Here is a 113,138-nt window from a genome sequence, read left to right as displayed (position 1 = left end):
GGGCTGACGCCGAGAGAGACGAGTGCATTGGCAAAGCGGGCGCCGTCCATGTGGAGGGACAGCTTGTCCTTCTGGGCGATTGCCGCGATCTTGTCGATCTCAGCCAGCGTATAGACTGTGCCGGCTTCCGTCGCCTGAGTGATCGTCACAGCCGTTGCGCGCCCGTGTTGCACGGCCGTCTGGGGGAAAGCCGTGATTTTCACCCTAAGCTTCTCCGGATCGATCTTTCCTTCCGCGCCTGGAACGCCAAGCAGGCGAGCGCCGCTGAAGAAGTCGGGTGCGCCGCATTCGTCGGCAATCACATGCGCTTCGGAATGGCAAAAGGTGATGCCGCCCGGTCGCTGGACGCTCGCAAGGGAAAGCGAGTTCGCTGCCGTGCCAGTGCCGACGAAAAGGACCGTGACTTCACGCTCGAAGACTTCGGCAAAGCGCCGCTCGACATGTCGATCGAGCGCGCTTGCGCCATAGGCCGCGGCAAAGCCGTCGGATTCCCTGAACAAACGTTCAGCGATGGATCGATGGGCGCCTGCCCAGTTGTCAGATGCGAAATACATGAAAGGGACCACGTGGGATGCAATGGGATGGGGTTCGGGCGCGACCTTACGCCATCACCTCAGCCCGTCAAAGAGGGGGCCTGGAATCCATCACACAAATTGATTGCGGTAATCAATAAACAAAATAATGCCCAGTTGCGTAATTTTATGTCTTGCGGATAGTTATTCCGGCAAGATTAGATCGCAAACCGCCGATTTTTTGAATCTGCACTCTTGCGCAGGCAGCACGTTTCTGCCATAGATCAAGTGAATTAGGACAGGGTTGCTGTCCTATTTGGCCGCAATGGCCGAAGAGGCGCCAAAAAACCTTACACTCGTGGGGTTTCACGCTATAGTTCTTCAAGTGCGGGCGAATGCCCGTGTGCGGGGGCGGATGGCAGGCGCAGGAGCGCACGGTTGCTTTCCCCTGGAGAGCCTGCCGCCGGCGACCGGATCTTCGATAATGCAACAGCGCTGTCACGCGCCGAACCTAGGATCAGGGACGGCGCGCGACCAAGAAGCCGCCCGCAGCCGCGAGGGCTCTGACAGGAGGGAAAGATGACGAAGACGCCATCCACGGGTTTTGACCAGTTCGCAGCAGCAACGACGCGCGCGACGGCCAATGCGCGTAAATTCGCCTCCGGTCTGCCGCGAAAACAGGGGCTCTACGACCCCCGTAACGAACATGATGCTTGTGGCGTCGGCTTTGTCGCCCATATGAAGGGCCAGAAGTCGCACCAGATCGTTAAGGACGGTCTCTTCATACTCGAGAACCTGACGCACCGGGGTGCCGTTGGCGCCGACCCGCTGATGGGCGATGGTGCCGGTATTCTCGTGCAGATCCCCGATCGCTTCTTTCGTGAGGAAATGGCCAAGCAAGGTATCACTCTGCCGAAGGTCGGCGAGTACGGCATGGGCCACATCTTTATGCCGCGCGACGAAAAGCAGATCGCGCATTTCAAAAAGGTGATCCAGGACGTCGTCACCGAAGAAGGTCAAGTGTTCCTTGGCTTCCGTGATGTGCCCGTCGACAACTCGTCGCTTTCGAAGGCGCCTGAGATTGCTGCCACCGAGCCGCATCACGTGCAGGTCTTTATCGGCGCGGGCAAGGATGCCGCGACGAACGACGAGTTCGAGCGCAGGCTGTTTACGCTGCGCAAGGTGATCTCCAATCGCATCTACGACGAGTTTGACGGCGAGGAGAGCAATTTCTATCCAGTGTCGCTGTCGTCGGCGACGGTCGTCTACAAGGGCATGTTTCTCGCCTATCAGGTCGGCGCCTATTACCGGGATCTGTCCGACCCGCGTTTCGAAACCGCGGTCGCCCTCGTGCACCAGCGCTTCTCGACCAACACCTTCCCCTCGTGGAAGCTGGCGCACCCTTACCGCATGGTGGCCCACAACGGCGAAATCAACACGCTGCGCTCCAACGTCAACTGGATGGCGGCGCGTCAGGCTTCCGTGTCGTCGCCGCTCTTCGGTGACGACATCTCCAAGCTCTGGCCGATCTCCTACGAAGGCCAGTCGGACACGGCCTGTTTCGACAACGCGCTCGAGTTCCTCGTGCGCGGTGGCTACTCCATGGCACATGCCGTGATGATGCTGATCCCGGAAGCCTGGGCGGGCAACCAGTCGATGGCGGCCGACCGCAAGGCATTCTACGAATACCACGCTGCTCTGATGGAGCCCTGGGACGGACCGGCGGCTGTCGCTTTCACCGACGGCAAGCAGATCGGCGCGACGCTAGACCGGAACGGCCTGCGTCCGGCACGCTACCTCGTCACCAGCGACGATCGCGTCATTCTCGCTTCGGAAGCCGGCACGCTGCCGGTGGCTGAAGAGGATATCGTGCAGAAGTGGCGCCTGCAGCCGGGCAAGATGCTGTTGATCGACATGGAGAAGGGCCGCATCGTTTCCGACGAGGAAGTGAAGTCCGAGCTCGCGACCAAGCATCCCTACCGGGACTGGCTGGATCGCACGCAGCTGATCCTTGAAGACCTGAAGCCGGTCGAGCCGCGTGCCCTGCGCCGCGACGTGTCGCTGCTCAACCGCCAGCAGGCATTCGGCTACACCACCGAAGACACCAAGATCCTGATGTCACCGATGGCGACGACGGGTCAGGAAGCCGTCGGCTCGATGGGCACCGATACGCCGATCTCCGCGATGTCGGAAAAGTCGAAGCTGCTCTATACCTATTTCAAGCAGAACTTCGCGCAGGTCACCAACCCGCCGATCGACCCGATCCGCGAAGAGCTCGTCATGAGCCTCGTTTCGTTCATCGGGCCGCGTCCGAACATTCTCGATCATACCGGCATGGCGAACGCCAAGCGCCTGGAAGTGCGTCAGCCGATCCTGACCAACGGCGATCTCGAAAAGATCCGCTCTATTGGTCACACGGAAGACCGCTTCGACACCAAGACGCTCGACTTCACTTATGATGTCGAGCGGGGCGCCGAAGGCATGCCCGAAATGCTCGATCGTCTCTGTGAGCGCGCAGAAGCAGCGGTCAGGGGCGGCTATAACATCATCGTGCTCTCCGACCGCCAGATCGGACCGGATCGTATCGCGATCCCGGCACTGCTGGCGACCGCTGCCGTTCACCATCACCTGATCCGCAAGGGCCTGCGTACCTCGGTCGGCCTCGTGGTCGAGACCGGCGAGCCGCGCGAAGTCCATCACTTCTGCCTGCTCGCCGGCTATGGCGCCGAAGCGATCAACCCTTATCTTGCCTTCGATACGCTGCTCGACATGCATGCCAAAGGCGAGTTCCCGAAGGAGGTCGACGCCAACGAAGTCGTCTACCGCTACATCAAGGCGGTCGGCAAAGGCATCCTCAAGGTCATGTCGAAGATGGGCATTTCGACCTATCAGTCCTATTGCGGTGGCCAGATCTTCGACGCGATCGGATTGCAGCAGGAGCTGGTCGACAAGTACTTCTTCGGTACTGCAACCATGATCGAAGGCGTCGATCTAAAGGCGATCGCCGAAGAGACTGTTGCCCGTCACACTTCTGCCTTCGGCAAGGACCCGCTGCTGGCGACGACGCTCGATATCGGCGGAGAATATGCCTTCCGCATGCGCGGCGAGAGCCATGCCTGGACACCCGATGCCGTGGCCACGCTGCAGCACGCCGTTCGCGGCAATGCCGAAGACCGCTACCGCGAGTTCGCCGAGATGGTGAACACCTCGGCCCTGCGCATGAACACGATCCGCGGGCTCTTCAACATCAAGAGCGCCGAGCAGCTTGGCCGCAACCCGGTTTCGGTCGACCAGGTCGAGCCGGCCGCCGAGATCGTCAAGCGTTTCTCGACGGGTGCCATGTCCTTCGGTTCGATCTCCCGTGAAGCCCATACGACGCTGGCGATTGCGATGAACAAGATCGGCGGTAAGTCCAACACCGGCGAAGGCGGCGAAGAATCAGACCGTTACATGCCGCTGCCGGACGGTTCATCGAACCCGGAACGCTCGGCGATCAAGCAGATCGCATCAGGACGCTTTGGTGTCACGACCGAATATCTCGTCAACGCCGACATGCTGCAGATCAAGGTGGCTCAAGGTGCAAAGCCCGGCGAAGGCGGGCAGTTGCCCGGGCACAAGGTCGATGCGACGGTTGCCAAGACCCGTCACTCGACGCCAGGTGTCGGCCTGATCTCGCCGCCGCCGCATCACGACATCTATTCGATCGAAGATCTGGCGCAGCTGATTTACGATCTGAAGAACGTCAATCCCACGTCTGACGTGTCGGTCAAGCTCGTCTCGGAAGTCGGCGTCGGCACGGTTGCCGCCGGTGTTGCCAAGGCACGCGCCGATCACATCACGGTCTCCGGTTTCGACGGTGGCACCGGCGCATCGCCGCTGACCTCGCTGAAGCATGCTGGCAGCCCGTGGGAAATCGGCCTTGCCGAAACCCAGCAGACGCTTGTGCTGAACGGCCTGCGTTCGCGCATCGCGCTGCAGGTCGATGGTGGTTTGAAGACCGGTCGCGATGTCATCATCGGGGCGCTTCTCGGCGCCGACGAATTCGGCTTCGCGACCGCGCCGCTGATCGCTGCTGGCTGCATCATGATGCGAAAGTGCCACCTGAACACCTGTCCTGTAGGCGTTGCCACGCAGGATCCGGTTCTGCGCAAGCGTTTCAAGGGCACGCCGGAGCACGTGGTCAACTACTTCTTCTTCGTCGCCAACGAAGTGCGCGAAATCCTGGCTTCGCTCGGGTTCACCAAGCTCGATGACATCATCGGCGCTTCGGAGCTGCTCGAGAAGGACGAGATGCTGGCGCATTGGAAGTCCAAGGGTCTCGACTTCAGCCGCATCTTCCACAAGGTCGAGGCGCCGAAGGATTCGACCTACTGGACATCACGCCAGAAGCACCCCATCGACGACATTCTCGACCGCAAACTTATTGCGGAAGCCGAAGCGGCATTGTCTTCGAAGGCGCCTGTGTCCTTCGAAGTCGAAATCAAGAACGTCGACCGTTCGGCGGGCGCGATGCTGTCGGGGGAAGTAGCCAAGCGCTACAACCACCGCGGGCTCAAGGACGACACGATCAACGTGACGCTCAAGGGCACGGCCGGCCAGTCGTTCGGCGCGTTCCTCGCACGCGGTATCACCTTCAACCTGATCGGCGACGGCAACGACTATGTCGGTAAGGGTCTGTCCGGCGGCAAGATCATCGTTCGCCCACCTGAGAATTCGAAAATCGTCGCGGAAGAGTCGATCATCGTTGGCAATACCGTTCTCTACGGTGCGACCGAAGGCGAGTGCTACTTCCGCGGTGTCGCGGGCGAGCGCTTCGCCGTCCGCAACTCGGGTGCGATCGCCATCGTCGAAGGCGTGGGTGACCACGGCTGCGAGTACATGACAGGTGGTGTCGTTGTCGTGCTCGGCTCGACAGGTCGCAACTTCGCAGCCGGCATGTCCGGTGGTGTCGCTTACGTGCTCGATGAGGCCGGCGATTTCGCCAAGCGCTGCAATATGGCCATGGTCGAGCTCGAGCCGGTTCCGGAAGAGGACGACATGCTCGAGAAGCTGCATCATCACGGCGGCGACCTCATGCACAAGGGACGCGTTGACGTCTCCGGTGACATGACGCGTCACGACGAGGAGCGCCTCTACCAGTTGATTTCCAACCATCTGCACTACACGGGCTCTACTCGCGCCAAGCAGATCCTGGACAACTGGGCCGATTACCGTCCGAAGTTCCGCAAGGTCATGCCGGTCGAGTACCGCCGGGCCCTGGAAGAAATGGAACGCGCCCGCATGGGAATTGCGGCGGAGTAAATACGCTTACTTCCGTTGCGCTGGCGAAGGCCAGCGCGCCGGATGACCGAAATATCTCAATGACCCACGGATCGGCAGCAGCCTCAGGCAGCGCAGACGCGTGGATCGCACTCAGGGGATATGCTTGATGACGGTCGAAAGCAGCAACTTGCCTCCACTGTCGAGGCTGACGATGGACAACTGGCCGCAGGCGAGGCGGTCATGAGTGTAAGGGACGAAAACATGGGTAAGGTCACAGGGTTTCTGGAAATCGACCGGCAGGTGGCGAAGTATCAGCCTGCCTCGGATCGCATCCGGCATTTCCGCGAATTCACGATCCCGATGTCGGACCAGGAAGTGCAGAAACAGGCAGCCCGCTGCATGGACTGTGGCATCCCCTATTGCCATGGTCCGACCGGTTGTCCTGTCCACAACCAGATTCCTGACTGGAACGACCTCGTCTATAACAACAACTGGGAAGCGGCGATTCAGAACCTGCATTCGACGAACAACTTCCCCGAGTTTACCGGCCGCGTTTGCCCCGCGCCTTGCGAGGAAGCCTGCACGCTTAATCTCGAAGACACGCCGGTTGCGATCAAGACCGTCGAGCAGGCGATCGCCGACAAGGCCTACGAGCTCGGCTTCATTCGTCCGCAGCCGGCGACTATCCATACGGGCAAGAAGGTGGCGATCATCGGTTCCGGCCCGGCCGGCATGGCGGCTGCCCAGCAGCTCGGTCGCGCTGGGCACGAGGTCCATGTGTACGAACGCGAAAGCAAGCCCGGCGGCCTGCTGCGCTACGGTATCCCTGACTTCAAGATGGAAAAGAACTTTATCGATCGCCGCGTCGAGCAGATGAAGGGTGAGGGCGTTGCCTTCCATTGCGGCGTCAATGTCGGGGTCGACGTGAAGGTCGAGCAGCTGCTCGCCGATTACGATGCGGTACTCTATTGTGGTGGTTCGGAAACGCCGCGCGAGGCGGGCATTCCCGGTATCGAGCTTTCCGGTGTCCATGATGCGATGCCGTACCTCGTGCAGCAGAACAAGCGCGTCGGCCGCGAAAACATCGATAGCGTCGGGTGGGCCTCCGACCCGATCCTCGCAGGCGCAAAGCATGTCGTCGTCGTCGGCGGTGGCGATACCGCATCGGACTGCGTCGGCACGGCGTTCCGTCAGGGCGCAGTGAAGGTCACGCAGCTCGACATCCGCCCGCAGCCCCCGGAGAAGGAAGACAAGCTCGCCGTCTGGCCGTTCTGGGCGACGAAGATGCGCACTTCCTCATCGCAGGCGGAAGGCGCCGTTCGCGAGTTCCAGGTGGCAACGCTCGAGTTCGTAGGCGAGGATGGCCAGCTTACCGGCGTGAAGTGCTGCGAAGTCGACGAGCGCCGCAAGCCGATCGCCGGCACGGAGTTCATCATCAAGGCCGACCTCGCCTTCATCGCGATCGGTTTCAGCGGCCCGTTCAAGGACAGCGTGGTGAAGGAACTCGACGGTAAACTCACGCTCAACACCGACCGTCGTGGCTCGACCAATGTCGTCGCCAACGACCGCGACTACAAGACGTCGGTCGACAAGCTCTGGACGGCAGGCGACGTGCGCCGGGGCCAGTCGTTGGTTGTCTGGGCGATTCGCGAAGGCCGCCAGGCCGCCCGTGCCATCGACGAAGCCCTGATGGGCTCGACGGTTCTGCCGCGGTAAGGGACAATGGCGCTGAAGAATTGGGGCCGCGTTTGAGCGGCCCCTTTTCATTTGATCGAGATCTGGGCCGTCGGCTTCATCGGCGTCATTCGGTAGTCATCGACGCGACCGGCGGGGGGCGCTGCCATCTCGCCGTCCTGAACCAAGAGATCGCGTGGCGACTTGGTGGCGCTCACGGGCAGTGCTCTGCCACCAAGGAGTTCCGCGCCTCCATCCAGGTTGGGGTCGGAGAGGCTGATCGGTTCGGTGCGGCCGGGTATCGCGACCGCATCGATCGCCGGCGCGTTGCCGGTGTCGAGGCGAACGAGGTCAGGGCTTGCCTGCACACCGAGAATGCGGCGGACAGGCTTCTCGACATAGAAGGCAAGCTTGCGCCGGCCGGCTTCCGTGAGGTTAATGCCGTCCGAAGTGCGCAGGCGCACCTGCTGGCCGTTGATATCCGAGCCGGTAACGATGAAATCACCTGCTTCGTCGACGAACCCATCCCAGATGTCGACGAACTCGCCGCCGGCGCTGTCCATCTGCTTGCGGAACAACTGATTAAGCTGCACCGCATCGGCGGTCATCGCGGGCGAATCGAAGGCTGGCAGTCCGACCCAGAGCAGCGGGATCTTGCGACTGGTCACCTGCTTGCCGAAGGCCACGACGCGACGCTGATATTCGGCGTACCAGCCGTCTGTCCTGAACTTCTCCTTGCCAATATCCGTCACCATCTGCTGGCGGTCATTCGCGCCGAGCATGACGACGACCATGGCGGGCTTTGCCTCGTCCATGAACTTTGTCAGTTGTTGCGGCCAGTCATAATAATCGTCTCGGACAAGCCCGGAGGCGACATTGCTGTGCGTCTCGATGACGATACCAGGAGAATCCTTGAACGCCGCTTCCATGCCGATGCCAAGGCCGCCGGCGAGAAAATCTCCAACGACGAGGATCTTCTGGGCGTTAGCAAGCTTCTCGACGACCCTCTCTTCGACGGCAGCAGGAGCCGCCGGACGCGGGGTGGAAGCGATCTTGGGCGCAACCTTTCTTTTTGGTGCAGGCTGCCGCTGCGGTGCAGTTTGAGATGGCGCCTGTGGCGGATATTCCTGGATGTAGCGACGGCCGAGGAAGAAATCGAGAATTGATTGGCGATAATAATACCGCTCCTGCGCATTGACGACCTGCACCGGGAACGCGCTAAAGACAAGCACCACCGTTGCGGTGCTGATTGCACCCCAGCGCAGCGTTGCCCGGTGTACTCGTTTACGCATAGTCAGGAGCCTCGCATCTGCCCGCATTCTCGCATAGAGCGGCAAGGCGCGTCCACACCCCAAAGTGCATCTCGACGATTATTCTCCGTCTACTTGCGAAGCGCGTTTAAGAGCGGCAGTGATGGCTCGCCGTCCTGCTGCATGCCGATACGGGCCTGGACAGCGGCGATGGCAGCCTTCGATCCGCTGCCGAAGTTCCCGTCAACCTCCCCGTCATAATAGCCGAGTGTCTTCAGGCGGGTTTGCAGTTCAAATTTCTCCTTCACGTCAAGCGTCCCATCCGGCCGCGGCCAGCGCTGTTTCATGCCGCCGTAGCCCGCAATCTCATCCGCTAACAGCCCGACAGCGATCGCATAGCTGTCCGAGGCGTTGTAGTTCTTTATTGTGAAGAAGTTACTCGTCATCAGGAAGCCCGGACCATCGGGGCCAGCCGGCATCTTCAGCACGGCGTTGCCGCCGCCATCACGGAAGCTCTTGCCGTTCGGCCGGGTCAGGCCTAGGGAGGCCCACTGCGCCAACGTGTGGGTCTTTCCAACCTGCTTTTTGGCATTCGGCGGCACAACAACTTCATAACCCCAGGTCTTGCCGGCATCCCATCCGTTCTTCATCAGCAGGTTGGCAGAGGTGGCGAGCGCATCAGGCACGGAGTTCCAGATATCGCGATGACCGTTGCCGTCGGCATCGACGGCATAGAGCAGATAGCTTGTTGGAATAAACTGGGTGTGGCCCATTGCGCCGGCCCAGGAGCCGGTCATTCCGTCCGGGGAAATGTCGCCGTCCTGCAGGATCTTCAGCGCGGCGATCAGCTGCTTCTTGGCGAACTTGGCGCGGCGTTCGTCCGCATAGGCGAGCGTCGCCAGGGCGCGCGGCACATAATGCAGGCGATCGTCCTTGCCGAGGACCGCGCCGTAATTCGATTCCATCGACCAGATGGCAAGCAGAATCGTTTTGTCCACGCCAAACTGGCGCTGGATGGAATTCAGCGTCGAGGCGTATTTAGCGGCCATCTGACGACCAATTTGGACAGTGTAAGGATTTACACGAGAATCCACATAGTCCCAGATTTTTGTCGTGAATTCAGGCTGATAGGCCGCCTTCTCGAGCACGGTCGGGTCCGGATCGTTTACTCCTGCGAATGCTTTGCGGTAAGTTGCCTTGCTGATGCCATTTTGAGCGGCAGTTTGGTAGAAGTCCGCGATCCACTTCTGGAACCGCTGATCTGCTTTCGCGTTGATGGGGGCCAGACCGGCGGACGCGGTCACGATGAGTGCGATAGCAAGACCACGAAGGGAGTTTCTGTGATTTTGAGTCATCGGCGGTCATCCGTCCTTTCGTTTCAGGCACAGCGGAGCGCGAATTTCCGCTCAGGCCTGAGACTACCTGAACGAAGTCAACAAATTCTTTACCATGACGTAGGAATGCAGTCACCATTTGCAAAACGGTAGCAAATCTCATCTAGTCCAATCAAAATGCCTTTTATTTCAAGCGATGTAATCATCGCAGGAGGATTGTGTGGCAGAGCATAAAAAAGTTCGTAAAGCTGTATTTCCGGTTGCAGGCCTCGGGACTCGCTTTCTCCCGGCCACGAAAGCCGTGCCAAAGGAAATGCTGACTGTCGTCGACAAACCCATTATTCAGTATGTGGTCGACGAAGCTTTGGAAGCGGGCATCGAGCATTTCGTTTTCGTCACAGGTCGAAACAAGCACATCATCGAAGACTACTTCGATATTCATTTCGAGCTCGAGCAGACGCTGCGCGAGCGCAGTAAGCAGGCGGAAATGACGCTGCTCGCCGGCCAGCTTCCCAAGGCTGGTACCGTCAGCTTCACCCGCCAGCAGGAGCCGCTTGGCCTCGGCCACGCCGTCTGGTGTGCCCGCGAGATCGTCGGCAATGAACCCTTCGCTCTGCTGCTGCCGGACATGATCATGAAGAGCGAAGGCAAAGGCTGCATGAAGGGCATGATCGATCTGTATGCCCACAGCGGCGGCAACATCATCGCCGTCGAGGAATGCGCACCCGATCAGGCCCACAAGTACGGTATCGTCGGCGTTGGCGAGCAGATCGGCGAGGGTTTCCGTATCACCAGCATGGTCGAAAAGCCGGCCAAGGGCACGGCACCGTCGAACTATTTCATCAATGGCCGCTACATACTACAGCCTGAGGTCTTCAAGATCCTGGAAACCCAGGAACGCGGCGCCGGCAACGAAATCCAGCTGACCGACGGCATGCTGAAGCTGCTGAAGGATCAGACGTTCGCAGGCTATCACTTCCGCGGCACCACCTATGACTGCGGCGCCAAGGACGGCTTCATCCTGGCCAACGTGGCGTTTGCACTGGAACGTGCCGACATCCGCCCGACCGTCGAAGAAGGCTTCAAGGCGCTGCTGAAGAGCCTTTGACCTCGTTAGCTCCTGAGCAATTCGATTCGCCTGCAAGCCTCCCACTTGCAGGCGGATTTCGTTTTTAGCGCTTCAGTTTCAGGCCGACGCCAGCTCGCCATTGTTCGGAATCACTGCTCGTCTTGCGGGATGTCAGCTCCCAGCCGATGGTGCTCGTCATGTCGAGGTAGCGGTTGATGTTCCAGGTCAGTCCGGCGCTCGTGGTGTAGACCGTTTCGTCGCTGGTCGGGCTATCCGACGGATAGTCGCGATAGGTGATGCCGCCGAGCACGCTGCCGGTCAGATTGTCTCGCAGCTGATGCGTTATGCCGGTCGTCAAGGCGTGGGAAACGTAGCCGGATTCGCCAGCAGTCGTCGACGGGTTTATGCTTGTCAGCAGGCCGACATTGACGTCGGTGCCTCTCACCGGCGACCACAGTAGCTGGGCGTCGACAACGGCGGCATCGATGTCTGAGAGGCGGTCGTCATCGAAGGTGGCAGTCTGGTAGCCAACTCCAACCTCACCGCGAAGCTTTTCGCCCATGTCAAGCTCGACGCCGACCTTAGCGCCATAGCTATCCCCCGAGCGGCGGTAGCCTGCTGAGTCAACCGCGTCATCGTAGACTGTCTTGCCGACATTGGCCTCGATGAAGGGAATGAGGGCCGGGGACAGCTCGTAGCCGATACGGCCACGGATCCTGCCGCTGGTCTCGTTGCGATCGCTCAACGAAACCGGTGTTCCATCGGAAAGCGTCGCGTCGGAATAGATCGCGCGGCTGAGATCGATCCCGGTGCTGGCGCGCAGGATGCCGAAGTCGCGTTCGATCGTAGCGCCGGTGCTGAATTCCTGAACATCCGATTGCTTGTCGGCATTCTGCAGAGCATTCGGATCATCAGTATCTTCGCGATAGAAATGGTAGCCGCCGGTGATGTGCGCGGTCGTATCCTGCGGAAGGTCGAGGCGCAAGTCGCCTTTGATCTGGAAGTCCGGCTGCTCCTCGCCTTCGCCGCTTATATTCTTCTGCCAGGCGCCGTCCGTTGTCACGGAGAGCTGGTGCAACGACCAGTCGGACGTCAGCGTGGCGTGCAGATCCGTTTCGAGGAAACCACGTGTCTGACTGACGCCGGCGTCTTTCTGGGTCTCGGTATTGATGCTCTGCGTAATGGTCGGGCGTAGCACAAAGGTGCCGATGCGGATGCCCGGTGTTTCCTCGAAGGCCGGATTAGGCTCCGGCTTTCGGGCTGGCAGCCGCTCGTCTAGCGGCGCCTCGCGCGTGTTCAGCCGCATCATGTCCTCGTCAAGGATTGAGCCCGTGATTTCGTCACTCGGCTTTTGATCGGACGCCGCAATGGGGGAGGTTGTGGCTCCTTGCGCGGCATTGTCGACCGTTGATGTGGTGATGTTCGAGGTTTCGGCAATACCGCTTTCATCTGCCGCGGCTGCGGTAGCCGATGCGTCGGGCGAGCGTATTAGATTGTTGGAGACCGGCATCGACTGTGCAAATGCGGGTCGAGACGCGAGAGCGCCTACAGTCAGGGCCATGGATACGGCAAAGCCCGCCGCGCGGAGCGGCGTGAGACTGCTCGTATCCTTCCAATGGCGCATTTTTTTCCTGGCATGCTTCGAAGTGTTACCCGAACGTAAAGGCTTGTGGTTAACCTTTCGTTGCGCTCGCCTGCCATCGGGATCAGCCGGTGGACTCGGCTGACGAAAACCGCTAACGCAGAGTGCCATGATCAAAAGAGCGGTAAATGTAATCGAAGACGGTGTGCTTGAGTCTGCGAAGCGGACAATTGGCACCGAGAGGCGGGCGCTTGAGGCCCTGGAGCGGGCTTTTGACGACGGACTTGCCTCACCCTTCATGCGGGCCGTCGAGACGATTACCGGGGTTAGCGGTCGCGTCATTGTAACCGGCGTTGGTAAGAGCGGCCACATCGGCGTAAAGATCGCCGCCACACTGGCGTCGACAGGCACGCCGGCTTTCTTCGTCCATGCAGCCGAAGCAAACCACGGCGATCTCGGAATGATCGGCACGACCGATGTCGTTGTCGCTCTTTCCAAGGGCGGAGAAAGCGCCGAGCTTCGCAGCATCATTGCCTATACGCGTCGTTTCTCCATTCCGCTGATTGCCGTCACCTGCTCTGAGAAATCTTCCCTCGCCGCGGCTTCGGACATCATCCTACTGATGCCGAACGTGGAGGAAGCCTGCCCGCATGGGCTTGCACCGACGACATCGACGCTGATGCAACTCGCCATGGGTGACGCACTTGCGATTGCTCTACTGGAGGCACGGGGCTTCACGGCGCGGGATTTTCACGTGTTCCATCCAGGCGGCAAACTTGGCGCGAGTCTCAGTCATGTCGCCGATATTATGCATACTGGCGATCGTGTGCCGCTGGTGGCGAAGGGAACGCCTGTACCAATGGCGATCTCGACATTGTCTCGCAAGCATTTCGGCTGTGTCGGCATTCTGGACGAAAATGAGCGTCTCTGCGGCATCATCACGGAAGGCGATTTGGCACGTAATCTGGCGCGGAACCTCTCCGAACTGGTGGTCGACGACATCATGACGCGCACGCCGAAGACAGTGAAGCCCACGGTGCTGGCAACGGCCGCGCTTGCTATGCTCAACCAGCACAGCATCGGCGCCCTTATCGTCGTCGACGACGACAATCGGCCCATTGGGCTTGTGCATTTCCACGATCTGCTGCGGATCGGCGTGGCGTGATCAAGCTAGTTCCACAGTCAGATCGCGGCCACTGCTTGCTACGACCTTCACCCTCGTGCCGACCGGCAAATCGGGACCACTGACACGCCACACAGTGTCGTCGAGGCGAATGCGGCCGCGGCCTTCGCGAATAGGCTCCGTCAGCGTTGCTGTGCGACCAACGAGGCTCGCGGCCCTCTGATTGAGGAAGGGCTGGTCCGTTTCACCATGCCGAAGTGTCAGTTTGCGGCCAATGAACGTTGCCACGACGGCAAGCAGCGCAAAAAGGATGGCCTGAACCTGCCAGAACCAGAAGCTGCTATCCCAGAACAGCAGCGACAACAGGCCGACGATCAAGGCAGCGAGGCCGATCCAGACGAGAAAGAAGCCCGGCGCGATCAATTCTGCCGCCAAAAGTATCAGGCCGGCGATCCACCAGCTCCAGGGTCCGAGTTCCGCGACAAGGCTGGCAATCATGGCTCATCGCTCCGTTGGCGGGTTAAAGGGTTGACGGCCGGAGTAGTCCGCGGCGTGGACTGCGGGCGCGGCGCCGGTGGAGTCGGGTTATCGCCGAAGACCTCCTTGGCGATGGCCCCAATACCGCCAAGCGAGCCGATAAGAGAGGAAGCTTCGACCGGCATCAGCACGACCTTGGAATTGCCGGCGGTGCCGATTGAGGCCAGTGCTTCGGTGTATTTCTGGGCGACGAAATAGTTGATTGCCTGAAGATTGCCCGATGCGATCGCTTCGGAGACCATCTTCGTAGCCTTTGCTTCCGCCTCGGCCAAACGTTCTCGCGCCTCGGCGTTTCGGAAGGCCGCTTCGCGCTGGCCCTCGGCCTGAAGAATCGCGGATTGCTTGGCGCCCTCCGCCCGGAGAATCTGGGCGTTACGGGAGCCTTCCGCTTCCAGCACCTGGGCGCGCTTTTCACGTTCAGCCTTCATCTGCCGCGCCATGGCGTCCACCAGGTCGCGCGGGGGCTGGATGTCCTTGATCTCGACGCGGGTTACCTTGATGCCCCAAGGCTGCACGGCATCGTCGACGACGCGCAACAGCCGGTCGTTGATTGCGTCGCGGTTCGACAGCAGCTCGTCAAGGTCCATTGAGCCCATGACCGTGCGGATGTTGGTCATCGTAAGGTTCAGAATGGCATTCTCGAGGTGTGCGACCTGATAGGCAGCCTCGGCGGCGTTGAGGACCTGGTAAAAGGCGACGGCGTCGGTCGAGATCGAGGCGTTGTCCTTGGTGATGACCTCCTGCGTCGGCACGTTGAGGACCTGTTCCATGACGTTCATTCGTGCACCGACGCGCTCGATGAAGGGAGTGATCAGGTTTAAACCGGGTTCAAGGGTGCGGGTGTAGCGGCCGAAGCGCTCTATTGTATAGCGGTAGCCTTGCGGCACCGTCTTGATGCCGGCAAACAGGACCAGGATGACGAAGATCACCAGTGCAATGACGACGATATCGAAGCCACTCAGAACCATAAACTCCCCCGCGATAGAATCGACTGACACAACCTTAACCGAGCCGACCTCAAACGCCAGTAGCTTCGCCGGTGACGCTGTTTGCTCATGGATTCGATATGGGGGGTCTATTGGCTATTCACAACGGCGCCGCTTTGGCCTAGAAGACCCGCAGGAACTACCGGTCGCAGCCCACCCGGTCAAAACAAGGGATCCTCATCATGAAGACTATTGTCATCTGCTCCGGCGGATTGGACTCCGTTTCGCTCGCCCATCGTGTGGCAGCGGAACATCAGCTCATCAGCCTGCTGTCCTTCGATTATGGACAGCGACACCGCAAAGAGCTGGATTTTGCCACCGCCTGCGCCAAACGACTCGGCGTGCCGCACCAGATCATCGACATCCGCACCATCGGTCGGCATCTGACAGGATCAGCCCTGACAGACGACGTCGACGTGCCCGACGGCCACTACGCCGAGGAGACGATGAAAGCGACCGTGGTACCAAACCGCAACGCGATCATGTTGGCGATCGCGTTCGGCCTTGCCGCAGCTCAAAAGGCGGACGCGGTGGCTGTTGCTGTGCACGGCGGGGACCATTTCATTTATCCCGATTGCCGCCCGGGCTTCATCGATGCCTTCCAGGAAATGCAGAACCAGGCGCTCGACGGCTATGCCCGCGTTTCGCTGCTGGCTCCCTATATCAGCGTCTCCAAGGCCGATATCGTCACTGATGGCGCGAAATTCGGGACGCCATTTGCCGAGACATGGTCCTGCTACAAGGGCGGTACGCGTCACTGTGGACGCTGCGGCACCTGCGTCGAGCGACGCGAGGCTTTTCATCTGGCTGGCATCTCCGATCCTACGGAATATGACGATCCGGATTTCTGGGAAGCAGCAACGTCTGGCTATTCAGCCAGGGAGGTGAAGTGATGTTTCGCATCACCAAGGAGTTCCACTTCTCCGCATCCCATCAACTGACGCATCTGCCATCCGATCACCAGTGCGCGCGACTGCACGGGCACAATTACATCGTCGTGGTGGAACTTGCAGCCGCCGAACTGGATGAGAACGGTTTCGTGCGCGACTATCACGAGCTTTCGCCGCTGAAGCGCTATATCGACGAGCGCTTTGACCACCGGCACCTGAACGAAGTCTTCGGCCATGACCGCGTGACCTCGGAATATCTCGCCAAGCACTTCTACGACTGGTGCAAGGGGCGGCTGCCGGAGACCTCGGCGGTGCGCGTCAGCGAAACACCAAAGACCTGGGCGGAATATCGGCCATGAGCGGGACTCGCGAGGCGCAGATCCGCGTCAGCGAGATCTTTGGGCCGACGATCCAGGGGGAGGGCGTGCTGATCGGCCTGCCGACGGTCTTTGTCCGCATGGGTGGCTGCGATTATCGCTGTTCGTGGTGTGACAGCCTGCATGCGGTTGACAGCGAGTATCGCGATCAATGGCTGCCGATGACGGTTGACGGCATCTGGGCGGAAGTGACGCGGCTCTCCGGCGGCAAGCCGCTGATGGTGTCGCTTTCCGGTGGCAACCCGGCGATCCAGCCGCTTGGCGGTCTTATCGCGCACGGACATGACCACGGCTACAGCTTTGCGCTGGAAACACAGGGCAGCGTCGCCAAGCAATGGTTTGCCGATCTCGATGTGCTGGTGCTGAGCCCGAAGCCGCCGTCGAGCGGTATGGCGACGGATTGGAATGCCTTCGAAGACTGTCTCGAGATGGCCGCCGACGGGCCCAACATCGCCTTGAAGATCGTCGTTTTCGACGATCGCGACTATGCCTATGCTCGCGAGGCGGCAGCACGCTATCCAGACCTGTACGTCTACCTGCAGCCTGGAAACCACACGCCACCGCCGCCCAATGACGACGGTGCACGTGTCGATACCGACGGCATCATGGACAGGATGCTGTGGCTGGTCGACAAGGTAACCAAGGACCGGTGGTTCGAGGCACGTGTGCTGCCCCAGCTGCATGTCCTGCTGTGGGGCAACAAACGTGGTGTCTGATCAAACCCAGCCGAGCAGTTCGCGGCGGACGACCTTCTCCAGCACCCGCATGCCGTCCTCGCTGTCGTTGAGGCAGGAGATGTGGGTGAACTTCTCGCCGCCGTGCTCGTGGAAGGAATGAGCGGCCTGCTCGGCGATTTCCTCCAGTGTCTCCAGACAGTCGGACACGAAACCGGGATTGAGGACGGCGATCTTCTTGACGCCGTCCTGCGCCAGCTTCTCGACCGTCTTGTCGGTGTAGGGCTGCAGCCACTCTTCGGGCCCGAAACGCGATTGGAAGGTCACCATGAACTTCTCTTCGGAAAGCCCGAGCCGCTCGCGCAGCAGCTGGCCAGTCCTCTGGCATTGCCAGTAATAGGGGTCGCCCTTCTCTGAATAGGAGAGCGGAATTCCGTGGAAGGAGGCGAGGATGACCTCCGGCTGCCAATCCAGCGACGACAGGTGGCGGGTCACGGAATTGGCCAGCGCTTTGATGTAGGTCTTGTCGTCGTGATAATCCGGTACGGTTCGCAACGCCGGCTGCCAGCGCATTTTCAGCAGATGCTGGAACGCCTTGTCATTGACAGTTGCCGTAGTTGCCGCCGCATATTGCGGATACAGCGGAAACAGCAGGATGCGATCGCAGCCTTCGTCTTTCAGCGCTTGAATGCGCGACGGTATCGACGGCGTGCCGTAGCGCATGGCCCAGTCGACACGGACGTTCGGCAGGTCGTCCAGACGTTCTGCCATCAGCTTCGCCTGGTTGCGGGTGTAGGTGCGCAGAAAGCTCTCGTTCTTCTCCTTGTTCCAGATCGTCTCGTAGGCCTTGCCCACCTTTTGCGGGCGGGTGTTGAGGACGATGCCGAACAGGATCGGATACCACTTCCAGGGCGACCATTCGATGACGCGTTTATCGGTTAGGAATTCTTTCAGATAGCGGCGCATCGAGGTGTAATCGGTGCCGTCAGGCGTGCCGAGATTGACGAGCAGGACGCCCACCTTGTCCGATTTCACGGGTGGATGGTTCGCTGGACGGTGCGCAGTATTAACAGTCGTCATCTAAACCCCGGTATCTTGTCTGGCCGGCTCATGGGCGGCCGGACCTTGCCGGTTCACCCTATAGAAACAAAAGCCGGCCCAGGGAACCCCGGACCGACATTCAGGATCGAGACAAATCGTCTTACTTCGACGGGATCTGCAGTTCCTTGCCGACCGTCAGGTGGCGCGGCGCAGGTTCGCCGTTTGCAACCGAAATTCTCTTCCAGAGTGCACCGTTGCCGTAGAACTGCTTGGCAAGATCCCAGAGCGTATCACCGGCGGCGATGACGTGATTGGTTGGCGTATTTGGGGCAAGGGCTGCAGCGGGTGCCTCCGCCATGGGCGCTGCCGGTGCTGCGGCGGGCGCGGATGTGGCCGGGGCAGTCGTTGCGGGGGTTTCCGTCCCTGATGCGGCAACCTCGGTGATGCGCCCATCGGTGTACGGCTTGTAGGGCGAGTGCGCCGCCAGATATTCAGCGGTTACGTCGGCAAGATCGGGTCCGAAGTCATAGGCGTTCTTACCCGCCGTCTCGAAGATCGAATAGCCATCGCCACCCGCACGCATGAAGTTGTTGGTGACAACGCCGTAGGTCTTCGCGTCGTCGAGCGGCACGAAGCTATCGCCGTCCTTGACCTCGACCGATACGAGGCGGCTGCCAGCGGGCCTGGTCTTGTCGAAGATGTATTTCACACCGGATACCTGCGGGAAGCGGCCGGCTCCTTCCTCGATCTTGCCGAGACCGTTTTCCAATGCCTTGCGCAAATCAGCGCCGGTCAGCTGGAAGGTAGCAAGCGTGTTCTGAAACGGCAGAACGGTGATGACTTCGCCCTGAGTAACGTCGCCGGCATCGATCGATGCGCGAAGGCCGCCGCCGTTCTGGATCGCGATGGTCATGCCCTGGCTCCTGCCCCGATCGAGCATGGCATCGGCCACAAGATTGCCCATCGAGCACTCCTTGACGCGGCAGACGGTGCGGTCGCCGTCAATCGGCGCCTCGCTGGAGCCGATGACCTTCTTGCGCAGTTCCTCGATCGGCTTGGCGAGCTCGGCGATCCGGGCGGTGAGTGTCGGATCGGGCGTGAAGGAAGAGTCGATCAGGATCGGGTCACCCTTGGCTTCCTTGACGACGCCGTTGTCATCGAAGGTGACGACGAGGTCGCCGAGATACTTGCTGTAGGATGCAGCCTGAACCACCGGCACCTTATAGCCGCCGGGATTGCCGACCATCGTCGGATAGGGTCCTTCCGCCTTCGGGTCGGTATTGGACAGCAGGCTGTGCGAATGACCGCCGACGACAACATCGACATCGGGGATCTTGGCGATGGCGGCGAGGTCGCGGGGATAGCCGACATGCGTCAGCGCGATGATCTTGTTGACGCCCTGCTTCTTCAGGTCCTCGACCGCTGCGGTGATGGTCTGCACGTCGTCAGCGATCATCACCTTCGGGCCGGGTGAGGACAATTCTTCGGTGTCGTTCGTCACGGCACCGACGATGCCGATCTTCTGGCCGCCGACGTCGAGCACAAGGGAAGGCTTGATACGCTCGCCGAGCTTTGAGCCGTCTCCCGCGAGGACGTTGGCCGAAATGACAGGGAATTTCACCTTGTCGAGGAAGGTTGCCAGGCCATCCTCGCTGTCGTCGAACTCATGGTTGCCGACGGTCATGACGTCAAACTTCATGTCGTTCAGCACTTCCGCTTCTGCGGCACCCTTGTAAGTGGTGTAGAAAAGCGAACCCTGGAAATTGTCCCCGCCATTGAGCAGCAGCACGTTCTTGCCGCTAAGGGCATTGCGACGCTGATCGATCGCGGTCTTCAGGCGGGCGGCGCCGCCGAAGCATTCCTTCTTGGCCTCTTCTTCGGCCGAGCAGGTCGAGTCGAACTTGTTGATCGACTCGATGCGCGAATGGAAATCGTTGATGTGAAGGATATTGAGTTCGTAATCGGCAAAGGCGGCGCCGCTCGACAGCGCCAGCATCGACGCGGTCAGCAGACCGAATTGAAAGGATTTCGTCATCCTGCTCTCCTGATCTTGAGCGAAGCAAACCCTGCGCTCCGCCGTCCCTACGCGGTAGATGTTTCCATCAAGGATTAGTGGCCGCAAGAGAAAAAGCTGTGACAGCATTGGCGCTTTCCGAGAGCGGTAAACAAAAAAAGCTCCCGCGAAGGGAGCTTTTATCGTTCAGTGCCTGGCGTCCTTACATGCGTCGGGTCAGGCTGAACTGCGATCCGGCGTCCGAGGTGCAATTCAGCTGGTTCTGGCTCACCAGAGCGCAGTTGACCTTAGATTGGGTCTTGCGCACCAGCGAGGTCATGTTGATTTCGACCAGTGACGGCGAGGTTTTCACATAGGTTCCCGACGCCAGAAGCTGGTTGCTGTCGGTCGTACGGGTGGTGAACGTTCCGGCCTGGAAAGTGGAGATGATGCCGTTCGGATCCGCCCAAGAGCCTTCGACGCCTGACGGAGCTGAATTTGCTGCAACCGGCACCGGACGTGGAGACGACATGGTGCAAGCGTTCAAGGCAGCGACAGCGCCGAGGAGGAAAAGAAGGGTTCTGACTTTCATGAGCGTCTCCCGGGGATTCGGAACGAGAACTTTCCGTGTGGTTGCGAAACACATGGCGCGCGCTGTCCGGGAAGGCAAGTCTTCAAGGAAGCGAGACGGCCATTTATACAGCAGGCGTTACAAAAATGCCCGCCTTGTGGCGGGCATCTTCGAATGCAGGTCGGGCCAGGATCAGCGCACGAGAATGTTCTTGAACTGCCACGGATCTTTGGTGTCGATCTCTTCCGGGAAGAGACCTGGACGGCCCTCGAGCGGGGTCCAGTCGGTGTAGTGACCTTCGACTGGGCCTAGATAAGGCGTCTGGACTTCCAGGCAGCGCTTGTAGTCGACCTCGTCGGCTTCGACGATGCCGGCTTTCGGGTTTTCGAGCGCCCAGACCATGCCGGCGAGGACGGCGGAGGTCACCTGAAGGCCGGTCGCGTTCTGATAAGGCGCGATGCGGCGGGTTTCTTCCAGCGACAGGCGCGAACCGTACCAGTAGGCGTTCTTTTCATGGCCGTAGAGCAGGACGCCGAGCTCATCGATGCCGTCCTCCAGCTCGTCCTCATCTAGAACGTGGTGGACTGGCTGCGACGTGCCGCCATTGCCGAACATTTCATGCAGCGACAGAACCGCGTCGTTCGCCGGATGGTAAGCATAGTGGCAGGTCGGACGGAAGGTTACTTCGCCGTCCTTGTCTCGAACCGTGAAGTAGTCGGCGATCGAGATCGACTCGTTGTGGGTGACGAGGAAGCCATACTGCGGACCAGGCGTCGGGCACCAGGTGCGAACGCGCGTGTTGGCGCCCGGCTGCTCGAGATAGATCGCCGCCTTGCAGCCTTTCTTGTGCTTCTTGCCGTTCTTTGGCATCCAGTTTTCGTGGGTGCCCCAGCCGAGTTCGGCTGGCTGCAGGCCTTCGGAGATGAAGCCTTCGACCGACCAGGTGTTCCAGAAGACGTTGAGCGGCTTCGGATGCTTGGTCCGCTGCGTGTCGCGCTCGGCGATGTGGACGCCCTTGACGCCGACCTTCTTCATCAGCTTTGCCCAGCCTTCACGGTCATGCTGATCCGGCTCTTCGAACTTCAGGCCGATATCGTTGGCGAGATTGACGAGGGCCTGCTTGACGAACCACGAGACCATACCCGGGTTAGCGCCGCAGGTGGAGACTGCGGTCGGGCCGCCGGGGTTCTTGGCCTTTTCCTTACGCAGGGTTTCGCGCAGCGCATAGTTGGTGCGGTCGGCGTTCTTCATGCTCTTGTCGAAATAGAAGCCGAGCCAGGGTTCGACGACGGTATCGATGTAGAGTGCGCCGAGCTTGCGGCAGAGCTTCATCAGGTCGACCGAACCGGTATCGACGGAAAGATTGACGCAGAAGCCCTGGCCACCGCCGTCGGTCAGAAGCGGCTTCAGGAGGTCCTTGTAGTTGTCCTTGGTAACATGTGCCTTGATGTGCCGCACGCCATGGCTTGCCATGATTTCGGTGTGATCTGCATCGTCGCGCGGGTCGATGACTACCATCCGGCTCTTGTCGAACTTGAAGTGGCGCTCGATCAGCGGCAGCGTGCCGCGGCCGATGGAGCCAAAGCCGATCATCACGATCGGACCGGTAATTTCGGCATATACCGGGTGGGTCTGTTCCGTCATTCTTTTCTCCTGTGGAAGGCGACGAAGGCGATAAGCCTTAAGAATTAGAATTCATCTGAAATGGCGCAGATCATGCGAAGTGACCGGCTCTAACCATAAAACAGCGTCACAATAAAGAGCGTACGGACCGGGGAACACAAATATCAGGCGGGAGAGTGAGGGTCTGCGAGCGCCCGAAGCTTCGCGGCGAGCTCCACCCGTTGCAATGTTAGGCCTTTATAGGCCGCCTGGTGCCCGTCGAGGCCATCCAGTTGCGCGGCGAAGCTGACAGCGAGTTTGCCGGCGTTCGGATGGCAAGCGATCGCGGCAATCGGATCGACATATACGCGGATCGTGAAAAGGATATCGGCTGACTTCGGCAATTTGCGCAGCGTCTGGCGCTCGACCCGCGCAAAGCGCTCCGAGAGCGTGAACGGTTCGGCAGACGGCGGGCGGCGGTGCTTGGAGAGCGGGAGGAAGAGATCGTCCGTGGCGTTCACGGACCAGTTCAGTCGCTCAACCGGCTGTGAGATCTGCAGATTATCAAAGATACGGGTGATGAGCGCCGCGTTACGGGTGCCTTCGCCGAAGCCGGGAACGTCTGCATGGATTGCATGCATGGGGCGACCGAATTTCTCGCGCAGCGACCATGAGGAAGGGAAGGCGACGAAGCCGGCTACAAGATACCAGCCGTCTTCCCTGCGTCGCATGATCACGAGATCGTCCTGCACCAGCAGACCGGCGCGCAGCAGCGGCGGCGCATCCTGCTCAGCGGCATCTGCGACGCTGTGGGGGCGCGTCGGATGGTAATCGGCAAGATTGGCCTGCAGGAGGTCAAGGACCTCTTGTTGCGCCTCAACAGTATCCTTCTCGGCGACGAAAATCTCATCACGACGGGTTTCGACCAGTCGTCGTTTCTCGCCGATATAGCGTCCCCAGTCGCTATCCGGTTCGATCCAACGAACAAGATCGAGCGGCATCAATCCGATGGTGAAGGGTCGGGCGGAGCCGCAGTAGGGCGTGTAGGTCAGACGCGTCATGGCCACACTCTATGCCGACAACGTGCCCTTATGGAAGACCATCAACACTGGCAGGTTGGCATCGTGCCGGCGGATGGAACTAGGCAGCGAGCGGGCGGCCCGATTCGTCACTCAGTTCGTCAGAACATCCAGTCCCGCCGCCGTCCTGGTGATGGCGACTTCGGTGATTTCGTATTTGGCGACGCCGTGCACCGTGAATGGATCTTCTGCGACATAAGCTTCGATTTCGGCCCGCGGTCCGATCGCGAGGACCACACCGCCGGTGCGTGGCACCTTGCGTCCGGAGGCCAGGAACCAGCCTTTGGCATAGCCTTCCCTGACCCAGGCCATGTGCGGCTCCATGTGCTTGTCAGCTTCCTCGTTCGGCTTCACATAAGTCAGGGCGAGAACGAACATCGCAAAATTTCCTTTCGGGGTGTTGCGTAATGATGCATGTGAATATTCAATCGGCGCGGAGCCATCCATATTCTTTTGAGGATTCTGCTCGAAAGTGTGAACCATTGATGTCAGCACGCCCGGAACAACAGGATGACCCAGATATCTGAGCGGCTTGCCGAATTGCAGGATGATAGCGCCGTCCTGATCGCCATGTATGATCAGGAAGATCGGTTGCGCTATGCAAACCCGGCTTTTCGTTCGACCTACGCCATCGAACCTGACGAGACGCCCTTGTGGTCGGAACTCATGCGTCGCAACACCCGGATGGGCCGGGGCACGATCATTCGCGCCGCCGATTTCGAGACATGGCTCGTTTCCGCACAATCGCGGCGCGGCAAACTGCCGTTTAGGGCGTTCGAAACGGACGTCGTGGACGGCCGCTGGTTCTGGATGACGGAGACCGTGCAGAAGGACGGATGGATGCTGTGCATCGCGAGCGACATTACGCATCTGAAGCAGAGCGAGCGCGATGTGCGGCAGGACCGCGATTTTGCGTTGCGAGCCTTGCAGACGGACGAGCTGACGGGCATTTCCAACCGTCGTTTCATGATGGCGGCGTTAGAAAGCCTGATTGCGCATCAATGCTCCGCCGATGCAGGCGTCGGCTGCATCTGTATCATCGACCTCGACTTTTTCAAGCGCATCAATGACATCTATGGCCACCAATTCGGCGACGATGTGCTGATTGATTTCTCGCGCCGCGTGCAGCCGGTCATTCGCCGGCGTGATAGCTTCGGGAGGATCGGCGGCGAGGAGTTCATGCTGATCCTGCCCCACACGACCTTGGCGCAGGCAGAGCTGATCATCGAACGTATCATCGCAATAGTGCGGGGCGCTTGTCCGATACCGAGTGTGCCTTGCTTCTCTTATACCTGCTCCGCGGGATTGGCCGAGTTGCGGCAGGGAGAGACAGCGCGCGAGGTCTATGCCCGTGCGGACGAAGCCCTATACAACGCCAAGCAGAGCGGCCGAGATCGACTGAAAATCGTGGCCTAGCCGACAAGTTGGGCTGGGATCAGCCCGCGCAGCGAATTGCCCATATAAAGGGTTCCGGTCGTCAGATCAGTCACTGATATGCGTCCAACACGCGCCTTGCGCTGGCAGATCAGTTCGGTGCGCAATACGCCGGCCAACAGGCCGCAGGAAATTGGCGGCGTGCGCAACGTGCCCGATCCATCATCTAGAAAGACTGATGTGATCGTGCCTTCGCACACCTCGCCGCTTTCGTTTAGAAGCAGAACCTCGTCAGCCTCAAATGTCGAAAATTCGGCCCGGGCGGTCTCGTAAACGCCGCGTCGCGTCGTCTTCAGCCGCAGCAATCTGTCGCTCGAATCGAGACGAGTGTCGGCAACCCGTACTTTCCATTGGGTGCCGGCCGGCGTCGGTACGAAGGGGGCCGCGGTGACCTCGATCCGCCCCAGCCGATCAAGCGTCAGCCGCGTTCGCAGGGCAGTCGTTGCGCCGGAAACGGCCACCCCCAGTTTTGCGGCGGCGTTTTGGGCATCGGGAAAGCCGATACGACGGGCGGAGCGGGAGAGGCGCGCAAGATGCAGGCGCAGCCTGATGAAGCCAACCTCCGGTTCCCAGCGAAGTGTTTCGATCAGCGAGAAGTCGGTCATCGCTTAAGCTCCTGATCGCCGATCGCGAACCGCGCTTTCAGAAGGCACTCCTCGTATTCGGCTTCGGCGCTGGAATCGAAGACAATGCCGCCACCGACGTTGAAGACCGCCTTGCCGCCCGAGTAAAGGCTGATGGTGCGGATCGCGACGGAAAAGCGCATGGCGCCGCTAGGCGCAATCATGCCGATAGCGCCGCAATAAGCGTCGCGCGGCGTGTCTTCCAGCGCGTGCAGGATCTGCATGGCGCTGAGCTTCGGCGCGCCGGTGATCGATCCACAGGGAAAGAGCGCGGCGAAGATGTCGCGAATGGCCAGCTCGGGGAGGAGTTTCGCCCGCACGTGGCTGACCATCTGGTGGACGGTCGGATAGGTCTCGATGTCGAAGAGCTTCGGGACGTCCAGGGTGCCGACCTCTGTGATGCGCGAGATGTCATTGCGCAGCAGATCGACGATCATGCGATTCTCGGCCTGGGTTTTGATGTCCCCGCGCATCTCGGCGATGATGGCCGCGTCCTCGGCATCGTCAGCCCCGCGTTTCGCCGTTCCCTTCATCGGGTGGGTTTCGATCCAGCCTTCCTCGTCGGTGCGGAAGAAGAGTTCGGGAGAGCGCGAAAGGAGAACGGGGCCGCCTAGATCGACGAGCGCGCCGTATTTCACCGGCTGCCGTTCGATCAACGACCAGAAGGCCGCGCGCGGATCGCCGTTCCAGCGCGCGGCGATCGGCATAGTGAGGTTCGCCTGATAGCAATTGCCTTGGCGCAGGTGCCAGTGCAGGCGGTCGAAGCGCTCTTGATATGTTGCAAAATCCCAACCGGCCTTGGGCTCGGTCAAGAACTCGTCGATCTCGCTGCGCCGTCCCGGTTGCGCGAGCGGATGGGCATCAGCTTCGGGGGCATCGAAGACGCCGAATGCGAGCAGCGGCGTTTCCCCGCCTTCCGGCAGGGAAGCGGCCAGCTTTTCCTCAAAGACGTAGCCGGCCTCATAGGCCATGTATCCGGCCAGCCATTTGCCGGCAGCTTTTGCCTCTTCCATGCGGGCAAGGCCGGCGAGAAACCCGGCGCGCGTTCGAGCGATGATGATCTCCGACGGATCGGAAAAGAGCATCACTTGCCCGGTCGTGTCATCCCGGAACAGAACGTAGCGTCCAGCGTTGGTCATGCCTGCCTTTGGACCGAGAGCTTATGCGCTCTTATCAAGCGCTTCCAATTCGTCGATCAGCCCTTCAATCATCGACAACCCCTTGCTCCAGAACGACGGATCGGTGGCGTCGAGGCCGAATGGCTTCAGGAGCTCCGAATGATGCTTGGTGCCGCCGGCCTTCAGAAGCTCGAAATACTTCTCCTGGAAGCCGCTGTCGGCCTTCTGGTAGACGGCATAGAGTGAATTCACAAGGCAATCGCCGAAGGCATAGGCATAGACGTAGAAAGGCGAGTGGATGAAGTGCGGGATATAGGCCCAGTAGGTCTCGTAGCCCTCTGAGATCTTGATCGCCGGTCCCAGGCTCTCGGACTGCACGGAGAGCCAGAGTTCGCCGATATCGTCGGATGTCAGTTCGCCGGCCTTTCGGGCGGTGTGGACCTTGCGCTCGAACTCGTAGAAGGCAATCTGGCGTACGACCGTATTGATCATATCCTCGACCTTCTGGGCAAGCATAGCCTTGCGCTCACGCTTGTCCTTGGTGTTGTCGAGAAGGGCGCGGAAGGTCAGCATTTCGCCGAAGACGGAAGCGGTTTCGGCGAGTGTCAGCGGCGTCTGGCACATCAGCGCGCCCTGGGCGCCAGCCAGAACCTGATGCACGCCGTGGCCGAGTTCGTGGGCGAGCGTCATCACGTCGCGCGGCTTACCGAGATAGTTGACGAGCACATAAGGATGCGCCGACGGGACCGTCGGATGGGCAAAGGCACCCGGCGCCTTGCCAGGACGAACAGGCGCGTCGATCCACTGTTCGTCGAAGAAGCGCTTGGCGATCGCGGCCATTTCCGGGGCGAAGTTGCTGTAGGCTGACAAAACCGTATCTCTCGCCTCGTTCCAGGGAATGACGGCATTTGAGGTCTCCGGCAGTGGCGCGTTGCGATCCCAGAAGTTCATCTGGTCCATGCCGAGCCATTTCGCCTTCATTTTGTAATAGCGGTGCGATAGGCGGGGGTAGGCTTGCTTGACGGCGGCGGCCAGCGCATCGACCACGTCGCGCTCGACGCGGTTTGCAAGGTGCCTGCTGTCGGCAATGTCCTCGAAGTTGCGCCAGCGATCGGAGATGTCCTTATCTTTGGCGAGCGTGTTGGTGATGAGGGTGAAGACGCGAAGGTTCTCCTTGAATGTCTTCGCCAGCGCCATTGCGCCCTTGCGGCGGACCTCCGGATCCTTTTCCTGAAGCATGTTTAGCGTGACCTCGAGCGGCAGCTTTTCGCCGTCGACGTCGAAGCGTAGCTCAGCCATCGTCTCGTCGAACAGTCGGTTGAAGGCGGCGGCCGACGTCATCGACTTCTCCAGGAACAGCTGTTCCAGCTTGTCCTCCAGCTGGTAGGGCTTGTCCTTGCGCAGGTCGATGAGCCAGGGGCGGTAGTGACCTGCATCCGGGTCGTGTGCCATGCAGGCATCGATGATGGCGTCGTCGATGCGATTGAGCTCGAGCGCGAAAAACAGCAGGTGGCTGGAGAACTCGGTGATCTTTGCCTGGGCGTCGCCATAGAGCTTGCCGTTCACCGGGTTCGATGTGTCGGAGAAATAGGTGAGACCGGCAAAGGAGCCGAGGCGTCCGATGATCTCGTCCAGCGCCTCGTATTCCTTCAGCGCCTGACCGATGCCCTCGGCACCCTCCTTGGTCGCGGCGTCGGCAAGCTTGCCCTTCCATTTCTCTTCGAAGGCGATTGCCTGCCGGCCTGCTTTCTCCATGTCGCCCGTAAAGGCCGTGGACGTTGCAGAAGGATAGAGGTCCTGCAATTTCCAGGTCGGCAGGTCGCCGAGCGCGGCATCAGTCGCAGAGGCAGCGGAACTTGCCGAAAAATTAATGGCGGTGCCGGAGAGCATGTTTTTCATTGTCGGTGTCCTCTTCCTCTTTTGCGACAGGTTTGACTGTCTATGCGCCTAAAGGCTTGGCATCAAGGGGCTTTCGGCGGCCCACTAGCTCCGTTTCAGGTCGGAATCGACCCCGCCACAAATGTTAAAATGCAATTGTTTCTCAAAACTGGATGTTCAAGCCTTTCTGCCAGAGTGCGTCTCAGGTTTCGCATGAAGTGAGGCACCAATGACCGGTTACCATGAGCTCAAGGGAGCAGCGCAGATACTCGTCGTCGAGGACGATCCGATCCAGCGCCGACTGCTCAAGAACGCGATAGAGCGCCACGGCCATGTCGTCCATCAGGCTGAAAACGGCCGGATCGGGTTGGAGATGGTGAAAAGAGGCAGCGGCCTCTACAACGTCATCGTTCTTGACCTGATGATGCCCGAGATGACGGGTCTTGAGTTCCTCGAGGCACTGCACGAATTCGGGACGCACGTTCCGGTGATCGTGCAAACGGGCCAGGGCGGCATCGAGACCGTGGTGCAGGCGATGCGCGCCGGCGCTTTCGATTTCGTCGTCAAGCCTGTCTCTCCCGAACGGATCGCCAACTCGATCTCGAACGCCCTGAAGCTCGATCAGCGCGAGGTCAAGGCGCGTGCCGGCCGCCGGTCGCGCTCCGGCAGCGTCGGCTTCGACGACATAGTTTCGGCAAGCCCGGCAATGCTCCGCGTAATCGATCTGGCGCAACGCGCCGCGCAATCGAACATTCCCGTCGTGCTCGAAGGCGAGTCCGGCGTCGGCAAGGAACTGGTGGCCCGTGCCATCCAGTCCGGTAGCGATCGGTCCGGCAAGCCATTCGTCACGGTCAATTGCGGCGCTATCCCGCACAATCTGGTCGAAAGCATTCTTTTCGGTCACGAGAAGGGCGCATTCACCGGCGCAACCGAGCGCCACATCGGCAAATTTATGGAAGCCGATGGCGGCACCATCTTCCTCGACGAAATTGGCGACCTGCCGCTAGAGGTTCAGGTGAAGCTGTTGCGTGCCGTCCAACAGGGGGAAATCGAGACCGTTGGCGCACGCACGGCGCACAAGGTCAACGTCCGGCTGATTTCGGCGACCAACAAGGATCTGATCGAAGAGGTCAAGAACGGCCACTTTCGCGAAGACCTCTACTATCGCCTGAATGTCTTCCCGATCACCATTCCGGCGCTTCGCAAGCGCAAGGAAGACATTCCGCATCTGGTGCGGGTCTTCGCCGAGCGCTTCTCGAGCGAGCAGAAAGGCGGCCAACGTATGTCGGTCAGCGCCGGCGCCCTGGCTTTGCTCACCGCATACGACTGGCCGGGCAATATCCGCCAGCTTGAGAACGCGATCTTCCGCGCGGTCGTCCTTGCGGAGGGCGCCGAGCTGACCGAGGTAGATTTCCCGCAGATTGCGGCACAGCTGCCCGAATACGAAGCCGCCGATCACCTCGCGTTGGTCGCCGACAACATGCGCCATGACCGGCAAAGCGACCTTTCAACCGGCAGGTATCCAGCTCATCAGACGAGCGTCGATGAGGCCGTTGCACGAATCACGGAGGCGCCAGACAACGCGATTGCGAGCACAAACCCTGCCGGAGATGTGCGAAAGCTCGCGGATGTAGAGGAGGAATTGATCCGATTCGCCCTTAAATTCTACCGGGGGCAAATGAGTCAAGTGGCGCGGAAACTGGGCATCGGACGATCCACATTGTACCGAAAACTCAAGGATTACGGCATAGATCCGGACAATCCGCAGAAGGACGCCGCGTAAACCCTGTAGATTAACTCTCCGGCAATCATCTTTTGTTACCATTCATAAACCACTTGTTAGTGGCCTGTTCACTATGTAAAGAAAAGGTTGATCACGTGTGGCATTTTTGCCATCGTGTGACCGCATTTAACGGCCAACGGTAATGAATGGGGACCATCGGCTGTCTGACGGGGAATGAGTTTGCCGGATCTGAATGGGAATACGAGGCCTTCGCGCTTGAACGGGCGCACTAGGTACACGGACCTTTGCGGAAAGGTTTTTAGGACGGCTTTAGCCGCCCTTCTCGCACTCGTGATCTCCTCGCCGGTTCTCGTCGGCACCCCTTCCGAAGCCGCCGGCGAAACACGCAGTCTCAAACTCTACTTCATTCATACCGGTGAAAAGGCCGTCATCACCTACAAACGCAATGGCCGGTTCGACCCGAAGGGCCTCGAGCAGTTGAACCGCTTCCTTCGTGACTGGCGCAAGAACCAGCCGACGAGGATGGACCCCCGCCTTTTCGACCTCATCTGGGAAGTTTATCGCCAGAGCGGCTCGCGCGACTACATTAACGTCGTCTGCGGCTTCCGTTCACCTGCCACCAACGCCATGTTGAAGGCGCGCTCGCGTAATTCCGGCGTCGCCGAGAAGAGCCAGCACATGCTCGGCAAAGCGATGGATTTCTTCATTCCTGACGTCAAACTGGCTACTTTGCGTGGCATTGGCATGAAAATGCAGGTTGGTGGCGTTGGATTCTATCCAAAATCCGGCTCTCCTTTCGTTCACATGGACGTCGGCGGCGTTCGCGCGTGGCCGCGCATGAGCCGCGAAGAACTCGTCAGGCTGTTCCCAAACGGCAATACGATGCACATCCCATCGGATGGCCGTCCGCTGCCGGGTTACGAGCAGGCTGTGGCCGATTACAAGCGCCGTGTGAGCTCGACGCAAGTGGAGATGGCAAGCTCCGGCGCCTATACGGGCTCGTCGTCAGGCGATCAGCCGAAGCATAAGACACTATTTGCTGCCCTGTTTGGCGGCGGCGCGGATGAAGCCGAAGACAGTTCTGATGATGATAGCAGCGCAGGAGTGGCTGTCGCGAAGTCGTCGCCGCCGAAGGCTGACATGCCAAACGCCGCCGATCCCGGCGAGCAGGCGCCCGCGCAGGCTACGGAAGTCGCAAATGTCAACGCGCCGGTTCCGCAGGTGCGTCCGGCGTTCGCCAATCAGCCTGGCGGTAGCGAGATGGCAAGCGCCCTCCTCGCTCCGCAGTCCGGAAACGCAGCGCAACAAGCGCTTTCTGCTGTGACCGAGCAAGGCCAACAGCAGTTCGCTGATCTTAGCGCCTATAGCGTACCGATTCCTTCTCTGCTTGGACCACGCCGCTCTCCGGGCGACGCGGAAGTCGCTTCGGCCGATCCGTCTGCGATGACGGGGAATCTCGCAGCGGTTCCAACGCCGGCTGAACGACCGGCGCTTGCCGAAAAGCTTCTCGCCGCGGCGGATGCCGATGCTGAAGCCGACGACGTGGCAGACCAGGAGGATACGCTTTCTCCGGCCGTTGCCGATGCTCTTGACCACCAAAATACTGATGGCGACCGCCAGGTTGCCTCCAACCAGGCGCCGGTCGCGAGCGTCGAGCAGGCAATTAACGCGGCAATGCCGCAAAAGGTTCCGAGTGAAAAGCCGCCGCTCCAGCTTGCCTCTCTTGCTCCTGCCACGAAGCCTGCAAGCTTCGGTGATGCCTTCGATGCACCAAAGCCGTCGGATGCTAGTGCCTTGTCGCAGGGCATGCCGACCAAGGGTGGCCGCCCGACGAAGCATGAGGCCGCGCAGGCCGACGCCAGCCGTGCGACAATTCGCACCGAGCCGAAGCTGACGCAGAAGATCATCTCGCAGTGGGCTCTCACCAACTCCCGCATGGAGATGATCACCAAGCCTGTCAAGGCGCCGCGCTTTGTCAGCCAGACGCTTCGCGCCCAGCCGACCTCGGTTTATGCCGAAGGCTTCACCAAAACGGCCTCCATTGATCCCGCACGCTTCAGCGGCAGCGCGGTCAACTTCATGGAAGTGCGGAAGTTCGAGTCGAACTGAGTTGAACATTTAGGATTCATACGAGCCGCTGGAGCGATCCAGCGGCTCTGTTGTTTCTGGTCCTGTGGCGGATGGTCGCGGGGCGCGGGTGCGGTTTCAGCAAAAAGCGCGAGTTGATTTTCATTTCCATATCGAGAATAAAGTGCCTCGAGCGTTTTCGAAAAGTGAAGACATGGATCTATCCTCGATTGAAATCTTTCAAGCGGTCGCGTCAACCTGCAGCGTCACGAAGGCGGCGGCTGCGGTAGGCCGTGTGCCGTCGAATGTCACCACCCGTATCCAGCAGCTCGAAGAGAATCTCGGGGTGGCGCTGTTCTCTCGCGACGGCAAGAAGATGTCGCTGACGCGCGAAGGAATGATCTTCGTGTCCTATGCGACGCGCCTCGCTGACCTAGCCGAGGAGGCAAGGCAGGCCGTGCGGCCGCTGGTGGCATCGGGAGTGCTGCGCGTTGGAACCATGGAGAGTACGGCTGCAAGCCGGCTCCCCGACGTCATCAGACGCTTCGGGTTGTTGTGGCCCGACGTCTCTCTGCAATTGACAATGGGCGCGACGCGGGAGCTCATGCAGAGTGTGTTGGCCGAAGAGCTGGACTGCGCATTGGTCGCGCGGCCGCCAGAGGCGTCGCTCGACAAGACGCGCTATGCCGATCTCGACCTAAGCGGATTCGATGCGCGGCGCATCTATGTCGAGGATCTGATCCTCGTCCTTCCCCCGAAACATCCTGATATCAAGGACGCGAGGAACCTGCGTGTCGGCACACTTGCTGTGATGGAGCCCGGGTGCACCTATCGGCGAATGGCCGAGGAGTGGGTTAAGGATGGCGCCTCCCTGCGCACGCTGGAGCTCGGTTCCTATCACGCGATCCTCGCGAGCGTTGTCGCCGGCAATGCCTTCGCCGTCATGCCGCGCTCGGTGTTCGACCTGCTGCGCTGGCCTGCCGATATCGTCACTTGCGAGATTGGCGCTGTGGAGACATTTCTCGTCCGCTGCAATGGCGGCCGGTCGGACTCTTTCGAGGCCTTTTACGATGTCCTTGTTGCCTCGCGGGGCAGGGACGTCCTCTCGCTCTCGCGCGGATGACCTCGGGTCGCATTCGTTTCTCAAACAAGACTTCGTTTCACAAAACTGTCGGTCCGTCATGTCAAATTCCAGCACTCCCAAGGCCGATTCCAGCCACCGCTTTCGTCTGTTTTCGCCGGTCCTTGCCGGCGCGACGCTGCGTGAGCGTATGTTCGCCTGCCTTGGTGCGCTGATCGCGATTGCGCTGACCGGTATGGTCAGCGGCTACTTTTTCGGGCACGGCTCGCACCTGCCGTTGATCGTTGCGCCAATGGGCGCCTCGGCCGTGCTGCTTTTCGCCGTGCCCGCAAGTCCGCTGGCGCAGCCGTGGTCGATAATTGGCGGCAACACGATCTCCGCAATGATGGGCATTCTCGCGGCACATTTTATCCATGAACCGATCATTGCGATCGGCGTTGGCGTTTCGCTGGCGATCGGCGCCATGTCGTTCACACGCTGCCTGCATCCGCCCGGCGGTGCCGCGGCATTGACCGCTGTGCTTGGTGGGCCCGCGGTAGCAAACTGGGGGCTGCTTTTCCCGTTCGTTCCGGTGGCGCTGAATTCCTGCATCCTGGTCGCGCTCGGCATTCTTTTTCATAAGCTCGGTCGGCGAAACTATCCGCATGTCGCCGTTCCAGCGCCGTTCAACACACATCAGACGATCGATCCGCCATCCGCGGTGCGGATTGGCTTCCGCGAGGAAGACGTCGATGCGGCACTGGCGAAGTTCGAGGAAACTTTCGATATCGATCGCGGCGACCTAAGCCGCTTGCTGCGGCAGGTCGAGGTCGAGGCTGCTGTTCGTTCTCACGGCGCCGTCACCTGCGCCGACATCATGTCGCGCGATCTGATTGCGGTCGGCGAGAACGCCACGGCGGAAGAGGCGCGCGCTCTGCTTCTGAAGCACAATATCCGCACGCTGCCTGTGAAGGATGGCAGCGGGCGATTGATAGGAACGGTCGGGCTGCGGGAATTGATGCACGCCGAGCGGCTTGTCGGTCATACCGCGGCGGCTGTGACCGGTTTGCCCGATGCGCCTGCGATCAGCCTATTGCCGCATCTGACGGATGGGCGCACCCACGCCGTTGTTATCGTTGATGCCGGTGGCCACATGGTCGGGCTCATCTCGCAAACGGACCTGCTGAGTGCCATGGCCCACATGCTGCCGGAACAGATGGCGCAAAGCGCCGCTTGAAGTGATAGCTAAACGAGAGTGGTCGGGGCTAGTTGCAGGTAGGCGGCAAGGCTGAGTGTGGCCAGCCATACAGCGAGCGGCGGGGCTGGTATTCGCGCCGCCCAACCGAGGAGCGGGCCGAGCACCGCGATTAGCATGCCGAACCATGGCCCGTTGCCGGCGAAGGCCAACCCTAGGGCGGAAAGGCCGATCGCACTGGAAATCATGGTAAGTGGAGCGGTTGCCACGGCAATCTGCGTCTCGCTGCGAAAGATGCTGCTCAAGCGCGGCCAGCTCAAGGCAATGGCAAGAACGAGGAAGACGGGGGCGATCATCTGGAGTTGCATCAGCGCCCTCCCATGACCAAGTGGCGATCGCTGTCGAAATCGTTCGTGTCGCGAGCGGCGGTTTGGCGTGCCGCAAGCGCGCTGCCGACGGCAATCAGCACAGGATTGTCGTAGCCGATTTGCGCGATTCCATCGGGGATCGTTGCAAGGGTGCCGCTCCAGTCGCGCTCCGTCGCCCGGCTGACGTCGCTGATGACAATGGCTGGCGTTTCAGGCGACAGGCCTTCTTCGACCAACCGATCGGCGATTAGCGGTGCCGTTCGTCCTCCCATGTAGAAGATAGTTGTCGTGCGTGGATCGGCGACGGCGGCCCAATCGATATCCACCGGAAGGCCGGCGTGGCGAGAGTGACCGGTGATGAAGCGGACAGACTGCGCGTGGTCGCGGTGCGTCAGCGAAATCCCCAGGCGGGAGGCCATGGCGCTGGCGGCCGTGATGCCGGGGATGACGTCGACCGGAATATTCTGGCGATCGAGGTGGGCAAGCTCCTCTCCAGCGCGGCCGAAAATCATCGGGTCGCCGGACTTTAAACGCACCACGCGCTTACCTGCCTTGGCGAGCTTCACCATCATGTCGTTGATATCTTCCTGGCGGCAGCTCGTGCGGCCGCCGCGTTTTCCCACCAGCATGCGCTTGGCTTCACGACGCGCTAGTTCCAGTATCTCCGATGATACAAGGTCGTCGAAGAGGATCACGTCGGCCGCGTGCAGGGCGCGAACGGCCTTCAACGTCAGGAGCTCCGCATCACCAGGGCCGGCGCCGACCAGCGTCACACGTCCTTTGGAGCGGGCGCGCGCTTCCCGAAGCCGCTCGGCTTCCTTGAGAAGCTGCCCGCCGACGCCCTCCTCCGGCCCATTCGAACTTGAAAAGGCGCGATCAACGAACCTCTCCCAGAAGGCGCGCCGCAAAGGGCCGGGTGCCAGTCGTTCGTTGACCCGGTCGCGCAGCGACTGTGCCAACCCCGCCCAGTCTTTCAGCGTCCGTGGCAGCAGGGTTTCGATCCGTCGGCGGATTGCCTGGGCGAGGATCGGGGCCGCACCGTCGGTGGATATCGAGACTATGACGGGCGAGCGGTTGACGATCGAGCCGAACTGGAACTGGCAAAAGGCGGGGTTGTCTATGACGTTGACCGGCACGCCGGCGATGCAGGCAGCATCGAAGAAGGCTTTCGCCTCATTGTCCTCCTCACAGTCGGCGATGGCGATGGCCGCGCCGGCAAAGATAGTTTCGTCCCATGCTTGGCAGTGATGAATGAAGCCGCCTTGAGGGTGTTCAGCCCCCCGCAGGATCAGCGTCTCGAACGTATCGGAAAGCTCGCCGGCATAAACGTGGACCTCCGCGCCGCATGCAGCGAGAAGCTCGGCCTTCCACGCGGCGGCATCAGATCCGCCGCTGACGATCACTCGCTTGCCTTCAAGCGCCCAGAACAGCGGCAGCTTGGCAAGCGGCTCCATGCGGGCGGGTGCTTTACTCCGCAGCTGCTGCAAGACATCCATCGACGATCCCCCTAATCTCGGCGCGGCAGGAGCCGCAGTTGGTCCCGGCATTGAGTTCCTTGCCGACGGCTTCGACGCTGTGGCAGCCGCCGCGAACGGCAGCGACAATCTGGTTGGCGCCGACACCGAAGCAGGAGCAGACAGTGGCGCCTGGATCGGGCTTGTCCGCACCGGGGCGACCGGCCACGAGAGCGAAGCGCCTGCGCAAATTGGTGTGTTCAGCGGTGAGCTGAGAGATCGCCCAGTTGCGGGCAACCGCCACCGGTTCACAGGCCAGGAACAGCGCCGCGAGCAATCGCTTGCCGTCGAAGAAGGCAAGCCTCAGATCGCCGGATTGCTGGTCGGCGTAACCAAGTGGCTCGACGTCGTTGGGGATATCGAATGTCGTTCGGCACCACGCGCACCAATCTTCGACCGGCTGCGCGAAGGCGAGTTCCACCCGCCAGCCGCCTTCAGCCTTTGCGAGCGCCCAGTAGGCCGCGGCGAGGTGGCGCGGCTTAGCCCCAGAAACCGCAAAGCCGTAGCGAGCCGCCTTGAAGCGCCGTGCCGTGACCGCGACATTCTTGGACGCTGGCTGGCCCGAGATTGCGTCGGTCAAGGGCGCTACAACGGCGTCGATGCGAGCCATCGCGGCAAACTGATCGTTCCAGTGCATCGGTACGAAAATGCTGCGGCGGGTCTGACGCTGCGTGATCAGGGCACGAACCACGGCTTTGCCGTGCGGGCTTTCGATCTCGACGAGACCGGCATTGCCGACGCCGATCTCGATCGCGTCGCGCGGATGGAGCTCGGCGAAGGGCTCGGCGATATGTGACGATAGGCGTGCGCTTTTCCCCGTCCGCGTCATCGTATGCCACTGGTCGCGGATACGGCCCGTGTTCAGCGTGAAGGGATAATCGGTGTTGGTGCGATCCGAGGCGACCGGTTTGACGGCAACGAAGCGTGCCTTGGTGTCGGCGTGGTAGAAGCCGCCCTTGGCGAAGAAGCGGGTCACGGGCGCTTCGCGGCCAGCAGGCTGCGGCCACTGGAAAGGCGATAATTCCTCATAGGACTGACGGTCGATGCCGGCGTATGCACCGATATCGAAGTCGCGATTGCCGTTGTTCTCGAAAGCGGAAAGGGCGGCGTGTTCGTCGAAGATCTCGGCATTGGAGCCGAAGTCGAAGGCGTCAGAAAAGCCCATGCGGCGAGCCACTTCGGCAAGCTGCCACCAGTCGGCTCGGGCGTCTCCGGGCGCATCGAGGAAGGAGCGCTGGCGGGAGATGCGTCGCTCTGAGTTGGTGACCGTGCCGTTCTTTTCGCCCCAGCCGAGCGAGGGCAGAAGGACGTCAGCGTGGCGCGCGGTATCCGTGTCCTTGAGGATGTCGGAGACAACGACGAAGGGACAGGCCTTGATAGCGGCCTCGACGGCGCCGGCATCCGGCAGTGACACGACGGGGTTGGTCGCCATGATCCAGAGGGCCTTAATGCGCCCGTCGGCGACGGCCTTGAACATGTCGACCGCCTTCAGGCCCGGCTTTTCGGCAATGGTCGGCGCACTCCAGAAGCGCTGGACGCGGTCGCGATCCGCAGCACTTTCGATCGCCATGTGGGCGGCGAGCATGTTGGCGAGCCCGCCGACCTCGCGCCCGCCCATCGCATTCGGCTGGCCGGTGAGCGAGAAAGGCCCCATGCCCGGCCGACCGATCCTACCGGTGGCGAGGTGACAGTTGATGATGGCGTTGACCTTGTCAGTGCCCGAGGAGGATTGGTTGACGCCCTGGCTGTAGCAGGTGACCACTTTTTCGGTGCCGGCAAAGAGCCGATAGAATTCGCGAAGCTGCATGGCCGGTAGGCCGGTCAGTTCCAGCACTTCGTTGAAGGAGACGCCTGATGCCGCCGCAAAGGCCTCGTCAAAGCCGTTGGTATGCTCGGCAATATAATTCCGGTCGATGGCATTGCTTGTGATCAAGTGTTCGAAAAGGCTGATAAAAAGTGCAACGTCGCTGTCCGGCCGGATGGCGAGATGCAGGTCGGCGATATCGGCGGTCATCGTCCGGCGTGGATCGATGACGATGACCTTCATGCCCGGGCGGGCTGCCTTGGCAGCCGCCAACCGTTGATAGATGACCGGGTGGCACCAGGCGAGGTTCGAGCCGGTAAGGATCACCAGATCGGCAAGCTCAATGTCCTCATACGTGCCCGGCACGGTATCCGATCCGAAGGCGCGGCGGTGACCCGCGACGGATGACGACATGCAGAGCCGCGAATTGGTGTCGATGTTGGCCGACCCGATGAAGCCTTTCATCAGCTTGTTGGCGACGTAGTAGTCTTCGGTCAGCAGCTGACCGGAGACGTAGAAGGCAACGGAATCGGGTCCGTGCTCCGCGACGGCATCCGAAAAGCGCTGCGCAACGAGGTCAAGTGCCTGTCCCCATTCTGCCCGCTCGCCCGAAATCTCCGGGTGGAAAATGCGCCCGTCGAGATCGACGGTTTCGCCAAGCGCTGAGCCTTTCGAGCACAGCCGCCCGAAGTTCGAGGGATGATCCGGGTCGCCCTTGACGGAAACCTTGCCGTCTTTGGCGACCTTGGCGATGACGCCGCAGCCGACACCGCAATAGGGACATGTTGTCTTGACCTCTTTCTCCATCATTCGGCCGCCATCATGAGGCTTTCGAGCGCGATGTAGAGGGCGCCATCGTCGTTGCGCACCGCGATGGTCGGGACTTCGCCCTCGTCGGCGCCGAGCGCCTTTCCGGTCTCGAGCGAAATTACCCAGTTGTGCAGCGGGCAGGTAACCGCCTTTGCATGCACGATGCCCTGGGAGAGAGGCCCGCCCTTGTGCGGGCAGTGGTCCTCTATCGCGAAAACCTCGTTTTCCGCCGTGCGGAAAACGGCGATCTTGCCCTGGGGTGTCTTCACGCAGCGAGCGCCGCGTAGCGGAATTTCGGAAATGTCGCCGATTGAAATCCAATTCATGTCCATCTCCTTACTCCGCGGCCTGCGGGTAACCGATGGTCGCCATCGGCTTGAACTCATGCTTGTCCTTGCCGGAGACACGCTCCGACCAGGGATCGACCTGGGCGAATTTCTGGGAGAAGACGAAGCGATCGTAGTAGGCCTTGCGCTTGTCGGCGTCGCCTATGATCTGTCGGCGGATTTCGTCGAGTCCGACGCGTTTTGCCCACTTGTAGATGCGCTCGAGATAGCGGGCCTGCTCGCGGTACATCTGCGTCAGCGCCACGATATGCTCCAAGGCGTCGTCCTCGGTCTTCACGAGCCCGAGGACCTCGGTGCCCTTGATGTCGAGACCGGCCGCACCGGCGAAATGGATCTCGAAACCGCTGTCGACGCAGATGACGCCGATGTCCTTGCAGGTCGCTTCAGCGCAATTGCGCGGGCAGCCAGAGACGGCCATTTTCAGCTTGGCCGGCGTCCAGGAGCCCCACATGAACTTCTCGATGCGGATGCCGAGGCCGGTGGAATCCTGTGTTCCGAAGCGGCACCAGTCGGAGCCGACGCAGGTCTTCACGGTCCGCAGACCCTTTGCGTAGGCCTGGCCAGAGACGAAGCCTGCCTTGCCGAGATCGGCCCAGACGGCCGGAAGATCCTCCTTCTCGATGCCGAGCAGGTCGATGCGCTGACCACCGGTCACCTTGACCATGGGAATTTCGAACTTGTCGACGACATCAGCGATGGCGCGCAATTCGTTGGAGTTCGTCACGCCGCCCCACATGCGCGGAACGACGGAATAGGTGCCGTCCTTCTGGATGTTGGCGTGGACGCGCTCATTGATGAAGCGCGACTGGTAATCGTCGGCATATTCGTCCGGCCAGTCGCACACGAGGTAGTAGTTGAGGGCGGGACGACACTTGGCGCAGCCGCACGACGTCTTCCATTCCAGTTCCTGCATGACGGCAGGAATGCTCTTCAAACCCTTGGCCTTGATGAGGCGCCTGACGTCGTCGTGGCCGAGTTCGGTGCAGGTGCACATGGGCTGGACGGCGGCCGGGTTGTAGCTATCGCCGAGGGTCAGCGTCATCAGCTTTTCAACGAGACCGGTGCAGGAGCCGCAGGAGGCGGACGCCTTGGTGTGGGCACGCACATCGTCCAGCGACGTCAGGCCCCTCGCTGTGATAGTCGAGGTGATCTTGCCCTTGCAGACGCCGTTGCAGCCACAGATTTCCGCGTCATCCGGCAAGGCTGCAACGGCCGCCATAGGGTCCAGCGGCGACCCTCCCTGGTAGGCCTGGCCAAAGATTAGCGTTTCGCGCATCTCCTTGATGTCTGTTTGTTTCTTTTTAAGATCGTTAAACCAGGCGCCATCGGCGGTTTCGCCGTAGAGCACCGTGCCGATAATCCTGTTGTCCTTTAGCACGAGGCGCTTGTAGACACCGGCGGAGGCGTCGCGCAGTACGATCTCCTCGCGGTCGTCACCATCGGCGAAGTCGCCGAGCGAGAAGAGTTCGATGCCGGTGACCTTGAGCTTGGTCGGCGTGTCTGAATGCACGAAGGCAGCCGACCGGTCGCCGGACAGATGCGAGGCGGCCACGCGGGCCATCTCGTAAAGCGGCGCGACGAGACCATAGACCATGCCCCCTACTTCAGCACACTCGCCGAGCGCCATGATGCTGCCGTCAGAGGTCTGCATGCCGTCATCAACGACGATGCCGCGGTTGACCGCAAGGCCGGCGTCCTTGGCTAGCCCGACGCTCGGGCGGATGCCGACTGCCATCACGACCAGGGTTGCCGGAATGATGCGGCCGTCGTCGAGCTCGATGCCCTCGACCTTGCCGTTGCCGACAATTGCCTTGGTGTTGGCTTTGGTGATGACCTTGATGCCGCGCTCTTCCACGGCCTTCTGCAGGAGGTAGCCGGCAGCCGGATCGAGCTGTCGCTCCATCAGTGTCGGCATCACGTGCAGGACGGTGACCTCCATTCCGCGCGAGGCAAGCCCGGCAGCTGCTTCGAGGCCAAGCAGCCCGCCGCCGATGACGACCGCCTTCTCGCGAGACTGAGCGGCAAGCAGCATCGCCTGCACATCGTCGAGATCGCGGTAGGTGATGACGCCGCGCAGATCTTTGCCGGGTACAGGGATGATGAAAGGTACGGAGCCCGTGGCGATCACCAGCTTGTCGTAGCTTTCCGTGACTCCGTGATCGGACGTCACCGTCTTGGCAGCACGATCGATCTTGATGATCTTGTGGCCCTTGTAGAGGGTAATGCCGTGCTTGATATACCATCCATCCCCGTGGATGATGATCTCTTCATATTCCTTCTCGCCGGATAGAACCGGCGAGAGCATGATGCGGTCGTAATTGACGCGCGGTTCGGCGTTGAAGATCGTAACCTGATATCGGTCCGGCGCCTTTTCGAAGAGGTGTTCGAGCATGCGCCCGGGCGCCATGCCGTTGCCGATGATGACAAGCTTCTCAGTCATAGTTTCAAGTCCTCAGATCAGGTGGCAGCGACGGCTTGCGCAGAGAGGCCCTGGCGGTCGAGCTGCTTGACCGAAAGGTGCATCCAGATGAGCGAGATGACGACGATCGCAAAGAGCAGCATGAAGCAGCTCGACCAGAGGCCGGTCACGTCCTTGAGCAGGCCAAAGGCGATCGGCAGGATGAAGCCGCCAAGGCCGCCCATCATGCCGACGATGCCACCGACCGCCCCCACACTTTCGGGATAGTAGGCGGGGATGTGCTTGTAGACCGCCGCCTTGCCGAGGCTCATGACGAAGCCGAGGGCAAAGATAACGACGATGAAGATGCCAGGCGTGATGCCAATTGCGGCGCCGGACCCCGCAGCCGGGAGCGACAGGATAAGCGTCGCGGCGGCCGCTACCGCGAACATGACATACATCACGCTGCGGGCGCCCTTCTTGTCGGAAACGACACCACCGAAGGCACGGAAGATGCTGCCGGGGATGGAATAGGCGGCAGCGACCATGCCGGCGACTTCGAGATTGAAGCCGTAGACACCGACCAGATAGCGGGGCAGCCACAGCGACAGGGCAACGAAACCGCCGAAGGCAAAGAAGTAATAGAGGGAGAAGCGCCAGACCTGGACGTTCTTCAGGGGTACGAATTCCTGCGCCAGGCTCTTGGAGGCGAGCTTGCCTTCGCGGCGAAGGCAGAAGGCCGGATCATCAGTCGTCGTGAACCAGAAGACAATTGCCATCAGCGCCAGGCCGACGGCCCAGATCTGGGCAACAGCCTGCCAGCCCCAGGCGATCAGGACAAAGGGTGCTGCGAATTTGGTTACCGCGGCGCCGACATTGCCGGCGCCGAAGATGCCAAGCGCCGTTCCCTGCTTCTCAGCGGGAAAAAAGGGCGAGACATAGGCGACGCCGACCGCAAACGAGCCGCCGGCAAGCCCAACGCCGAGGCCAGCGATTAGCATCTGCGTATAGGTGTGGGCATAGGAGAGCAAGAAAGTGGCCACGGCGGCGGCAAGCATGGTGATCGTATAGACGAGACGGCCGCCAAAACGGCTGGTCCAGATGCCGAGAAGGATGCGCACCAGCGAACCGGTCAGCACTGGTGTGCCGACCAGCAATCCGAACTGGGCCTCGTTCAGGCTAAGCTCCTGTTTGATGCGGATGCCGATGATCGCGAAGATCGTCCAGACGGCGAAACAGAGGGTGAAGGCAATCGTGGACATCCACAATGCTTTGGCCGGTTCGCCGGCTGATATGGACTGCGTGTTCCTGATGACAGACATGGCTTCTCCGAGGCCCGACATAGTCGTGCCGATCCATCGCTATGGGTTAAAAACAAAAAGCCGCTGGTCAGGGCGCGCGTGCACGGGAGGTGCGCGAGATATCCTGATCAGCGGCTTTGCTGTGGGCGCCCGTCGTTGGACGCCGAATTCTGGGCCTGTTGGCCTGCATTTACTGAAGCAAAGGCCGTGCCAGTTTATTAAGTCGTTGTTTTTATTGGTAGTATATATCGCTTGAAATCAAATGAACATTTTTTGCGTCAATCCCACGTGCGGCAATCGCTCTAAAATTGTGCAATGCGCATAAATTTGGCGCGCACTAGGGATGAGCCTGGCTCGCGATGTAGCTGTCGATATCATCGGGATCGAACAGACCGCCGTCGAAAAATCCGTCCGGTCCGAGCGTCAGTGCGCCGCTGGAGCCGACGGGAGTCTCGGAGTGGAGCGCACCTTCCACTTTGGAACTCGCGGCCGGCATAGCGACACCCAATGCCCTAAGCGCCCCTCGATAGATATCGGGCCTGTAGGTGTCGTTGGCGATCTGTTGGCGCTCTGCCGTGTGCCCGATGTGTCCCCAGCGAACCATCTGTGTATAGAACCACAGGGCGTGGCTCTTCCACGGAAATGTCGCAGCCTTGGCGTTGGGGACGAAAAAGTCCTTGATGCTCATCGTCTCGCTCCCCCCGATACCGAGCACGCCGGTCAACGCGGGCAGCAGACTTTCTGGAGGCCGATCGACATAGGCGGGCTTCGAGAGCAGATCGGCAAGTTCTTCGTGATTGCGGGTGTCCGCGCACCAGAGGGAGGCCGTGTACAGTCCCTGCAGCAGGGCTGCCAAGGCCTCCGGGTGTCCATCGGCCCAACGGCTGTTGACACCGAGCACCTTTTCCGGGCTCGACTTCCAGATGGCTGCCTTCACCGTCGCGAGATGGGCGCGGTTATGGAGCACGCCCAGCGTGTTCCACGGCTCGCCGGCGCAGTAACCGTCGATAATGCCTGATGTCAACGCGTCAGCCATATCGGGCGGAGGCAGGATGCCGATCTCCACATCTTCATCTGGATCAATACCGCTGGCGGACAGCCAGTAGCGCAGTTCGTAGTTGTGACCTGAATAGGGATGGACGACACCGAAGCGAAGCCGTTCACCTTTGTGGCGGTGGATGACCTGCCGTAGGGCAAGGCCGCTGGAGCGGGCGTCCAGATCGGGCGCGGCGCCGCATTCGGCCATCTCGCTCCAGAGGTCGGCGGAGACAGTGACCGCATTGCCGCCAAGCCCAAGAGCCATTGGTACGATCATGCGCGGTGCCGGTGCGGTGAGCCCGAGATTGCAGGCGATCGGCATGGGCGCGAGAATATGCGCCACGTCGAAATGGCTGACTGCAAGCCGGTCGCGAATCGTTGCCCAGGAGCGTTCACGCACGAGCGTCAGCTCGATTTCCTGTTCTGCCGCAAAGCCTTTTTCCTTGGCGGCGACCAGAAGCGCGCTGTCGAGAAGCGGCAGGAAGCCGGCGATGATCTGATGTGTGCTCGTCATGCGTCGGTTCCCGGGTCCAGAAGGCTGGCAGCTGTAATCAGGCTTTGGGCGATCTCGACGATCTTCCTGTTCTGGTTCATCGCCGTTCGCCGCATGAGCACATAGGCTTCATCTTCGGTCAGCCCGCGGGATCGCATCAGCAATCCTTTGGCGCGGTCGAGCAGCTTGCGGTTTTCGAGTTCTCCGCGTGTCTCCTCCAACTCGCGGTTCAGACGCGAGAAGGCGTTGAAACGGCTGATCGCCATCTTGAGGATGGGACGTACGCGCTCCTGCTTCAGGCCGTCGACGATATAGGCCGAAACGCCAGCCTCGACGGCTGCCTCGATCGACGCTTCGTCCGACTTGTCGACGAACATTGCAATCGGGCGTTTCACCGCGCGGGAAATCTGAAAGATGCTTTCCAGCATATCACGGTTCGGGTTCTCGATGTCGATGACGATGACGTCGGGGTTGATTTCCATGATGCGCCTAGCGAGGCCGTTCATGTCGTCGATGATCGTGACATTGTCGTAGCCCGCCTCACGCAGGCCAATCTCGATGATAGATGCGCGGATACTGTTCTCGTCGATGACGAGGACGTTGAGGTCGCCGGGCTTGGAAGTAGAGTTGGTCACAGACTACCGCCGGCTGCTGACGTCGGGCATGCGCGACAAACGAGAAAGCGCGTGCATTGGTGTCACGAAAGGTGCCATGCCGTGATTGGTGCTGCCCGATGATCTGAGGCGAGGTCGAAGCCCCATGGCGCCATTGAATGCGCGAATCTCGCCTCAAAATCAAGCAATTTATATTGATGCCTACTCTGTGGGCATTTTGTGAAAGGGGCGGACGAATGTTCCCACCCAAACCTGCAGTGGATGGAGATGTCCTACACTGCGTTACATTTCATGACGGAGCCCGACATATCAGCGATACGTCGCGCAGACCAGATGTCCGCCTTTCAACCTCAGCCGCGCCTCCCATTTTTTTTTCAGGCACGGATGCCATAAATAAAAAGGAGTGACCGCATGAACTGCCGTATCGTTTCCACCTTCGCAGTTGCGCTGATCACGAGCGCCATCGCCTTTGCGGCTCAGGCCGCGGAAATCAAGAACATCGTCATCGTTCACGGCGCCTTCGCCGATGGGTCCGGCTGGCGCAAGGCGACCGAAATCCTGGAGCGGCGCGGCTTTCACGTTACGGTCGTCCAGGAACCTCTGACCTCGCTCGCCGATGACGTCGCCGCAACGAACCGCGTGCTTGACCTGCAGGATGGACCGACTTTGCTGGTCGGACATAGCTATGGCGGCATGGTCATTACGGAAGCAGGCCGCAACCCGCATGTCGAGGGACTTGTCTATGTGGCGGCCTTCCAGCCCGACAAGGGCGAAGACGTGGCCACTCTTGCGGGCTCAAAGCCACCGGCTGGAACAGGAATCAAGCAAACCAAGGACGGCAAGTATCTCTATCTTGACCCAAGCGTCTTTCATGCCGATTTTGCCGCCGACCTGCCAAAGGCCGAAGCGGCCTTCGTGGCGCAGTCACAAGTCTTTGCAGCCAAGGAGGTCTTTGGCACGAAAGTCGGTGATCCAGCCTGGCGGACGAAAAAGAGTTGGTCCATCGTGGCGACCGAGGATCGCTCCATCAACCCCGATCTGGAGCGGACCATGGCTAAGCGTGCCGGAAGTGTGGCCACCGAGATCAGGTCCAGCCATGCCGTCTTCGCCTCGCAGCCGAAAAAGGTTGCCGACGTGATCGAGAAGGCCGCAAAGGAAGCAGGCAGATAAGATCTGCCAGGCCCGCTAGCACAAAAAAGCCGCCGAGAATGTCGGCGGCTTAGACGGTAGGACATGTCACAATCAGCCTTCCGGCGGCGCCTCGATCATGCCGAGCGCATGCAGATAGGTGTCGAGAATTGCGTCCTCTTCCATGCGCTCCTGCTCGTCCTTCTTGCGCAGCGCAACGACCTTCTTGAGGATCTTGGTATCGAAGCCCATGCCCTTGGCTTCGCCATAGACGTCCTTGATGTCGTCGGCAATGGTCTTCTTTTCTTCTTCCAGGCGTTCAATGCGCTCCACAAAGGCGCGAAGCTGATCGCGGGCGACGCCATGAGCATCAGACATCGTGTTCTCCTGATTGGGGGTGGGAAAATTCGGATGGCGTTGACTGCCGCGAAGCGTGCTCGGGGTCAAGCCGATTCGAGAGGCACGGGAATTATTTGTGCGGCTTGTTCAGTTCAAACGCCGCTTTTTGTTCCGCCGAGGCGTTGTTCTGGTGGAGGTTCTTCCAATCGTCATACGGCATGCCGTAGACGATTTCGCGCGATTCGTCCTTTGAGAGCGGAACTCCGTCGGCCTCGGCGGCCTCGCGGTACCAGTTGGAGAGGCAGTTGCGGCAGAAGCCCGCGAGATTCATCAGGTCGATGTTCTGGACGTCGCTACGTTCGCGCAGATGCTCCACGAGGCGGCGAAAAGCCGCAGCCTCGAACTCGGTCTGTTGTTGTTTTGTCAGGGCGGGGGCCATCTCGGTCTCCTATTCGTACGGACCGGTGCGCGACACATGCACATCATACTCGTGCAGCGCCGGATCGGCGTTCATGGTCTCGAAAATCGGGGCGAGACGCTCTGCCCAAGCGGCAATGCCCGACTCGTCGCCGATCAGATCCTGGCGCACCTCAAGCAGAGCGTGCGGAATGCCGGTCAGCATGCAATGCCGATACATTGTATCGCCCTTCAGTGCGCCGTCATAAGGCTCATTATCACCCACCACGAGATCGGGGTCCCTGCGCAACATATCAATCAGGGGCGTGACGGCGCGCTGGTCGGTATCCCATAGAACTGCGGCGTGCCAAGGGCGAGGGAAGTGCTTCCAGATCGGGGTATAAGAATGAAGCGACAGGACGAGCGGCGCGCTACCGGTCTTGTTCGCTACCTTGTCGATCGTTTCGCTGACGGCCTTATGATAGGGCCGGTGAAAGGTTTCGATACGGTAATTCCACTCTTCAGCGGTGATCGGATGATTGCCCGGAACGATCGCGCCGTCTGATATCTTCATGATCAGTGTTGGGTCGTCCTCGCCACGATTGGGATCAATCAGCAGGCGCGAAAAGCCGCCGAGCACGGCCGGCACACCGAGTTTCGCCGACAAGTTTCTCACCAGTCCCTCGATGCCGATGTCATAGGCGATGTGACGCTCAAAGGCACTATCTGGCAAGCCCAGTCGCCCATAGCCCTCCGGCAGTCGGTTCATTGCGTGATCGCCGAGCAGCACCATGCCTCTGTCATGATTGCCGGCTAGTAGTTCGAATGATTTGAAGGTGCTCATGGAGGAAATGTCGATCGCAGTTTACGGGGCCCTCTTTGATCGCACGGGCCATCGACGGGTTCAAGCGCGCTCGGCAAGCAAAGGCTGCGGCGCGGTCCGAGTACGGCCGCTATCAAGAATATAATCGATTAGCATTGCGTTGACATTCGCCGGGAGGCAGCGCAAGAAAGCACAAACAACGAATAACCGGGAGCCAATTGGAAGTCGTGTTGATCCAGACCGCGCCAAGTTTCCTTACGCGTTCCGGGCCGCTTGCCCGTTTTGCTCTTTTCGTCCTCGTGGCGTTCTCGCCGTTCTTCATTGCCGATGTGGCTCGCGCGGATTTCCGGGTGTGCAACGGCACGCAGAATCTGGTGGGCGTGGCGATCGGGTATCGAGCCAAGGATGGCTGGATGACAGAAGGTTGGTGGCAGGTGCCGGCGACGACCTGCGCGACGCTCATCGAAGGGGAGTTGCAGTCCCGATATTACTATCTCTACGCCGAAGACGCTGCCCGGGGAGGCCGATGGACGGGTGACGTGCAAATGTGCGTGGCGGAAAACGAGTTCAAGATCACGGGTGTCAATGATTGCTACGCCCGTGGCTATCAGAAGATGGGGTTCAAGGAATATGATACGGGCCGCCAGGGCAGCTGGATGGTTCAACTTTCCGATGCCCCCGGCACGCAAGAAAGCCCGAATTGATGAAGCGCAACCGCAAAGTTAAAATCCTCGCCACCCTCGGACCCGCCTCGTCCGAGGAATCGATGATCGAGAAACTGCACCAGGCCGGTGCCGACGTCTTCCGCATCAACATGAGCCATGCCAGCCACGACGTGATGCGCACGCTGATCAAGCGCATCCGCGCCGTCGAAGCGCGCTCCGGCCGTCCGATCGGTATCCTCGCCGACCTGCAGGGTCCGAAGCTGCGCGTCGGCAAGTTCGCCGAAGGCAAGGTCGATCTGAAGCCAGGTGACACGTTTACGCTCGACAACAAGGACGTTCCCGGCGACGCGACCCGTGTATTCCTGCCGCATCCGGAAATTCTGGAGTCGGTGCAGCCCGGCCACCGACTGCTCATCGACGACGGCAAGCTCGCTCTGCGCGCTGAAAAGTGCGATGGCAAGAGCATCGTCACCACTGTGATCTCAGGCACGAAAATTTCCGACCGCAAGGGCGTCAGCCTACCCGACACGCTGCTGACTGTCGGCGTTCTGACCGACAAGGACCGCACCGACCTTGCAGCCGTTCTCGAAACCGATGACGTCGATTGGGTTGCGCTCTCCTTCGTGCAGCGCCCAGAAGATCTGGCCGAAGTCCGCAAGATCGCACGCGGCCGCGTCGGCATCATGTCGAAAATCGAAAAGCCGCAGGCGATCGAGCGCATCGAGGAAATCATTGAGCTCTCCGACGCACTCATGGTTGCCCGTGGCGATCTTGGCGTCGAAATGCCGCTCGAATCCGTGCCGGGTATTCAGAAGCAGTTGATCCGCGCATGCCGTCGTTCGGGTAAGCCTGTCGTCGTCGCGACGCAGATGCTGGAATCGATGATCTCCGCCCCGGTTCCGACGCGCGCCGAAGTTTCCGATGTCGCCACCGCCGTCTTCGAAGGTGCCGATGCCGTCATGCTCTCGGCCGAATCCGCTTCCGGTGACTACCCGGTTGAAGCCGTCTCGACGATGGCCTCGATCGCCAGCGCCATCGAGCGTGAACCCCACTATCCTGGCATCATCTACGCGCAGCGCGCGCAGCCGGAGGCAACTGGCGCCGATGCGATTTCGCTCGCCGCCCGCCAGATCGCCGAGACGCTCCGCCTGTCGGCCATCGTCTGTTACACCTCATCCGGTACGACCGGTCTGCGTGCCTCGCGTGAGCGTCCGCAGGTCCCGATCCTGGCGCTGTCGCCTGTCATCCAGACGGCTCGACGCCTTGCGATCGTCTGGGGTCTGCACTGCGTCGTGACGCATGACGCCACCGACCTTGACGACATGGTCAACCGCGCCTGCCGGATCGTCGCCGACGAAGGCTTCGGCAAACCGGGCGACCGCATCATCATCTCGGCCGGCGTGCCGCTCGGAACGCCGGGTGCCACCAACATGTTGCGCATTGCCTATATCGGCTCCGACGGCCAGAGCGGTGTCTGAGACTTTTAGCAGGGACTGAGGAAAACCCGTCGCCGGACCAGGCGGCGGGTTTTCTGTTTTCTGTCCACGCGATGCGCCTTGTTTGTGGTCGATGCGTATGCAAGTCTCCCCAACAGAGATCGGGAGGGCATCATGCAGACAGTCACGCTACTTGCGTTCGCAGCCGTTTCCTTTGTTGGTATCGCCACGCCCGGACCAACGGTACTTCTGGCGATGACCAACGGCTCGCGCTACGGCGTCAGGCGTGCTGTGGCCGGGATGGTTGGAGCGGTGCTCTCGGATTTCGTCCTGATTGGGGCCGTTGCGATCGGTCTCGGCGCGCTACTCGCGGCGTCCGAGTTCTGGTTCTCAGCACTGAAGTATGTCGGTGCAGCCTATCTGGCTTTTCTCGGGATCGTGATGCTGCGATCGAAAGGCACGATCGACGCAGCCATGAAGCAGGGAGTTGGGGCTGGCGGCGGCACGGCGGTTTCGATCGCGCTGAAGAGCTTCATGGTCGCAGTCACCAATCCGAAGGGCTACCTCTTCTTCTCGGCCTTCCTGCCGCAGTTCATTGACCCGACCACCCCGCAGGCGCCCCAGTATGGCGTGCTGGCGCTGGTGTTCGCGTCTCTCGATTTCATTATCATGTTGGCCTACGCCGCGTTTGGCGCGCAGGCGGTCCGCTTCCTCAAGACACAGGGCGCGCTCTGGCTCGAGCGCGCCTGCGGCGGCGCGCTGCTGGCGCTAGCTGGCTCTCTGGCGCTCTATCGTCGGGCGACGGCCTGATCTAGGACAGGGATATGTGCCCGACGCGATAGATCTGGCTCGAGCCTGCAATGAGGGGAGCCGACCGGCGCAGGCTAAAGCGCACTAGCGTCCAACAGGTTGGTTCGAAGGCTGAGATAGAGGCGACGACGTCACGCTGTCGCGCTTGTTGTTTTGCCTGTCTGATTTCCTCGTCCCTAATGTCGGCAAGCAACGAGTAGGGCTCGATGGCGATTGTCTCCTTCGTGGCAAAGCTTGCTTCTGCTAGCAAGGGCGCGGTTTCCGCGTGCCAGACAATCGAGGTCTTCACCTGGGGCCAGCCGAAGGATTGCGTCAGGCCCTTGAAGCCAGGACCGGTGAGGAAGTCGCTAGCGCGCTCCGGCTGTTGCCAGAGATAGAAAGGCGCATAAAGGTTCTCGCGGGATCCGAACTCACCTTTGCGGGCGCTGAGATATGCCTTGAAACCGAGGCCGGGAAATCCGTCCAGCATCGGTCCCTTGTCGCGGATGCGCCGGTCGATGATCGACATGTCGTAATCGACCGGCAGGGTAAAGCTGTACTGCATCGCCATCATGAGAGAGCCTCCACTGGCTTCAGCCAGTCGACGATACGACTGACCTCTGTTGCTTGCATGCTGATGTATCTAAAGGGGCTGCAGTGAGTTGCTCCTTGCCAGTGTTTTTCGCCGGCGGCGAACCAGACTGCATCTCCGACACGCAACTCCTCCACCGCGCCCCGTTCGCGTAGCGCCAAGCCTCTGCGCGTCAGAACAAAGAGCCCGCACGAGTGCGTGTGGCAGCGGGGATGGTCCCGATATCGAGGCCTGCCCTCATCGCGGTGTTCTCGCCGTCGGCTGCTCCTTCAGGCAACATCTCGACCCACAAGGGCGCGGTGACAATATCGACGGGGCGGACGGCATTTTCCGGGGGCTCTGGATTGTCATGCAGACCGGATTGTCCTTCATGTGGCGTTGCCTAAGGCGCGCGCTTCCCAACCGGGTTCGCTCATCTGCGCCTTTCCATCGCCGAACGACCATTCATCGGGTGATGTAGTGGTGACGACGATCATGATGTCTTCCGGTCGGATGCCGGGCGATGCTCCGAGAAGTTCGGCGGCCCGCTTGAAGAAGGCGTGTCGGGTCTCGGTCGAGCGAGGCTTCCCGGCGGTGATGGCGAAAAGCACGAAATCGTCGGAACGCGGTCCGGCGAGGTAGTTGAGATTGAAGATCAATTCGCCCGGTTCATGCTGGTGGATGACCTGGAAGCGGTCGGCAAGCGGCACGTTGAACGTCTCGACCATGGCGCGATGAATACTGTCTGATACCGCGCGAAGATACTCCGGCGACTTGCCGCGCAGCAGAGAGATACGAACAAAGGGCATGACGGCCTCCAATAAGTGAATTCTTGACAGAAGGAGCATCGCACGCCACGATAATGCAGAAAATCAGAATTAATTGAATGCATGATCCTGAAAAGCGGGACTATGGCCATGCGGCGGACGATCTTCGATCTGGATGTGCTGAGAACCTTTGCGACCGGAATGGAGCTCGGCAATTTCGCGCGAGCGGCCGACCGCCTCGGTCGTTCGACCTCGGCTGTCAGCGCTCAGTTGAAGAAGCTGGAGGAGCAGGCCGGCACGCCGATCTTCCGGAAGGCGGGACGCGGCCTGACCCTCACGGATGCCGGCGAAACCATGCTGGCCTATGCGCGCCGCCTGCTTGAACTCAACGAGGAGGCGGCTGCAGCGGTTAAGAGTATCGAGCTCGAGGGGTGGGTCAGGCTCGGATTACAGGAGGATTTCGGCGAAACCCTGCTGCCCGATGTGCTCGGCCGCTTTGCACGCGCGCATCCGAAGGTCCGCATCGAGGCACGGGTGGTACGCAATGTCGAGCTGATCGAGCGCGTCACCGCGGGCAAGCTCGACTTGGCGTTGGCGTGGAGCGACGGTACGCTGACGCCGCATTGCGAGAAGATCGGCGAGGTGCCGATGCGCTGGCTCGGGCCGGCGGGAGGGGCGGTCGACTGGAAACTCGGCAGCGGCGAGCCGGTACCGCTCGCCTCACTTGAGGCTCCGTGCCTGTTGCGCACCGCCGCGACCAAGGCGCTCGATACGGCAGGCATTCCCTGGCGGCTCGCATTCGTCAGTCCGAGCCTAGGCGGATTGTGGGCGGCGACGGCCGCCGGCCTCGGTATCAGCATCCGCACACCGGTCGGCCTGCCGCGGAAGGTGAAGCCGCTTGTCGCCGACGAAACCGGCCTGCCGGAGCTTCCCTCGCTCGGCCTCGTCCTGCATCGAGCCGAACTCGAGCCCGGACCGGCGACGGCGCGGCTTGCGTCAATAATGCTGCACGCGGTCCGGGAGGCTGTCGCCGACGTGGTGCCATCGGCCATCCAGCCGTCTGCGAGAGCCTATACCTGATATTCGCGCTGCGCATTTCGGCGGATCGCCTGCGGCGGCTGGCCGAAGGAGCGGAGAAACGCGCGGCGCATCCTCTCGCGATCTGCGAAGCCGGTTTCTGCGGCGACGACTTCAATCGGGTGTCGCCCCTGTTCCATCATCAGCCGGGCCGCTTCCAGGCGCAGGTGCTCCACCGCCTTGGCCGGCGATTGCCCTGTCTCTACGCGAAAAGTCCGGCTGAACTGGCGCGGGCTGAGCGCCGCCGCCTCTGCCAGCTCTTCGACGGATAGCGTGTTCTTCAGGTTGCCGCGCGCATAGGCAAGAGCCTTCTGAATGCGGTCCGATTTGGGCTCCAGTTCCAGCAGTGTAGAGAACTGCGACTGGCCGCCGGCGCGACGATGATAGACGACGAGCTTGCGGGCGACGGAGCGGGCGATGTCGGCGCCGTGATCCTTCTCGACCATCGCAAGTGCCAGATCGACGCCTGCCGTCATGCCCGCCGAGCTCCAGACAGAGCCATCGATGATGAAAATGCGATCCTCCTCGATTCTGACCTTGGGGTAGCGCGATTGCAGCTCGCGCGCGAGGAGCCAGTGCGTCGTGGCGCGACGGCCGTCCAGAACACCCGCCTCGGCCAGCAGGAACGCGCCGGTGCAGATCGAGGCGACCCGGCGCGAGGCGCCAAGCGCGTTGCGGATGAACTCGCCTTCTCTCGAGGTTGGCAGCTTGATACCGACGGCGCCCGACACCAGCAGCGTGTCGAATGCGGGATCGTCGAATTGCGCCGTCTCCATCGTGGCGCCGAAGGACCCTTGCATCGGTCCACCGGTCTCGGAGAGATAGGCGATGTCGTAGACCTGTTCGCCGACTTCGAGGTTGGTGAACTCGAAGGCCGAGATGGCGGCGAGACTCATCATCTGAAATCCGGGAAAGAGCAGGACGGCTATGCGCTGCATGGCTCAGAACTCCGTTTGTCCTAAAAGGTGGTTTATATGACATTCAAGACATTGGCAATCAGGGGTAAGACTCCTGCACACCAACAGCAGGTGCTGTTGCCCAACACGGAGAACGACAATGAGCGATCAGCACAAAGGAACCGCGCTCGTCACCGGTGCGTCATCGGGGATCGGTGCCATCTATGCTCACCGGCTCGCAAAGCGCGGCTATGATCTCATTCTGGTAGCCCGCAATGCCGAACGGCTTTCCGAACTTGCGGCCAAGCTGACCCGGGAAACAGGCAGGGCAATTGAAACCATTCCGGCGGATCTCGGCAGGAAGGCCGATCTGGCGCGTGTCGAGGCGGTGCTGAAGAGTGACCGGAGCATCACCCTTCTGGTCAACAATGCGGGCGTCGGCGGCACCGCTCCGCTGCTTGCATCCGATGTCGACAAGATGCAGGCGATGGTTGATCTCAACGTCTCCGCCCTGATGCGACTGACCTATGCTGCCGTGCCGGGGTTTGCGGCCCGTGGCGGCGGCGCAATCATCAACATCGCATCCATCGTGGCGATCGCGCCTGAGATCCTGAACGGGGTTTATGGAGCCAGCAAAGCGTTTGTGCTCGCTTTCAGTCGATCGCTGAAGCATGAACTGACGGACAAGAACATCCGTATCCAGGCGGTGCTGCCGGGGGCGACCGCGACCGATTTCTGGGATATCGCCGGCACGCCTGTCGAGCACCTGCCGAGCGAAATCGTCATGCCGGCCGAAGACATGGTGGATGCAGCTCTTGCCGGCTTCGACCAGGGCGAGTTCGCGACTATCCCGGCTCTCGAGGATGCGGGGCTGCTGCAGAAATACGAGGATGCACGCCAAGCGCTGATGCCGAGCCTATCACGCTCGGCACCTGCAGCGCGCTACAAGGCTGCTTAAGACGCCAGTGAGGCAGGTTTGTCCTGTGTCTATCCGTGCCGGGCAAGTGCGCCAGCGAAGATGTCGGCGTCAACGTTGCCTCCCGAGGTCACGACGACGACGGTGTCTTCCTCCAGTTCATTGCCGTGGAACAGAGCTGCGGCAAGAGCGACGGCGCCGCCCGGTTCGACGACGATCTTCAGCCGTACGAAGGCGAGCACCATCGCGCGAAGCGCCTCCTCGTCTGTTACGACGATACCGGCGCCTGCGAGGCGCTGCAGGATCGGGAAGGTGATGTTGCCGGGCTGCGGGGTGATGATCGCATCGCAGATAGAGCCGGTCATCGCGGCGTTGCGCTCGATCTTGCCCGACGCCAGAGACCGTGTCGTATCGTCGAAACCTTCAGGCTCGCAAGGGCGCACGCGGAATGCAGGCGCGCTGGCTTCAAGCGCAAGCGCGATGCCCGATGTCAGGCCGCCGCCGCCGCAGGGAACCAATACCTCGGCCCCCTTGATGCCCAACTCCTCTGCCTGTTCGGCGATCTCGAGGCCGGTTGTGCCCTGGCCCGCGATCACCTGGGGCTCGTCGAAGGGCTTGATCAGGGTCAGCCCACGCGCTGCCGAAAGCTCAGCGCCGATCGCGTCGCGGTTCTCTGTGGCCCGATCGTAGAGCACGACTTCTGCGCCCAGTGCCCGTGTATTGGCGATCTTCAGCTTCGGCGCGTCCGACGGCATGATGATGACGCAGGGCACGCCATGCAGCTTTGCGGCGAGCGCCACGCCCTGCGCGTGATTGCCTGACGAAAAAGCGATGACGCCGCGGCTGCGAACGGCAGGATCGAGCGCGGAAACGGCAGACCAGCCGCCACGGAATTTGAAGGAACCGGTGTGCTGAAGGCATTCCGCCTTCACGAATACCCGCCGGCCGGCAAGTTCGTCGATGAAGGGCGAGGAGAGAAGCGGCGTGCGGCGCGCATGTCCGCGCAGACGAGCGCGAGCGGCAACGATCATTTCAATGCTGGCCATGGAGACTCTTTCAAATGACGGTACGCCCATGCATAGGGCCGCACGCGATGCTTGTGAACGACGACTTTGTCACCGTGACACGAAAAGCGTCGGCCGCAAATCGCAGGCGGTCTCGGGCTTGTGACGACTACGCCGCCGGAATTCCGTCGGGTTGGTACCGGCAACTCGCAGGAACTCGCGATTGAAGTTCGATTTGCTGATGAAGCCGCAATCGAACATCAGCCGCGTGATCGGCTCGTCCGTCGCCACCAGTGACTCGCAGGCGGCTCGGATACGAAAGTCGTTCACATATTGCGAGACGCTGACCCCGTGGACGCGGTTGACCGCTATTGAAACGCGGCGAGCCGGCAGGTTCATCTTGCGGGCGATGCGGCCGAGATTGAGTTCGGGATCGCGGTAGATCTGGCGGGACAGCATCAGGCTTTCCAGCGCGCGTGCGATCGCATCGTCTTCCTGGCTTTTGGCGGGGGCGGATGGTTCGTTGGCCGTGGCTGCGAGCGATTGGCTGGCGCTGGCAATCGAGGCTGCCGTACCGAGGACCAGAAGTGTAATGACATTGCCGATCGCGACGATTGCCCCGGCATGGATGCCGCCGCTCTGTTCGAGGTCTAGGCTGATCGCAATATCGGCCGCTGACGAGGCGATCAGTGCCAAACCGGTGATCACGAGGGAGCGATAGGACAGAAGCGCGCCATCGAGACGCGATGAGACGAGGGCATCCGGCCCGTTTCGGGCCAGCCAGAGCAGGGTGGTGCCGTACGCAAGGAAGGTCGCGGTCACGACGGGACCAACCGGGTCGCGCCAGAAGATCAGAAGTGCGACGATCAAGGCACTTGGCAGGATATGGGGCCAGAAACGGAGGAGCGATGTCTGCCGTTCCGCGGCGAGGTTGCGAAAGCTGATCCAGGCGAGCGCCGCGATCATCGACGCGACGACGGGCTGGACTGGCAGGATGCCGACCACATCATAACCCCAGCGGACCCCGATGATGATCGATTGGAGGGTGTAGGCGCCGATCAGAAGTAGGAATGGACGCTTTGCCTGTTCGGTCCAATCGTTCTGCCTGACCATCCGCACGAAAAGGATGAAGAGCAAAAGAGCAACGACGAAAGGAAGCGGAACGAAGATCATGATGGTGAGCTCGGTGAGACACATTCAATAACTGCATGACTATGGCCTTGATCGCAATCGCGGGCGACCTGGATTACGATCGAGGTCTCAAGATTGCGTTTCGATCTTCACCTTGCACGCAATCGCCCGCCGTTGGCCGGCGTGTTCAAGGAGAAAACCGATGACACTGATCCTCTTCATCTCCGCCTTCATTCTGACGCTTGGTTCTGCCTTCGCCGAGCCTCGAATGACAGGCGAAGCACTCGATATTTCCGCCGTCCGCTCCGTCGTCATCAGCGGCGAGGCAAGTGATATCAGACTAAACGCGAGCGACACGGAGCCCTACAGGGCCAAAACCGGTGCGCGACGCAGCGGCTGGTTCTCATCCTGGTATTCCAACTGGTTCTTCAATGGCTGCCGCGATCGAAGTATAACGCGCATCGATGGGACGGTCCTGACAATCAAGGTGATGCAGACGGCGTGGACGGATCTGTCCGACTGCACGCCGGAGATTTCGGCAAATGTCGCGCCGGGCATCACCGTGCGCATCGATCAGCAGGCGCTCAAGGCGCAACTGAATGGCGATTTCGCCAATGTTGCGATCTCCAGCAAGGCGGCCGACATCACCTTTGACGGCCACGCTGCTGGGCTCGATATCCTCGGCACGGCGGTACGTGCTCGGCTTCGCTACGACACCATCAGGCAAGACGAGACGGTCAGCATCACTGCCCAGTCGCTGCAGGCCGACCTCAGCTTCGGAAGTGGTGTGCCGCTGGATTATTCGGTGATCGCCAAGGCCTCCTATGTTGATAGTTTGGAGCCGAGCGTACCCGGCGCCAGGCCGCGCGTCAGCATCAAGGGCGATTATGTCCACGCTCGCATCCGATAGTCAGTACCCGCCCGCGGAACCCTCGGTAGCGCGGCTGTCCATCGCACCATAGTAGCGCGCGCTGCCACCCTTCTCGATATCGGCGAGGCTCTTGCCTCCGACAAGGATGCCAGCGGCTTGTCCCCATTGCGGCGGGCCGCTGCCATCGTCCAGCGTATGGCCCATGGCGATCAATGCTCGGATCGTGTCCGGCGATAATGTGTACGGTTCGAAATAGATCTTGTCGGGCTGCCATTGGTGATGAATGCGCGGCGCATTCACCGCCTGGCTGATATCCATGCCGAAATCGATGACGTTGAGGATCGCCTCAAGAGTGATGGTGATAATGCGGGAGCCACCGGGGCTGCCGATAATCATGAAAGGCTTGCCGTCCTTGGTGACGATCGTCGGGCTCATCGAGGAGAGCGGCGTCTTCTTCGGGGCAATCGCATTTGCCTCGCCCTGTACGAGCCCGTAAAGGTTCGGAACACCAGGCTTCGAGGTGAAGTCGTCCATCTCGTTGTTGAGCAGGATGCCAGTGCCGGGTGCGACGACGCCGGCACCGAAGTTGCCGTTCAGCGTGTAAGTGACGGCGACGGCATTCCCCTCGTCGTCGATGATCGAATAATGCGTGGTCTCGACGCTCTCCTTGGCGCCAAGCGGTTTCAGGTCGGCAGAGGCGCCTGCCTTATAAGGATCGATCTTGGCGCGGATCGCCTTGGCGTAGCCCTTGTCGAGCATCGTGGAGACGGGGTTGTCGACAAATTCAGGGTCGCCGAGGGCTGCGTTGCGGTCGACATAGGCGTATCTCATCGCCTCGACCATCAGATGCACCGTCTCGGCTGAGCCGTAACCGAGGAAGGACAGCGGATAGCCTTCCAGGACCGTGAGGATTTCGCAGATGATGACGCCACCCGAGGATGGAGGAGGCGAGGAGATGATGTCATAACCGCGGTAGTTGCACTCGATCGGCTTCAGCTCACGCACGGCGTATTGTTCGAAATCCTCCTTGGCGAGGATACCGCCTTTCGCCTGGCTCGCCTTGACGATCGCGTCGGCCGGCATTCCCTTGTAGAAAGCGTCAGGCCCCTTGTCGGCGATGCTGGAAAGAACGCCGCCAAGATCGGGTTGGACGAGCTTCTCGCCCACGGCGAAGGGCCTGCCTTCCGCCTTCAGAAAAATCTTTGCCGCGGCCTCGTCCTTGGCGAGCCGCTTCGCGCTGCCGCTGATACTGGCGACGTCGCCCTGTTCCAGCGTGAAGCCTTCCTTGGCATAGCGAATAGCTGGTGCGAGCAGATCCTGGCGCGACTTCGTGCCGTATTTTTCGCGAGCCATCTCGAAGCCCTTTACGGATCCAGGTACGCCGACGGCAAGATAGCCGTCGAGGCTGGCGCGGGGAACGATATCGCCCTTGGCGTCGAGATACATGGTCTTGGTGGCTGCCAATGGCGCGCGCTCGCGAAAATCGAGAAACGTCATCCTGCCGTCCTTCAGCCGGATCGTCATGAAGCCACCACCACCGAGATTGCCGGCCGTCGGATAGACGACGGCGAGCGCGTAGCCGACGGCGACCGCGGCATCGACGGCGTTGCCGCCGTTCTTCAGCACATCGACGCCGACATCGGTCGCCAGATGCTGGGCTGTCACGACCATGCCATGCTCGGCCTCAACCGGTGTGGGCGAGGCGGCGAACGCGAGCGGCGCGAGCGCAAATGATAGGGCGGCAACAAGGGCGACGATTCTAGTGCGTGGGTGATCCATGACTTCCCTCAAAGCATGTCGGTGCAATGGATATGGGACGCCGCGGACGCTCGGCAATGCACCACGGTGGCAATAGCACGTTCGCTTGCTGGAAGGTTAAGTCACCGTTGCGACAGGAGGCGTCAGTTCCTCGCAAGGCGCGGCGGGTTCGGTCGGTTGCGCGCCTTGTTGGTTCAGGAGACGGCGTTCTGCTTGGCGTGCTGCGGCCTGAAGATCGCGCGCAGCGCCGCCGATCTTCTCCATGGCGGCTACGGCGACATCGGTCACCACATAGTCCGGTTTGTGGCCGAGGCCGCGGATTTTCACCAGTTCGGAGCCGGCGATATCGCGGGCCAGTCCCTGTGAATGGATATGTTCCCAAACGATGCCGTCGCTGTCACCGGTAATGATGACCGTCGGTGCGGTGATCCTAGAATACTGCGGAGAATGCGCCTTGAGGTAGGCCAGCAGCCGAGTACAATCGACGGCATTGTTGTAGAAGGCACGCGGTCGCAACACCAGGGTGGGCCCTGTCTTAGCGATATAGTCGGCCGGGCGCGGATTGGGACGAAAGACATTCATTGTCGCCCGCTCTAATCGTTGCAAGCCGATCGGTACGACAATCGCGTGCGTGAAGAGCCACCCGAGGACGGGCATCGCAGCGAGGTGGTAGTACCAATCGATGCCGCCAGGCCATGGATGCGTCGCTGGGGCGAGAAAAAGCAGCCCCTCAGTTTTTTCGGGATGGCGCACCCCGAAGGCAGCCGCGATGGCGCCCCCGAAGGAATGGCCGACGATGATGGCTCGTTTGATGCCCCGCTTTTCCATGAGTTTTGCGATCGCGTCAGCCTGTCCTGAGGGCAATGCATTCTCTGGACCGCCACGCTCGGAATAGCCGTGGCCAGGGCGGTCGATGAAGAGCATCTCGGCACGGCCATGCAGCGGCCGCAGAAAGGCACCGACCTGATCAAGCAGGTTGCCGCTCGCACCATGGATGAAGACCAAGGGCGGCAGATCGCCAGTCGCTGGAGCCGCGATGTGAAGGGCATTCAGCCGGTAGCCGCCGATATCCGTCAGCTCGCCAATATTCGGGCATGTCGCCTCGAATTGACGTTTCTTGTAGGAAGAGTACCCGATGGCGGCGGCAATGGGGGCAAGGATAACGGAAGCTATGGCAAGCATGGGTACATCTGTTGAATCACGTGACCAATAGGTAAGATTGGCTCTCGCGGTTCACCGTCAAGATCAAGTGCGGCTGCCGGCCAGCTTCTCGGAGAGCGTATTCATTTGCTCCTGGGCGCTTCGATTGGCCGGATAGATCTCCAGGAACCGTTCCCAAGCTTTTAGAGCCAATTGGTCGTTGCCAGTTTCGGTAAGAATGGCGGCCATGCCGGAAAGCGCGCCGAAGTGGCGGGGCTCGAGGTCGAGCACGTGCTCGATATCGGACATCGATTTGCGATAATTGTCGTTGGCGTAGTTGAGTGTGGCCCGGCGGTTCCAGCTTTCTGCGTAATCCGGCCTGAGAGCGATCGCCTGATCGAGGAAATCGAGGGCGGCAGCGGTGCGTTTCTCCTGGATCGCCTTGTCGGCCCATTGCATCAGGAGGTTGACGGTTGCGCTGCCAGAGTCGTTCCACACGGCACGAATCTCGTCGGCGATACCGCTCGCCTTGTCAGGGTCGCGCTCGCGCTTCAACTGTGCGTAAAGCTGATCAAGGTGCTGCTTTGGTGAGAGATTCGTGTCTGGCTGCTCGACGATGACGTCCTTTTCCGCAGCCATGGCAGGCAATGCAGGAACAAGCAGAGATAGGGAAAGCGGCAGCGCCGCGCAGGTCATGGCAAAAACACGCATGGCGGACATGTTAGCCCGCCATCACTGAAGATCAAAGCAATTTGATTTGATTGCCGGAGCAATCCCCTGGCGGGAACGGGCCCAAAATGCCACGAAGCCGTCCAGGCGCGCTATATCAGCCCTGACGAGCCTTGAAGCGCGGGTTCAGCTTGTTGATGATGTAGATGCGGCCCTTGCGGCGAACCAGGCGGTTGTCACGATGACGAGCCTTGAGCGACTTGAGCGAATTCTTGATCTTCATTGTTTTGATCCGCGATGTTTGAGGGGGAATTCACATTCGCCCGTATCTATTACATTCAAAAGCGCGCTCGGGGCGCGCTCTTCAGGTTGGGCGTGCAGATAACCCGGCGACTTCCCTGTGTCAACCACGTGACGGTGTTTTTCCCATGGCCAGAGCGGCTTTTCTCAGGGAGAAACCGGCAAGTTCGCGGTCAAGATGGTGACGTGGCCCATCTTGCGCCCGGGGCGGGATTCCGTCTTGCCATAGAGGTGAACCAGTGTGTCCGGTCGCCTTAGCCAGTCGCGCAACTCCAGGATATCGTCGCCGATCAGGTTCTGCATCACGCAATCCGATTGGCGGCCGGTATTGCCGAGCGGCAGGCCGGCAACCGCCCGGATGTGCTGCTCGAACTGGGAGATGACGCAGGCGGCTTCCGTCCAATGGCCGGAGTTGTGGACACGCGGCGCCATTTCGTTGGCGATCAGGCTGCCGTCGGCGAGCACGAAGAATTCGATGCCGATGACGCCGACATAGCCGAGCGCGGCCAGAATCTTCTCGGCCGCTTCCCGGGCAGCGGCTGCCGTTTCTGCGGAGATCGAAGCGGGCACCGTTGACGTGTGCAGGATGCCGTCGCGGTGAACGTTTTCGGCAGGGTCGTAACAGGCGATCGTGCCGTCGGTTGCGCGCGCCGCAATGATCGAGATCTCGCGCTCGAATGAAACGAAGCTCTCGAGAATGAGCGGGACGCCGCCGAGCGCCGCGAAGGCGCCAGCCGCCGTATCGGCTGCCGAGCGGAACACTCTTTGTCCCTTGCCATCGTAGCCAAGGCGACGGGTCTTCAGGACGCCGCGGCCGCCAAAATCCTTCAGGGCCGCTTCGAGATCGGCCTGGCTGTCCACTGAATGGAAGCCAGCCGTCGGTATGCCGCATCCGTTGATGAAGCGCTTTTCGATCAGTCGGTCCTGTGCGGCCTCTAACGCCTTCGGCGGCGGGTAGACGGGGACCTTGCTTGCGAGCGTCTCCGCAGCGGCGACCGGAACGTTCTCGAACTCATATGTGATGATGTCGCAAGACGTCGCAAGTTCGGCAAGCGCGGCAGGATCGTCGTAGGCGGCAACAATCTGTTCGTTAGCGACCTGCGCGGCCGGACAGTCAGCTTGCGGTTCCAAGATGACGATTCGGAAGTTCAGCCGTGCAGCGGCCATGGCAAGCATGCGGCCAAGCTGGCCGCCGCCGATGATGCCGATTGTTGTTACGGTCATAGGTCGTCCATCGGATATTCGGCAACGGCGGCGCTTTGGCGCTCGCGCCAATCGTCAAGGCGCTCGGCAATGTCCTCGTCCGACAATGCCAGAACTGCAGCCGCCAGAAGGGCGGCGTTGATAGCGCCGGCCTTGCCGATGGCAAGTGTGCCGACCGGGATGCCGGCCGGCATCTGGACGATGGAAAGCAGGCTATCTTGACCGGACAGCGCCTTGGATTGAACCGGGACGCCGAACACGGGAAGCGCCGTCATGGCCGCAGCCATTCCTGGCAGATGGGCCGCGCCGCCAGCGCCCGCGATGATCACCTTGAAGCCTTCATCGCGCGCCGTCTTGGCGAAGTTTACCAGGCGATGCGGCGTGCGGTGGGCCGATATGATGCGTGCGTCGTAAGGAATCTCGAGCGCCTCCAGAGTATCGGCGGCGTTCTTCATGGTCTCCCAATCCGATTGGCTTCCCATGATGATGGCAACGGGTGGTCTGTCTGTCATCGTCAGGGTATTCCCTTCAGGCAATGATGTCAGGGATGATTTGGTCTTCGAGCTTTGTCAGCTTGTCCTTGATGACCAGTTTCTTTTTCTTCATGCGCTGGATGCGCAATGCGTCACATCCGGTGGCAATCATGGCGTTGATGGCGGCATCGTAATCCTCGTGCTCCTGCCTTAGTCTCGCGACCATGAGCCTGATTTCCGCCTGTTCCTGATCGGCCATATGCATTCCCCATAAACGTCTTCGGACAATGTCCGTTCTGCCGATAATTTCCGCAAGCTCCTATCACCAATTGGAGGTAACGGCTAGCGGCTGTTCGTCATGATTTTGCCACTTGTTCTCCTTGTTTTCACCTTCGACAAGGCTTCAAAAATATGTCACAGTTGAAAGGTTGACGCCTTGGATCTCCGGCGGTGTTGGCCGGGGAGAGGTAAGAGGAAGGAAGGGTCAAATGACTGTTCAAGCTCATCTTGAGTCACTCCAGAAAAAGCATGTTGCTCTCGAGGAGGAGTTGCATTCGCTTATGACATCCCCCTCCCGAAACGATAATGAAGTAGCTGAGTGCAAACGCAGAAAATTGCGGATCAAGGACGAGATTGAGCGCCTTAAATCATCCTTCCATTGAGTAGGATGCGATAAATTATCGAGCGCGGCCCTGGGCGAGGAGGGCGAAACCCCAATTTCACCAAAAGCTTAGACAGTTCGTGCTCGACAGGCGATTGTTGCGCCGGTTCCGACGGAAAGTCGCGAGCCGGCGTTTTTCGTTTGGGGGAGCGCTACGCCCAGAACTGATCGAGCCAGAGATTGAGCTTGTCGAAGCCGCGATTGTTGACCGCGTAGATGCGCCGCGTGCCTTCGGCGGTGACGGAAACCAAGTTGCAATCCAGCAGCGCCTTGAGGTGCTGGGAAACGGCGGGGCGGCTGATGGGGAGCCCCTCGGCAAGCTCATTCACGGTCTTCGGCGCGCGTCGAAGTTCCTCCAGCAGGAAGCGCCGGTGAGGATCGGCTATCGCGGCGAAGGGATCCGTGTTCGACATGGCGAAAAGCTACGTCAAACGGCGCAATCGGGCAAGGAAATTGTGCGGCGCAACGAAACCGAAAATTGTTAGAAACCCAGGCCTTCCTTCGCGATCAACACGGCGGCAAAGAGGGCCATGGCGTACATGAAAGGATAAAAGATCACGGGTTTCATACGACGCACGCACCAGGCGCCAGCCATTGTGGCAAGCGGCGCAAACGGCAGCAGCGTGGCTGATGTGGAGAGGTTCTGCGTGTCGAGCTGGCCGAGCGCGAAGTAGGGAACGAGCTTGACGGCATTGAGAACTGCGAAGAAGCGGACGCTGGTCCCCGTATATTCTCGAGGCGGCAATTGCAGCGGCAGGACATAGATCTGGAACGGCGCTCCGCCGGCATGCGCTACGAAGCTGCCATAGCCGGACAGGCTTGCCCATGTCTTCGCAAGCAGCGGCCGCTGGCCTTGTGGTGGCCTCTGTTGTCCGGCGGCGGGGCCGAAGTTGTTCCAGAAATAACGAAGGCAAAAAAGGATGGTGACCGCGCCGATGACGACGCGAAGAGCGCTGGCTGGAATGAGCGCTGAAGTCGCCCAACCAAGCCCAATGCCGAACAATGCTCCCGGCAGCATTATTTTCAGCGTCGTCCAGTCTCCGTGCCCGCGCCAGATCACGAGCGAAATCATATCCATGAAGACGAGGATCGGAAGCAGGATCGCGGCTGCCTGAACCGGCGAGACGACGAGAGCGAGAAAGGGCAGTCCGATCAGCGATAAGGCATCACCCATGCCGCCTTTGGCGAGTCCGACCAGGATGACAGCGGGAACGGCGGCATAATAAAATGACAGGTCCATCGGCATGCTTTTGAAAATCCTCCCCTTGCCAGCCCGGTCTAACGGATTTACTCACACAGGACGAGTGCAGATGGGCCCCGAAACGACCTGTTCTGCTGTAAATGGAAAGAGTTCATGACCGAACCGGAAAACCGCTGCCGCCTAGTTCTGATCGTCCCCGATATTGCCGATGCCGATGAGCAGGCAAAGCTGGTTGGCGATGCCTTGGAGGGTGGTGACGTCGCCTCTGTAATTGTGCCGCAATACGGTCTCAACGACGGCGAGTTCCAGAAGCATGCCGAGAAGCTGGTTCCAATTATCCAGGATTCAGGGGCGGCCGCACTGCTTGCGGGCGACAGCCGCGTCGTTGGGCGCACGAAGGCGGACGGCCTGCATCTGAGCGGTCCAGCCAGTGAAATCTCCGACGCGATCGACAAATATGCCGACAAGCTCATCGTCGGCGGTGGTAATGCCGCAGATCGGCACCATGCGCTGGAGATCGGCGAGGAGCGACCGGATTATATCTTTTTCGGCAAGCTCGACGGTGACATCAAGCCTGAAGCGCATCCCAAGAACCTCGCACTCGGCGAGTGGTGGGCTTCGATGATTGAGATTCCCTGCATCGTCATGGGCGGTGCGGATCCAGCATCCGCGTTGGCGGTGGCAGAGACCGGCGCGGAGTTCGTCGCGCTGCGGCTGGCGGTTTTTGCCGACGCCGGGCGTGCGTCCTCCATCGTCGCCGAAGTCAATGCGCTCTTGGACGAAAAAGCGCCACGGTTTGAGGATTGATATCGCGCTCATGCCGATCCTGTCCCGCTATCTGCGCGTGTCCGCTGCCTTCGCCGCCGCCTTTCTGGCGGGCCTAACGCATATCGTTTCGGCCCAGACGGTCGACAATATCGTGACCCGGCCGCTTGCGACGGCTCCTGAACCGCTGAAAGCGGGACGACCGCAGACAGAGAGCACGGGACCTTCGACGGGCGTGGGCGTTTTTGAGCGCATGGGTGCGAAGCTGCCGGATCTTCCGCCGGAAAAGGACTACAAAGGCCCTGTTGACGAAGCCTACGGCGCCTACCAACGTGGCTACTATCTGACTGCAATGGAAAAGGCTCTGCCTCGCGCGCAGCTCGGCGATCCGGCCGCGCAGACGCTGATGGGTGAGCTCCTGGCCGACGGGCTGGGCGTCAAGCGAGACATGAAGAACGCGGCCTTCTGGTACAGCAAGGGTGCGGAAGGCGGGGACGCAGCGGCGATGTTTAAATATTCGCTGATGCTGATTGAAGGTCGTTTCGTCAAGCGCGACAAGGCGAAGGCCGACGAATATATGCACAAGGCGGCCGATGTCGGAAACGCCTCCGCGCAATTCAATTGGGGTCAGATCCTGACGGCCGACAATCCGGGTGAGAAGGGATTGAAGCTCGCCTTGCCTTACTATGAGAAGGCTGCCGAACAGGGCATCGCCGACGCGCAGTATGCAGTGGCGGAGATTTACTCCTCGCTTTCTGACCTGCCGGAGGAAAAGAAGCAGCTGGCGCGCGAATGGATGGCACGCGCTGCGCATGCCGGCTACGACACAGCTCAGGTCGATCTTGGTATCTGGCTGGTCAACGGTCAGAACGGACCACGCGATTTTGTCAAGGGTTTTCAGTGGCTGCGGCTTGCTGCCAATCGCGGCAACGTGGTTGCCCAGAACAAGCTAGCGCACCTCTACATCAACGCGCTCGGAACCAAACCGGATCCTGTCGAGGCCGCAAAATGGTATGTCCTGTCGCGTCGGGCCGGTCTGCCTGACCCGGAGCTCGAAGACTTCTATCTCGGCATCGAGGAAGACCAGCAGAAGGCGGCAATCGATGCCGCCAACAAGTTCCGCCGGATCCAGTGACCTGGAAGAGCGCGTCCTCGACCTTGGCAACCCCGGTTTGTAAAGCTTGATGAGCTTCCGATCGAGCGGTGCCACTACTTTCTTCGGTGCCCGATATGTCGGCTCCGACTGTATCCTTGAACGCATCGGCGATGTTGGCGTGCTATGGACCTCATTTTGAAATCGAAGATCGGCGCGGCCGACAGGCCGCCTCGATCGAATTCTTCCGCTTCGCCAGATCGTCCGTGAAGTCCTGATCAATCAGCAGAAATTCATAACGTCCGACGGCGCAAGCCGCTTTGCTTTTAGGTTCGACGGTCTTCCTCTTGAAATTTTCTCGATTTTGTGGTCTTGAGGCCGCCAATCTTATCCAGCGCCGCCTTCTCTGGCGACCAGGGACCTTTCCCGCCCTGACAGCGCGTACGAATTATCGCTCAAGGAAAAGTGCTCACATGGCTCGTTCAGCTCTCCTCAATGTCATGGTTCAGGCTGCCATCAAGGCAGGCAAGTCGTTGGGGCGTGACTTCGGGGAAGTGCAGAACCTGCAGGTTTCGGTGAAGGGCCCCGGCGACTTCGTGTCGAGCGCCGACCGTAAAGCGGAGAAGATCGTAAAGGAGGAGCTCCTGAAGGCTCGCCCGACCTATGGTTTCCTTGGCGAAGAGAGTGAGGAAATCAAGGGTACCGACGGCGCACACCGTTGGATCGTCGATCCGCTCGACGGCACAACCAACTTCTTGCACGGCATTCCAATGTTCGCGGTCTCGATCGCGCTCGAGCGCAACAATGAGATCGTCGCCGGCGTCGTCTTCAATCCGGCAACGGACGAACTCTACACCGCCGAGCGCGGCGGCGGCGCCTTCCTGAATGATCGCCGGTTGCGCGTTGGCGCTCGTCGCGTGCTTTCGGATTCCGTCATTGCCTGTGGGGTTCCTCACCTGGGTCGCGGCAATCACGGCAAGTTCCTCGTCGAGCTTCGTCACGTGATGGGCGAGGTTGCCGGGATTCGCCGCATGGGTGCGGCGTCGCTGGATCTTGCCTATGTGGCCGCTGGTCGCTTCGACGGTTATTGGGAAACGGCGCTTTCGGCCTGGGATATCGCGGCGGGGATCCTCCTTATCCGCGAAGCCGGCGGCTACGTCTCGGATTGGGATGGCGGTTCGTCGCTCCTTGAGACCGGCTCGGTCGTCGCAGGCAACGAATATATCCAGAAGGCACTACTTGAAGTAGCCAAACGTCCAGTTCCGACGCGGTAAATCGCTGTTGTAAAGACACGGTTTTCGTTCCCGCATACTTCAATTCGGCGCAATGTTGCTCTAGTCTCCGGCTGAAATGAATCCGGAGGCTGCGGAACCTATGGAAAATGTGAATGTGGCGGAGTTCGGCTCGACCGAAAAAACCACGGGCAATTACAGCTATAAACTTTCCAGTCCGATGCCGTTTCTTTGGACGATGGTGCTGTTTCTCATTATCGTCGGGTTCATTGCCGCCATTCTGTTCCGGCAGGCACAGACTGCCTTCATGCACAATCCTGGCCTCAACGGTCTGATCCTCGGCGTCTTGGCCGTCGGCATTATCCTGGTTTTCAGCCATGTCCTGTCGCTCAGACCGGAAGTACGGTGGTTCAATTCGTTCCGCGCCGCAGGCAGCGCCGACAAGGTTGGCCGCAACCCGAAGCTGCTTGCCCCGATGCGGACGCTGATCGGCAGCCGCAGCGCTTCGGCAGGTATTTCGACAGCGGCATTCCGCTCCATTCTCGATTCCATTGCCAACCGCCTCGATGAATCGCGTGACGTGTCGCGCTATCTGATCGGGCTCTTGGTTTTTCTTGGTCTGCTCGGCACGTTTTGGGGTCTTATCGGTACGATTGGTTCGATCAGCTCGGTCATTCAGACGCTCGACGCGGGTTCGAGTGGTTCGACCGATGTTCTCGGCGCGCTAAAGGAAGGGCTTTCGATGCCGCTTTCGGGTATGGGCCAGGCATTCTCGTCGTCGCTGCTTGGCCTGTCCGGCTCGCTTATCCTGGGCTTCCTCGATCTGCAGGCGGGCCGAGCGCAGAACCGGTTCTACATGGAACTCGAAAACTGGCTTTCGTCCGTGACCGACGTCGGCTCCGATTTGGCCATGCCAGCCATCAGTCCTAACTCGGCAGTCTCACAGGACGATGTTCGCGTACTTTCCGAATATATGCGCAGGATATCGGAGGAAGGTAGCGGCGGCACTCAGAGGTCGGTTGCGGCGATGGCGAACCTTGCCGAGGGCATTCAGGGCCTGGTCAAGAACATGCGAAACGAGCAGCAGATGCTGCGTGATTGGATCGAGGCGCAGCAAGACGAGACGAAAGCGATGCGGCGCACGCTTGATCGCCTGGTCGAGCGGATCGGCTCGCAGGAAAAGCACGGATCAAGCGAACGCTCTCCACGCATGCCGCAAACCGAAAAGACCGAGGGCAAGTAATCCATGGCTCTCGCCCGCAATCGTCGCCCCCAACGCGCGGTGGACTACTGGCCAGGTTTCGTCGATGCGCTGTCGACGTTGCTGATCTCCATCATGTTCGTGCTGACGGTCTTCGTCGTCGGCCAATATATCTTGAGCCGCGAGATTACCGGTCGGGACGAGGTTCTCAACCGCCTGAACAGTCAGATCAACGAGTTAACGCAGCTCCTCGCCCTGGAGAAAGGAAGCAAGCAGGACCTCGAGGACAGCGTCGCTAATCTGCAGGCGTCCCTTGCGTCCGCGGAGAGCGAGCGGTCCCGCCTCAAGGCGTTGCTTGACGCCGGTTCCGGCGGCCAGAGCGCGGCGCAGACGCGCATCGGCAGTCTGACGAAGGAGCTCGACGAACAGAAGCAAATGAGCGACCGGGCGATGAGCCAGGTCGAGCTTCTGAACCAGCAAATCGCCGCGTTGCGCGGCCAGATTGCTGCTGTTGAAGCCGCGCTGCAGGCGTCCGAGCAGAAGGACCAGAGCTCTCAGGCAAAGATTGCCGATCTTGGCCGCCGCCTCAACGTCGCGCTGGCGCAACGTGTGCAGGAACTCAACCGTTACCGGTCCGATTTCTTTGGACGCCTGCGCGAAATCCTGTCCGATCGCGAGAACATCAGGATCGTCGGCGACCGTTTCGTCTTCCAATCGGAAGTGCTCTTCCCTTCGGGAAGCGCTGATCTCAATCCCGATGGGCAGACCGAGATGGCCAAGCTTGCGACGGCCCTTCTCGATGTCGCCAAGGAAATCCCACCCGAGATCAATTGGGTTTTGCGCGTCGACGGGCATACGGATAACGTGCCGCTCGCCGGCACCGGGCGTTATGCCGACAACTGGCAGCTGTCGTCCGCGCGTGCGATCTCGGTCGTCAAATTCCTAATATCTCGCGGCGTGGCAGCCGACCGGCTCGTTGCTGCCGGCTTCGGTGAGTTCCAGCCGATCGCTCCAGGCGACACGCCGGAGGCGCGCGCCACCAACCGTCGCATCGAGCTGAAGCTGACCGAGAAGTAGGTTTAGGTGACGCCCGACCGAACACCGGTGAGGCGGCCCATCAGGAAGCTGCGCACGGCCGGGCTGTCGCTGAGGCCGATTGCCGATAGATAGGCTGCTTCCGCTGCCGGATAGTCTCCAACTTCCGCCAGCAGATGCGCGCGAACGGCCCAGTATGGCTGGTAGGCCTTGACCTCCTTTGCATCCATTGCGGTAAGGCAATCCAGCCCGGCTTTTGGGCCTTTCGAGCGGCCAAGGACGGCAGCGCGGCTGACATGGGCGCCGATCGTTGGCTGCATCGTCAGCAACGCGTCATAGAAGGTTACGAGAGCCCCCCAGTCCGTCGTGCCCGTGAGGCGGCGCGCGGCATGGACGGATTGGATGGCCGCCATGCACTGAAAAGGGCCGAAGCGGTCGGCCGCGCCTGCCTTACGAAGCAGCGCGTCAGCTTCGGCAAGCATGATCGAATTCCAACGATCCGTCGACTGCTTCTCGAGCGCGATGTAGTCCCCCTCGCCATTGCGCCGCGCGGCGCACCGGCCCTCGCAATAGAGCATCAAGGCGAGCAGGCCGATCGCCTCTGGTTCCTGCGGAAGCATCGAAAGCAGCGCACGGCAGAGCCAGATGGCTTCATCAGAAAGCCCATTGCGACCGCGATCGGGACCATCGAGGTCGTCCCAACCAAGCCCATAGGCGGCATAGATTGCGGAGAGCACGGCGGACAGACGCTCGGGCAGCGACCGTCGATCGGGTACGGAAAATCCGATGCCGGTATCGCGAATCTTCGCCTTGGCCCGGACCAGCCTCTGACCCATTGCCGCGGGCGAAACGACGAAGGCCTGTGCGATCGCCTTTGCGTCAATGCCCAGCACGACCTGGAGCATCAAGGGCGTGTGAATGCCTCTGTCAATTTCAGGATGAGTGCAGACGAAAAGCAGCTTGAGGCGCTCGTCTGGAAATGCGTCAGCGGTCGTCTCGTTCATCCTCGCCTCGGCCTCCTCGAAGGCCAGGGCGATGGTGGGGCGCGCAGTCTCGCGAATGGATCGATGGCGCAAGCCCTGCATTAGATTGCGTCGCGCGGCGACCAGTAGCCACGCCTCCGGTTTGTCCGGAATGCCACGCTCCGGCCAGACCCGCAGGGCATCGACGAGCGCCTGCGACAGCGCATCTTCGGCGGCGGGCAGGTCCCGGGAGCGGGCAGCCAGGAAGGCGACTAGCTTGCCATAGGATTGACGCGCCACCCGTTCGGCGGCGCGTTCGGCCTCGATGGTCATGTCCGCCTCACATCTGCAGACGAGGGCGCACCTCGACCGAACCTTCGGCGGAGACGGGAACCCGAGTTGCCCATTCGAGCGCGGTATCGAAATCCGGCACGTCGATCAGATAGAAACCGCCCAACTGCTCCTTTCCTTCAGGGTAAGGCCCATCCTGGACGTCGTGGTCCTCGCCCTTGCGCCGCACCACCGCACCGGTTTCGGGTGGGGTCAACCCGGCGCCGCCGGCCATGATGCCAGCTTGAACCAGTGCCTGGGTATAGGCAATCCAGCCATCGCGATAGGTAGGATCGGCGCGACGGGCGAAATCCCGCGACGATTCGCGGACGATGAGCGCGTACTGCATGAGGCATTCTCCTTTGTGGTTGCGTTGACCGGCATGCAGGCATCTAAGGACCAAAAATAAAAACCTGCAACGCTCGGGGACCGGCGGTAGACCGTTCCGATATAATGAGGCGCGACGCCCTTTCATTTCGACTTCCGGACAAAATCTTTTCGAAGAAAAGTGGCGTTGCCGCCAGGCGGGGCTCCGCGTAGGCTTTCTGCGATTTGGGGGAGAATACTTTGATCGAATACGATGTGCTCGTCATCGGCGCTGGTCTTGCCGGGCTTGTGGCGGCGGCGGAGTCGGCAGACCGCGGGCGGAAGGTATGCATCGTCGAGCAGGAAGGTGAACAAAGCCTCGGTGGGCAGGCGTTCTGGTCGCTAGGCGGACTGTTCTTCATCGACAGCCCGGAACAGCGGCTACTGGGCATCCGTGACACGCTTGGCCTTGCACGCCAGGATTGGATGGGCTCTGCGTCGTTCGACCGGCCGGAAGACTACTGGCCGCGTCGCTGGGCGGAGGCCTATCTCGAATTTGCCGCAGGCGAAAAGCGTTCGTGGCTTCATCGGCAGGGAATGCGCTGGTTTCCGGTCGTCGGCTGGGCCGAGCGGGGAGGCGGGCTGGCGCATGGCCACGGAAATTCCGTGCCGCGCTTCCATGTGACCTGGGGAACTGGGCCGGCTGTGCTAGCGCCATTTATTCGCCGCGTGCGCGAGGCGGAGGCGAAGGGTCTGATTACACTTTTCTTCCGGCATCAGGTGGATGACCTGCTCGTGCAGGACGGTGTTGTCTGTGGTGCCCGTGGCACGGTGCTTCAGGCCGATGCCTCCGGCCGAGGGCGGGAGACGAACCGCATTTTTTCGGCGCTCTTCGAGATACGGGCCGGTGCGACGATTGTCACCTCAGGCGGTATCGGAGGCAATCCTGACGCGGTGCGCCGGAGATGGCCGATCGACCGGCTAGGTCGTCCGCCGGCTGATATGATCGCGGGCGTGCCTGCCCATGTTGACGGTCGGATGGTCGAGATCACCGAGCGCGCTGGCGGGCGGGAGATCAATTCGGATCGGATGTGGCATTATACGGAGGGGCTGAAGAACTGGGACCCGATCTGGCGCAATCACGGCATCCGCATCCTGCCAGGTCCCTCCTCTTTTTGGTGCGACGCCAGTGGCAACCGCTTTGCCGCGCCTGCTATACCAGGCTTCGATACGCTGGCGACGCTGAAAGCCATCTGCGCGACGGGGCATGACTACAGCTGGTTCATTTTGACCAAGGCAATTATCAAGAAGGAGTTCGCTCTTTCCGGCTCCGAGCAGAATCCGGATATCACCGGCAAGGATATTCACCTGCTTCTTAAGCGATTGGGTAAGCAACCGCCGGGACCGGTTCGGGCGTTCATGGACAAAGGGGAGGATTTCGTTGTTCGCGATACGCTGGAAGCGCTTGTCGACGGCATGAACGGGCTGACGGGCGAAGGACGCGTGGATGCAAGTCGTCTCCGCGCGCAGATCGAGGCTAGAGACAGGGAGATCGGCAACGCCTTTTCGAAGGACGCGCAGGTTACTGCCATTCGCGGCGCTCGGCGCTACCTCGGGGATCGGCTGATGCGTACGGCCAAGCCGCACCCGCTGCTTGACCCGAAGGCCGGGCCATTGATTGCAGTACGGTTGCACATCCTGACACGCAAATCGCTGGGCGGTCTGGAGACAGACCTTTCCGCACGCGTGATCGGCCACAGTGGTGATCCGGTGCCCGGCCTTTACGCCGCTGGCGAGGTGACTGGTTTTGGCGGTGGTGGCATGCACGGCTACAACGCGCTCGAGGGAACGTTTCTCGGCGGCTGCATCTTTTCCGGTAGGGTCGCCGGACGTGCAGTGTAGAGGCGGCGCTTTGGGCGCCGCCCGATTTGATCAGGCCTCAGCCTTTGTCGTGTCGACGACTTCTGCGCCGGGAGAATTCTTCTTGATGGATTCGATCGCGCTCAGCGCCGATGCCTTGGCCTTGTAGCCCTCGGAGCCGAACATGGATTCGCCATTCGGCGCTTTGAAGCGGAAACGGAACTCGCCAGCCTTGTCCTTGTAAACTTCGAACTTGTACATCGATTTTTCTCCCGGAATCAGGATGTTGTCCTGTCTGCAGGCGCAGACTAGAACAAAAAACGCAACTATTCCATCAGGATATTTGCGCCCCTTGCAACCAGCGCGGCTGCGGCGTTCGCAGAGAAAGATGCGCCCGCACGGGGGATTGTTGCGGCTTGAAGATCGACAAGGGCGGCGAGAACTTGTCGGTAGGGCGCAAAAAGGACAAGGCCGGAATAAAAGAAGTTGGTGCTCGTGATGTCAGGGGTCTCGTTGACGCTAGCGAGACGATGGAGGCAGGCAAAGGCCGAAGTCGACATAGAGCGTCCCCTAGCGCGACGGCTCCGACAAGGGTGATGAAGCGGCTCGAACTTGCCTTCATCACAGGAAGGGTGAGGGGCAGTCGCGCTGCTGTGAGGAGATTGCCGGCATCGGCAGTCGGGTTCCAGCCGAACCGGTCTTGGTCAACTCGAACTCCTCGGACTACGCGTTCGATATAACGACTGCGACGGCGACAAGTACGATCAGCATGTCGATTACACGCGGATGCAACTGCGAGGCCGGCGACGCGTCACTTCGCGGCCGCAAGAAAGTCGCCGGCACCAGTTTCAAACTGCAGCTTGGCGAGCTTGGCGTAAATGCCGCCACCTCGAATAAGGGTCTGATGCGTTCCCTCTTCAACAACGCGGCCCTGGTCCATTACGAGGATGCGGTCCGCCTTCAGCACGGTTGCGAGGCGATGGGCGATGACGAGGGTCGTACGGCCCGTCATTAGGCCATCAAGGGCCTTCTGCACAAGGGTTTCACTTTCTGCGTCCAACGCCGAGGTTGCCTCGTCGAGCAGCAGGACCGGTGCGTCCTTCAGAATGGCACGAGCGATAGCAATGCGCTGGCGTTGACCACCGGATAGTGTGATGCCGCGTTCGCCGACCTGCGTGTCGTACCCCTTGTCCAAACGGGCGATGAATTCGTCAGCCTGTGCGGCGATCGCGGCGGCACGAACCTCTTCGCGGCTCGCCTCGGGGCGGCCGAACGCGATATTGTCATGTATCGATGCCGCAAAGATTGTGACATCCTGCGGCACGATCGCGAGGCGCTTGCGCAGTCCGTCTGGATCGGTGCTGCGGGCATCAATGCCGTCGATCTTCACGGCGCCCTGCTGCGGATCATAGAAGCGGAGCAGCAACGAGAAGACGGTGCTCTTGCCGGCGCCGGAGGGGCCAACGATCGCCACGGTCTCGCCGGGAGCGACATCGAAGCTCAAGCCATGCAGCGCGGATCGCTCGGGGCGCGAGGGATAGGCAAAATGTACGTCGGTGAACTGGACGTGGCCAAGGGCCGGTGCGGGGAGAACAACAGGCGCCGGCGGTGCTGCAATCGGTGATACCTCGTCGAGCAGTTCCGTCAAGCGGTCGGCCGCGCCCGCCGCCTGCGAAAGCTCGCCCCAAACCTCGGAGAGCGCCCCGAGCGAGCCGGCGGCGATGACGGCGTAGAGAAGGAACTGGCCGAGCGTGCCTGGAGAAAGCGTGCCCGCGAGGACGTTGTGGGCGCCGACCCAAAGAACAGCGACGACGCTGCCGAAGATGAGGGTGATGGCGATGCCCGTCAGCAGGGCCCGCGAACGGATTGCCGCGCGGGCAGCGTCATAGGCGGTTTCGACAGCAGTCCCGTAACGCGAGGCGGCAACGTTCTCGCCGCCAAAGGCCTGGACGGTGCGACTGGCGGCAATCGTCTCGTTGGCGAAGGCGGAGGCGTCCGCCAGCGTGTCCTGGGCGGAGCGCGAGCGCTTTCGGACCGAGCGGCCGAAGCCGACAAGCGGAAAGACGATCAACGGAATCGCACCGATCACCAGGCTCGACAATTTCGGCGACGTCACGATCATCATGCCCATCGCGCCGAGACAGAGAATGAGGTTGCGCAATGCCACGGAGGCGGTCGCGCCGACAGCCGACTTGATCTGTGTGGTATCCGCCGTCAGGCGCGAAACGATCTCACCGGATTGGTTGACGTCGAAGAAGGAGGGCGACAACCGCGTGACGTGGTTGAAGACATCGCGGCGAAGATCGGAGACCACTCGTTCGCCGAGCGAAATAACGAAGTAATAGCGGAGTGCGCTCGCGATGGCGAGCACGATCGCCATGATCATCAGCATCAGAAAATAGCTGTTGATGAAACTGCCGTCGGCCTGCGTAAAGCCATGGTCGATCATGCGGCGTACGGCGAGGGGCAGCGCGAGCGAGGTGATGGCGGCAAGCGCCAGGGATGCGAGGGCACCGGCGACCATGCCGCGATAGCGCGCGACATAAGGCGTCAGCCGCCCTAGTGGCTTCAGTGATCGCGACTTCTTTTCCTCGGGTTGCCCTGCGTATGCCAATTCATCTCCGATCGCCTTCAGCACCGTTCATCCACGGCTGATGGCTCTTGTTATCCTGCCGGCCTTCATGTATAGGCAGCCCATCCTAATGGGAAGCCGTAGCCTTCTGTGTCTGCGGCTTCATTTATTCAATCGGTCCTCTTGTCGCAACGATATGCGTCAAATTGGACGTTGCATGGCAGGAAGATTGTTATGAAGGCAGACATCCATCCCGACTATCACACGATCAAGGTAGTCATGACCGACGGCACCGAATACGAAACCCGCTCGACCTGGGGTTCTGAAGGTGCAGTCATGAACCTCGAAATCGACTCCAAGTCGCATCCGGCATGGACTGGTGGCAACCAGCAGCTCATGGACCGTGGCGGCCGCGTTTCCAAGTTCAACAAGCGTTTCGGCGGCCTCGGCCTCTAATCGCTGTTACTTGGTGGAATTAAAATGGCCCCGCTTCGGCGGGGCTTTTCGTTTTGGGTTGGGTTTTGTCAAGCAAAGGGCATTGTCTGCAAGCTTGCGCCGCAAGATGACGAGTGCCCGCCAGGAAACTGGCTTCTCTTCGAAGTCGGCGCGCGACCGCTTCATGATCGGATCGGATGGAGAGGCATCTCAATCTTTTTTCCGAACTGTCAGCCTGAACTGACGTCCACCCCACCTCGGGATTACCCGCCCGCCCGTCCCTGAACGGGACCTCTATCAGCGGAGCGATGCCGAACCCTTAACTCAAGTCTCTCAGGCGGCCTTGGGCTCAACGCGATAAGGTGTGCTGTTGGCCCGACGCCGGGCGCTGCCATGAGCAGCTTGCAGGTGTCGTCGCTCTCCCACCTTTTTGTTTTTCGCGAAGGCTGCTTGAACAACAAAAAACCAGCACGCGCGGGACGCAGCCGGTTTTATGAATTCCAATTTAGGCGTTTCAGTTGTTGCCGAAGGCCGTCTGCAGCAGGCTGAGCTGGGCCTGAACGCTGTTCTGGTTATCGGGAACGATCGGCGCATCGGCCGGACGATAAATTTCGCGATCGAGCAGAGCCACGCGGTTCTGCAGGCGCAACGAGCGTTCGATCAGGTCGCGGAAGGACTCTGGCAGATCACCCCAGCCCGGTGCGTTGCGGTCGACGTTGAAGCCGTCCAGGCGAACCTTGTTCTTCTCGGCCAGAACCTGATCGCGCGACATCTCGCCATTATTGACGGCGCGCTGCAGCAGAAGCCAGGAGGCCATTTGCATCAGGCGGGTGGTCAAGCGCATCGATTCAGCGGCATAAAGGACCGATGCCATGCGCGGCAGAACCTTGGAGGCATTACGGCCCTGGCCGTCGAGGTAGGCGGCGGTTTCTTCAACCAGCGACATGCCTTCCGAATACAGTGTCTTGAACTGCGAGGATGCGGCAGCGCGACCTGCAAAACTGATCGTGTTCAATCCAAGCTCTGACATTTAAATAGTCCCTGTTGCACGCATCTACGTATGGTCAGGTAATGCCAGCCGGATCAAGAGAGTTCCCCCGGCCGTTCTTTATGCTTTTAAGATGGTAGCTTTAGCGGAATTGCGCAAGGCGTTTCTTAAGAAAGGGTTAACTTCCACAGTTTCATGGAAATGGTCCCCAGCGCATTTAAAAAGAAGAGCCGCAAAAGCGGCTCTCAAGGTAAAACAGGGAGAAAAATCAGACCAATTCACCGCATGGAAAACTGTCTGAGATCCAGAGAAGATCTGGATGAGTAGAGTAATACCTTATAAAGCTTAATGGCCGCTTAAACCTGTTCCGGAATAACACTTTTCAGCCGTTAGTTTTCTGCGAGAACCAGCCGACCAATTACGAGCGGAAAAGGCTTTCCGCCGCTGTTCTTGTCGATGTCTTGCTGGCAGCTTCTGCCTCAAGTCTCACGATCTCGGCCTTGAGCAGCTCAACGCGCGATCTCAACTCGTCGACCGAGAGAGTGGAGATGTCGGCACCGATCTCATGCGCAACCTTCTTCTGCGGCCGGTCGTCGTCGATGAAGCTCATTTGCGATCCTCTCTTTTCTGCCTCAGCTATATTTTAGCGCAGGATCGGCGGTTTCGGGAGTCTTGCCGGGTCCGGGGTTGGCGAGCGACATGCTTTCGGGGGTAAGCGTTTGCGAGGTCGCCGTCGGGATGGTCGTAAAGGCGTCGCGGTCGCCGACCGGAACGGCGGCGCGCCTGCGGCTTCTTAGAATGGCGTAGGCGGTGATCAGCACATGGGCGACTGCCGTTACCAGGAAGAGGGCGTACGGGTTGATTACGGACATCACCGGCCCGCCGATGGTCGGGCCGATGATGGTGCCGATGCCGTAAAGGAGCAGTAGCCCGCCCGATACCTTCACGAAGTCCTCGGCGGAGGCAAAGTCGTTCGCGTGCGCAACGGCGATGGGATAGAGAGTGTTGGCAACGGCGCCATAGAGCACGACGAGGCCGATGATGAAGTAGGGGGAGGAGGGCTGTAGGATCGCCAACAACAGGCCGGCCAGAGCGGCGATAGCCGACATGGCGGCCAGCACATGACGTCGATCGATGCGGTCGGAAAGCCGCCCAGCCGGCAGCTGCATCAATGCGCCCGCGAAAATGGTAGCGCTCATCATGATGGCGATGCTGGTATCGGAGAGACCGGAGCCTGCGCCGAAGACAGCGCCCAGCGTTCCGTAGGCGCCGTTTGCGATGCCGACGAGGAGAATACCGAGGCAGGAGACCGGCGAGTTGCGGTAGAGCGCCGGAAGGTCGAGCTTCACGGCCTTCAGTGGCTGCGGCGAGGCCGCGGTCGAGAGCGTCGTCGGCAGCATCGCGATGCAGTAGAAGATGCCGCAGACCATGAATAGGACGGGCGTGCGCACATCCTCGAGCGGGATCATCATCTGACCGGCCACGACACCGAAAAGCGTGATGGAGATATAGAGCGAGAAGATCGCACCGCGGCTCTCGTTCGTGGCACGCTCATTCAGCCAGCTTTCTATGATCATCGACGTGCCGGCGGTTGCAAAGCCGGTGACGGCGCGCAGCAGCACCCACCATACCGGGTGGATGATGATGCCGCTAACAAGCGCGATGATCGCGATGATCGCAATGAAGCCAGAGAAGGCACGCACGTGGCCGACGCGGCGCACCAGCTTCGGGGCGACGAGGCAGCCGATGACGAAGCCAGCGGCCCAGGATGTGCCGAGCAGGCCGAGCGTCGTTGTCGCGTAGCCTTCCAGGTTGCCCCGCACGGGAAGCAAGATACCTTGCAACCCGTTACCCATGAAGAGAAAGAGCGTCCCGAAGAGAAGCGAGGCGACGGAAAGCAGATTTCTTTTCATATAGTCAAACTCTATGCGTTGAATGTCAAAGGACATGGCGACACGTAGTGTCGCCCAGCCTCGAGATGATTGATTGTGCCCCCAAATGCCTTTACGGCATGAATAAATGCAGTCGTGACGTGAAAAAATGTCCGTCCTGTGACATTCAGAAGAGATGGAAAAATAAAGACATGACGAAGCTGATCGCTCTGCTGCTCATCCTGGCGATGGCGATTCAGCTGATCAAGCCGCTCGGCGTTCCCGGGCTGCGGCGGCGTACGGATTTCTGGAAGATCGCGCTGATCGCCTTTGCAATCTGGGCAGTGGCATTGATCGGCCGCGATCTGTTCGTCTAGTACGAGATTTCGCCGCGCATGACCGGTGCGCAGCCGCCCGAGATCGTGACGTCGGTAACAGTGCCGTCCCTCTTGACGACGTGGATGTGGATGATGCTGCGGCGTCCCATCTCCACGCCTTGCTCGATCATCAGTGAAACGTTCATGTCTGCATCCGGCGCGAGCGAAACGAGGTAGGCGCCGAGTGCCGCCGAGGCACTGCCGGTTGCCGGATCTTCTGGCACATTGTCAAGCGGCGCAAACATCCGCGCGCGGATCGTCCATGGCTCTTCCTTTGAGCGGACATAGACAAACAGCGAGAAGTCATTCTTGCCTTCGGCGGTTAAGGCGGCGGCATCCTGAAAATAAGCGAGGTTCGGACGAACGCGGCCGAGGGCGGCAAGGTTCGCAAGTTCGGCAAAGACGAAGCTCAGACCTACCGATGCAACAACCGGCTGATGGTTGGCCACACGGATGTCGTCTGGCTCGATCGCGACGCAGCGGGCAATCGTCTCTTTGGTTATCGCGTTACCAATGGTGAGTGGCTTTGGTGCACGAATGGATGCCGACTGCACCTCATCGCCGTCACGCTTCAAGTTGACTTCGACAAGGCCTGCCTTCTCCTCGAAGCGCAGGCTATCGCTGACCGGCTGCCCGAAAACCTGGCCCTGCCGGCCGAGCACATAGGCCGTGCCGACGTTTGGATGTCCAGCGAACGGTACCTCCGTGGTAGGAGTGAAGATGCGGACACGGGCAGTGTTTGCTGGATCTTCCGGCGGCAGCACGAAGGTAACCTCGGAATAGCCGAACTCGGCAGCGATGTTCTGCATGTCGGCATCCGTCAGCCCGCGCGCATCCGTTATCACGGCTAGCGGATTGCCTTCGAAGCGGGTGGAGGAGAAGACATCGACGGTCGTGAAGGCAACGGTTTTCATGGTGTCTCCGAGAGGACTGGCGTCATCATCTCTACCGACGATCCTCTGGTCGCTGAAGCCGCAAACTTGTCGCGGTTACAATGCAAAAACCGGCCGCCTAAGACGACCGGTTTCTTCTGTCTCATCAGTTGACAAGAAGCTTACGCCGCCTGCTCCAGATCCTTCTTCCAGCTGCCCTTGGCGGCAAGGCTGTTCATCTCGGCGCGATGGGCGAAGGCGCGCTGGCCGGCGGCGACATTCTCCACCTTGCCGCCCCAGGCCTTGAGAGCCGTATCCTGTAGGGCTCGGCCATAAGAGAAAGTGACGGCCCATGGCAGGTCGTAGCCGGAGTTGATCGCGGAAAGATGCGCCGTCGCTTCCTCTGTGGACTGGCCGCCGGAGAGGAAGGCGATGCCGGGAACAGCCGAAGGAACGGTACGCTTCAACACCTCGACGGTGCGCTCGGCGACTTCAGCCACGGAAGCTTTGCGGGCGTTCTTGCCATCGATGACCATGTTCGGCTTCAAGATCATGCCCTCGAGGCTGACGCGAGCATCAGCCAGTTCTTCGAAGACAGTGCGCAGCGTCCATTCGGTGACTTCGGCGCAACGATCGATATTGTGGTCGCCCGGCTTGCCGTCCATCAGGCATTCCGGCTCGACGATCGGTACGATGTTGGCCTGTTGGCAGAGCGCCGCGTAACGGGCGAGCGCGTGGGCATTGGCCTTCACAGAGCCCCAGGTTGGAAGCGTGGAGGAGATTGCGATGACGCCGCGCCATTTGGCGAAGCGGGCGCCAGCTTCATAGTATTTCGCCAGGCGATCTGCGAGGCCATCGAGGCCCTCAGTGATGGTTTCTCCAGGATAGGCTGCCATCGGCTTCGCGCCGAGATCAACCTTGATGCCTGGGATGCTATCGGCTGCGCGGATGATGTCGACGAAAGGCGTGCCGTCTGCTGCCTTCTGGTGGAGGGTTTCTTCGTAAAGAATTACGCCTGAGATATACTGACGCATCGCGTCGTCCGTGCGGAACAGCATTTCGCGGTAGTCACGACGGCTCGTCTCCGTAGATTCAAGTCCGATCGTATCGAACCGCTTTCCGATCGTGGCTGTCGATTCATCTGCCGCAAGCAGCCCGCGACCACCAGCTACCATACGCACGGCAATGTCTTCCAAACGTTCGCTCATATCGTTCTCTCCACAGCAAAAAAATCGTCAACCGGTAAATATAGGTCGCGGATAACAGAAGTTTATGGGTGGGAAAACGGCCGCAAAATTGTTTGAAACGTTTGAATTTTTTTTAATCGTTTGAAAGTTTGGGCTTTTGCATGCGTATTGGGCAAAAGACCGCGGCACCATCGCGCCGCGGTCTATCTACATGTAAAATTTGTTAAATTCCGCTGATCGGATTATTTCGCTTTGCTGAGAACGGCGACGCCAGGAAGGACCTTACCTTCCATCCATTCAAGGAAAGCACCGCCGGCCGTCGACACGTAGCTGAAATCGTCGGCAACGCCAGCATGGTTCAACGCCGAGACCGTATCGCCACCGCCGGCAACGGAGGTAAGCTTGCCAGCCTTTGTGCGTTCGGCAGCAAACTTTGCCGCCGCGATTGTTGCTTTGTCGAACGGTTCGATCTCGAACGCGCCAAGCGGGCCGTTCCAGACGAGTGTATTGGCGCGCTCGATCCAGGCCTTGATCGCCTCGACCGACTTCGGGCCAACGTCCAGCACCATTGCATCGCTCGGGATCGCATCGATTGCGACCGTTTCATTGGCGGCGTTCGCCTTAAATTCGCGGGCAACCACGCCATCTTCAGGGAGAATGATGGCGCAGCCAGCGGTGGCTGCTTCGATCATGATCTGCTTTGCTGTATCCGCAAGATCGTGCTCGCAGAGCGACTTGCCGACATTGCTGCCGCGCGCGGCGATGAAGGTATTGGCCATGCCACCGCCGATCACCAGCGCATCAACCTTCTTCACGAGGTTTAGCAGAAGGTCGATCTTCGTTGAGACCTTCGCGCCGCCGACAATGGCGACGACAGGCCGGGTTGGATTGCCAAGGCCGCTCTCCAGCGCCTCGAGCTCTGCCTGCATAGTGCGGCCGGCATGGGCAGGAAGATGATGGGCGAGGCCTTCCGTCGAGGCATGCGCGCGGTGAGCGGCGGAGAAGGCATCGTTCACGTAGATATCTCCGAGAGCAGCGAGCGCCTTGACGAAGTCCGGATCGTTCTTTTCCTCCCCCTTGTGGAAGCGGGTGTTTTCCATAAGCAGGATGTCGCCGTTCTTCATCGCCTTAACAGCCTCGGCAGCCGCGGCGCCAATGCAGTCGCTGGCACTCGAGACCGGGTGATCAAGCACCTCTTCAACCGACGGAGCGATCAGCGATAGCGAGAGGTCTGGCGACGGGCCGTCCTTTGGGCGACCGAAATGCGCAAGGAGGATGACCTTGGCACCCTTCTTCGAGAGCTCCAGGATCGTCGGGGCGACGCGCTCAATACGCGTCCTGTCGGTCACTCTGCCGTCTTTGACCGGAACGTTGAGGTCAACGCGAACAAGGACGCGCTTGCCGGCAATATCGTTGAGGTCGTCGAGGGTCTTGAAGGAAGGCATGGGAAAATCCGTTCGTTATTGCCCAAAAGAAGCGGCGACCATAGCAAGGATGATCACAGACGCAAGGCGGTCATTGCGGCTTTTCGTCGCCCCCCGCTGAGGTCGCAGCCGTGGCTGTTTCCCGGCTCCTGCGACCCTTAAGACGGTCTCGGATGCGGTCGATAATGTCGTGGAGATTAAGGAAGATCGGCAGAGCTGTGGCAGGCTCCAGAGCCTCGAGCGACATGCCGACCGAGGTGATGTGATCCTGGTCGTCGAGGTCGCGGACAATGAGGATGATGGAGCCAAGACGGACCCTGTCAGCATAGTCCGCCTTGCCGCCCAGTCGGTGTTTCATCAGTTCGGCGATCGTCAGCCCCTTCTCGGATTCGTTCAGCAGGCCGGGGCCATAGGCGGCATCGAGATCAGCGGCAGGCCGTGCCGGTGACAGCGCGAAGGCGCCGAAGAAATCGGCGTCGTCCTCCTCGACTGGCGCGCGGCTGGCAAAGAGCTTGTCGAGCAGCCGCGAATAGGACGGAACGACGAAGAGGTAGACGAGGTCGTTCTCGCGCAGGCGACCGGCGTATTGATAACGCATCGACTTGCCGTCGCGGATAACGAGCGAAGGGGTCGCCCAGCGCGGGATGCGCTCACCGCGTAGCACGGGGCTGTCCTTGACGACGCGGTAGGAGAGTAGCTCATGGTTCGCCGCGCCAGGCAGGTCGACTTCGACCTTGTCGACCGCGCCCATGCGCGGCGGGATGATGAGCCCGAGCTTCTTAGCGACCGGCTTGATCGTCCACCCCTGTACGAGAAGCGAGACGAGCACGATGATGAAGGCGCAGTTGAAATAGATCTGGCCGTTGTCCAGACCGCCGAGAATGGGCATGATGGCGAGCAGAATCGAAACAGCGCCGCGCAAACCGACCCACGCAACGAAGCCGATCTCCTGCTGGGTATAGTCGAATGGAAGCAGCGACAGCCAGATGGCGAGTGGGCGCGCAATGAAGATCAGGAACAAGGCAAGCAGCACGGCTGGAATGGCGATTGCCGGAAACTGCGATGGCGTTGCAAGAAGACCAAGAACCAGGAACATGATGATCTGGGCAAGCCACGTCATGCCGGCCTGAAAGCGCTTGATGGAGGCATAGCCCTGCAGCTTGCGGTTGCCCGCGTAGATTCCGGCGACGTAGACGGCGAGGAAGCCGCTGCCGCCGACCGCTCCGGTCGCGGAGAAGACCAGCAATGCCAAGGCCAGCACGAAGATCGGCGTCAGGCCGCGATCGGTTTCCAATTGGCTGACAATCAGCGAGATCATCATGCCGCCAAGCAGGCCGAGAATTACGCCAAGGCCCATCTGCTGCACGAACATGGCGAGCATGCCGATGTTGATGCCGTGGTAGCGTTCACCACTGGCAAGAACCTCGACGAGGGCGATGGTCAGGAAAATCGCCATCGGGTCATTGGTTCCAGATTCCACTTCCAGCGTCGAGCGCACCTTGTCGCGAATATTGATGCCGCCAATGCGCAGCAGGAAGAAGACAGCGGCAGCGTCGGTGGAGGAGACGATCGAGCCGAGGAGCAGACCTTCCAACCACGTAAGGTTCAGCAGCCACATGGCGGCAACGCCAATGAGCGACGCCGTCATTAGGACGCCAACCGAGGCGAGCGTCAGTGAGGGTACCGCCGCAAGCTTGAAAGCCTGGACCGGCGTTCCGAAACCAGAGTCGAACAGGATGACCGCAAGCGCGATGGAGCCGAGGATGTAGGCGAGATAATTGTTGCTGAACTGGATTCCGAGACCGTCCGTTCCCGCAAGCAGGCCGATCGCCAGAAAGAGCAGGAGGAGTGGGGCGCCGAAGCGGAAGGCGAGCAGGCTGGAAAATGCCGCGAGAAGCACGAGCGTCGTCGATACCAGTACGACGATGTAGAACGCTTCCATGCTGGTCCCCTTACCCGCGATTAATGCAGACCGCCCCCGGTCCCGCAGTCCATCCAAGTCGCCCTTTCGTGGTCATCCCTGCTCAGTGCGAGTAAACGGCAAAATACGGCAGAGGGGTAGGCCTTACGGTCAAACCCATGCTGTTTTGCGGCTTCATGCTGCTGTTTGGCGTGCCGGACGGCAAAACCGGATGAGCGCTCACGAAGGAGCATGACTCGAGTGTATGAGCAAATCGGGCGATAGCAGGGCAGAAGCCGCGTTCTCGGGCTTTTCTTCTCGATCAGCAAGTGTCAGCGTTTGTACGCTGGCCCACCATTTCGGCTTCTGCGCCCTCTCCTGCCTGCCCGTTTACCGTTCAGCGTCGTCTTCCTCATCAGCCTCGTCGTCGGCGACGTCGGATATCGGGATCAAAAAGACGACAAATTCGTCGTCGATGGTGCGCTCCGGATCGTCATCGAACTCATAGGCATGCTCGACCTCGCTTGCCTCCTCGGCGGTTGCTTTGCGCAGCGCGAGCGGGGCGATCCCATCCCAAACCGGCTTGCCCTGCGATTGCAGGACCGTCAGGTCCTCGCGAAAGTCCTCGGCCTCGAAGAAATTCTTCGCATCGTGGGCATTCTCGGAGCGAAAACTTGCGATCGCTTGGCCACTGATCTCGATCGTAAAGTAGTCCATCAAAGTCTCTTTCGCTTCTGTGTGTCTGCCTTCGATCGACAGTAAGGGCATCAACCGCGTTGCGCCAGTGCAATCCTTCTCGGGAAGCGACTAACGGGGCCCCATGACACGTGTGGATGCCATCAGGGGCTGCCCTTCGGCGATCTGCTTCGACCTGCGCCCGCCGACCACACTCAAGCTCAACACGCTTGCAATCATGAGGAAAACAATAATCGTCATGAGAATTCTCATGGGTGAATCCCCAGCCAGTCATCCGGCATTCTCTCGTTACCATGACGCTAGTCAGTTTGGCGCCAAATGAAAAGCGGCCCGGTTGCCCGAGCCGCTTTTCATGTAGATGTCGCGGTGCTCTTAGATGAGCTTTGCGAAAGCAACGGCCGTGTCGGACATACGGCTAGAGAAGCCCCATTCGTTGTCGTACCAGGACAGGACGCGGACGAAGTTGCCTTCCATGACCTTCGTCTGATCGGTCGCGAAGATCGAGGAGTGGCTGTCATGGTTGAAATCGCGGGAAACAAGTGGCTCGTCGGTGTAGCCGAGGATGCCCTTGAGCTTGCCATTTGCAGCTGCCTTGATCGCTTCGTTGATTTCGCCGACGGTCGTGGCCTTCTTGGCGACGAACTTGAAGTCGACGACCGACACATTCGGGGTCGGAACGCGGATCGACGTACCGTCGAGTTTGCCCTTCAGATGCGGCAGAACGAGACCAACGGCCTTGGCAGCGCCCGTCGACGTCGGGATCATGGACAGGGCTGCAGCGCGGGCGCGGTACAGATCCTTGTGCATCGTGTCGAGCGTCGGCTGGTCGCCAGTGTAGGAGTGGATGGTGGTCATGAAGCCATGGTCGATGCCGACAGCGTCATCAAGAACCTTGACGACCGGCACGAGGCAGTTGGTCGTGCAGGAGGCGTTGGAGATGACCAAATGCTCCTTGGTGAGCTGGTCGTGATTGACGCCGAAAACGACGGTCAGGTCGGCACCGTCGGCAGGAGCCGAAACGATAACGCGCTTGGCGCCGGCCGTCAGGTGCGCGGCAGCCTTTTCGCGAGCGGTGAAGATGCCGGTGCACTCCATCGCAATGTCTACGCCGAGTTCCTTGTGCGGCAGGGTGGCCGGGTCCTTGATCGCAGTCACCTTGATCGGCTTGCCGCCGGCAACGGTAATCGTGTCGCCTTCAACCTTCACTTCGGCCGGGAACTTGCCGTGGATGGAATCGTAGCGCAGCAGGTGGGCGTTGGTCTCGACCGGCCCGAGGTCGTTGATGGCGACGACTTCGATGTCAGTGCGGCCGGATTCAACGATGGCGCGGAGAACGTTACGGCCGATGCGGCCGAAGCCGTTGATGGCAACCTTTACAGTCATGTGCATTCACTCCCTAGAGATGGGGCTTGCGGATTGAATTGGAGAGCGCCTGAGCGCAATCCTACAGCTTTGCTTCTGCGGCAGCGACCACGGCGTCCGCGGTGATGCCGAAATGCTCGAATACCTTCTTTGCTGGACCGGACGCGCCGAAGCCCTTCATGCCAACGAAAGTGCCTTCCGGCCCGATGAAGGCATCCCAGCCTTCGCGGACCGCGGCTTCCACGGCGATCTTCACCGGTGAATTGCCGATGACCTCGTTGCGATAGGCGCTAGGCTGCTCGAAGAACAGTTCGGTGCAGGGAACGGACACAACGCGAACGCTGACGCCCTTGGCTTCCAGTGCTTCGCGGGCGGCAACGGCAAGCTCAACTTCCGAGCCCGAAGCGAAGATCGTCACCTTCGCGTCCGCATTGCCGGCGAGCGTATAGGCGCCCTGTTCGCAGAGGTTCTTCTCGCTAAACTCGGTGCGTACCGTCGTCAGGTTCTGGCGAGTGAGCGCGAGCGCGGAGGGGCGGTTTTTGGTCTTGGCGGCAATCTGCCAGCACTCGGCGGTTTCCGTGGCGTCGGCCGGACGGAAGACCTGCAGGTTCGGAACGGCGCGCAGGCCGGCGATCTGTTCGACCGGCTGGTGCGTCGGGCCGTCTTCGCCGACGCCGATCGAGTCATGCGTCAGAACGTGCACCACACGGATACCCATGAGGGCTGCCAGACGGATCGGCGGGCGGCAATAATCCGAGAAGATCAGGAAGCCGCCGCCATAAGGAATGAGACCGCCATGCAATGCGATGCCGTTCATGGCCGATGCCATGCCGTGCTCGCGGATACCCCAGTGCATGTAGCGGCCGGCGAAATCCGTCGGCGTGATGGAATGCATCTGGCTGGTCTTGGTATTGTTCGACGGCGTCAGGTCGGCCGAGCCGCCAAGCGTTTCCGGAAGGAAGCCATTGATGACTTCGAGCGCATCTTCCGATGCCTTGCGGGTTGCTATCGTCGGCTTGGTTTCGACGAGCTTCTTCTTGTAGGCGCTGATCGCCGCGTCGAAACCTTCCGGCAGGTCGCCCGCAAAGCGGCGCGTGAACTCGGCCTTGTGCGTGGACTTGGCGAGGCCGTCTTCCCAGGCCTTGACAAGGTCAACCGAGCGGCTGCCTGCTGCACGCCACGCGTCGAGAACGTCGGAGGGAACAACAAAGGGCTCGTATTCCCAGTTGAGCGCCTTGCGGGTCGCGGCAATTTCGTCGGCGCCAAGTGGGTTGCCGTGAACCTTGTGGGTGCCCTGCTTGTTCGGAGCGCCGAAGCCGATGATCGTCTTGCAGGCGATGAAAGTCGGGCGATCGGACTTGTGGGCGGCTTCGATGGCGGCGGCGATGGCAGCCTGGTCGTGACCGTCGATCTCGATGGTGTTCCAATGAACGGCCTTGAAGCGGGCGATCTGGTCGGTCGAGTCCGACAGCGAGATGGCGCCGTCGATGGTGATCGAGTTGTTGTCCCAGAAGAGAACGAGCTTGTTCAGCTTCAGGTGGCCGGCAAGCGCGATCGCTTCGTGGCTGATGCCTTCCATCAGGCAGCCGTCGCCGCAGATGGCATAGGTGTAGTGGTCTTGAAGCTCGGAGCCGAACTCGTCGCGCAGCTTGCGTTCGGCGATGGCCATGCCGACGGCGTTAGCAATGCCCTGGCCGAGCGGGCCGGTCGTCGTTTCGATGCCGGTCGCATGGCCATATTCCGGATGGCCGGCGGTCTTTGAGCCGATTTGACGGAACTGCTTCAAATCTTCGACCGTCATGTCAGGATAGCCGGTCAAATAGAGCAGCGAGTAGAGCAGCATCGAGCCGTGGCCGGCCGACAGCACGAAGCGGTCACGGTTCGGCCAATGCGGCTTCTTCGGGTCGAACCGCAGATACTTGGTAAACAGGATGGTCGCCACGTCGGCCATGCCCATCGGCATGCCGGGGTGCCCCGAATTCGCCTTTTCGACTGCATCCATGGCGAGGAAACGGATCGCATTGGCCATCCGGTCGTTTTGTTCAGGAGAGGTCATGGCTATTCCACACGGGTTCCGGGTGTCGGGAGATGGCCTCAAGCCTCTGGAGACCATCAATGAGAGCGGGTGACACATAGCAGTTGGAACGGCCAAGTCAACAAATGGAAGGACCTCGCCAGGTCACTCGAATCGATTTTAGACATTTGACCATCGATTCTTACAAAAGTTGAATGATGATCGAGCCAGCAATTGATTTTCGTCGTCCACAGAATAGGTCTGTAGCCGCGGTGCCACCTTTATTGACGTGCCGTTGGTGAGGTGCGTATCCTTTTGGAAATATTGGATCGGTCTCGTGCGCCGATTCGCGGGTCTTGTGCGGGGAACCGGAAGAGACATGACGCCTACAGGCAAAATTGAAGCAGCACTCAACCAGCTCAGGCAAGCGATCTCGGGGCTAGAGAATGCAGTCGAGATGCGCATCGAGCACCAGCGGGAGCAGGGCGAAATCGAAGGCGAGGTTCGCCGAATTCACGCCGACCGCTCGAAGCTTGCCCAAGAACTGGACCAGGCCGAATTCCGTGCGAACCGGCTCGAGGAAGTCAATCGCGAGGTCTCGCGGCGGCTGGTAACGGCCATGGAGACGATCCGCGCGGTTCTGGACCGGTAGAAAGGCGCGGCACATGGCGCAGGTAACGGTAACGATCGACGGCAAGGCCTATCGCATGGCCTGCGAGGAAGGACAGGAAGATCACCTGACCGATCTCGCGACGCGCTTCGACAATTACGTTGGTCATCTCAAGGGCCAGTTCGGCGAAATCGGCGACCTCCGGATCACCGTCATGGCAGGCATCATGGTCATGGACGAGATTTCGGAACTAACGCGCCGTGTCGCCGGTCTCGAAGCCGAGCTCGAGACATTGCGGAATACCAGCGATACCGTTCTCGCTGCGAATGCCCGTACCGAGGAAAGTCTTGCGGCGGCCCTCGGCGAGGTGACCAGCCGTATCCGCGGTATCACCGACAAGCTGAACGGCCGTGCGCCCGCCGAACTCAATTAAATGCGGGCGGCTTAGCCCGCCCTCTGGCGTGTCGCCAAAATCAGCCTTATATAGCAGAGTGCGGTCTGCGCCTCTCGACAGGAACCACAATCCCTGGGGCCATACTCGATCCAAAGGGAGCTGTCCCTGACCAGGCTCGTGGGCCTGGACACACGGTGCCCACCTACGTTTGTAGGCGCCCAGGATCGTAAACATCCATCGGTTGTCGTGGACCGCACTATTCTATTGTAGTTTGAAAAGACTCACGGCAGTGGAACGATCGATCCTTCCGTCTGCTGTTTTCTCAATTCTTTACATTCCGATTTCCACGCCAGCCCCGGAGCTTAGCGCTCATACGTTCTTACGTGCCCCTGTACTGGCCCCCATAGATGTGCCGGTGCAAGAGGCGAAGGGCGGACCGAAGCCTTGGCACACTGCAAACTGCGTGCTGCATGCACGACGGTCCTGGGGTGGAGGCTTCCGGAGGTCCACTGAAAACTTTCTCCTAACTGCGATTTCCCCGTTTGCTGGCAACAATGCCTATCGATTGCCTCGAACGTGATGGAGACTTCTCTTGCTTGCTATATTGCGAGTGCTAGTTTCCAGGGATCACATAGGTTTAATTCCAGGAGAGTTGAGATGCAGCTTGGCATGGTGGGTTTGGGCCGCATGGGCAACTACATGGTCCAGCGATTGATGCGCGATGGCCATGAATGTGTCGTTTACGACGCGAAGCCCGAAAGCGTCGCCGATCTTGTCGGCAAGGGCGCTGTCGGGACTGCTTCGCTTGAGGAGTTTGTCTTAAAGCTGTCGCGCCCGCGCGCTGTCTGGTTGATGCTGCCGGCGGCGATCACGGACAAGGTTATCGCCCAGATCGTGCCGTTGCTGAACGATGACGACATCATCATTGACGGCGGCAACTCATACTATCACGACGACATCCGCCGTGGCGCAGAGCTCATCAGCAAGGGCATTCATTATATCGATGTCGGTACTAGCGGCGGTGTCTTCGGCCTGGAGCGCGGCTATTGCCTGATGATCGGGGGCGAGAAAGGGATCGTCCAGTCCCTGTCGCCGATCTTTGCGTCCCTTGCGCCGGGGCAGGGAGAGATTGCTCCTTCCGCGGGTCGCGACGCGCCTGCGCAAAGCACGGCGGAACAAGGGTATCTCCACTGCGGTCCGCACGGCGCCGGGCACTTCGTCAAGATGGTTCATAACGGCATCGAGTATGGCCTGATGGCCGCCTATGCCGAGGGGCTGAACATTCTGAAGCATGCCAATATCGGTGCGGCGACGCACGAGGTCGATGCCGAAACCGCACCTTTGGCGCATCCGGAACACTATCGCTACGATTTCAATTTGTCTGATATTGCCGAAGTGTGGCGTCGCGGGAGCGTGATCACTTCCTGGCTGCTCGATTTAACTGCCGATGCTCTTCATGCCGATCCGGTCCTCACCAAGTATGCTGGCCGCGTTTCCGACTCGGGCGAGGGACGTTGGACGATCATGGCGGCCATCGATGAGAGTGTACCGACGCCGGTGCTGAGTGCGGCGCTTCACGGACGTTTCTCATCGCGCGACAACGACGAGTTCGCCAACAAGGTGCTCTCGGCGATGCGTGCGGGCTTCGGCGGGCACGTCGAAAAGCCGAAGGGGTAGGCTGCACCCCTTTGCTTTTTTTCAGGGCCCGCACAGCGCCATCTGTGCGGGATTTTCTTTTAGACAGCACGGTATATTGTCGAGAGATTGCATTGGGGGCAAGGAAGATGGGTCTTGTAATCGGCGCACGTGGGATGATGCGGCTGCTGACATCGATAATGTTTGTCCTTGCTGTTGCAGGGGCGGGTATCGCCCAAACCGCGAACCCGCCTTCAGCCTCTCCCACGGCGGCCACGGCCTCTCAACCGCCAGCCGAAGTCCGCCAGATGCTCGAGCTGATGCAGACGCCGCAGGTGAAAGAGTGGATGGCCATGCAAATGAAGGCCACGCCGGCTGCAGCGCAGGCAGAGGCCGGCGAAATGTCGGCCCTGTCCGAGCTCGTCGATCACGCACGACGCCATGTCGAAATGGTCTCCGATGCCGCGATCGAGCTTCCTGGCCAAGTCGAGTCCGCTTCTAATATCGTCGAACGTGATGTCGCGCCAACCGGTTGGATACTAATTACAACTGAGGTTATTGCTCTCTTTCTGACTGGAGCGGTTGTCGAGTTGCTGTTCCGTCTCCTCGTACCGAAGCCGCGACTGCGAACGAGTGACGACGACGTCGTCACCGTTTCCCATCACGCGACAGCAAACCTCCTTTATCGCATTGTTCCGGCAATCGTGTTTGCCATGGCGACACTGGTACCCTTGCTTGCTTTCAGCTGGCCACCGATTACCCGATCCATGGCGATCGCGATTGCGATCGCGCTCATTGTTGCTCGGTTTACCGGCGCCCTGGGGCGCCTCCTGGTCGCCCTTGTGACCTTGCCGAGCGGGGATGGCGAGCGCCAGATATCACGAGCTCGGGCACTTTTCTGGTTCCGGCGTTGCGCGCTTTTCGTGATCTACTTCGCATTCGGCTGGGCGGCTATCCAATTGATGCTACCTCTCGGCTTTTCCGAGGGAGCACGCTACTTCGTCGCCTACATTCTCGGTATCGGATTGTTTGCTATCGCGGTGGAAGCGGTCTGGCATCGCCCGCTCGACGAAGGCGAGCATCGCAGCATCACCGTTTCGTGGGGGCTGACGTTTTATTTCGCTGTGCTTTGGATTCTCTGGGTTTCCGGGTTCAATTTGTTGCTGTGGCTCGGGATCTACGCCGTGCTTTTGCCACGCGCACTCTCCGTCGCAACATTGGCCGTTCGTTCCTTGCATCAGGCAGAGGCAGGCTTTCTCGCCGGGCGCCGGATCGCGACTGCTCTGCTCGACCGAGGCGTTCGTGCCCTCATCATCGCGGCCGCCGCCTTCTGGTTCGGACGCATGATCGGGCTCGTGGCCGACCGGATGGCGGCGGGACAAACCATGATCGACCGCCTCGCTCGCGGCGCGATCGGCGGCATCGTCATCCTGTTGGCAGCCGATCTGTTGTGGCACCTGGCACGTGCTTACATCAATGGCAAGCTCGATGATTCCCGCATTGAAGGTGCGCTCACAGACGAGGAAAGAGCCGGCCGTGCCCGCCTGCAGACCTTGTTGCCGATCTTCCGCAATATTCTCGCCGTCGTCATTGCGGTTATTGCTGTTTTGATGGTGCTGTCGGGCCTCGGCGTAGAGATCGGTCCGCTGATCGCCGGCGCCGGCGTGGTTGGCGTTGCGGTCGGCTTCGGAGCGCAGACAATCGTCAAGGACGTCATCAGCGGGATGTTCTATCTTTGGGATGATGCCTTTCGTGTGGGCGAATATATCGAGAGCGGCAGCCACAAGGGCGTCGTCGAGGCATTCAGCTTGCGGTCGGTGCGGCTGCGGCATCATCGCGGGCCTCTGACGACAGTGCCGTTCGGCGAACTTGGCGCGGTCAAGAACCTCAACCGAGACTGGACTATCGACAAAATCACCCTCAACGTGACCTACGACACTGACCTCGTGAAGGTGAAGAAGGTGATCAAACAGATCGGGCAGCAGTTGCTGGACAATCCCGAATACAGCCCGCACATCATCGAAACTCTGAAGATGAAAGGGGTGGAACAGTTTGGCGACTTCGCGATTGTCATCCGGCTGGCAATGATGACCAAGCCCGGCGAACAGTTCGTCATCCGGCGCAATGCATTGGCGATGATCCGCACCGCCTTCAAGGAAAACGGCATCGAGTTCGCTGTACCGACTGTGCAGGTTTCAAGCGAAGGGCACGAGGCTGAGACGCGTGCTGTCCTCGCCCGCCAGCTCTCGCAACGCCCCAGTTCGGATGAGCCCGCGGCGTAGCGTTCTGGGTCCTTTTTGTCGGATCGAGCCGACCAGCGCAGTCCTTTTGTTGCGACCCTCGCCCTGTCAACGTTACGAAATTGCAATGTGCGCGGGCGCCTCCTGCGCCAAATTTGCCCCAATTGGGGATGAAGCAGGCGAGAATGGCGGGTCAGGGGCGGGCAGGCATTCATAGAGCTTGCGTACCGCGCGTGTTACGTGTTTCGGACATGATTCCCACCAAACTGGAATATTGCGACGGTACGAGATGTCGGGACACGCCAAGTTAGAAGAGATAGAAGACGCCGACGAATCCTCGGTGCGTGGATTATTCAGACGCTATCGCGCGCTCCTGACGGCATTGGCGACCCTTGCGCTTTTCTGTCTTGTTGGCTTTGCAATTGTACAGCTCACGAACGAAGTGCGTTACGAGGACGTCGTGCAGGCCCTGGCCGATACGAAGGTCAGCTCAATCCTGCTGGCGCTGGTCTTTACGGGCCTGAGCTTCCTGGCCCTTGTTTTCTATGACGTCAATGCCATCGAGTATGTCGGCCGCAAGCTGCCGTTTCCGCAGGTGGCGCTGACTGCCTTCAGCGCCTATGCCGTTGGCAACACAGCGGGCTTTGGTGCGCTCAGCGGCGGAGCAATTCGTTATCGCGCCTATTCACGCCTTGGCCTGACACCCGAGGAGATTGGGCGGGTCATTGCCTTCGTGACGCTGTCGTTCGGGCTCGGGCTTGCAGGAGTCGCGGCGATCGCGCTCCTGATCATCGCCGATGAGATTGCGCCACTTATTGATGTTGGTAGCGTTACCCTGCGGCTGTTGGCCGGAGCGGTCATCGCCGGCCTGGGCGTCATCATGTTCATTGGGCGTGAAGGGCACGCGATCCATCTTGGTCCGGTCGAAGTCCGCCTGCCGGACTCGCGCACCTGGTCGCGTCAGTTCCTGGTGACCGCCTTCGACATCGCCGCCTCGGCGACTGTCCTTTATGTCTTGCTGCCTCAGGCGGCGATCAGTTGGCCGGTATTCCTAGCGGTCTATGCGATCGCTGTCGGCCTCGGAGTCTTGAGCCATGTGCCAGCGGGTCTCGGCGTGTTCGAGACGGTCATCATCGCTTCGCTTGGCAGTGCCGTGAACATCGATGCGGTGCTTGGCTCGCTCGTGCTCTATCGCCTGATCTATCACGTTCTGCCGCTGCTAATCGCCGTCCTTGCCGTGTCGGCGACCGAGCTTCGCCGGTTCGCTGATCACCCGGTTGCGTCTGGCATCCGGCGGATCGGCATCCGGTTGATGCCGCAATTGCTCTCGACGCTGTCGCTGCTTCTCGGCGTCATGCTGGTCTTTTCGAGCGTGACGCCGACGCCGGACCAGAACCTCCAGTTTCTCGCGAACTACCTGCCGCTGCCGATCGTCGAGGGCGCGCATTTCCTGTCGAGCCTGCTCGGCCTAGCGTTGGTCGTTGCCGCACGCGGTCTAGGCCAAAAGCTCGATGGTGCCTGGTGGGTGTCGATCTTGTCGGCGGCGGCGGCACTGACCTTGTCGTTGCTGAAAGCAATCGCGCTGGTCGAGGCATGTTTCCTCGGCTTCCTGATCTTCGGCCTCTTCGTCAGCCGCCGCTTGTTCCGCAGACATGCGTCTCTTCTCAACCAGACACTGACCGCCTCGTGGCTGACGGCTATAGCCGTCATCTGCGTCGGGGCGATCGTGATCCTGCTCTTCGTCTATCGCGATGTGGAGTACAGCAGAGAGCTTTGGTGGCAGTTCGAATTCGCCGGCGAAGCGCCGCGTGGTCTTCGCGCCGTGCTCGGCCTCTCTATCATTTCCTCGGCGATTGCGATCTTCAGCCTGCTTCGCCCGGTGGCAGTCAAACCGGAGCCTGCGTCGACAGATGCGCTGGAGCGGGCGGTCAAAATCGTTGAGAAGCAGCGCTTTGCCGACGCCAATCTTGTGCGGATGGGCGACAAGAGCATCATGTTCTCCGAGAAGAGTGACGCCTTCATCATGTACGGAAGGCAGGGGCGTTCATGGATCGCTCTCTTCGATCCGATTGGCGAGCGCAGCGCCGTTCCAGAGCTCGTTTGGCGTTTCGTGGAGTCTGCGCGCGCAGCGGGATGCCGCGCGGTCTTTTATCAGATCTCGCCGGCGCTTCTTTCCCACTGTGCCGACGCGGGACTGCGGGCATTCAAACTGGGAGAGCTTGCTGTCGTCGATCTGAAGACTTTCGAGATGAAGGGCGGCAAGTGGGCAAACCTTCGGCAAACCGCGAGCCGTGCGCAGCGTGATGGCCTTGAGTTCGAGGTTATCGCGCCGGAAGACGTTCCCGCCGCGATGGATGAGCTTGCCACAGTTTCAGATGCTTGGCTCGAGGACCACAATGCCAAGGAGAAGGGCTTCTCGCTCGGCGCGTTCGATCCTGACTATATCGTTTCCCAGCCGGTTGGTATCCTGAAGCGTGAAGGTCAGATTGTCGCCTTCGCCAACATCCTGATCACGGCGACGAAGGACGAGGGGACCATCGATCTGATGCGTTTCTCGCCGGATGCACCAAAAGGGTCGATGGACTTCCTTTTCGTCCAGATTATGGAATACCTGCGCGACCAAGGCTTCTCGCATTTCAATCTCGGGATGGCGCCGCTCTCGGGCATGTCGAAGCGCGAGATGGCGCCGGTATGGGATCGCATCGGCAGCACCGTCTTCGAGCACGGCGAGCGATTTTATAACTTCAAGGGCCTTAGGGCCTTCAAATCAAAATTCCATCCGCAATGGCATCCGCGATATCTTGCGGTTTCGGGTGGAGGCAATCCGATGCTCGCTTTGATGGACGCAACATTCCTGATTGGCGGCGGATTGAGAGGCGTAGTGAGGAAATGATGAAAAGACACCTTCTTGCAGCCGTCTGCGCTCTGTCATTGTGCATTCCGGCGGCAATGGCAGCCACCGAGACGACACAGAGCTTCGAGACCGGGCTCATCCCTTCACCGCACATCTTTCTGCCCGATGGTGATGTAAAAGGCGCGGTCGTGCTGATATCAGACGGCTCCGGCTGGGGCGACAACGAGAAGGCAGAGGCAGACCGGCTCGTCGAACAGGGAGCCGTCGTCATCGGTATCGACTTTCGTTCCTACATGGATGTACTCAGGAACTACGACGTCAGCCAGAATGACGGTTGCATCTATATGGTCTCCGATATTGAATCGCTGAGCCAGCAGGTCCAGCGCGCAGCGGGCAACAGCGCATATCATCTGCCGATCGTTGCTGGTATCGGCGAGGGCGGCGCGCTAGCATTGGCTATTGCGGCGCAGACGCCGGATGCCACGATTGGACAGACGCTGGTGGTCGATCCGGTTGCCGGCATCCCGCTAACCAAAGAGCTCTGTACGCCGGCGAAGAAGCAAACAGTTGGCGATCGCATGATCTACGGGCTCAGCGACACATCGCTGCCGGATCCGATCATCGCCTCGTTCACGGCCTCCGCCAACAAGGACGGGCGCGCCCATGTCGAGGAACTTAAGAAACAGCATTCCGCTATCGATGTCCGCGATTCCGGGGACGATGCCCAGACGACGCTCGACGACACGCTCTCCGACCTGATCGTGGCCTCCGGCAGCGCCGACAATCCGCTCGGCTTGCCGCTCACCATTCTGGATGCCAAGCCGGCCTTTGATACGATGGCGATCATTTACTCGGGCGATGGCGGCTGGCGCGACATCGACAAGGAGGTCGGTGCCTCCCTTCAGAAGCAGGGCGTCCCTGTCGTCGGCATCGACTCGCTGCATTATTTCTGGTCGCAACGGGAGCCACAGCAGACCGCGGACGATCTCGGCAAGATTATTGAACTCTATCGCAAGCAGTGGAAGGTGAAGCACGTATTGCTCGTCGGCTATTCCTTCGGTGCCGATGTCGTGCCTGCTGCCTTTTCTCGGTTGAAACCGGCCGCGAAAGGTGCAGTGGCCCAGATGTCGCTCCTGTCCCTCTCGCATGAGGTCGATTACCAGATCTCCGTCATGGGTTGGCTCGGCCAGAAGACGGAAGGTGCCGGTGGTGACCCGGTCGAAGACCTTAAGAAAGTTGATCCGAAGATTGTCCAGTGCATTTATGGGAAGGAGGACGACGACGAGGTGGCTTGTCCCGATCTCAAGGACAGCGGTGTTGATGTAATCGCTCTTGCCGGCGACCACCACTTCGACGAGAACTATGAGCTCCTGAGCAAGACGATCATCGACGGGTTGAAGGCGCGGCTTCAGGACTAGGGAGCATCGTTCCGTCAGAGGTCAGCGCATCAAATAGTCTTCACTCCAGCCGAGAGCCGCGATATCGCTGCTCCGGAAGGGGCCGTCGTCTGCGACGATGAATTCGTCGAGCTGTGGCGGCGGCACGCTCGTTCCGGCCAGCATCGCGTGAACCTGGCCGCGATGATGTGTCTGATGCTGGAAGAGATGGTTCAATACGTCCTCCATCCGCTCGCGCTGGACGCGCTCCCCACGATGGATCTCGGTCGTCGATGCTAATTTTTCCGGAGTGGCTGCTTCGCACAGTACCATCAGCCGGCGATCGACTTTGGCCTGCTCTGCAGCAAGCGCGATGATGTCGTCGAATGGCTCCTCATTATCCCAGGCCGCAGGCCCAAGCGTACCGCCTTCCAGCGCATCGACGTAAAACCAGTCGACCGTCAGAATGTGGTTGAGCGTTGCCTTGATCGACGGAAAGAAGCTTACCCGCGCAGCCTCGAACTCGCCCGGCATCAATCTTGCGCAAGTCTCATGCAACCGGTGGTTCGCAAGCGCATTGTTGTAGGCAAGCTTGCGAGCTGTTCTGCAGGGGTCGAACGTCGGCATCAGAAAACTCCGCTGTTCTTGACGGACCGCCCCCAAGCGTCAGTCGTCTTCCTGGAACAAGCGAAACTGTGCCGCCTCCAGGTCCTTCGGGGGCTGCATGCCGAGGTGCTTCCAGGCCGTTGCAGTCAGGACGCGACCGCGTGGGGTGCGCTGGATGAAGCCCTGCTGGATCATATAGGGCTCGATAATGTCCTCGATCGCATCGCGCGGTTCGGAGAGCCCTGCGGCGATGGTTTCTATACCGACCGGGCCACCGCCGAAATTGACCGCGATCATGTTGAGATATCGCTTGTCGAGCTGATCAAGACCCATGTTGTCGACGAGCAGGCGGGTCAGCGCCTCATCGGCAATTTCGCGGGTAACAGCTTCGGCCTTGGCCACTTCCGCGAAATCACGCACACGGCGCAGCAAGCGGCCGGCGATACGCGGCGTGCCGCGGGCGCGTCGGGCGATTTCCCGCGCACCCTCGTCCGTCATAGGAAGGTTCATCAGGCGCGCGCCGCGACGAACGATCAGTTCCAGTTCCTCGACGGTGTAGAAGCTCAGGCGGACGGGAATGCCGAAACGGTCGCGCAGCGGCGTGGTCAGTAGGCCAAGGCGCGTTGTTGCGGCGACGAGCGTGAACTTAGACAGGTCGATCTTGACCGAGCGCGCGGCAGGGCCCTCGCCGATGATGAGGTCGAGCTGGAAGTCCTCCATTGCAGGGTAGAGGATTTCCTCGACTGCCGGGTTGAGCCGGTGGATTTCGTCGATGAAGAGCACGTCTCGCTCTTCAAGATTGGTCAGTAGGGCCGCGAGATCACCCGCCTTGGCGATGACCGGGCCGGAGGTCGAGCGGAAGTTGACGCCAAGTTCCTTCGCCATAATCTGCGCCAGCGTCGTTTTGCCTAGGCCGGGCGGGCCGACGAAAAGGACGTGGTCGAGTGCCTCGCCACGGTTTTTTGCGGCCTCGATGAAAACCTTCAGGTTTGCGCGCGCTTCCGCCTGGCCGGTGAATTCGTCCAGCGATTGCGGCCGCAGCGTCACATCCAGGTCTTCGCCTCGTTTCTCTGCCGATATCAGGCGCGCGGCTTCACTCATGCTGGCATATCCTAATCTTCAAACGCTCGTGACCAATACACCAAGCCAGAGGCTTTTGGCACCCGCCGGGCGACTGGATCAGCGGGCCAATTCCTTCAACCCAAGGCGGATGAGCTTGGCGCTGTCAGCGCCGTCCCCGGCGATCTTCATCGCGGCTGCAACGGCATTGGCTGCCTGATCGCGGGAATAACCGAGGTTCGTCAGCGCGGAAACCGCATCCGCAACCGGCGCAGCCGCGACGCCTTCGCCCAGTTCCTGCTTGAGGCCGATGGTGCCTGACGCTTCTCCTGCGAAGGCCGGCGCCTTATTCTTCAGTTCGGTGACGATGCGCACGGCAACCTTGGGTCCAACACCCTGGGCGCGGGCGACCGCCGTGCGATCCTGCAGTGCGATGGCGTTCGCCAGTTCGCTCGGAGGCAGGGTCGAAAGCACGGCTAGCGCCACCTTCGCGCCGACCCCTTGAACGCTTTGCAGGAGGATGAACCACTCCCTCTCGAGCGCGGTCATGAAGCCGAAGAGCTTCAACTGATCCTCGCGAACATAGGTTTCGATGAAGAGCACACAGGCTTCACCCACCGAGCCGAGGCGAGACAGGGTGCGCGCCGAGCAGAAGGCGACGTAGCAGACGCCGTGGACATCGACGAGGACGTAATCGTCGCCGATTTCTTCGATGGTGCCTTTAAGCTTGCCAATCATGCAAATGGTCCGTTCGGTGGGTTGTCAGTGAAGATTAGCCGGCAAGCGCTGTCTGCCGCATACGGTTGCTGCCCCGGTTGTGCGCATGGCAGATGGCAATCGCCAGCGCATCGGCTGCGTCGTCGCCCTTGAACTCAACCTTCGGCATCAGGATCTTCAGCATCATGTGGATCTGCCGCTTTTCGCCGTGGCCGACGCCGATGACTGCCTTCTTGACGGCATTCGGCGCATATTCTGCGACCGGCAATCCGGCGCGGGCGGGGACCAGCATGGCAACGCCGCGGGCCTGGCCGAGTTTCAGGGTCGCTACGGCATCCTTGTTCACGAATGTCTGTTCGACCGCAGCCTCATCCGGTTTGTAGCTGTGCACGACATCCGCCAAGCCATCATGCAGTTGGCAAAGGCGCGAGGCCAGGTCCATGTCGCCGTCCGAAGTGACCGTGCCGGAGGCGACGAAGCGCAAGGAATTGCCGAGCGTGTCGATAATTCCCCAGCCTGTGCGGCGCAGGCCCGGGTCGACGCCGATAATGCGAATCGTATTTTGCATGCTTCACTCTATTGCACTCGTCAAATAACTGCCATCGATAAGTGAACAAAACAAAAACACACGTTGTTTTTCAGTGGGGCTGTTTACGCCAATTTAAGCTCCGTAGCCGACTTTTGATCCATAAAATGTCAGAGGAGCTCCCTTCTCAAGGAGGCAAGGCTCCCGTGTTCTGCTTACAGGTCAGCCGGCATGGCGTTCTGCGTCCCACCGGTAGTGCCGTTCCGGAAGGGTTTCGTCGTTCATGGTTCAGAGATTTCAGTCCCTGTCCTTCAAGGTCATTGCCACATTCATCCTGCTCACCGCACTGTCGATCGCGGTCATCAATGTCCTCGCCTACTTCGCCAGCAGTCGCATTTCGGGCGAGCAGGCGTTGAAGGCGAAGGAGAGCGTCCTGATCTTCCGCGGCGACATGCTGCAGGATCAGCTTGAGCAGCTGGAAAACCAGGCGAATTCGATTGCGCGCATTGAAGCGCTGCAGATGTCGATCACGAGCCTGAAAAGTGGCTGGAAGACGATCGAGAAGACGTCAGGCGACGCTCGTGCCGAATTGAAGAAGGCGTTCATCACCAACAATCCCAATCCGGCCGATCAGCGCGAGAAGCTGGTGAAGCCGCAGACGCCAAGCGGCTTCTACTACTCCAACCATGAGACGACGCAGAGCGAGGTCGCCCGTGACCTCGAGAATACGGCCTTCAGTGACCTGCTGATTGCCGATCTCGACGGCAACGTCCTCTACTCCTACAAGAAGAACGACGATTTCGCCGAAAACTTGAAGAGCGATCCATGGAAGTCAACCGGCGCCGGTCTCGCCTTCGCCGCGGCGATCGCAAACACTGCTAAGGCGACGGACGATTCCGCACCGACGGGCTTTTCCGGTCTTCGCGTCGATGCAGCGAGCGGCAGGTCGGCAATCTTCTATGCCGTGCCGATCGTCAAGCTCGGTGCCGCGAAGGGCGTGATGCTCTTCAAGGTGCGTGACAACATGATCGCGAGCATTCTCACGAAGGGCATCGTGGCAGGCAGCACGGCGCAGGCGGCAATCATCTCGGATGACGGCACTGCGATCGGCGTGAACACGCCCGGCCAGCTCGTTCAGCTCAATACCGCACCTTTCACCTTCGCAAAAGACGCGCTGTCGTCAAAGGGCATGACGGTCGACGACTTCGATCGCGCCGATGGCTCGGCGCGAGCCTATGTCCGTGGCGTCGACTACCAGGGCTCCCGCTTCCTCGTCGTAGAAAGCGTACGCCTCAGCGAGCTCAACGCCGGCTCGATCGAAATCGCAACTCTGCTGACGATGATCGCATTTGGTGTTCTGATCGTCATGGCAGCGGCGACCTGGATGATCACCAAGCTGTTGTTCTCGCCACTTGCGCGTCTTGCCGGCGTTACCCGCGATGTTGCCGACGGCAAGCTGGACGTCGAGATCGGCAGCCAGAACCGCGGCGACGAAATCGGCACAATGGCCAAGGCATTGGCACGGTTCAAGCAGTCGCTGGTCGAAAGCCGCGAGCTGGAAGCCGCGAGCAATGAAACGCGGGCGCGCGCGGAACGGGATCGCCAGCAGCATATGGCCGAGCGCGAGGCGGAGGCCCGGACCCTGCAGGAGGTCGTTCAAGCGATCGACAAGGGGCTGCACCATCTGGCCAATGGCGATCTTGCCTATCAGATCACGACCCGCTTCCCGAGCGAACTCGAGGGCCTTCGCATCAACTTCAACGAAGCGCTGGCGGCTCTCAGCGAAACAATGACGGCGATCGGCGGCAATTCCATGGCCGTGCGCGCGGGTTCCGAGGAAATGCGCACCGGTGCCGACGAGCTTGCCGGTCGCACCGAGCGTCAGGCTGCTTCGATTACCGAGACTGCAAATGCAATCGATGCGATCACCCAGTCGATTCGTCTTCAGATCGAGCGCGCAGAACATGCAGAGCGCATCGCCCGCGACGCCAAGCGCGACACGACAGGCTCCAGCCAGATCATGCGCGAGACGATTGCTGCAATGGAAGCGATCCAGGCTTCATCTCGCCAGATCAACTCGATCATCAGCGTCATCGATTCGATTGCCTTCCAGACCAACCTGCTGGCGCTCAATGCCGGCGTGGAGGCAGCGCGCGCAGGCGAATCCGGCAAGGGCTTTGCCGTCGTCGCCATGGAAGTGCGCGAACTGGCGCAGCGTTCATCAAGCGCTGCAAAAGAGATCGCGAGCCTGCTGCAGAAGTCCACGCATGAGGTGGAAATGGGTGTCTCCCTTGTCGAGCGCGCGGGCGACGCGCTGACCGGGATCGGCAGCCATGTCGAGGCGATCAACGGTCAGATCACGGAGATCATGGAAACCACCCGTGAGGAGGCGGACACGCTGCGTCAGATCAACTCAGCCGTTTCCGAACTCGATGCGATGACCCAGCAAAACGCGGCCATGGTCGAGGAAACCACCGCGGCGATCCACCGGCTTGCCGCCGAGGCGGTCGAAATGGACCGACAGCTTGCAAACTTCACGCTGACACCGGAGCATCTGAGTGCTGAAGTGCACGTCCTGCGCCGTCGGGCTTGAACAAACGACCAGAGGATGAACGAAGGGCCGGGAGACCGGCCCTTTCTTTTCCGGCTCGTTTGGAATGCCCGGAGCTCACACCTACATAAACCTGTCCTTCCAACCACTGACAGGCTTCGCCATGGTTCCCTTCTCCATTCTCGATCTTTCTCCTGTTCCAGAAGGCGGCACGATCCGTCAGTCCCTCGAGAGTTCGGCGCGCATGGCGCAGAGGGCCGAAGAATTCGGGTATAACCGCTTCTGGCTGGCGGAACATCATGGCATGCCGGGGATTGCCAGTGCGGCGACGGCGGTGGTGATCGGCCATGTCGGTGCGGCGACCAAGCGTATCCGTATAGGCTCGGGCGGCATCATGCTGCCGAACCACTCGCCGCTGGTCATTGCCGAACAGTTCGGAACACTGGAAGCATTGTTTCCGGGGCGGGTCGATCTCGGTCTTGGCCGGGCGCCAGGCACCGACATGCGGACGGCACAGGCGTTGCGGCGCAATTTGGATGCCGGGGCACAGAGCTTTCCGAACGACGTGGTAGAATTGCGCCAGCTGCTCGGCGCGCCGGTCGAGAGCCAGGCGATCCTTGCGGTCCCGGGCATGAATTCCAACGTGCCGATCTGGCTGCTAGGTTCCAGTCTCTACAGCGCGCAACTCGCTGCGATGCTTGGACTGCCCTATGCCTTCGCCTCGCACTTCGCGCCGGATTCGCTCTTCGATGCAATCGACATCTATCGCAGCCGCTTCGAGCCATCCGGCGTGCTCGACAAGCCGTACGTCATGGTCGGCGTCATGGGATCTGTCGCCGCTACGGACGAAGAGGCGCAGTATCATTTCACCTCCGCACAGCAACAGTTCGTCAATCTACGCCGCAACGTGCGCGGTCAATTTCCCCGCCCGGTCAAGGATATGGAGAGCTTCTGGTCACCGATGGAAAAACTGACGGTGGAACATACCTTGCGCTACGCGGTCGTCGGTTCCCAGAAGACGGCCGAAGCAAAACTTTCGGCGTTCCTGGCGGAGACGGGAGCCGACGAGGTTATCATCTCGATGCCGATACACGACACCGAAGCGAGATTGAAATCGGTCGAGCTTTTTGCAGGGCTCGGGAATTTCCTCCGCGTCGCGGCCTGATACCGTAAACCCACGGGTTCGACACCCCTAGCCATTTGTGCGAATTGACTTAATGCCGCCGAGCCATAGCTTTGCTTGATCACGCATGTCGTTTGTGGGCATCGCGACGAGACAGTGTGGTGGACGGCGCACGCCGCAACCGGCGTACGTCTGGTTTCGAGCAACCGTCGGAGGATGAGGCTTGCTATGCGTTACCCTGCTTTTGCTGGTTTAGTTTCACTGATCTGTCTTCCCGTCCCGGCGGCCATCGCCCAGGAGGGCGATGTGGCCGCCGGCGAAACTGTATTCAAGAAGTGCGCCGTCTGTCACATTGCAGATACCGACAAGAACAAGGTTGGACCGTCACTCAATCACCTATTCGGTCGGACAGCCGGGACACATCCGGATTTTGCGTATTCGCCGGCGATGAAGGCTGCGGGCGCAGCCGGCTTGGTCTGGGATGAGGCGACGCTCCGCGATTATCTTCACGACCCAAAGTTGAAAGTAAAGGGAACGAAGATGGCGTTCGTCGGCCTAAAGGACGATGGTGAGATCACCAATCTGATTGCGTATCTCAAGCAGTTCTCGAAATAAAATCAGCTTATTAACACCTCGTAGGGCGGCAGGTGAGGTTGATCTCGCGCCATTGCCGTGATGTCTTGTTTGTGAGATAGTCCTAACGTAAGTGCCGACGGATTGCGGGTAATTTAGCAGCCGGTGGGGGACTTGGGAGGAACGCATGGCTGTCGTGCTGGTTCTCGTTTTGATCGTTGTCGGCTCGGTGGCCTTCCATCTGCTCAGCCCGTGGTGGTGGACTCCGATTGCCTCCAACTGGACCTACATCGACAACACCATCATCATTACGTTCTGGATCACCGGTATCGTCTTCGTGGCGGTGATCTCCTTCATGGCTTACTGCATTTCTCGTTTCCGCCATCGCCCCGGCAACAAAGCAGCATACGAGCCGGAGAATAAGCGGCTCGAGTGGTGGCTTGCCGGCGGTACGGCGCTCGGCGTGGGGGCAATGCTGGCACCTGGTCTCGTCGTGTGGCACCAGTTCGTGACCGTTCCGGCGGACGCTGCCGAAATCGAAGTCGTCGGTCAGCAGTGGCTGTGGAACTTCCGGCTGCCAGGCGCCGATGGCCGGCTCGGCAGGGCCGATAATCGCGCAGTCTCCGCCGACAATCCGCTCGGCGTGATCAGGAACGATCCGGCAGGGCTCGACGACATCATCATTTCAGGGGCTGAACTCCATTTGCCGGTCGGCAAGCCAGTTCGCGTCCACCTGCGCTCGGTCGATGTGCTGCATGATTTCTATGTTCCCGAGTTCCGGGCGAAGATGGATATGATCCCCGGTTCGGTCACCTATTTTTGGTTCACGCCGACACGCACGGGCACGTTCGAAGTGCTTTGCGCGGAGCTCTGCGGGGTTGGGCATCCACAGATGCGAGGAACAGTCGTGGTCGATGAGGCAGACGCCTATCAGACGTGGCTTTCGCAGCAACAGACGTTCTCGCAGCTGATGGCAGCAGTTGAACCGGCCAGGTAGACCGGCGTTACGGCCGGGGGAGCGGCCGTGATGGGAGGAGGAAGGAAGGCATGCGATGGTTGATATTCCAACCAGTGCGGGCGACGTTATCCCGCCTGCCGAAGTGGCGGATGTCGAACTCTATCATCCCAAGAGCTGGTGGACGAAATATGTCTTCAGTCAGGATGCGAAGGTCATTGCTATCCAATATTCAATGACGGCGTTCGCGATCGGCTTCGTGGCGCTGGTCTTGTCGTGGCTGATACGGCTTCAGCTTGGCTTCCCCGGCTATTTTTCCTTCATCGACGCCGATCACTACTATCAGTTCATCACCATGCACGGGATGATCATGGTAATCTATCTGCTGACCGCGCTCTTCCTCGGCGGCTTCGGCAACTACCTCATCCCGCTGATGGTCGGCGCGCGCGACATGGTGTTCCCCTATGCGAACATGCTGAGCTACTGGCTCTATTTGCTGGCCGTCATCGTGCTTGTCTCGGGCTTTTTCGCGCCTGGCGGGCCGACGGGTGCCGGCTGGACGCTTTACCCGCCGCAGGCATTGACATCAGGCACACCGGGCGGGCGCGACTGGGGCATCATCCTGATGCTGTCTTCGCTGATCATCTTCATCATCGGCTTCACGATGGGTGGATTGAACTATGTCGTCACCGTCTTGCAGGGACGGGCACGGGGCATGACGCTGATGCGGATGCCGCTGACTGTCTGGGGTATTTTCACCGCGACCGTGATGGCATTGCTTGCTTTCCCTGCACTTTTCGTCGCAGCCGTCATGCTGTTGTTCGACAGGCTGCTCGGCACCAGCTTCTTCATGCCTGCGATTGTCGAAATGGGGGAACAGCTGAAATCCGATGGCGGTAGCCCGATCTTGTTTCAGCATCTCTTCTGGTTTTTCGGCCATCCGGAAGTTTATATCGTCGCGCTTCCGGCATTCGGCATTGTCTCCGATCTCATCAGCACCCATGCGCGCAAGAATATCTTCGGCTACCGCATGATGGTGTGGGCAATCGTGATCATCGGGGCGCTGAGCTTCGTCGTTTGGGCACACCACATGTATGTCAGCGGCATGAACCCGAACTTCGGGTTCTTCTTCGCCACCACAACACTGATCATCGCCGTGCCGACGGCGATCAAAGTCTATAATTGGGTATTGACGCTGTGGCGGGGTGATATCCACCTGACCCTGCCGATGCTGTTTGCCATCGGTTTCATCGTGACCTTCGTCAATGGCGGACTGACCGGGCTCTTCCTTGGCAATGTCGTGGTGGATGTGCCGCTCTCCGATACGATGTTCGTGGTTGCGCACTTCCACATGGTCATGGGAGTGGCACCCATTATGGTGGTCTTCGGCGCGATCTATCACTGGTATCCGAAGGTTACCGGTCGAATGCTGGACGAGGTTCTCGGACGGATCCATTTCTGGATTACGTTTGTTGGGGCCTATGCAATCTTCTTCCCCATGCACTACGTTGGGCTGGTCGGCGTGCCGCGCCGTTACTTCGAGCTTGGCGACACGGTTTTCATTCCGCCGTCGGTGCACACTCTGAACATGTTCATTTCGGTCGCAGCGCTTGTCGTCGGCGCAGCGCAACTGGTGTTCCTGTTCAATGTCGTCTGGAGCCTGTTCCATGGTCGCGAGGCCGGCGGCAATCCGTGGCGGGCAACGACCCTCGAATGGCAGACGCCTCAGACACCCCCTTCCCATGGTAACTGGGGCAAGGACCTCCCCGTCGTCTATCGCTGGGCCTATGACTACAGCGTGCCTGGCGCTCCCGAAGACTACATACCCCAGAACCAACCGCCAATGGCCGGAGCCTCGAGGGCGCCGGCATGAGCGTGGTTCTCATCTTCCTCGCAGGAATAGCCTCGATCGTCATCTGGTGGCTGTCCAGGCAGAGGCTGATGTCGAAGCCATGGCTGGAGGTCGGCACCCTTGAGGACATTGGAGGGCCGGCGAAACCGCCGATCCCCACTGCCAAGATCGGCCTCGCCATTTTTCTCGCCGTGGTCGGCGCGCTCTTTTCGCTGTTGGCGAGCGCGTATCTGTCGCGGATGGGAGGCGCCGATTGGTGGGCGATTCCCATTCCCCGGCTTCTTTGGGCGAACACGGCTGTCCTGATTGCCAGCTGTGCGGCGCTTCAATGGACTGTTGTTCAAGCGCGGCGCGGGGCCAGTGAAAATGTGCCACTGGGGCTCGACTCGGCCCTAGCGACCGCGGTGCTGTTTCTCTCGGGGCAGCTCGTCGCCTGGCTGCAACTCGTTGCAGCCGGTTATGTGCTCGCCGATAACCCGGCAAACAGCTTTTTTTACATGCTGACTGGGCTGCATGGCCTCCACATTCTGGGCGGGCTTGCGGTGCTGGCGCGAACACGGGCGAGATTGCTCGCGGGCGGCGCTGTTCCGTCCGCCAGGCTACGCCTCGGCATCGAACTCTGCGCGACCTACTGGCACTTCATGCTCGTCGTCTGGCTACTTCTCTTCGCGCTTTTTACCGGCTGGGCAAACGACTTCGTCGACCTCTGCCGTCAACTCGTTTCTTAAGGGGTGGACGATGGCTGAACTGACCCGAATGGAAACTGACGACGTAGCCATGGGGCCGCCCACCGGCCTGCGTGGAGTGGCCGCCGACTTTGCCTCGGACCAGCGGGCGTTCAAGAATGTCTCCTGGGGCAAGGCGATGATGTGGATCTTCCTCCTCAGCGACACCTTCATCTTTGGCTGCTTCCTGCTGGCCTACATGACAGCCCGTATGTCGACGCCGGTTCCATGGCCCAATCCGAGCGAAGTCTTTGCGCTCAACATCGGCGGACGGGAGATCCCGCTGATCCTGATTGCGATCATGACCTTCATTCTGATCAGCAGCAGCGGCACGATGGCCATGGCCGTTAACTTTGGATATCGCCGGGAGCGCGGCAAGACGGCTGCCTTGATGCTCCTCACCGCGGCGCTCGGTGCCACCTTCGTCGGAATGCAGGCGTTCGAGTGGACGAAGCTAATCACCGAAGGCGTTCGCCCCTGGGAAAATCCGTGGGGTGCGGCGCAGTTCGGGTCATCCTTCTTCATGATCACCGGCTTTCACGGCACGCACGTGACCATCGGCGTCATCTTCCTGCTGATTACCGCGCGCAAGGTATGGCGTGGAGACTTTGACACTGGCAGGCGCGGTTTCTTCACCAGCCGCAAGGGCAACTATGAGATCGTCGAGATCATGGGACTTTACTGGCACTTCGTCGACCTCGTCTGGGTCTTCATCTTCGCGTTCTTCTATCTGTGGTGAGGTTGCATTATGGCGCAGACACAAGCACATTCCGGCCAACAGCATCCGATCAGACTCTATCTCGTTGTCTGGGGGTTGCTGTTCGTTCTCAGCACTTTCTCCTATCTGGTCGACTACTTCGGCATTCAAGGATATCTGCGCTGGGTGCTCATCATTGTCTTTATGATGCTGAAAGCCGGGCTGATCGTTGCGATCTTCATGCATATGGCGTGGGAGCGGCTGGCGCTCGTCTACGCGATATTGCTCCCGCCGCTGCTCGTTCTGGTTTTCGTGGCAATGATGGCATCCGAGTCGCACTACACGATCTTCACCCGACTTGCCTTCCTCGGGGGCGCCGGTTCCTGACATCGCCTGTCTAGGGCCTGCTCCCTTTGATTATCAATTGCCTGGCGTCTGCGCGATCTTTGCGGCGATCGCCTTGGCGAGATCGTCGCGCTCTTCGCAGCCGTTCGGGCAGAGCGTCGTCAGTCGTGTGAGCTGCTCGTTTGCCTTGGCCATATCGCCGGTCTCGACGTAAAGCTCGCCCAGATACTCCCGGGCCGCCTTGTGGTCGGGCGCAAGCTCCAGCGCCTTGGTGTAATAGGTCAGCGAGGTCCTGTAGTCGCCGGTCTTTCGCAGGGTAAAGCCCAGCAGATTGTAGACGTCTGCCTGCTGTGTATTCTCCGCAAGTCTGCGAAGCTCGTCGCGCGCCCCCTGATAGTCCCCAGCAGCGATCTTGGCGCGCGCCTGCGTCAGATCTGGCGCATTGGTGGATTGGATATTGTCGATAGCGAAGGCCGGAACGGCGGTCAGTGCCGAGATTGCCGAACCAGCGGCGAAGACCGCGTCTAAGCCTATGACGCCCAGAACGGCGACGTTAGCGATATATCTTTTCATGGCGATAGTCTCCTCGGCCTCTCAGGCCTGTTTGGTGGGGGCGAAGGCGTAGGCGTTGCCGTCCTTGACGAACGTCCCGGCGCCCGGAAATGGAAAATGTGAGCCGCAGATCGCGATCCTGTCTGCAATGACGCGGTCGATGAGCTTGCGGCGTGTCGAGATGGCCATCGACCCATCCTGGTCGTAGGCCCCCTGCCATTCCGGGTGCGGGGCGAGCAAGGCTGGCACGTACATGATGTCGGCAGACACCATCAGCTGTTCGTTTCCTGCGTCGACCAGATAGACGGAGTGACCAGGCGTATGTCCCGGTGCCGACATGATGCGGATGCCGGGCGCTACCTCAGCGCCGTCCTCGACGAGTTTCCAGTTCTGCCATTTCGGGAACACGTTGACGATGCGCTGGCCGGCAGGCTTCCTACTTTCGGCGAGCTTTTCGACGCGGCCTGGTTCCGTCCACCACTTATACTCCGTTGCGTTGACGATCAGTTCGGCATCGGTAAAAACGGCCGCGTTGGTGTCTTTCTCCATCAGGCCCCAGACGTGGTCCGGATGGAAATGCGAGATCATGATCGTGTTGATCTTCTTGTAGTCGATGCCTGCTGCCGCCATGTTGGCGGGTAGGTGCGTGGCATTCGCCTGCCATTGGCCGACACCTGATCCGGCATCCATCATGATTAGCCGGTCTCCCACGCTGAGAACGACGACGGTGAGCGGGATCGGCATGAACTCGGTCGGCAGACCGGCCTTGGCGAGAGCCTCCTTGGTGTCTTCGATGGAGGCATTCTTGATGAAGGCCGGGTCGTGCTGCTTTCGCCAGATACCGTCGTAGATGGCGGTGACCTCCACCGATCCGACCCTATATCTGTAGAATCCGACGGTCGGCTCATCGGGCGTTCCGGCAAAGGCCGGCCAAACGAATTCCAGTTTCGAAGCAAGGCCGAAAGCCGCGCCAGCGGCGGCGGTGCCGAGAACGGTTCGGCGTGTCATGGTGAACATCGCAAGTCTCCTCTTGTCGCGTGATATCCGCCAGCGGCGGCAGAGCTTGGCTGCGGCCACTATCAGACAAGATCGGGGGTCTCCGGCAGTTATTCCCGGTATGTTGGGCAATCCTCCTAAGTCGATGAAATCGATGGGAGTTTTTTTGGAGCGCGCCTTTCGTCAACGTTTCTTGCAAAAAAATCGGCGGCCGGACGGAATAAAATGACGATGGGTGCGATCTATCTTGCCGAAGGTATGCAGGCGGTCCGACGCGGTGGGTGGGACCCGGGAAAGACGATGACAAAGGCTGAGATCGCGGATTTCCTTTCATTGGAAGACCGAAACACGCCATGGGGCGTTGATCGGGCGATAGCCTGTGCCACGCAGGCGGCCCTATCCGCGATTTTTGGCGTGTCGTTGGAAATGACGCGACCGCTGCTCGAAGCGGCGGTGCGCACGCCCGCCGCTTCGACCGAAACGATGCAGCGCTTTCAGAAAACCATCCTGCCGCAGCTTGACAACGCCTATAATTTTGCTCGTTTCCTCAGCCGCGATGCCGATGCCGCGGGCGATATCGTACAGGAAGCCTTTCTGCGCGCCTATCGGAATTTCGAGAGCTATCGCGGCGGCGATCCGCGTGCCTGGATGTTTTCGATCATCAGGAACTGCTATCGCGCCTGGCTGTTCAACC

General features: G+C 60.3%; 105 protein-coding genes, 1 other RNA gene and 1 pseudogene (2 of these 107 only partly in view). 44 read left to right on the top strand and 63 right to left on the bottom strand.

Annotated elements, in window-relative coordinates; genetic code table 11:
- Window positions 1-554, bottom strand: partial view of a threonine aldolase family protein gene (locus tag BN77_RS01025; RefSeq protein ID WP_007527547.1) — the 5' portion only. The gene continues 496 nt to the left of window position 1, outside the view; the window shows 554 of its 1,050 coding nt (coding positions 1-554); the start codon lies at window positions 552-554; the stop codon falls past the left edge of the window.
- 537 nt (window positions 555-1,091) lie between these two features.
- Between BN77_RS01025 and gltB the strand changes: the two genes are divergently transcribed.
- Together gltB and BN77_RS01015 are read left to right on the top strand one after the other, a co-directional pair.
- The gene (gltB, locus tag BN77_RS01020) at window positions 1,092-5,813 is read left to right on the top strand and encodes a glutamate synthase large subunit (RefSeq protein WP_007527545.1); all 4,722 of its coding nucleotides are present in this window, start codon (window positions 1,092-1,094) and stop codon (window positions 5,811-5,813) included.
- A gap of 222 nt (window positions 5,814-6,035) precedes the next feature.
- Window positions 6,036-7,490: a glutamate synthase subunit beta gene (locus tag BN77_RS01015; RefSeq protein WP_007527544.1), complete on the top strand. Its 1,455-nt coding sequence runs from the start codon at window positions 6,036-6,038 to the stop codon at window positions 7,488-7,490.
- Window positions 7,491-7,537: 47 nt separating this feature from the next.
- Here the strand turns inward: BN77_RS01015 and BN77_RS01010 are convergent, their stop codons facing one another.
- Both BN77_RS01010 and BN77_RS01005 read right to left on the bottom strand, forming a co-directional pair.
- Entirely contained in the window at window positions 7,538-8,767 is a 1,230-nt protein-coding gene (locus tag BN77_RS01010; RefSeq protein ID WP_081593512.1) for an SGNH/GDSL hydrolase family protein, read from the bottom strand.
- 62 nt (window positions 8,768-8,829) lie between these two features.
- Complete coding sequence (locus BN77_RS01005; protein WP_007527540.1) at window positions 8,830-10,053, bottom strand: lytic murein transglycosylase; 1,224 nt, start codon at window positions 10,051-10,053, stop codon at window positions 8,830-8,832.
- A gap of 199 nt (window positions 10,054-10,252) precedes the next feature.
- On the opposite strand from BN77_RS01005, the gene galU reads away from it, so the two are divergent.
- Complete coding sequence (gene galU, locus BN77_RS01000; RefSeq protein WP_040676590.1) at window positions 10,253-11,140, top strand: UTP--glucose-1-phosphate uridylyltransferase GalU; 888 nt, start codon at window positions 10,253-10,255, stop codon at window positions 11,138-11,140.
- Window positions 11,141-11,204: 64 nt separating this feature from the next.
- On the opposite strand, the gene BN77_RS00995 is transcribed toward galU, so the two are convergent.
- Window positions 11,205-12,725, bottom strand: coding sequence for an outer membrane beta-barrel protein (locus BN77_RS00995; RefSeq protein WP_007527536.1), 1,521 nt, complete (start codon window positions 12,723-12,725; stop codon window positions 11,205-11,207).
- Between the two features lie 127 nt (window positions 12,726-12,852).
- Between BN77_RS00995 and BN77_RS00990 the strand changes: the two genes are divergently transcribed.
- On the top strand, window positions 12,853-13,848 hold the full coding sequence (locus tag BN77_RS00990; RefSeq protein ID WP_007527535.1) for a KpsF/GutQ family sugar-phosphate isomerase: 996 nt from the start codon (window positions 12,853-12,855) through the stop codon (window positions 13,846-13,848).
- On the opposite strand, the gene BN77_RS00985 is transcribed toward BN77_RS00990, so the two are convergent.
- A complete protein-coding gene (locus BN77_RS00985) occupies window positions 13,849-14,304 on the bottom strand; it encodes an NfeD family protein (protein ID WP_007527534.1) in 456 nt (151 codons plus the stop codon).
- A complete protein-coding gene (locus tag BN77_RS00980; protein WP_007527533.1) occupies window positions 14,301-15,311 on the bottom strand; it encodes an SPFH domain-containing protein in 1,011 nt (336 codons plus the stop codon). The genes BN77_RS00985 and BN77_RS00980 overlap by 4 nt, the downstream gene beginning before the upstream one ends.
- Before the next feature lie 200 nt (window positions 15,312-15,511).
- Between BN77_RS00980 and queC the strand changes: the two genes are divergently transcribed.
- From queC to queE, 3 genes are read left to right on the top strand one after another with little or no spacing between them, the layout of a single operon-like run.
- Complete coding sequence (queC, locus tag BN77_RS00975; protein WP_007527532.1) at window positions 15,512-16,222, top strand: 7-cyano-7-deazaguanine synthase QueC; 711 nt, start codon at window positions 15,512-15,514, stop codon at window positions 16,220-16,222.
- Window positions 16,222-16,578 (top strand): 6-carboxytetrahydropterin synthase QueD, encoded by a 357-nt coding sequence (gene queD, locus BN77_RS00970; RefSeq protein WP_007527531.1) that lies wholly within the window; start codon window positions 16,222-16,224, stop codon window positions 16,576-16,578. The genes queC and queD overlap by 1 nt, the downstream gene beginning before the upstream one ends.
- Complete coding sequence (queE, locus tag BN77_RS00965) at window positions 16,575-17,312, top strand: 7-carboxy-7-deazaguanine synthase QueE (RefSeq protein ID WP_007527530.1); 738 nt, start codon at window positions 16,575-16,577, stop codon at window positions 17,310-17,312. Before queD ends, queE begins: the two co-directional genes overlap by 4 nt.
- On the opposite strand, the gene hemH is transcribed toward queE, so the two are convergent.
- From hemH to BN77_RS00935, 6 genes are all read right to left on the bottom strand, one after another.
- Window positions 17,313-18,350, bottom strand: coding sequence for a ferrochelatase (hemH, locus tag BN77_RS00960; protein ID WP_007527529.1), 1,038 nt, complete (start codon window positions 18,348-18,350; stop codon window positions 17,313-17,315). It abuts the gene before it with no gap.
- Between the two features lie 121 nt (window positions 18,351-18,471).
- Complete coding sequence (locus tag BN77_RS00955) at window positions 18,472-20,346, bottom strand: bifunctional metallophosphatase/5'-nucleotidase (RefSeq protein WP_007527527.1); 1,875 nt, start codon at window positions 20,344-20,346, stop codon at window positions 18,472-18,474.
- Window positions 20,347-20,527: 181 nt separating this feature from the next.
- Window positions 20,528-20,896 (bottom strand): outer membrane lipoprotein Omp10, encoded by a 369-nt coding sequence (omp10, locus tag BN77_RS00950; RefSeq protein WP_007527525.1) that lies wholly within the window; start codon window positions 20,894-20,896, stop codon window positions 20,528-20,530.
- Window positions 20,897-21,067: 171 nt separating this feature from the next.
- A complete protein-coding gene (locus tag BN77_RS00945) occupies window positions 21,068-22,519 on the bottom strand; it encodes a homospermidine synthase (protein WP_007527523.1) in 1,452 nt (483 codons plus the stop codon).
- 143 nt (window positions 22,520-22,662) lie between these two features.
- Window positions 22,663-23,538 (bottom strand): heme-dependent oxidative N-demethylase family protein, encoded by an 876-nt coding sequence (locus BN77_RS00940; RefSeq protein ID WP_007527521.1) that lies wholly within the window; start codon window positions 23,536-23,538, stop codon window positions 22,663-22,665.
- A 111-nt stretch (window positions 23,539-23,649) separates the two neighbouring features.
- Entirely contained in the window at window positions 23,650-23,934 is a 285-nt protein-coding gene (locus tag BN77_RS00935) for a YciI family protein (RefSeq protein ID WP_007527519.1), read from the bottom strand.
- A gap of 132 nt (window positions 23,935-24,066) precedes the next feature.
- On the opposite strand from BN77_RS00935, the gene BN77_RS00930 reads away from it, so the two are divergent.
- The gene (locus tag BN77_RS00930; RefSeq protein WP_007527517.1) at window positions 24,067-24,972 is read left to right on the top strand and encodes a sensor domain-containing diguanylate cyclase; all 906 of its coding nucleotides are present in this window, start codon (window positions 24,067-24,069) and stop codon (window positions 24,970-24,972) included.
- On the opposite strand, the gene BN77_RS00925 is transcribed toward BN77_RS00930, so the two are convergent.
- From BN77_RS00925 to BN77_RS00915, 3 genes are read right to left on the bottom strand one after another with little or no spacing between them, the layout of a single operon-like run.
- On the bottom strand, window positions 24,969-25,595 hold the full coding sequence (locus BN77_RS00925) for an aminotransferase class IV family protein (protein WP_007527515.1): 627 nt from the start codon (window positions 25,593-25,595) through the stop codon (window positions 24,969-24,971). The genes BN77_RS00930 and BN77_RS00925 overlap by 4 nt on opposite strands.
- On the bottom strand, window positions 25,592-26,752 hold the full coding sequence (locus tag BN77_RS00920) for an aminodeoxychorismate synthase component I (RefSeq protein WP_007527513.1): 1,161 nt from the start codon (window positions 26,750-26,752) through the stop codon (window positions 25,592-25,594). Before BN77_RS00920 ends, BN77_RS00925 begins: the two co-directional genes overlap by 4 nt.
- A gap of 21 nt (window positions 26,753-26,773) precedes the next feature.
- Entirely contained in the window at window positions 26,774-28,630 is a 1,857-nt protein-coding gene (locus tag BN77_RS00915) for a M3 family oligoendopeptidase (RefSeq protein ID WP_007527511.1), read from the bottom strand.
- Between the two features lie 208 nt (window positions 28,631-28,838).
- On the opposite strand from BN77_RS00915, the gene BN77_RS00910 reads away from it, so the two are divergent.
- The 4 genes from BN77_RS00910 (at window position 28,839) to BN77_RS00895 (ending at window position 34,717) form a co-directional block, all read left to right on the top strand.
- On the top strand, window positions 28,839-30,392 hold the full coding sequence (locus tag BN77_RS00910; protein WP_007527509.1) for a sigma-54-dependent transcriptional regulator: 1,554 nt from the start codon (window positions 28,839-28,841) through the stop codon (window positions 30,390-30,392).
- 180 nt (window positions 30,393-30,572) lie between these two features.
- Complete coding sequence (locus BN77_RS00905; protein WP_040677492.1) at window positions 30,573-32,462, top strand: peptidoglycan L,D-endopeptidase MepK; 1,890 nt, start codon at window positions 30,573-30,575, stop codon at window positions 32,460-32,462.
- Between the two features lie 172 nt (window positions 32,463-32,634).
- The gene (locus BN77_RS00900; protein WP_007527505.1) at window positions 32,635-33,543 is read left to right on the top strand and encodes a LysR family transcriptional regulator; all 909 of its coding nucleotides are present in this window, start codon (window positions 32,635-32,637) and stop codon (window positions 33,541-33,543) included.
- 58 nt (window positions 33,544-33,601) lie between these two features.
- Complete coding sequence (locus BN77_RS00895; RefSeq protein WP_007527503.1) at window positions 33,602-34,717, top strand: HPP family protein; 1,116 nt, start codon at window positions 33,602-33,604, stop codon at window positions 34,715-34,717.
- 8 nt (window positions 34,718-34,725) lie between these two features.
- On the opposite strand, the gene BN77_RS00890 is transcribed toward BN77_RS00895, so the two are convergent.
- From BN77_RS00890 to BN77_RS00855, 8 genes are all read right to left on the bottom strand, one after another.
- On the bottom strand, window positions 34,726-35,043 hold the full coding sequence (locus BN77_RS00890; RefSeq protein ID WP_007527501.1) for a hypothetical protein: 318 nt from the start codon (window positions 35,041-35,043) through the stop codon (window positions 34,726-34,728).
- Entirely contained in the window at window positions 35,043-36,539 is a 1,497-nt protein-coding gene (gene cysG, locus BN77_RS00885) for a siroheme synthase CysG (RefSeq protein WP_040676588.1), read from the bottom strand. The genes BN77_RS00890 and cysG overlap by 1 nt, the downstream gene beginning before the upstream one ends.
- Complete coding sequence (locus BN77_RS00880; protein WP_007527497.1) at window positions 36,511-39,168, bottom strand: nitrate reductase; 2,658 nt, start codon at window positions 39,166-39,168, stop codon at window positions 36,511-36,513. The genes cysG and BN77_RS00880 overlap by 29 nt, the downstream gene beginning before the upstream one ends.
- Window positions 39,168-39,503, bottom strand: coding sequence for a nitrite reductase small subunit NirD (gene nirD / locus BN77_RS00875; RefSeq protein WP_007527496.1), 336 nt, complete (start codon window positions 39,501-39,503; stop codon window positions 39,168-39,170). Before nirD ends, BN77_RS00880 begins: the two co-directional genes overlap by 1 nt.
- A gap of 4 nt (window positions 39,504-39,507) precedes the next feature.
- Window positions 39,508-41,958 carry a nitrite reductase large subunit NirB gene (gene nirB, locus BN77_RS00870; protein WP_007527494.1) on the bottom strand — a complete coding sequence of 817 codons (2,451 nt, stop codon included), beginning with the start codon at window positions 41,956-41,958 and terminating at the stop codon, window positions 39,508-39,510.
- A gap of 17 nt (window positions 41,959-41,975) precedes the next feature.
- Window positions 41,976-43,238, bottom strand: a complete 1,263-nt coding sequence (locus BN77_RS00865; RefSeq protein WP_040676586.1) for an MFS transporter — start codon at window positions 43,236-43,238, stop codon at window positions 41,976-41,978.
- A 316-nt stretch (window positions 43,239-43,554) separates the two neighbouring features.
- Window positions 43,555-44,769 carry a CmpA/NrtA family ABC transporter substrate-binding protein gene (locus BN77_RS00860; protein ID WP_007527490.1) on the bottom strand — a complete coding sequence of 405 codons (1,215 nt, stop codon included), beginning with the start codon at window positions 44,767-44,769 and terminating at the stop codon, window positions 43,555-43,557.
- Window positions 44,766-45,383, bottom strand: coding sequence for an ANTAR domain-containing response regulator (locus BN77_RS00855; protein ID WP_007527488.1), 618 nt, complete (start codon window positions 45,381-45,383; stop codon window positions 44,766-44,768). Before BN77_RS00855 ends, BN77_RS00860 begins: the two co-directional genes overlap by 4 nt.
- A gap of 390 nt (window positions 45,384-45,773) precedes the next feature.
- Between BN77_RS00855 and BN77_RS00850 the strand changes: the two genes are divergently transcribed.
- Window positions 45,774-46,532 (top strand): alpha/beta hydrolase, encoded by a 759-nt coding sequence (locus BN77_RS00850; RefSeq protein WP_007527484.1) that lies wholly within the window; start codon window positions 45,774-45,776, stop codon window positions 46,530-46,532.
- A 72-nt stretch (window positions 46,533-46,604) separates the two neighbouring features.
- Here the strand turns inward: BN77_RS00850 and BN77_RS00845 are convergent, their stop codons facing one another.
- The 3 genes from BN77_RS00845 to BN77_RS00835 all read right to left on the bottom strand — a co-directional run bounded on the left by BN77_RS00845 (window position 46,605) and on the right by BN77_RS00835 (window position 48,069).
- Window positions 46,605-46,868: a DUF2312 domain-containing protein gene (locus tag BN77_RS00845; RefSeq protein WP_007527482.1), complete on the bottom strand. Its 264-nt coding sequence runs from the start codon at window positions 46,866-46,868 to the stop codon at window positions 46,605-46,607.
- Window positions 46,869-46,959: 91 nt separating this feature from the next.
- On the bottom strand, window positions 46,960-47,268 hold the full coding sequence (locus tag BN77_RS00840; protein WP_007527480.1) for a DUF1244 domain-containing protein: 309 nt from the start codon (window positions 47,266-47,268) through the stop codon (window positions 46,960-46,962).
- A gap of 9 nt (window positions 47,269-47,277) precedes the next feature.
- Window positions 47,278-48,069: an N-formylglutamate amidohydrolase gene (locus BN77_RS00835; RefSeq protein ID WP_007527478.1), complete on the bottom strand. Its 792-nt coding sequence runs from the start codon at window positions 48,067-48,069 to the stop codon at window positions 47,278-47,280.
- Between the two features lie 197 nt (window positions 48,070-48,266).
- On the opposite strand from BN77_RS00835, the gene BN77_RS00830 reads away from it, so the two are divergent.
- From BN77_RS00830 to BN77_RS00820, 3 genes are all read left to right on the top strand, one after another.
- Window positions 48,267-48,752 carry a DUF1036 domain-containing protein gene (locus tag BN77_RS00830; protein ID WP_007527475.1) on the top strand — a complete coding sequence of 162 codons (486 nt, stop codon included), beginning with the start codon at window positions 48,267-48,269 and terminating at the stop codon, window positions 48,750-48,752.
- Window positions 48,752-50,191 (top strand): pyruvate kinase, encoded by a 1,440-nt coding sequence (pyk, locus tag BN77_RS00825; protein ID WP_007527473.1) that lies wholly within the window; start codon window positions 48,752-48,754, stop codon window positions 50,189-50,191. Before BN77_RS00830 ends, pyk begins: the two co-directional genes overlap by 1 nt.
- Before the next feature lie 132 nt (window positions 50,192-50,323).
- Window positions 50,324-50,959, top strand: a complete 636-nt coding sequence (locus tag BN77_RS00820; protein ID WP_007527471.1) for a LysE family translocator — start codon at window positions 50,324-50,326, stop codon at window positions 50,957-50,959.
- A gap of 1 nt (window position 50,960) precedes the next feature.
- Here the strand turns inward: BN77_RS00820 and BN77_RS00815 are convergent, their stop codons facing one another.
- The 3 genes and pseudogenes from BN77_RS00815 to BN77_RS00810 form a co-directional block, all read right to left on the bottom strand.
- Entirely contained in the window at window positions 50,961-51,512 is a 552-nt protein-coding gene (locus BN77_RS00815) for a DUF4865 family protein (protein ID WP_007527469.1), read from the bottom strand.
- Window positions 51,509-51,902, bottom strand: a pseudogene (locus BN77_RS34585) (cupin domain-containing protein). Before BN77_RS34585 ends, BN77_RS00815 begins: the two are co-directional and overlap by 4 nt.
- Window positions 51,899-52,318: a tautomerase family protein gene (locus BN77_RS00810; protein ID WP_007527464.1), complete on the bottom strand. Its 420-nt coding sequence runs from the start codon at window positions 52,316-52,318 to the stop codon at window positions 51,899-51,901. The pseudogene BN77_RS34585 and the gene BN77_RS00810 overlap by 4 nt, the downstream one beginning before the upstream one ends.
- Before the next feature lie 108 nt (window positions 52,319-52,426).
- Between BN77_RS00810 and BN77_RS00805 the strand changes: the two genes are divergently transcribed.
- A complete protein-coding gene (locus BN77_RS00805; RefSeq protein WP_007527462.1) occupies window positions 52,427-53,356 on the top strand; it encodes a LysR substrate-binding domain-containing protein in 930 nt (309 codons plus the stop codon).
- Here the strand turns inward: BN77_RS00805 and BN77_RS00800 are convergent.
- Window positions 53,347-54,291, bottom strand: coding sequence for a GlxA family transcriptional regulator (locus tag BN77_RS00800; RefSeq protein WP_007527460.1), 945 nt, complete (start codon window positions 54,289-54,291; stop codon window positions 53,347-53,349). The two genes, BN77_RS00805 and BN77_RS00800, sit on opposite strands and share 10 nt — an antisense overlap.
- Window positions 54,292-54,409: 118 nt before the next feature.
- Between BN77_RS00800 and BN77_RS00795 the strand changes: the two genes are divergently transcribed.
- Window positions 54,410-55,207 carry an SDR family NAD(P)-dependent oxidoreductase gene (locus tag BN77_RS00795; protein WP_007527458.1) on the top strand — a complete coding sequence of 266 codons (798 nt, stop codon included), beginning with the start codon at window positions 54,410-54,412 and terminating at the stop codon, window positions 55,205-55,207.
- Window positions 55,208-55,236: 29 nt separating this feature from the next.
- Here BN77_RS00795 and BN77_RS00790 read toward each other — a convergent pair whose 3' ends face one another.
- Both BN77_RS00790 and BN77_RS00785 read right to left on the bottom strand, forming a co-directional pair.
- A complete protein-coding gene (locus tag BN77_RS00790) occupies window positions 55,237-56,211 on the bottom strand; it encodes a threonine ammonia-lyase (RefSeq protein WP_007527455.1) in 975 nt (324 codons plus the stop codon).
- A gap of 69 nt (window positions 56,212-56,280) precedes the next feature.
- Window positions 56,281-57,366 (bottom strand): helix-turn-helix domain-containing protein, encoded by a 1,086-nt coding sequence (locus BN77_RS00785; protein WP_007527452.1) that lies wholly within the window; start codon window positions 57,364-57,366, stop codon window positions 56,281-56,283.
- A gap of 136 nt (window positions 57,367-57,502) precedes the next feature.
- On the opposite strand from BN77_RS00785, the gene BN77_RS00780 reads away from it, so the two are divergent.
- Window positions 57,503-58,210: a hypothetical protein gene (locus BN77_RS00780; RefSeq protein WP_007527449.1), complete on the top strand. Its 708-nt coding sequence runs from the start codon at window positions 57,503-57,505 to the stop codon at window positions 58,208-58,210.
- Here the strand turns inward: BN77_RS00780 and ggt are convergent, their stop codons facing one another.
- The 7 genes from ggt to BN77_RS00745 all read right to left on the bottom strand — a co-directional run bounded on the left by ggt (window position 58,211) and on the right by BN77_RS00745 (window position 63,973).
- Window positions 58,211-59,950 (bottom strand): gamma-glutamyltransferase, encoded by a 1,740-nt coding sequence (gene ggt, locus BN77_RS00775; protein WP_007527446.1) that lies wholly within the window; start codon window positions 59,948-59,950, stop codon window positions 58,211-58,213. It abuts the gene before it with no gap.
- A gap of 96 nt (window positions 59,951-60,046) precedes the next feature.
- The gene (locus tag BN77_RS00770) at window positions 60,047-61,111 is read right to left on the bottom strand and encodes an alpha/beta fold hydrolase (protein ID WP_007527443.1); all 1,065 of its coding nucleotides are present in this window, start codon (window positions 61,109-61,111) and stop codon (window positions 60,047-60,049) included.
- 63 nt (window positions 61,112-61,174) lie between these two features.
- Complete coding sequence (locus tag BN77_RS00765) at window positions 61,175-61,789, bottom strand: tetratricopeptide repeat protein (RefSeq protein ID WP_007527441.1); 615 nt, start codon at window positions 61,787-61,789, stop codon at window positions 61,175-61,177.
- Between the two features lie 106 nt (window positions 61,790-61,895).
- Window positions 61,896-62,021 carry a type B 50S ribosomal protein L36 gene (gene ykgO / locus BN77_RS00760; protein ID WP_003566454.1) on the bottom strand — a complete coding sequence of 42 codons (126 nt, stop codon included), beginning with the start codon at window positions 62,019-62,021 and terminating at the stop codon, window positions 61,896-61,898.
- A 164-nt stretch (window positions 62,022-62,185) separates the two neighbouring features.
- Window positions 62,186-63,262 carry a 5-(carboxyamino)imidazole ribonucleotide synthase gene (locus BN77_RS00755; protein WP_007527440.1) on the bottom strand — a complete coding sequence of 359 codons (1,077 nt, stop codon included), beginning with the start codon at window positions 63,260-63,262 and terminating at the stop codon, window positions 62,186-62,188.
- The gene (gene purE, locus BN77_RS00750; protein ID WP_007527438.1) at window positions 63,259-63,753 is read right to left on the bottom strand and encodes a 5-(carboxyamino)imidazole ribonucleotide mutase; all 495 of its coding nucleotides are present in this window, start codon (window positions 63,751-63,753) and stop codon (window positions 63,259-63,261) included. The genes BN77_RS00755 and purE overlap by 4 nt, the downstream gene beginning before the upstream one ends.
- A gap of 16 nt (window positions 63,754-63,769) precedes the next feature.
- Complete coding sequence (locus BN77_RS00745; RefSeq protein ID WP_007527435.1) at window positions 63,770-63,973, bottom strand: YdcH family protein; 204 nt, start codon at window positions 63,971-63,973, stop codon at window positions 63,770-63,772.
- Between the two features lie 229 nt (window positions 63,974-64,202).
- Here BN77_RS00745 and BN77_RS31790 point away from each other — a divergent pair, with 229 nt between their 5' ends.
- Window positions 64,203-64,376, top strand: coding sequence for a YdcH family protein (locus tag BN77_RS31790; protein WP_018858894.1), 174 nt, complete (start codon window positions 64,203-64,205; stop codon window positions 64,374-64,376).
- 151 nt (window positions 64,377-64,527) lie between these two features.
- Here the strand turns inward: BN77_RS31790 and BN77_RS00735 are convergent, their stop codons facing one another.
- Window positions 64,528-64,788 carry an ArsR/SmtB family transcription factor gene (locus tag BN77_RS00735; RefSeq protein WP_007527433.1) on the bottom strand — a complete coding sequence of 87 codons (261 nt, stop codon included), beginning with the start codon at window positions 64,786-64,788 and terminating at the stop codon, window positions 64,528-64,530.
- A 68-nt stretch (window positions 64,789-64,856) separates the two neighbouring features.
- A complete protein-coding gene (locus tag BN77_RS00730; RefSeq protein ID WP_007527432.1) occupies window positions 64,857-65,621 on the bottom strand; it encodes a sulfite exporter TauE/SafE family protein in 765 nt (254 codons plus the stop codon).
- Between the two features lie 108 nt (window positions 65,622-65,729).
- On the opposite strand from BN77_RS00730, the gene BN77_RS00725 reads away from it, so the two are divergent.
- The 5 genes from BN77_RS00725 (at window position 65,730) to BN77_RS00700 (ending at window position 70,944) form a co-directional block, all read left to right on the top strand.
- The gene (locus BN77_RS00725; RefSeq protein ID WP_007527430.1) at window positions 65,730-66,383 is read left to right on the top strand and encodes a thiamine phosphate synthase; all 654 of its coding nucleotides are present in this window, start codon (window positions 65,730-65,732) and stop codon (window positions 66,381-66,383) included.
- A gap of 10 nt (window positions 66,384-66,393) precedes the next feature.
- On the top strand, window positions 66,394-67,476 hold the full coding sequence (locus BN77_RS00720) for a tetratricopeptide repeat protein (RefSeq protein WP_007527428.1): 1,083 nt from the start codon (window positions 66,394-66,396) through the stop codon (window positions 67,474-67,476).
- Between the two features lie 431 nt (window positions 67,477-67,907).
- On the top strand, window positions 67,908-68,708 hold the full coding sequence (locus tag BN77_RS00710; RefSeq protein WP_007527426.1) for an inositol monophosphatase family protein: 801 nt from the start codon (window positions 67,908-67,910) through the stop codon (window positions 68,706-68,708).
- Between the two features lie 100 nt (window positions 68,709-68,808).
- Window positions 68,809-69,909 carry a hypothetical protein gene (locus BN77_RS00705; protein ID WP_007527424.1) on the top strand — a complete coding sequence of 367 codons (1,101 nt, stop codon included), beginning with the start codon at window positions 68,809-68,811 and terminating at the stop codon, window positions 69,907-69,909.
- 3 nt (window positions 69,910-69,912) lie between these two features.
- Window positions 69,913-70,944, top strand: a complete 1,032-nt coding sequence (locus BN77_RS00700; protein WP_007527423.1) for a peptidoglycan -binding protein — start codon at window positions 69,913-69,915, stop codon at window positions 70,942-70,944.
- Window positions 70,945-70,946: 2 nt separating this feature from the next.
- Here the strand turns inward: BN77_RS00700 and BN77_RS00695 are convergent, their stop codons facing one another.
- Together BN77_RS00695 and BN77_RS00690 are read right to left on the bottom strand one after the other, a co-directional pair.
- Complete coding sequence (locus BN77_RS00695) at window positions 70,947-72,197, bottom strand: RNA polymerase sigma factor (protein ID WP_007527421.1); 1,251 nt, start codon at window positions 72,195-72,197, stop codon at window positions 70,947-70,949.
- 7 nt (window positions 72,198-72,204) lie between these two features.
- Window positions 72,205-72,543, bottom strand: coding sequence for a YciI family protein (locus tag BN77_RS00690; protein WP_007527418.1), 339 nt, complete (start codon window positions 72,541-72,543; stop codon window positions 72,205-72,207).
- Between the two features lie 218 nt (window positions 72,544-72,761).
- Between BN77_RS00690 and BN77_RS00685 the strand changes: the two genes are divergently transcribed.
- A complete protein-coding gene (locus BN77_RS00685) occupies window positions 72,762-74,402 on the top strand; it encodes an FAD-binding dehydrogenase (RefSeq protein ID WP_007527416.1) in 1,641 nt (546 codons plus the stop codon).
- Window positions 74,403-74,432: 30 nt separating this feature from the next.
- On the opposite strand, the gene BN77_RS00680 is transcribed toward BN77_RS00685, so the two are convergent.
- From BN77_RS00680 to BN77_RS00670, 3 genes are all read right to left on the bottom strand, one after another.
- Window positions 74,433-74,621, bottom strand: coding sequence for a YegP family protein (locus BN77_RS00680; RefSeq protein WP_007527415.1), 189 nt, complete (start codon window positions 74,619-74,621; stop codon window positions 74,433-74,435).
- A gap of 65 nt (window positions 74,622-74,686) precedes the next feature.
- A complete protein-coding gene (locus BN77_RS00675; protein ID WP_007527413.1) occupies window positions 74,687-74,920 on the bottom strand; it encodes a hypothetical protein in 234 nt (77 codons plus the stop codon).
- Window positions 74,921-75,171: 251 nt separating this feature from the next.
- Complete coding sequence (locus BN77_RS00670) at window positions 75,172-76,974, bottom strand: ABC transporter transmembrane domain-containing protein (RefSeq protein WP_040677488.1); 1,803 nt, start codon at window positions 76,972-76,974, stop codon at window positions 75,172-75,174.
- 192 nt (window positions 76,975-77,166) lie between these two features.
- Between BN77_RS00670 and rpmE the strand changes: the two genes are divergently transcribed.
- The gene (rpmE, locus tag BN77_RS00665; protein WP_007527409.1) at window positions 77,167-77,388 is read left to right on the top strand and encodes a 50S ribosomal protein L31; all 222 of its coding nucleotides are present in this window, start codon (window positions 77,167-77,169) and stop codon (window positions 77,386-77,388) included.
- Window positions 77,389-77,881: 493 nt separating this feature from the next.
- On the opposite strand, the gene rcdA is transcribed toward rpmE, so the two are convergent.
- The 3 genes from rcdA to BN77_RS00650 all read right to left on the bottom strand — a co-directional run bounded on the left by rcdA (window position 77,882) and on the right by BN77_RS00650 (window position 80,268).
- Complete coding sequence (gene rcdA, locus BN77_RS00660; protein WP_007527403.1) at window positions 77,882-78,397, bottom strand: protease adaptor protein RcdA; 516 nt, start codon at window positions 78,395-78,397, stop codon at window positions 77,882-77,884.
- Between the two features lie 376 nt (window positions 78,398-78,773).
- Window positions 78,774-78,965 (bottom strand): DUF1192 domain-containing protein, encoded by a 192-nt coding sequence (locus tag BN77_RS00655; RefSeq protein ID WP_007527399.1) that lies wholly within the window; start codon window positions 78,963-78,965, stop codon window positions 78,774-78,776.
- 22 nt (window positions 78,966-78,987) lie between these two features.
- Window positions 78,988-80,268: an MFS transporter gene (locus BN77_RS00650; RefSeq protein ID WP_007527397.1), complete on the bottom strand. Its 1,281-nt coding sequence runs from the start codon at window positions 80,266-80,268 to the stop codon at window positions 78,988-78,990.
- A gap of 170 nt (window positions 80,269-80,438) precedes the next feature.
- On the opposite strand from BN77_RS00650, the gene BN77_RS33990 reads away from it, so the two are divergent.
- Window positions 80,439-80,603 (top strand): hypothetical protein, encoded by a 165-nt coding sequence (locus BN77_RS33990; protein ID WP_007527395.1) that lies wholly within the window; start codon window positions 80,439-80,441, stop codon window positions 80,601-80,603.
- Here the strand turns inward: BN77_RS33990 and BN77_RS00645 are convergent.
- The 8 genes from BN77_RS00645 to tkt form a co-directional block, all read right to left on the bottom strand.
- Window positions 80,600-81,517, bottom strand: coding sequence for a PhzF family phenazine biosynthesis protein (locus BN77_RS00645; RefSeq protein WP_007527393.1), 918 nt, complete (start codon window positions 81,515-81,517; stop codon window positions 80,600-80,602). The two genes, BN77_RS33990 and BN77_RS00645, sit on opposite strands and share 4 nt — an antisense overlap.
- A gap of 140 nt (window positions 81,518-81,657) precedes the next feature.
- Window positions 81,658-82,683 carry a class I fructose-bisphosphate aldolase gene (locus tag BN77_RS00640; protein ID WP_007527390.1) on the bottom strand — a complete coding sequence of 342 codons (1,026 nt, stop codon included), beginning with the start codon at window positions 82,681-82,683 and terminating at the stop codon, window positions 81,658-81,660.
- A gap of 221 nt (window positions 82,684-82,904) precedes the next feature.
- Window positions 82,905-84,107 (bottom strand): phosphoglycerate kinase, encoded by a 1,203-nt coding sequence (locus BN77_RS00635; RefSeq protein ID WP_007527388.1) that lies wholly within the window; start codon window positions 84,105-84,107, stop codon window positions 82,905-82,907.
- Window positions 84,108-84,177: 70 nt separating this feature from the next.
- Window positions 84,178-86,028 carry a potassium/proton antiporter gene (locus BN77_RS00630; RefSeq protein ID WP_007527385.1) on the bottom strand — a complete coding sequence of 617 codons (1,851 nt, stop codon included), beginning with the start codon at window positions 86,026-86,028 and terminating at the stop codon, window positions 84,178-84,180.
- Window positions 86,029-86,376: 348 nt separating this feature from the next.
- Window positions 86,377-86,703: a hypothetical protein gene (locus tag BN77_RS00625; RefSeq protein WP_007527383.1), complete on the bottom strand. Its 327-nt coding sequence runs from the start codon at window positions 86,701-86,703 to the stop codon at window positions 86,377-86,379.
- A 90-nt stretch (window positions 86,704-86,793) separates the two neighbouring features.
- Entirely contained in the window at window positions 86,794-86,922 is a 129-nt protein-coding gene (locus BN77_RS35490) for a hypothetical protein (RefSeq protein WP_268871442.1), read from the bottom strand.
- 132 nt (window positions 86,923-87,054) lie between these two features.
- The gene (gap, locus tag BN77_RS00620) at window positions 87,055-88,065 is read right to left on the bottom strand and encodes a type I glyceraldehyde-3-phosphate dehydrogenase (protein ID WP_007527381.1); all 1,011 of its coding nucleotides are present in this window, start codon (window positions 88,063-88,065) and stop codon (window positions 87,055-87,057) included.
- A 61-nt stretch (window positions 88,066-88,126) separates the two neighbouring features.
- A complete protein-coding gene (tkt, locus tag BN77_RS00615) occupies window positions 88,127-90,100 on the bottom strand; it encodes a transketolase (protein ID WP_007527379.1) in 1,974 nt (657 codons plus the stop codon).
- 337 nt (window positions 90,101-90,437) lie between these two features.
- Between tkt and BN77_RS00610 the strand changes: the two genes are divergently transcribed.
- From BN77_RS00610 to BN77_RS00585, 7 genes are all read left to right on the top strand, one after another.
- Window positions 90,438-90,710 carry a DUF4164 domain-containing protein gene (locus tag BN77_RS00610; protein WP_007527375.1) on the top strand — a complete coding sequence of 91 codons (273 nt, stop codon included), beginning with the start codon at window positions 90,438-90,440 and terminating at the stop codon, window positions 90,708-90,710.
- Window positions 90,711-90,723: 13 nt separating this feature from the next.
- The gene (locus BN77_RS00605; RefSeq protein ID WP_007527373.1) at window positions 90,724-91,101 is read left to right on the top strand and encodes a cell division protein ZapA; all 378 of its coding nucleotides are present in this window, start codon (window positions 90,724-90,726) and stop codon (window positions 91,099-91,101) included.
- A gap of 59 nt (window positions 91,102-91,160) precedes the next feature.
- Window positions 91,161-91,319, top strand: a non-coding RNA gene (ssrS, locus tag BN77_RS31785) — 6S RNA.
- A 400-nt stretch (window positions 91,320-91,719) separates the two neighbouring features.
- Window positions 91,720-92,739, top strand: a complete 1,020-nt coding sequence (gene gnd, locus BN77_RS00600) for a phosphogluconate dehydrogenase (NAD(+)-dependent, decarboxylating) (protein ID WP_007527369.1) — start codon at window positions 91,720-91,722, stop codon at window positions 92,737-92,739.
- Between the two features lie 107 nt (window positions 92,740-92,846).
- On the top strand, window positions 92,847-94,979 hold the full coding sequence (locus BN77_RS00595) for a mechanosensitive ion channel family protein (RefSeq protein ID WP_007527367.1): 2,133 nt from the start codon (window positions 92,847-92,849) through the stop codon (window positions 94,977-94,979).
- 247 nt (window positions 94,980-95,226) lie between these two features.
- Window positions 95,227-97,830 carry a bifunctional lysylphosphatidylglycerol flippase/synthetase MprF gene (mprF, locus tag BN77_RS00590; protein ID WP_007527364.1) on the top strand — a complete coding sequence of 868 codons (2,604 nt, stop codon included), beginning with the start codon at window positions 95,227-95,229 and terminating at the stop codon, window positions 97,828-97,830.
- The gene (locus BN77_RS00585; protein WP_007527363.1) at window positions 97,827-99,209 is read left to right on the top strand and encodes a virulence factor family protein; all 1,383 of its coding nucleotides are present in this window, start codon (window positions 97,827-97,829) and stop codon (window positions 99,207-99,209) included. Before mprF ends, BN77_RS00585 begins: the two co-directional genes overlap by 4 nt.
- 21 nt (window positions 99,210-99,230) lie before the next feature.
- Here the strand turns inward: BN77_RS00585 and BN77_RS00580 are convergent, their stop codons facing one another.
- From BN77_RS00580 to ruvC, 4 genes are all read right to left on the bottom strand, one after another.
- Window positions 99,231-99,794 carry a DinB family protein gene (locus BN77_RS00580; protein ID WP_007527361.1) on the bottom strand — a complete coding sequence of 188 codons (564 nt, stop codon included), beginning with the start codon at window positions 99,792-99,794 and terminating at the stop codon, window positions 99,231-99,233.
- A gap of 39 nt (window positions 99,795-99,833) precedes the next feature.
- On the bottom strand, window positions 99,834-100,874 hold the full coding sequence (ruvB, locus tag BN77_RS00575; RefSeq protein ID WP_007527359.1) for a Holliday junction branch migration DNA helicase RuvB: 1,041 nt from the start codon (window positions 100,872-100,874) through the stop codon (window positions 99,834-99,836).
- A gap of 78 nt (window positions 100,875-100,952) precedes the next feature.
- The gene (gene ruvA / locus BN77_RS00570; protein ID WP_007527358.1) at window positions 100,953-101,570 is read right to left on the bottom strand and encodes a Holliday junction branch migration protein RuvA; all 618 of its coding nucleotides are present in this window, start codon (window positions 101,568-101,570) and stop codon (window positions 100,953-100,955) included.
- Window positions 101,571-101,604: 34 nt separating this feature from the next.
- Entirely contained in the window at window positions 101,605-102,117 is a 513-nt protein-coding gene (gene ruvC, locus BN77_RS00565) for a crossover junction endodeoxyribonuclease RuvC (protein ID WP_007527356.1), read from the bottom strand.
- A 241-nt stretch (window positions 102,118-102,358) separates the two neighbouring features.
- Between ruvC and BN77_RS00560 the strand changes: the two genes are divergently transcribed.
- The 8 genes from BN77_RS00560 to BN77_RS00525 all read left to right on the top strand — a co-directional run bounded on the left by BN77_RS00560 (window position 102,359) and on the right by BN77_RS00525 (window position 110,938).
- A complete protein-coding gene (locus BN77_RS00560) occupies window positions 102,359-104,668 on the top strand; it encodes a methyl-accepting chemotaxis protein (RefSeq protein ID WP_007527354.1) in 2,310 nt (769 codons plus the stop codon).
- A gap of 121 nt (window positions 104,669-104,789) precedes the next feature.
- Window positions 104,790-105,791 carry an LLM class flavin-dependent oxidoreductase gene (locus BN77_RS00555; RefSeq protein ID WP_040677486.1) on the top strand — a complete coding sequence of 334 codons (1,002 nt, stop codon included), beginning with the start codon at window positions 104,790-104,792 and terminating at the stop codon, window positions 105,789-105,791.
- Window positions 105,792-105,977: 186 nt separating this feature from the next.
- A complete protein-coding gene (locus BN77_RS00550) occupies window positions 105,978-106,364 on the top strand; it encodes a c-type cytochrome (RefSeq protein ID WP_007527349.1) in 387 nt (128 codons plus the stop codon).
- Between the two features lie 145 nt (window positions 106,365-106,509).
- A complete protein-coding gene (locus BN77_RS00545; protein WP_007527347.1) occupies window positions 106,510-107,319 on the top strand; it encodes a cytochrome c oxidase subunit II in 810 nt (269 codons plus the stop codon).
- Window positions 107,320-107,374: 55 nt separating this feature from the next.
- On the top strand, window positions 107,375-109,150 hold the full coding sequence (ctaD, locus tag BN77_RS00540; protein WP_007527345.1) for a cytochrome c oxidase subunit I: 1,776 nt from the start codon (window positions 107,375-107,377) through the stop codon (window positions 109,148-109,150).
- On the top strand, window positions 109,147-109,857 hold the full coding sequence (locus tag BN77_RS00535; protein WP_007527343.1) for a cytochrome c oxidase subunit 3: 711 nt from the start codon (window positions 109,147-109,149) through the stop codon (window positions 109,855-109,857). The genes ctaD and BN77_RS00535 overlap by 4 nt, the downstream gene beginning before the upstream one ends.
- A gap of 10 nt (window positions 109,858-109,867) precedes the next feature.
- Window positions 109,868-110,593 (top strand): heme-copper oxidase subunit III family protein, encoded by a 726-nt coding sequence (locus BN77_RS00530; protein WP_007527341.1) that lies wholly within the window; start codon window positions 109,868-109,870, stop codon window positions 110,591-110,593.
- Between the two features lie 9 nt (window positions 110,594-110,602).
- Entirely contained in the window at window positions 110,603-110,938 is a 336-nt protein-coding gene (locus tag BN77_RS00525) for a cytochrome C oxidase subunit IV family protein (RefSeq protein ID WP_007527339.1), read from the top strand.
- A 33-nt stretch (window positions 110,939-110,971) separates the two neighbouring features.
- Here BN77_RS00525 and BN77_RS00520 read toward each other — a convergent pair whose 3' ends face one another.
- Both BN77_RS00520 and BN77_RS00515 read right to left on the bottom strand, forming a co-directional pair.
- On the bottom strand, window positions 110,972-111,469 hold the full coding sequence (locus tag BN77_RS00520) for a tetratricopeptide repeat protein (RefSeq protein ID WP_007527337.1): 498 nt from the start codon (window positions 111,467-111,469) through the stop codon (window positions 110,972-110,974).
- A 21-nt stretch (window positions 111,470-111,490) separates the two neighbouring features.
- Window positions 111,491-112,465, bottom strand: a complete 975-nt coding sequence (locus BN77_RS00515; RefSeq protein WP_007527334.1) for an MBL fold metallo-hydrolase — start codon at window positions 112,463-112,465, stop codon at window positions 111,491-111,493.
- A 210-nt stretch (window positions 112,466-112,675) separates the two neighbouring features.
- Here BN77_RS00515 and BN77_RS00510 point away from each other — a divergent pair, with 210 nt between their 5' ends.
- On the top strand, window positions 112,676-113,138 hold the 5' portion of the coding sequence (locus BN77_RS00510; RefSeq protein WP_007527332.1) for a sigma-70 family RNA polymerase sigma factor. 335 nt of this gene lie beyond the right edge of the window; the window shows 463 of its 798 coding nt (coding positions 1-463); its start codon is at window positions 112,676-112,678; its stop codon lies off the right edge, out of view.

Source organism: Rhizobium mesoamericanum STM3625 (assembly GCF_000312665.1).
Classification (GTDB): Bacteria; Pseudomonadota; Alphaproteobacteria; order Rhizobiales; family Rhizobiaceae; genus Rhizobium; species Rhizobium mesoamericanum.
Note: the sequence above shows the minus strand (reverse complement) of the source record. Positions and strands in the feature narration are given on the sequence as shown.

Excerpts from the sequence above, each read along its gene's own strand:
- BN77_RS00845 (WP_007527482.1), bottom strand. The coding sequence starts at position 46,868 with ATGTCTGATGCTCATGGCGTCGCCCGCGATCAGCTTCGCGCCTTTGTG.
- BN77_RS01015 (WP_007527544.1), top strand. The coding sequence starts at position 6,036 with ATGGGTAAGGTCACAGGGTTTCTGGAAATCGACCGGCAGGTGGCGAAG.
- ruvA (WP_007527358.1), bottom strand. The coding sequence starts at position 101,570 with ATGATTGGCAAGCTTAAAGGCACCATCGAAGAAATCGGCGACGATTAC.
- BN77_RS00865 (WP_040676586.1), bottom strand. The coding sequence starts at position 43,238 with ATGTCTGTCATCAGGAACACGCAGTCCATATCAGCCGGCGAACCGGCC.
- BN77_RS31790 (WP_018858894.1), top strand. The coding sequence starts at position 64,203 with ATGACTGTTCAAGCTCATCTTGAGTCACTCCAGAAAAAGCATGTTGCT.
- BN77_RS00735 (WP_007527433.1), bottom strand. The coding sequence starts at position 64,788 with ATGTCGAACACGGATCCCTTCGCCGCGATAGCCGATCCTCACCGGCGC.
- BN77_RS00595 (WP_007527367.1), top strand. The coding sequence starts at position 92,847 with ATGGGTCTTGTAATCGGCGCACGTGGGATGATGCGGCTGCTGACATCG.
- BN77_RS00790 (WP_007527455.1), bottom strand. The coding sequence starts at position 56,211 with ATGGCCAGCATTGAAATGATCGTTGCCGCTCGCGCTCGTCTGCGCGGA.
- BN77_RS00635 (WP_007527388.1), bottom strand. The coding sequence starts at position 84,107 with ATGCCTTCCTTCAAGACCCTCGACGACCTCAACGATATTGCCGGCAAG.
- rcdA (WP_007527403.1), bottom strand. The coding sequence starts at position 78,397 with ATGTCAGAGCTTGGATTGAACACGATCAGTTTTGCAGGTCGCGCTGCC.
- BN77_RS00645 (WP_007527393.1), bottom strand. The coding sequence starts at position 81,517 with ATGAAAACCGTTGCCTTCACGACCGTCGATGTCTTCTCCTCCACCCGC.
- BN77_RS00730 (WP_007527432.1), bottom strand. The coding sequence starts at position 65,621 with ATGCCGATGGACCTGTCATTTTATTATGCCGCCGTTCCCGCTGTCATC.
- BN77_RS00890 (WP_007527501.1), bottom strand. The coding sequence starts at position 35,043 with ATGCAACTCCAGATGATCGCCCCCGTCTTCCTCGTTCTTGCCATTGCC.
- BN77_RS00860 (WP_007527490.1), bottom strand. The coding sequence starts at position 44,769 with ATGACGAGCACACATCAGATCATCGCCGGCTTCCTGCCGCTTCTCGAC.
- purE (WP_007527438.1), bottom strand. The coding sequence starts at position 63,753 with ATGACAGACAGACCACCCGTTGCCATCATCATGGGAAGCCAATCGGAT.
- ruvB (WP_007527359.1), bottom strand. The coding sequence starts at position 100,874 with ATGAGTGAAGCCGCGCGCCTGATATCGGCAGAGAAACGAGGCGAAGAC.
- BN77_RS00755 (WP_007527440.1), bottom strand. The coding sequence starts at position 63,262 with ATGACCGTAACAACAATCGGCATCATCGGCGGCGGCCAGCTTGGCCGC.
- BN77_RS00555 (WP_040677486.1), top strand. The coding sequence starts at position 104,790 with ATGGTTCCCTTCTCCATTCTCGATCTTTCTCCTGTTCCAGAAGGCGGC.
- BN77_RS00835 (WP_007527478.1), bottom strand. The coding sequence starts at position 48,069 with ATGAGCACCTTCAAATCATTCGAACTACTAGCCGGCAATCATGACAGA.
- BN77_RS00900 (WP_007527505.1), top strand. The coding sequence starts at position 32,635 with ATGGATCTATCCTCGATTGAAATCTTTCAAGCGGTCGCGTCAACCTGC.
- nirB (WP_007527494.1), bottom strand. The coding sequence starts at position 41,958 with ATGACTGAGAAGCTTGTCATCATCGGCAACGGCATGGCGCCCGGGCGC.
- BN77_RS00980 (WP_007527533.1), bottom strand. The coding sequence starts at position 15,311 with ATGGTTCTGAGTGGCTTCGATATCGTCGTCATTGCACTGGTGATCTTC.
- BN77_RS00560 (WP_007527354.1), top strand. The coding sequence starts at position 102,359 with ATGGTTCAGAGATTTCAGTCCCTGTCCTTCAAGGTCATTGCCACATTC.
- BN77_RS00880 (WP_007527497.1), bottom strand. The coding sequence starts at position 39,168 with ATGGAGAAAGAGGTCAAGACAACATGTCCCTATTGCGGTGTCGGCTGC.
- BN77_RS00765 (WP_007527441.1), bottom strand. The coding sequence starts at position 61,789 with ATGTCCGCCATGCGTGTTTTTGCCATGACCTGCGCGGCGCTGCCGCTT.
- BN77_RS00580 (WP_007527361.1), bottom strand. The coding sequence starts at position 99,794 with ATGCCGACGTTCGACCCCTGCAGAACAGCTCGCAAGCTTGCCTACAAC.
- gltB (WP_007527545.1), top strand. The coding sequence starts at position 1,092 with ATGACGAAGACGCCATCCACGGGTTTTGACCAGTTCGCAGCAGCAACG.
- queD (WP_007527531.1), top strand. The coding sequence starts at position 16,222 with ATGTTTCGCATCACCAAGGAGTTCCACTTCTCCGCATCCCATCAACTG.
- gap (WP_007527381.1), bottom strand. The coding sequence starts at position 88,065 with ATGACTGTAAAGGTTGCCATCAACGGCTTCGGCCGCATCGGCCGTAAC.
- BN77_RS00690 (WP_007527418.1), bottom strand. The coding sequence starts at position 72,543 with ATGCAGTACGCGCTCATCGTCCGCGAATCGTCGCGGGATTTCGCCCGT.
- BN77_RS00680 (WP_007527415.1), bottom strand. The coding sequence starts at position 74,621 with ATGTACAAGTTCGAAGTTTACAAGGACAAGGCTGGCGAGTTCCGTTTC.
- gnd (WP_007527369.1), top strand. The coding sequence starts at position 91,720 with ATGCAGCTTGGCATGGTGGGTTTGGGCCGCATGGGCAACTACATGGTC.
- BN77_RS00640 (WP_007527390.1), bottom strand. The coding sequence starts at position 82,683 with ATGAGCGAACGTTTGGAAGACATTGCCGTGCGTATGGTAGCTGGTGGT.
- BN77_RS00895 (WP_007527503.1), top strand. The coding sequence starts at position 33,602 with ATGTCAAATTCCAGCACTCCCAAGGCCGATTCCAGCCACCGCTTTCGT.
- omp10 (WP_007527525.1), bottom strand. The coding sequence starts at position 20,896 with ATGAAAGTCAGAACCCTTCTTTTCCTCCTCGGCGCTGTCGCTGCCTTG.
- BN77_RS00815 (WP_007527469.1), bottom strand. The coding sequence starts at position 51,512 with ATGATGGCGATGCAGTACAGCTTTACCCTGCCGGTCGATTACGACATG.
- BN77_RS00930 (WP_007527517.1), top strand. The coding sequence starts at position 24,067 with ATGACCCAGATATCTGAGCGGCTTGCCGAATTGCAGGATGATAGCGCC.
- BN77_RS00650 (WP_007527397.1), bottom strand. The coding sequence starts at position 80,268 with ATGAAAAGAAATCTGCTTTCCGTCGCCTCGCTTCTCTTCGGGACGCTC.
- BN77_RS00630 (WP_007527385.1), bottom strand. The coding sequence starts at position 86,028 with ATGGAAGCGTTCTACATCGTCGTACTGGTATCGACGACGCTCGTGCTT.
- BN77_RS00780 (WP_007527449.1), top strand. The coding sequence starts at position 57,503 with ATGACACTGATCCTCTTCATCTCCGCCTTCATTCTGACGCTTGGTTCT.
- BN77_RS00945 (WP_007527523.1), bottom strand. The coding sequence starts at position 22,519 with ATGACGGAACAGACCCACCCGGTATATGCCGAAATTACCGGTCCGATC.
- BN77_RS00610 (WP_007527375.1), top strand. The coding sequence starts at position 90,438 with ATGACGCCTACAGGCAAAATTGAAGCAGCACTCAACCAGCTCAGGCAA.
- BN77_RS00710 (WP_007527426.1), top strand. The coding sequence starts at position 67,908 with ATGGCTCGTTCAGCTCTCCTCAATGTCATGGTTCAGGCTGCCATCAAG.
- queC (WP_007527532.1), top strand. The coding sequence starts at position 15,512 with ATGAAGACTATTGTCATCTGCTCCGGCGGATTGGACTCCGTTTCGCTC.
- BN77_RS00940 (WP_007527521.1), bottom strand. The coding sequence starts at position 23,538 with ATGACGCGTCTGACCTACACGCCCTACTGCGGCTCCGCCCGACCCTTC.
- rpmE (WP_007527409.1), top strand. The coding sequence starts at position 77,167 with ATGAAGGCAGACATCCATCCCGACTATCACACGATCAAGGTAGTCATG.
- BN77_RS00820 (WP_007527471.1), top strand. The coding sequence starts at position 50,324 with ATGCAGACAGTCACGCTACTTGCGTTCGCAGCCGTTTCCTTTGTTGGT.
- BN77_RS00725 (WP_007527430.1), top strand. The coding sequence starts at position 65,730 with ATGACCGAACCGGAAAACCGCTGCCGCCTAGTTCTGATCGTCCCCGAT.
- BN77_RS00625 (WP_007527383.1), bottom strand. The coding sequence starts at position 86,703 with ATGGACTACTTTACGATCGAGATCAGTGGCCAAGCGATCGCAAGTTTT.
- ctaD (WP_007527345.1), top strand. The coding sequence starts at position 107,375 with ATGGTTGATATTCCAACCAGTGCGGGCGACGTTATCCCGCCTGCCGAA.
- BN77_RS00655 (WP_007527399.1), bottom strand. The coding sequence starts at position 78,965 with ATGAGCTTCATCGACGACGACCGGCCGCAGAAGAAGGTTGCGCATGAG.
- BN77_RS00705 (WP_007527424.1), top strand. The coding sequence starts at position 68,809 with ATGGAAAATGTGAATGTGGCGGAGTTCGGCTCGACCGAAAAAACCACG.
- cysG (WP_040676588.1), bottom strand. The coding sequence starts at position 36,539 with ATGGATGTCTTGCAGCAGCTGCGGAGTAAAGCACCCGCCCGCATGGAG.
- mprF (WP_007527364.1), top strand. The coding sequence starts at position 95,227 with ATGTCGGGACACGCCAAGTTAGAAGAGATAGAAGACGCCGACGAATCC.
- tkt (WP_007527379.1), bottom strand. The coding sequence starts at position 90,100 with ATGACCTCTCCTGAACAAAACGACCGGATGGCCAATGCGATCCGTTTC.
- BN77_RS00800 (WP_007527460.1), bottom strand. The coding sequence starts at position 54,291 with ATGCAGCGCATAGCCGTCCTGCTCTTTCCCGGATTTCAGATGATGAGT.
- BN77_RS00695 (WP_007527421.1), bottom strand. The coding sequence starts at position 72,197 with ATGACCATCGAGGCCGAACGCGCCGCCGAACGGGTGGCGCGTCAATCC.
- ruvC (WP_007527356.1), bottom strand. The coding sequence starts at position 102,117 with ATGCAAAATACGATTCGCATTATCGGCGTCGACCCGGGCCTGCGCCGC.
- BN77_RS00935 (WP_007527519.1), bottom strand. The coding sequence starts at position 23,934 with ATGTTCGTTCTCGCCCTGACTTATGTGAAGCCGAACGAGGAAGCTGAC.
- BN77_RS00720 (WP_007527428.1), top strand. The coding sequence starts at position 66,394 with ATGCCGATCCTGTCCCGCTATCTGCGCGTGTCCGCTGCCTTCGCCGCC.
- BN77_RS00745 (WP_007527435.1), bottom strand. The coding sequence starts at position 63,973 with ATGGCCGATCAGGAACAGGCGGAAATCAGGCTCATGGTCGCGAGACTA.
- hemH (WP_007527529.1), bottom strand. The coding sequence starts at position 18,350 with ATGACGACTGTTAATACTGCGCACCGTCCAGCGAACCATCCACCCGTG.
- BN77_RS00925 (WP_007527515.1), bottom strand. The coding sequence starts at position 25,595 with ATGACCGACTTCTCGCTGATCGAAACACTTCGCTGGGAACCGGAGGTT.
- BN77_RS00545 (WP_007527347.1), top strand. The coding sequence starts at position 106,510 with ATGGCTGTCGTGCTGGTTCTCGTTTTGATCGTTGTCGGCTCGGTGGCC.
- nirD (WP_007527496.1), bottom strand. The coding sequence starts at position 39,503 with ATGGACATGAATTGGATTTCAATCGGCGACATTTCCGAAATTCCGCTA.
- BN77_RS00795 (WP_007527458.1), top strand. The coding sequence starts at position 54,410 with ATGAGCGATCAGCACAAAGGAACCGCGCTCGTCACCGGTGCGTCATCG.
- BN77_RS00810 (WP_007527464.1), bottom strand. The coding sequence starts at position 52,318 with ATGCCCTTTGTTCGTATCTCTCTGCTGCGCGGCAAGTCGCCGGAGTAT.
- BN77_RS00535 (WP_007527343.1), top strand. The coding sequence starts at position 109,147 with ATGAGCGTGGTTCTCATCTTCCTCGCAGGAATAGCCTCGATCGTCATC.
- BN77_RS00550 (WP_007527349.1), top strand. The coding sequence starts at position 105,978 with ATGCGTTACCCTGCTTTTGCTGGTTTAGTTTCACTGATCTGTCTTCCC.
- ykgO (WP_003566454.1), bottom strand. The coding sequence starts at position 62,021 with ATGAAGATCAAGAATTCGCTCAAGTCGCTCAAGGCTCGTCATCGTGAC.
- ggt (WP_007527446.1), bottom strand. The coding sequence starts at position 59,950 with ATGGATCACCCACGCACTAGAATCGTCGCCCTTGTTGCCGCCCTATCA.
- BN77_RS00990 (WP_007527535.1), top strand. The coding sequence starts at position 12,853 with ATGATCAAAAGAGCGGTAAATGTAATCGAAGACGGTGTGCTTGAGTCT.
- BN77_RS00920 (WP_007527513.1), bottom strand. The coding sequence starts at position 26,752 with ATGACCAACGCTGGACGCTACGTTCTGTTCCGGGATGACACGACCGGG.
- BN77_RS00995 (WP_007527536.1), bottom strand. The coding sequence starts at position 12,725 with ATGCGCCATTGGAAGGATACGAGCAGTCTCACGCCGCTCCGCGCGGCG.
- BN77_RS00675 (WP_007527413.1), bottom strand. The coding sequence starts at position 74,920 with ATGTCGACTTCGGCCTTTGCCTGCCTCCATCGTCTCGCTAGCGTCAAC.
- BN77_RS00515 (WP_007527334.1), bottom strand. The coding sequence starts at position 112,465 with ATGTTCACCATGACACGCCGAACCGTTCTCGGCACCGCCGCCGCTGGC.
- BN77_RS00785 (WP_007527452.1), bottom strand. The coding sequence starts at position 57,366 with ATGTGTCTCACCGAGCTCACCATCATGATCTTCGTTCCGCTTCCTTTC.
- BN77_RS00605 (WP_007527373.1), top strand. The coding sequence starts at position 90,724 with ATGGCGCAGGTAACGGTAACGATCGACGGCAAGGCCTATCGCATGGCC.
- BN77_RS33990 (WP_007527395.1), top strand. The coding sequence starts at position 80,439 with ATGACGAAGCTGATCGCTCTGCTGCTCATCCTGGCGATGGCGATTCAG.
- queE (WP_007527530.1), top strand. The coding sequence starts at position 16,575 with ATGAGCGGGACTCGCGAGGCGCAGATCCGCGTCAGCGAGATCTTTGGG.
- BN77_RS00985 (WP_007527534.1), bottom strand. The coding sequence starts at position 14,304 with ATGATTGCCAGCCTTGTCGCGGAACTCGGACCCTGGAGCTGGTGGATC.
- BN77_RS00910 (WP_007527509.1), top strand. The coding sequence starts at position 28,839 with ATGACCGGTTACCATGAGCTCAAGGGAGCAGCGCAGATACTCGTCGTC.
- BN77_RS00525 (WP_007527339.1), top strand. The coding sequence starts at position 110,603 with ATGGCGCAGACACAAGCACATTCCGGCCAACAGCATCCGATCAGACTC.
- BN77_RS00585 (WP_007527363.1), top strand. The coding sequence starts at position 97,827 with ATGATGAAAAGACACCTTCTTGCAGCCGTCTGCGCTCTGTCATTGTGC.
- pyk (WP_007527473.1), top strand. The coding sequence starts at position 48,752 with ATGAAGCGCAACCGCAAAGTTAAAATCCTCGCCACCCTCGGACCCGCC.
- BN77_RS00805 (WP_007527462.1), top strand. The coding sequence starts at position 52,427 with ATGCGGCGGACGATCTTCGATCTGGATGTGCTGAGAACCTTTGCGACC.
- BN77_RS00520 (WP_007527337.1), bottom strand. The coding sequence starts at position 111,469 with ATGAAAAGATATATCGCTAACGTCGCCGTTCTGGGCGTCATAGGCTTA.
- BN77_RS00955 (WP_007527527.1), bottom strand. The coding sequence starts at position 20,346 with ATGACGAAATCCTTTCAATTCGGTCTGCTGACCGCGTCGATGCTGGCG.
- BN77_RS00530 (WP_007527341.1), top strand. The coding sequence starts at position 109,868 with ATGGCTGAACTGACCCGAATGGAAACTGACGACGTAGCCATGGGGCCG.
- BN77_RS00915 (WP_007527511.1), bottom strand. The coding sequence starts at position 28,630 with ATGAAAAACATGCTCTCCGGCACCGCCATTAATTTTTCGGCAAGTTCC.
- BN77_RS00850 (WP_007527484.1), top strand. The coding sequence starts at position 45,774 with ATGAACTGCCGTATCGTTTCCACCTTCGCAGTTGCGCTGATCACGAGC.
- BN77_RS00840 (WP_007527480.1), bottom strand. The coding sequence starts at position 47,268 with ATGGCCCCCGCCCTGACAAAACAACAACAGACCGAGTTCGAGGCTGCG.
- BN77_RS01005 (WP_007527540.1), bottom strand. The coding sequence starts at position 10,053 with ATGACTCAAAATCACAGAAACTCCCTTCGTGGTCTTGCTATCGCACTC.
- BN77_RS01010 (WP_081593512.1), bottom strand. The coding sequence starts at position 8,767 with ATGCGGGCAGATGCGAGGCTCCTGACTATGCGTAAACGAGTACACCGG.
- BN77_RS35490 (WP_268871442.1), bottom strand. The coding sequence starts at position 86,922 with ATGACGATTATTGTTTTCCTCATGATTGCAAGCGTGTTGAGCTTGAGT.
- BN77_RS00770 (WP_007527443.1), bottom strand. The coding sequence starts at position 61,111 with ATGCTTGCCATAGCTTCCGTTATCCTTGCCCCCATTGCCGCCGCCATC.
- BN77_RS00700 (WP_007527423.1), top strand. The coding sequence starts at position 69,913 with ATGGCTCTCGCCCGCAATCGTCGCCCCCAACGCGCGGTGGACTACTGG.